Here is a 114,997-nt window from a genome sequence, read left to right on the forward strand (position 1 = left end):
ATCCCGATGCTCACCGATGAGGCGACCGAGAAGGTCCGCATCGGCGCGAAGTACGGCGGCCCGGCTTTGGGCATCGCCACCGCGTTATGGGACGTCGCGGTCGCGGATTCCGGGTTCGAGAAGTGCGTCGCGGCAGCCGAAGGCGCCACCTCGGTGGCAGCGGGCACTCTCGGGGGTATTGTTACCGCCCCAATGACTCCGCTGGTCACCACCGTTGTGGTATTCGGCGCCGCCGGCGGCGGGCAGGCGTTGGGCAACTGGATCGGCAACATGTTCTGTCCGCGATGAAATCCCACGCCCGACTGATCGTGGCCATCATATGCGTAGCCACCACGTCGATCTTCTTTACCGCATGGTCTGGGACCTGGCTTGCCCGCGGCAGTTACCTGACTGCGATCATCATGCTCGGTGCCGGGATCATGTGCTCCACTACGGCTTTCCAGGCAGGGTACGCGCTGTCGGGGGCTGCCCGCCCGCGGACCGAACACGGCGCCACCGGCACGGTGCTGCGGCCGGCGAAGTGGCTCGATCCTGTGAGCATCGGCGGGTTCACATGCGGTGTTCTCGCCGCGGGCTTGTATCTGGTGTTCGCGCCTCAGGGCATGGTCGATTACGTCCCGAGAGGCGTTCTCCGCGTGACCGTTCCGTCCGGCTGTATCTTCATCCTGATGTTCGGGATCCCGGTCCTCTACCGGATGTTCCGGCATGGCGACAGCCACCTGCGCCTGCACCCGGGCGGCTTTGAACTGTGGAACGGCCACTGGGGCATCTTCAAGCGCGGAGAATGGGACGAGATCGAACAAATCTTGGACCGTCAGCCCCGTGGCCGAAGCATCGGCCGCGAGATGATCGTCTTGAAACTGCCCAAGAACCGCAGCGCAATGCTGGTGACCGACACCATCACCGACAACAGTGACGCGCTCCGCGAATGGGTGCGGTTCTACTGGCAGCACCCCGAACACCGCGACGAGCTTGTCGACAACCGCGCACTGCGCCGCCTCGACGAGCGCAGGTTCACCCCTGGATGATCAGCTGATCGATGAAGGCGCGCAGCGTCTCGGCGTCCAGCGGTTCGGCGCAGCCGGTGTCGTCGGCTTCGTACAGGTAATCGCCGTCGTCACGGACCTGCACCCACTGCAGGAGCGGGCGGTCCGGATCGATACCCCAGTGCCGTGCCACGTCATACCGCGACTGCACGGTCCCGGTCGCCACGACGTCACGGCCGTCGACGACGGATACTTCCGATTCCCGAGACGCGGCGGGGGTGATCGTCAACCCCAGATCGTCGTACCGATCCAGCATTTCGGGCGGCGCCGGAAGACGATCCCCGCCGCCGGTGACCGCAATCCGCGGCCGCGACCCAGCACCGACCAGTCCCGCCGCGTCGGTGACCACCCTCCCCAGGCTGTCCGGCGGTACCGCGTAGACGTCGACGATGTCGACACCGTCACGATCTCTGCGTTGCATCGCGACGAACCCGTCCCCGTCGCTACGCAACCCGTGCAGTCGGAGGTCAGGTGCGTCCTCGTCGAAGTGATGAACCCGGCATTCGACGCAGACATCGGCGCGCACAAGGGCTTCCACCCAGATCCGGATTCCGCGGAGATCCCCGTCGCGCAGCCGGTCCTCGATCGGTGCCACATCTCGGCGGGCCAGCCACACCGACCCGACGGGACGGGTGCGTCCCAGCGGAAACGGCAGCATGTCACGGCCGTACAGTTCGCAGGCCGACTCCAGATCGACCACCGCAGCCGTCCCCACGAGTTCCGACCACACCGTCTCCGAATGACTGCCCCGCATGGCTCCATTCTGCCGCCCTCGCGTCACCACGAGTCACACGAATCCGCGCTGTGCAGAGCTGTTCTCGCACTTCCGCTGAGAAAAGCGGATATGTGGGAACACAGGGACACACGAGCCCACCGGAACGTGGCAGAAAGCACCTACCCCGCAGCCACGTCCGACGGGTGCACCGCCAGTGGCGTGACGTGGATCTTCATGTACGGGAACAGCGGTAGTCCCGAAAGGATCTGGTGCAGTTCGTCGTTGGACTCGACCTCGAAGATCGAGTAGTTGGCGTACTCGCCGACGATGCGCCAGATGTGCGGCCACTTGCCGTCGCGCTGCAACTGCTGGGAGTAGTTCTTCTCGCGGTGCACCATCTCGGCCCGTACTTGCGGGTCCAGATCCGGCGGGATCGCGACGTCCATGCGCACGTGGAACTTCATCGGCGCGTCACGCCTTGGCGGGGTCGAGCACGAAGTTGTAGACCACTCGTTCGGACCCGTCTTGCTGGGACTGTGGTTCCAGGATCAGCTCGGACTTCACCGCACCGGCGATGTCGTCCTCGTTGTGCGGGTCGCCGGGGAAGTACAGCTGGGCGGTCAGCTGCTCGTGGCCGGGCGCGGAGACCTTGACGTGCAGGTGGGCCGGGCGCCACGCGTGCCATCCTGCCGCGGCGATCAGCTTGCCGCAGGAGCCGTCGGTCGGAATCTGGTACGGCGCGGGCCGGATCGTCGTGATTTCGAACGTCCCGTCGGCGCCGGTGCTGAAGGTGCCACGCAGGTTCCATTCGGGCAGGTTCGGGGCGAACTGCGAATAGAAGCCGTCGGCGTCGGCGTGCCACAACTCCACCTTGCCCTGCAACGGCGTCCCGTCGGTGGAGGTGATGGCGCCCTCCCACACCAGCGGGGTGCCCTGCTCGCCGTCGCGCATCGGGATGGTGCCGAGCGCACCACATTCGGGCGCGTCCGGCACGTAGTAGGGTCCCTCGATGGTGCCCTTGTTGCCTTCGCGGTGGTCGGTTGCGACGTCCTCGACGACGTGCTCGATCCACACGTCGAGGAACAGCGGCCACTCTCCGTCGGCGCCGACGTTGATCAGCCACGCTTTGAGCGCGTTGTACTCGTCGTAGCTGACGCGGTGCCGGCGGATGGTGTCGTGCACGGCCGAAAGCACTTCGCGCGCCAGCAGATCCACCCTCTCCTTCGGGGTGTCCTTCACGGCGTCGAACGGTGACTTGTCGGTGCGGAAGCGTTCGGTCGCCGACGCACCGGATGCGGCGGCGGAGGCGACGTCGGTCGGGGTTTCCATGGTGGTCATGACGGTCTCTTTCTCCGATTGTGTTGACAAAGCCCGGGGGCTGCCCGGGGGAATCTCAGTTGTCCGTGCGGTAACGGTCGAGCTTGTCGGGATCGATCTCGACACCGAGGCCGGGGCCGGGCGGCACGTGCAGCCGGCCGTCGCGGATCCGCAGCGGGGTGGCGAGCAGGTCGTCGGACATGTCGAGGAAGTTCGACAGCTCCGCGGCCCGCCGCGATGTCAGCTCGAATGCCGCACCGAAGGCCACCGCGCAGGCGGTGCCCAGCTGGCCGTCGATCTGGTTGCCCATCACCACTTCCAGTCCCAGCCCCTCGGCGAGGTGGTGCACGCGTTGGGAGCCGGTGAATCCGGTGCGGGCGGTCTTGATGCTGATCGCGGTCGCCGACCCGGCGAGCACCTCCCGGGTGACGTCTGCCGGGGTGGGCACGGATTCGTCGGCGATGAACGGGATGTCGGTGTGTCCGACCAGCCAGCGCCGCCCCAGCACGTCGTCGGCGGGGCACAGTTCCTCGGCGAAGAGCAGGTCGAGGTCGGCCATCTCCTTGAGCGCCCGCAACGATTCGGCGGCGGTCCAGCCGCGGTTGCCGTCGACGTAGAGGTCGATGGTGCCGCCGAAGCGTTCCCGCAGCGCCCGTACCACCGCGGTGTCCAGCGTGACGGGACGCCGGCCGACCTTCACCTTGAACGTGGTGATGCCGTACTCGGCTTGGATCCGTTCGGCTTCGGCCACCATCTTGTCGGGAGTGTCGAAGCCGAGCATGTGGCTGACCTGCATGTGGTCGGTGTAGCCGCCCAGCATCGCGCTGACCGGTAGGTCCAGACTGCGCCCGAGCGCGTCCCAGATCGCCATGTCCACTGCGGCTTTGGCGGTCGGGTTCCCAACGGTGCGACCCAGCCGGGCGTGCACGACCTCGCGTTCGGTCAGGGTGAGCCCGACGAGTTGCGGTGCGAAGATCTGTCGGATCACCGCGAGGATGCCGTCCTGGGTTTCGCCGTAGGTGAAGGGCCGCGGCGGGGCCTCGGCGACGCCGACCACGCCTTCGTCGGTGCGGACGCGCACCAGCACGTGTTCGGCGGTGCGGACCTCACCAGATGCGAAACGCAGAGGTTTGAGGTACGGGATGGCGAACGGGATCGCCTCGACAGCAACGATTTTCACAGTAACTCCTGGACTTCCGGGTTTGCGGGGTCGGTCAGTTCCGCGGACAGCACGGCGACGACGGCCTCGACGACGGGTTGGTCCGCACCGGACCGCCAGGCGAGTGCGAGCTCGACGGTGCCGCCGTCGACGAGGTCGCGAAAGACCACGCCGCGCAACGGGAGCGCGCGCACCGATGCGGGCACCACGGCGATACCGAGCCCTGCGGCAACCAGGGCCAGCAGGACCGCGGTGCCGGGGGCACCGTGTTCGCGGTGCGGCACGAAGCCGGCGCGGCGGCAGCTGCGCATCACCGCGTCGTTGACCGCCGAATCCTGCGCGGCGTAGCCGATGAACGGCTCGGTGCGCAGGTCGGCCAGCGACACCACGGGCTCGGCGGCCAGCCGGTGATCGGCCGACACCGCCAGGATCAGCGGTTCGACGTCGATGACGCGCGCCTCGATGTCCGTTCCGGTCGCGGGCGGGCGCAGCACGGCGAGGTCCAGCGTGCCGGCGCGCAGTCCGTCGCACTGCGCGGGCGTGAGCATGTCGGCGTGGATGTCGAGTGCGACGGCGGGCAGTTCCTGCCGGACGATGCGCGCGATCTTGGGCAGGTGCGAGAACGCCGCGGTGCCGGTCAGCCCCAGTCGCACCATCCCGCTGCGGCCGGCGGCGATGCGGCGCACCCCTCGTTGCGCCGCATCGACGCCGTCGAGGATCCGTGCCGCCTCGGTGCGCAGGAACTCACCGGCCGGGGTCAGCGACACCTGGCGCGTGGTCCTGGTGAACAGCGTGGCGTCCAGATCGTTCTCCAGTTGCCGGATCGCGTACGACAAGGCGGGCTGAGCGATGTGCAGCTGCTCCGCGGCCTGCCCGAAATGGCACGTCTCCGCGACGGCGAGGAAGTAGCGCAGGTGGCGCAGCTCCATCGGACGCTCCTCTCGGGTGTGGTTGCAGCCCGCGACGGGACTGGTGTGACTGCCGACACTTCCGACGGTAGACCCGAGATCCATATCGAACAAAGACCTGTTATCGGCTCATTGATCGAAGGTGCTTATCAATTACCGCCCAGGGCAGGACTAGCAATTTGCCTAGTGTGACCGTCGACACTGCGTGCCAGTGTGCAGGGAGACATCACGTTCACCAGCTGTGGAGGCCCTCGATGACCACTTCTACCCAACCCCAGAGCCATGTGGCGTCGGTCCTCGCCGACGCTGTGGTCGACGACCCCGAGGGCGGCGCCTACAAGGCGAACCGGCGCATCTTCACCGACGAGGACATCTTCGAGCTGGAGATGAAGCACATCTTCGAGGGCAACTGGATCTACCTCGCGCACGAGAGCCAGCTCCCCAACCCCGGCGACTACTTCACCACCTACATCGGCCGCCAACCGGTGGTGATCACCCGCGCCAAGGACGGCACCCTGAACTGTCTGATCAACGCCTGCGCACACCGTGGCGCGATGATCTGCCGCCGCAAGACCGACAACCGGATGACGCTGACGTGTCCGTTCCACGGCTGGACGTTCCGCAACGACGGTGCGCTGCTCAAGGTCAAGGACCCCGAGGGCGCCGGCTATCCGGACACCTTCAACGTCGACGGCTCACACGACATGACCCGTGTCGCCCGGTTCGACAACTACCGCGGCTTCCTGTTCGGCAGCCTGAACCCGGACGTGCTGCCGCTGACCGATCACCTCGGCGACGCCACCAAGGTGATCGACATGCTCGTCGACCAGTCCCCCGACGGGCTGGAGGTGCTGCGCGGATCCTCGACCTACACCTTCGACGGCAACTGGAAGGTGCAGGCCGAGAACGGCGCTGACGGCTACCACGTGACGGCCACGCACTGGAACTACGCCGCGACCACCAGCCGGCGCAACACCGGCGAGTCCAAGAACGACACCAAGGCCCTCGACGCCGGGGGCTGGGGCAAGTCGGGCGGCGGTTACTGGTCCTTCCCGCACGGCCACCTGTGCCTGTGGACGTGGGCGGCCAACCCGCAGGACCGGCCGTTGTGGGACAAACTCGACGAGCTCAAAGCCGCCCACGGCGACGCCAAGGGCGAGTTCATGGTCAAGGGCTCACGCAATCTGTGCGTCTACCCGAACGTCTATGTGATGGACCAGTTCTCGACACAGATCCGGCACTTCCGCCCGATCGCCCCGGACAAGACCGAGGTCACCATCTACTGCATCGCCCCCAAGGGTGAGAGCGCCACCGCGCGGGCCCACCGCATCCGCCAGTACGAGGACTTCTTCAACGCCTCCGGGATGGCCACCCCCGACGATCTCGAGGAGTTCCGCTCCTGCCAGTTGACCTTCCGCGCCGAGGCGGCACCGTGGAACGACATGAGCCGCGGTGCGCAGCACTGGCTCAGCGGGCCAGACGAGGTGGCCAGGTCGCTGGGCATGGACGGCGTGATCTCCGCCGGGGTGAAGAACGAGGACGAGGGCCTCTACCCGGTGCAGCACGGCTACTGGCTACAGGCGATGCGCGACGCCGTCGCCCGCGACACACAGGAGAGCTGACATGACTTCCACCGAAACCCGCAGCAGCGCAGGGAAGCTGATCACTCAGAACGCCATCGAGCAGTTCCTCTACCGCGAGGCCCGGTACCTCGACGACCGGGAGTTCGAGAAGTGGCTGGACTGCTACGCCGACGACGTCGTCTACTGGATGCCGGCCTGGACCGACGACGACCGCCTCGTCGAAGACCCCCAGCGGGACATCTCACTAATCTACTACTCGAACAAGGGCGGGCTGGAGGACAGGGTCTTCCGGATCCGGACCGAACGGTCCTCGGCAACCTCGCTCCCCGAGCCGCGCACCAGCCACAACATCACCAACGTCGAGGTCATCGAACGCCGCGGCGACCTGGTGGACGTGCGATTCAACTGGCACACCATGTATTTCCGCTACCACACGGTCGACCCGTACTACGGCACCTCCTTCTACACCATCGACTTCAGCGGTGAGCAGCCGTTGATCCGGCGCAAGACCGTGGTGCTCAAGAACGACTACATCCACCATGTGGTGGATGTCTACCACTTCTGAGGGTGAGCAACGTGACCGAGACCTACTCGGTGGCACTGTCTTTCGAAGACGGAGTCACCCGATTCATCACCTGCCGACCCGACCAGACGGTCGCCGACGCGTCGTACCGGCAGCGCATCAACATCCCGCTGGACTGCCGCGACGGTGCCTGCGGCACCTGCAAGGCCCTGTGTGAGGACGGAAGCTACGACGGCGGCGTCTACATCGACGACGCGCTGTCCGCCGACGAGGCCGAGGCCGGTTACGTACTGCCGTGCAGCATGAAGCCCCGCTCGGATCTGGTGCTGCAGATCGCCGGCACCTCGGACTCGGCCAAGACCCAGGCCGCGACCTATCGGGGCACCCTGACCCGGCTGGAACGGTTGTCGAGAACCACCGTCAAGATCGGTGTCGAGATCCCCAACCGAGGCCAACTCGCCTTCCTCCCAGGCCAATACGTCAACATCGCCGTACCGGGCACCAATCAGACCCGGTCGTACTCGTTCTCCAACGCCCCCCACGAAGAGCTGTTGACCTTTCTCGTCAAGCTCAGCCCGGGCGGCGCGATGTCGGACTATCTGGCCGACCGCGCCCAGGTCGGGGACGCGCTGAGCTTCACCGGACCGAACGGATCGTTCTTCCTGCGCGAGGCCGACCGGCCCCTGCTGCTGCTGGCAGGCGGCACCGGCCTGGCGCCGGTCCTGTCGATGCTGCGCACCATGCGTGCGGCCGGCAGCACCCGCACGGCCCACCTGATCTACGGGGTCAGCACCGACGAGGACCTGACCGCGGTCGACGACATCGACGAGATCGCCTCGGCGCTGCCGTCTTTCACCTGGGACTACTGCGTGTCCGACCCGGGGAGTTCGGCGCCGAACCGCGGCCCCGACCGTGCCTACGTCACCAGCCTGATCCGCCCCGAACACCTCAACGGCGGCGACGTGGCCATCTACCTGTGCGGTCCACCGCCGATGGTCGAGTCGGTGCGCACCCATCTGGCCGACGCCGAGGTCGAGCCCACCGGCTTCTACTACGAGAAGTTCGGCCTGGCCAAGACCGCGGCCGCCGCCGCGCCCCGCGCCACCGAGGCCGCACCGGGGGGCGGTCGCGAGGAGATCCTGCCGGTGCCCGACGCCCGGTCGGTGGCCGGCTGGTCCTCACGGCGGCCGACCTGCCGCCGGTCGCCCCGCGCGCCGCCGTCGACCCCGGCGACACGATCCGCCGCATCGCCGGGCAACTGCTCGCCGTGCCGGACCCGTCCGGTCCCGCACCCTCCCCGCTCGACGGTGACGACGGGCGCCTGCTGCCATCGGGAGCACGCACCGTGGCCGGCCAGACCGTGTTCGGCCCGGCAACCACACCCGCCCCCACGCCCGTCCCCGACGTCGTCGTCGGGGACGACGGGTACGAGATCGGCGAGCAGCACCCCGAGGTGCGCAAGTCCGACGCGTTGTTCGAGGCACGGTCGGCGCTGGAGCTCGGCGCGCTGGAGCTGACGATGGGGCGGCTGACCAGCCAACAGCTGGCCGGCTACCGGTTGCTGGCCGAGACGACCCTGCCCTACGTCGAGGGTGATCGGTTCGTCGACGCGGAGCAGTACACCGAGACCAACGCCGCGTTCCACGACTATCTGTTCACGCTGACCGGCAACGAACATCTGCTGCGTGCCTACCAGGAGCTCGGGGTCAAGGGCCGGATGAGCGAGGTGCTGCGCCACGCGACGTGGTGTCACCCGCGATGCGCGCTGGATCACGTCGACATCGTGGCCGCGTTCGAGTCCGGCGACCGCGACGCGGCCCGCGCGCTGATCGTCGCCCACGCCGAGCGGTCCAAGCAGACGATGCGGCGGGCGATGGCCGAGGCCGCCGAGGCCACCGCCCCGGCGTTCGTGACGCCGGGCCGGTTCGCCGGCAAGGTCGTCGTGATCACCGGCGCCGCGCAGGGCATCGGTGAGCGCACCGCGCGCCGTATCCACGCCGAGGGCGGCACCGTGGTGCTGGCCGACCGGTCCGAGCTGGTCAAGGAACTCGCCGACGAACTCGCCGCACGCTCACCGGCGGTCGCGGTGACGGCCGACCTGGAGTACCACGAAGGCGCCGAAGCGGTGATTGCGCAGGCTCTCTCGGCGTTCGGGCGGGTCGACGTGCTGATCAACAACGTGGGCGGCGCGATCAATTTCAAGCCGTTCACCCAGTTCAGCGCCGCGGAGATCCGTGCCGAGATCGACCGGTCGCTGATGACCACGCTGTACTCCTGCCACGCGGCGCTGCCCGCCATGGTCGACCGCGGGCAGGGAGTGATCGTGAACGTGTCCTCGGCCGCGACCCGCGGCATCCACCGCATCCCCTATTCGGCGGCCAAGGGCGGGATCAACGCGATCACGGCGTCGTTGGCGATGGAGTACGCCGACGCCGGCATCAGGGTGGTCGCCACCGCGCCCGGCGGCACGGCGGCACCGCCGCGGCGCATCTCCCGTGGCACCCCGACGCCGGCCGACGAGACCGAGCAGGCGTGGTTCGACGCCCACATCTCCCAGACGCTGGACTCCTCGCTGCTGAAGCGCTACGGCACGCTCGACGAGCAGGCCGCCGCGATCTGCTTCCTGGCCTCCGACGAGGCGTCCTACATCACCGGCACCGTGCTGCCGGTGGCCGGCGGCGATCTCGGCTGATCGCGGCGGCCCCCGACCTACGATGGTGGGCGTGCCCATGGCGCCTGTCACGTTCGTCGGTCGCGTCGCCGACCTCGACGAGCTGACCCGGCGGGTGCTGGCCACCTCGACCGGCGGTCTCGCCGTCGTCACCGTCACCGGGCCGCCCGGCATCGGCAAGACCGCGCTGCTACACAAGGTGGCAGACCGCGTGCCGGCCACCCGCTGGGCCACGGCGACCGACTGGGAGCGCGACCATGACGGCGCCGTGCTGTCGCAGCTGCTGCAGGCGCCGGCGCCGGCCGAACCGGCCGCCGGCGCGGAGGAACTGGCCCGCGTGCTGGCCAGCCCCACACCGACCCTGGTCGTGATCGACGACGCGCAGCACGCCGATCTGCTGTCCTGTCAGGCGGTGTCGATGCTGACCCGGCACCACCGCGGGCTGCCGGTACTGGTGGCCGTGGTCAGCGACGGCGGCCCGCTGCCGGTGCCCGGTCTGGCCGGCGACGAGCTCACCGTGACCGGACTGCCCCGCGCCGCGGTCGCCGAACTGGCCTCGGCGCGCGGACATGTGTTGCCCGCGTTGATGGCCGACCGGCTGACCCGCCACACCGCGGGCAACCCGCGCCATGTGCGTGCGCTGCTCGACGAGGTGCCGCCCCAGACCTGGACCCGGCTCGACGCGAGGCTGCCCGCGCCGCGGCAGGTCGCCTCGGCCGTCGAGCGCCGGCTGGCCGACGCCGGACCGCAGGGACGTGCCCTGGTCGTCGCGCTGGCTGTTCTCGGCGAGACCGCCACCCTCTCGGAGGCCGCCCGCCTGGCCGCGCTCGACGAACCGCTCGCCGCCGTGCAGGCCGCCGCCGGGGCCGGGTTGCTCGCCGCGGGCGATCCGCTGGAGCCCCGGCTGTGCGACCCGCTCACCGCGGCCGCGGTCATCGACGTGTGCGGTCCGCAGGCCACGGCCGAGACGCACCGCCGCGCGGCCGACATCGTCACCGATCCTGTTGCGCGGCTGCGACATCGGGTGGCCGCCTCCCCGGTGCTCGACGACGTCCTGGCCGGCGAGGTGGACGCGCTGGCCCGGCGCTCCGGCACCGAGGGCGAGTGGGGCCGGGCCGCCATCCTCTTCCGGGACGCCGCCCGGCTGACCGCCGACCCGCTGCTGCGCGACGAACGCCTCACGCTCTCGGTGGACGCGCTCGTCGCCGCCGGCGACTGCGTGGGTGCGGCGGCGCTGGTGCCTGCGGTGGAGAACCTGCGCGAAACACCTTTGCGCAACGCAGTTCTGGCCTATCTGGCCATTCTGCGTGGCCGCGCCACCGAGGCCGAGCTGCGGCTGAGACGGGCCTGGGACATCGTCAACGCCGACCGGGACCACGACACCGCCGCACTCATCGCGCAGCGTTACGTGCTGCACACCCTCGTCGAATGCCGGGGTGAACAGCTGGTCGGCTGGGCGGACCGCGCGCTGGGCCTGGCCGGGCCCGACTCCCCCGCCGCCGTCGAGGCCGCCGCGATCCGCGGTCTGGGCCTGCTCGCGGCGGGGCAACCCAAACGCGCGGCCGCCGCATACGACGAACTGCACGCACGGGTGCGCCACGGCGCACAGGCGCAGCGCGTGGTGATGGGTCGCGGCTGGGTGCAACTCGCGCGCGACGACGTCGAGGCGGCCCGCGCCAGCCTGGAGAGCGCGGTGGCGGCCGCCGCGCTGGGCGGCTCGACCCGGATCACGTTGTGGGCGCATGCATGGCTGGCACGCACCCAGTTCGTCCTCGGCGAGTGGGATGCGGCGTTGACGAACGTCGAGCACGGTCGTCGCCTCGCCGAATCCAGCGGAATCGTGCTGGCGACACCTCTTCTGGAGTGGACCGCGGGTCAGATCGCGGCGTTGCGCGGGGACTGGGCCGGTGCCCGAGCGGCCACGGCGGCGGCCGACGGCGGCGCGGGCGAGTACGCGATGATGCGGATCCCCGCGCTGCTGGTACGGGCGAACATCGCCGAGGCCCAAGCCGATTACGCCGCGGTGCGCCGTGCGCTGGAGCCGCTGACCAAGCAGGCGGCGGGCACGTCGCTGCAGGAGCCGGGCTACTGGCCGTGGGTCGACGCGTTGGCCAACGCGCTGGTCCTGACCGGTGATCTGCAGGGGGCCGACGACTTCCTGCGCCCGCACGAACAGCGCGCCAAGGCCCGCGGCCACCGCAGTGCCCGAGCCCGGCTCGGCTATGCCCGCGGTCGCCTGCTGGGGGCTCAGGGCGACCTCGCCGCGGCGCGGCGCGCGTTCGACGAATCGCTGGAGCTGCTCGAGGGCCTACCGCTGCGCTATGACAGGGCACGGGTGAACTTCGCCTACGGTCAGACGCTGCGCCGCGCGGGGAAGCGCCGCGCCGCGGACGCGGTGATCGGCGTCGCGCGTGACCTGTACACCGCGCTGGGGGCCGACACCTATGTCGCGCGCTGTGACCGCGAGCTGAAGGCCGGCGGCCTGAACCAGACCCGGGAACCCCGCGAGGCCGTCGACCTCACCCCGCAGGAGGAGGCGGTGACCGCGCTTGTCTCGCAAGGACTCTCCAACCGCGAGGTGGCGGCCGAGCTCTACGTCTCCCCCAAGACCGTGCAGTACCACCTGACCCGGATCTACGCCAAGCTCGGCGTCCGGTCCCGCTCGGAACTGGCGGCGCTGCGCCGCTGACGGTGGTCGCTCACGGGCGCGCCGGTCTTGGCCACCACCTCGTCGAACGTGACCCCGGGTGCGAGTTCGACGACAGCGAAGTCGGTGCCGGTGACGTCCAGGACACCCAGGTCGGTGATGATCCGCTGCACCACAGCCTTGCCGGTCAGCGGCAGGTCGCAGGACGACACCAGTTTGGCGCCACCGTTTTTCGCGACGTGATCCATCAGCACGATCACCCGCGCGGCGCCGTTGACCAGATCCATCGCCCCGCCCATGCCCTTGACCATCGAGCCGGGCACCATCCAGTTGGCCAGATCGCCGTTCGCCGACACCTGCATGCCGCCGAGCACCGCGACGTCGACGTGACCGCCGCGGATCATCGCGAAACTGGTGGCCGAGTCGAAGAACGACGCACCGGGCACCACGGAGACGGTCTGCTTGCCTGCGTTGACCAGATCGGGATCGACCTCGTCGTCGTACGGGAACGGCCCGACGCCCAGGATGCCGTTCTCGGCGTGCAGCGTGACGTCCGAGCCCTCGGGCAGGTAGTCCGGGATCAGGGTCGGCAATCCGATCCCCAGGTTCACGTAGTCGCCGTCGCGCAGTTCTTTCGCTGCGCGCGCGGCCATCTCGGTCCGGGTCCAGCTCATGCCAGTGCCTCCTGAGGGTTTCGCGGCCGGGTGGTGCGCTTCTCGATTCCCTTGCGGGCGGCCTGTTCCGGGGTGAGTTCGACGACGCGCTGCACGAAGATCCCGGGCAGGTGCACCTCGTCGGGGTGCAGTTCGCCGACCTCGACGACGCGTTCTGCCTCCACCACGGTGACGCGGCCGGCCATCGCGGCGGGCGGGTTGAAGTTGCGGGCGGCGGCGTGGAATACACAGTTGCCGGCCCGGTCGGCGACTGCGGCGCGCACCAGCGCGTAGTCGGTGACGATCGACTCTTCGAGCAGCATCTGCCTGCCCCCGAAGGTGCGCACCTCCTTCGGCGGTGAGGCCAGCGCGATGCTGCCGTCGGGGTGGTAGCGCCAGGGCAGACCGCCGTCGGCGACCAGCGTGCCGACCCCGGTCGGGGTGAAGAACGCGCCGATTCCGCTGCCGCCCGCCCGCAGCCGTTCGGCCAGCGTGCCCTGCGGGGTGAGTTCGACGGTGAGCTCCCCGGACAGGTACTGGCGGGCGAACTCCTTGTTCTCGCCGACGTAGGACGCGATCACGCGGCTGATCCGGCGGGCTTCCAGTAGCAGGCCGAGCCCGCCGCCGTCGACGCCGCAGTTGTTGCTGACGATGGTCAGGTCGTCGGCGCCCTGCGCCAGCAGCGCCTCGATGAGGAACCACGGGATGCCGGCCAGACCGAAACCGCCGACGGCCAGACTGGATCCGGACGGGATGTCGGCGACGGCGTCGCCTGCCGATGCGACCACTTTGTTCAATGTCATGACTGCTCCAGGTGTTCGATGAGCGCGGCGGAGATCTGCTCGGGTTGCTCGGCGTTGGCCAGGTGGGCGGCCTCTTCGACGATCAGGAGTCTCGCGTTCGGGATGCGGGAGGTGATGTCTTCGAGCGCGGCGGGCGGGGTCGCCGGGTCCTCGGCGCCTGCGATCGCCAGCGTCGGTGCCGTGATCTGCGAAAGCTGTTCGCGCAGATCCATTTCGGCGATCGCTTCGCAACATCCGGCGTAGCCCGCGGCCGAGGTGGCGGCGATCATCTGCTCCCACGCATCGCGTTCGGTGGGGTGGGTGTCCAGATAGCCGAGAGTGAACCAGCGCCCGACGACAGCCGGCGCCACCGCGGAGCAACCGCCGGCACGCACGGTCGCGGCGCGGTCGCGCCACGCACTCGCCGGCGGCAGCTGGGCGGCGGTGCACAGCAGCGCCATCCGCTCGACCCGCTCCGGATTCCGGGCGGCCACCCGCATCGCGGTCATGCCGCCCAGCGACAGTCCGACCAGGTGGGCCCGCGCGACACCGAACCGGTCGAGAATGCCGACGAGGTCGTCGGCCAGGTCGTCGATCGAGTACGGCCCGTCGGGCGCCGGCGATTCGCCGTGTCCGCGGGTGTCGTAGCGCAGCACCCGGAACCGGGGTTCCAGCGCGTCCAGTTGGGCGTCCCACATCCGGTGGGTGGCCCCCAGCGAGTTCGAGAGCACCACCACCGGACCGTCGGGCACCCCGCTCTCGACGACATGCACGTCCACCGCGCTCATCGGGTCACCTCGAAGACCGCAGCCAGACCCTGTCCGCCGCCGATGCACATGGTCTCCAGCACGTATCGGGCGCCGCGCCGGCGCGCTTCGTGGGCGGCGGTGGCCAGGATGCGGGCCCCGGTCGCACCGATCGGATGGCCCAGGGAGATCCCGGAGCCGTTCGGGTTGAGCCGGTCGTCGAGCGGGTCGATCTTCCATTCGGCGAGCACCGCCAGCACCTGCGCGGCGAACGCCTCGTTGAGTTCGATCAGGTCGACGTCGTCGAGGGTCAGGTCGGCGCGTTCCAGCGCCGCGGCGGTCGCGGCGACCGGGCCGATGCCCATGGTCTCGGGTGCGCAGCCGGTCACCGCCCACGAGCGCAGCGTCAACAGCGGTGTCAGCGACCGCTTCTCGGCCTCGGACCGGGTGGTCACCACACACATCGCGGCGCCGTCGTTCTGCCCTGACGCGTTGCCCGCGGTGACCGTGGAGTCCGGGTCGGCACCGGCGCGGATCGGGCGTAGTGCACCGAGCGTGTCGGCGGTGAGGTCCGCGCGGGGATGCTCGTCGCGGTCGACGACGACGTCCGGGCGGCCCCGACTGCCGGGGACGGTGACCGGGACGAGTTCGTCGGCGAAGGCTCCGTTGTCGTGTGCGGCCACCGCGCGCTGATGGGAGCGCAGGGCCAGCGCGTCCTGGTCCTCGCGGGTGATGCCGTACTCGCGGCGCAGGTTCTCGGCGGTCTCGATCATGCCGCCCGCGATCGGGTGGCTCGCGCCGCCCGCGGTTTCGCGGGCGCGGTCCAGCCGGTCCTGCAGCGCGATGCCGCCCTGGCGCACCCCGGTGCGCAGCCCGAGCGCGTAATGCTCGACGTTCGACATCGACTCCGCGCCGCCGGCCACCACGGTGCGGGCGGCGCCGGTCGCGATCTGTCCGGCCGCGTACAGCACAGCCTGCAGTCCCGAGCCGCAGCGTCGGTCGATCTGGAGTCCTGGCACGGAGGTGCCGAGGCCGGCGTCGAGTGCAGCGATACGGCCGAGTGCGGGGGCCTCGCCGTTGGCGTAGCCGTTGCCCAGGATGACGTCGTCGACGTCTCCGTCCCCGAGCCCGGTCCGCGCGATCAGCGCCCGCAGCGTCGTCGTCGCCAGGTCGGCGGCGGTCAGCGCGGCCAGGGCCCCGCCCATCCGGCCTACCGGGGTCCGCACCGGACTACAGATCACCACATCCATACCTCGACGCTAGGCCCGGTCGGCGATATTCTGAAATACTTAAATGCGCGCTATTGATATCTGAAACATATGACTGGGGGCTCATGGAGCTGCGCCACCTGCGGTACTTCCAAGCCGTCGCCGAGGAGTTGCATTTCGGCCGCGCCGCCGAACGGCTGCACATCGCCCAGCCTCCGCTGTCCCAGCAGATCCGTCAGCTGGAACGCGAGGTCGGCGTGCGGCTGCTGGACCGGTCCACCCGCAGCGTCGAGCTGACCGCCGCAGGCCGGGCGTTCCTGGACCGCACGATCAGGATCCTCGGCGCGGTCGACGAGGCATGCGATCAGGCCCGCCGGATCGCCGACGGAGTGGAGGGCCACCTGGTCATCGGCTGCGTCGGTTCGGCCACGTACTCGCTGCTGCCGCGCCTGGTGCGCGAGCTGCGGGTGGCGCTGCCCGCGGTCGACCTGCGGGTGCGGGGCGAGATGTTGGCGACCGCACAGCTGGCGGCCCTGCACAGCAAGGACATCGACCTGGCGTTGATGCGCCCGCCGGTCGACGATCCCGCGGTGACCACCGAGACGCTGCGGCACGACCGGTTGCTGATCGCGCTGCCCGCCGGGCACCGGTTCGCCGAACGCGCCGAGATCGCGCTGGCAGACCTGCACGACGAGGACTTCATCAGCCACGCCGGGCACGGCCGGTCCCGGATGAGCACGCTGGTGGCCGGCCTGTGCCTGGACGCCGGGTTCCGCCCGCGCATCCGGCACGAGGTCGCGGAGACCTCGACGTTGGTGACACTGGTGGCCGCGGGCCTGGGCGTGGCGGTGGTCCCCGAGCCGACCGCGGCGCTGGAGATCGGCGGGGTCTGTTATCGGCCGCTGGCCAGCCCCGGCGCGACGGTCGCGCTGCTGGCGGCCTACCCGACCGCGGACGCGTCGCCGCTGATCGCCAACGTCGTCGACGTCCTACGCGCCACCGCCTGAGCTGCCGAGGTCGGCGGGTCACCGATGATCTGTCGGTGCGCTGCGGCACGATATGCGCATGCTTCCCGGCGACAGAGGTGACGACGCCGCGCTGCGCAAGGCGCGCGGCGCGTTCTTCACTCCTGCTCCGGTGGCACGGTTCCTGACCGACTGGGCGGTGCGCGATCCCGGGCACGCGGTGCTCGAACCCTCCTGCGGGGAGGCGGTTTTCCTGCACGAGATCGGGCGCCGCGGCGGCCACACCGGCCCGCTGGTCGGTGTGGAGATCCATCCCGACTCGGCCCTGGAGTCACAACGCGGCCTGCGTGCGCACGGGGTCGATGCGGTCATCCACAACCAGGACTTCTTCTCCCACAACGAGTTCGGCCGCTACGACGCGGTGGTCGGCAACCCGCCGTACGTGCGGTACCAGGATTTCGCCGGCGAGGCCCGGGCCCGCGCGCGGCAGGCGGCGCTGCGCGCAGGCGTGACGCTGTCCAACCTGGCGTCGTCGTGGGCCGCGTTCACCGTGCATTCGGCGCTGCACCTGCGCCCGGGTGGCCGGCTGGGCCTGGTGCTGCCCGCCGAACTGCTCAGCGTCAACTACGCCGCCGGGGTGCGCGAGTACCTGATGGACCACTTCGCCTCGGTCGGCCTGGTGCTGTTCGACGAGCGCGTGTTCCCAGGTGTGCTGGAGGAGGTCGTACTGCTGCTGGCCGACGGCTACCAACCCGACGGCGGCACCGGCGCCCAGCACATGCAGCTGTCCCAGGTCCGCGACGCCGAGGGCCTGGCCCAGCTGACCGGGTCGCGGAGGTGGAGCCCGCCGGGCAACGGCGCGAAGTGGTCGGCCGGTCTGATGTCGGCGGCCGGCCTGTCGGCGTTCGAGGCCGTGGCGGGCGGGGACGGGTTCACGTTCCTGGAGACCTGGGGTGACACCACGCTGGGCATGGTGACGGGCAGCAACCGCTTCTTCACGCTCTCCCCCGCCAAGGTCGACGCGCTCGGACTGGCGCCGTCGGACCTGCTGCCGCTGTCGCCGCCGGGTTCGCGCCATCTGCGCGGGCTGGCCCTGACGCCGAATGCGCTGCGCGCCCTGGGCGAGGCCGGCCAGTCGACCTACCTGTTCCGGCCCGCCGGGGAGCCCACGGCCGCGGCCCGGCACTACATCGCCTCCGGTGAGGATCTCGACGTGCACCTGGCCTACAAATGCCGGGTACGCACCCCGTGGTGGCGGGTGCCTTATCTGCGGCCCGCCGACCTGCTCCTGACCTACATGAACGCCGACACACCGCGGCTGACCAGCAACCGTGCCCGCGTGCACCACCTGAACTCGGTGCACGGGGTCTACCTGCGGGAGGACCTGCGTGGGCTCGGCACCGGCCTGTTGCCGCTGGCGTCGCTGAACTCGGTGACCCTGCTGGGCGCCGAGACGGTGGGCCGCGCCTACGGTGGTGGGATGCTCAAGATCGAACCCCGGGAAGCCGACGTGCTTCCGGTGCCGTCCCCGGACCTGTTGCGGCGCAACACCGATCAGCTTCGCCAGGTACGTCCCGCAGTGGCCGCCCGGCTGCGTGCGGGCCTGCTGCTCGACGCGGTCGCCCTGGTCGACGACGCGCTCCTGCTGGCCACCTCGACGCTGTCCGAACGTGCGCTGCGCGCGGTCCGCCGCGATCACGCCGCACTCACCGCACGTCGCCTCGCCCGTGGAAAAGCCAACGGTGCCAGGTAAACCCAGCTCCAAATCGCTGGCCTGGCCGCTGTTCGACGCGATCGTCGACCGGGCGGAGTTCGCGACGGTCAACCCGTGGCGGGCCGACGGGTCCTTCGCGCCGGACTACACCACGCTGCGCAAGCTGCTGGCGGTGCCGATCCTGCTGGGCGCCGAGAGCCGCTCAGGGGTGCCCGCGCTGGCCCTCGACGTGTGGGTCGCCTACGAGTTGCGGCGCGCGGCCTGGAACCGGACGCGGTCTGGCCGCGCGCGGAACCGCCGCGGGTCGTCGACCGCGACGTGCTGGCGTTCGTGAAGTCGATCCCGAAGGCGGCCGGACGCGACGAACTGCTGAAGCGACTGCGCAGCGGGTCCACCGCCGGGGTCGGCGCCGCGTCGGCGAACATCGCCGGCAAGAACTACTTCAAGCAGGTCGACGTGATCATGTCCTCGTGGCAGACCGGGCCGGAGCTGCTGATCTCGACCAAGCGGATGGACTCGTCGTTCGGCAAGAACGCCGCCAACCGCGTGGAGGAGTCCTACGGGGACGCCAAGAACCTTGCACTACGGCATCCGTTGGCAGCGTTGGGGTTCATGTACTGCCTCCGGTCCACCGCCTACACCGAAGAGCGCAGGCAGTTCGACTGGATCGCCGACCTGCTGATCAAGCTGGGCAGGGAGGCCGACGCGTACGACGCCTGTGCGCTGGTCGTGCCGGAGTGGGAGGGCGACGCACCGCCGGAGGTGGTCGCCCCCGAACCCGAGGACGCGATCCTCGAGCTCTTCGACGTCGACGTCGAGGACGTCGACACGGAATCCACGGTCGACATCTCGGCACAGTTGGCCGCGCTGCCCGAGGTCATTCTGCGCACCGACCTGGTGCCTGACGAGCTCAGCCCCGCCCGGTTCTTCGCCGTGATGCTGACGATCGTGCTCGACAACTCCACCATCACCCAGCACGAGGAGGCCCGGCTGCGGCGCAGCCAAGCGCTGGGCTGACGGGCATGAGAGGATCATGCACCCGTGCAGACCGATCTTGCTGTCCAAGACGAAACGCGTCAGCGGCTCACGCGGGCGCGCCGCCGCTGGATCGTCATCCCGTTGTGCGCATTGGTGTTTCTGGCCGCGGTCTACTGGCTGGCAGTCCGCACCCGGACCGGGCAGGCAGTCGAGAACGCGGCGCTCTACGGCGCCGACCAGGTCGACCCGCGGGCGTTCCTGGCGGCCACGCGATTGCTCGACACCATCACGGTGACCTCGCTGGCTGCGGCGACGCTGCTGGTCGGCCTGATCGGGCTGCTGCGCCGCCAGGTGAGCCTGGCCGTCGCGGCGATGGCCGTCATCCTGGGCAGTCAGGCGGCCACCCAGATCTTGAAGTTCCTTGTGCTGCAACGCCCGAACCTTTTGGACACCGACCAGTACCTGGCCAACACGTTGCCCAGCGGACACACCACCGCCGCGATGTCGGTGCTGTTCGCCACGCTGATCGTGATGCCGTACCGGTTCCGCGGGGTCGCGATGTTCTTCGCGCTCAGCTGGGCGGTCGGCATCGGCGCCTACACCGTGATCGCGCAGTGGCACCGACTGTCGGACACGCTGGCCGCGGATGCCGTCGCCCTCGTGGTGGCCTGCGCGGCTTCGTATTTCCTGGCCCGCACCGGCCGGATCCGTGAGGTCGTCACCCCCGGTGCGGCGCGGTACACCTTGCGGACGGTGTTCGTCGCCACGGTCGCCGTGGTCGGCGCGGCGGCTGCGACGCTGGGCGCAGTGGCGCTGCTGGCCGCACTCGACCAGAACCTCGACTCGGCCGCCGAGTGGCGGCTGTTCCTGTCGGCCCAGTGGTTGGCCGCTGCGGGGTCGATCTTCGCCGCGCTGCTGTTCTGGTGGAGCTGGCACCGGGTGGAGACGAAGCGCCGGGGGGATCCCAGCGCGGTGCGCTGATCAAGCAGAAGCGCGGTGCGCTGATCAAGCAGAAGCGCGGTGCGCTGATCGGGTGCGCTAGGCCGTCGGCTCCTCGGTGTTCTTGTCCACGTCCGGGGTGTCCGTGTCCGGATCCTTTTCGGTGTCGGCGGTGTCGGCGGGCTTTGAGGCCGCCGAACCCTCTTCGTCGTCGTAGATGCCTTTGCCGCGGGTCATGGGATGCCTCTCACTGCGATGCGGAGCGGAGCTTGTCCAGCAGCGGCGTTGCTGCTTCTTTCAGGAATGCGTCCTGGCTGTCACCGCCGACCTGGATCAGCGCGATGTCGGTGAAGCCCGCCTCCCAGTATTCCCGGACCGCCTCGACGATGGCGTCCAGGTCGGGACCGCACGGGATGGATTCGGCGACGTCCTCCTTGCGCACGAACTGAGTGGCACCGTCGAAGCCCGCGGTGGTGGGCAGGTCGGAGTTGACGGCCCAGCCGCCGGCGAACCAGCGGAACTGGTCGTGCGCCCGGTCCACCGCGGCGTCGCGGTCGGTGTCCCAGCAGATCGGGATCTGCCCGATCACCCGCACGTCGCCCGGCAGCCCGGTCGCGCGCCGCGCGTCGTGCCAGGAGTCGACCAGATCCTTGTCCGGCTGGACGGCGATCAGGTGGTCGGCCAGCGGTGCGAACTGCTGCACCGATCTCTCCCCGGAGACCGCGGCCGCGATGGGCACCGGCGCCTCCGGCACATCCCAGAGCCGAGCCGAGTCGACCTCGAAGTAATCGCCTTTCCAGTCGACCATGTCGCCGGTGTGCAACTCGCGGATGATCTGGATGGCCTCTTTGAGCATCTCCTGCCGGCGCGCGATCGTCGGCCATCCCTGCCCGACGACGTGTTCGTTGAGGTTCTCCCCGCTGCCCAGCCCCAGTGTGAACCGGCCGTCGGCAAGCAACTGCAGGGTCGCGGCCTTCTGCGCCACGATCGCCGGGTGGTAGCGCATGGTCGGGCAGGTCACGTAGGTCATCAACTCGACGCGTTCGGTGGCATGGGCGACCGCGCCCAGCACCGTCCAGGCGTGCGGGGCGTGCCCTTGAGCGGACAGCCACGGAAAGTAGTGATCGCTGGACACCTCGAAGTCGAAGCCCGCCTCCTCTGCCGACACCGCATAGCGGACAAGATCTTTCGGGCCGCTCTGCTCGGTCATCAGGGTGTAGCCGAAACGCGTCATGGGCCCGGGGTACCCCGACCAATGAAGAAGAAACTGGCTTCGGTGGAGCCGGCATGGACCTCGCCGGACATTGCCGCCCGGGCGCATCGGCAACGTCCGGGACCAGGACACCGCGTAGTTTCCCAGGGCGGCAAGGTACTACGCCCGTTCCGGCCCATCGGCAGGGCAACCACAACGATCTCAGCAGGCGAGCCGGGGGTGGTCCCGGACGACCTGGGCCCGCAACCCCGGTCCTGCGCGCAGGGGCTGGCCAGGCCCGGGAGTGTCCACGTTGTCAATTCCGGTGGTGATCGACAGGATGGTGCCATGACCTACAACGCCGGCGGATACGGTCCTCCCGGGTCACCGGCCCCCGGCGCAGCAACCCCCGGCTATCCCCCACCGGGATACCAGGGGTACCCGCCCCCGCCGCCGTCCTGGCAGTCGCCCGGATACGCGCCTGGTTACCCCGGGTACGGGGGTCCCGCAAACCGCCCGCCGTACGGCCCGCCGGTCCTCAAACCCGGCGTCGTCCCGTTGCGCCCGCTGACGTTGTCCGACATCTTCAACGGGGCCGTGGCCTACATCCGGGCCAATCCCAAAGCGACGCTGGGTCTGACGACCATCGTCGTGGTCGCGTCCCAGGTCATCGCGCTGCTGCTGTCCCTGTGGCCGTTCGCGTTCACCGGCCAGTTCGCCGAGTCGCTCGACGGTGACACGGCGTCCACCGAGGTGCTGGTCAGTTGGATGGCCTCGAGCCTGGCCACGGTCATCACCACTGCGCTGTCCACCACGCTGCTCAGCGGCCTGCTCACCGTGGTGATCGGCCGCGCGGTGTTCGGCGCGGGCATCACGATCGGGGAGGCGTGGCGGCGGCTGCGTCCGCGGGCGTGGACGCTGATCGGGTTCACGGTCCTCAAGACGCTCGCGCTGATCGTGTGGTTCGGCCTGGTACTGCTGCTGATCGTGGTGACCGTGGCCGTGGTGGACGGGCCGCTCGCGTTTCTGATCGTGGCGCCGCTGGTGCTCGCCGCGGTGCTGGCCGCGATCTGGGCGTCGGTGATGCTGACGTTCGCCCCGGCGGCCATCGTGCTGGAGCGGCGCGACATCCTGACCTCGGTGAAGCGGTCGTTCGCGCTGATCAAGGGTGACTTCTGGCGGGTGTTCGGCATCTGGCTGCTGGCGGCGGTGGTGGCCCAGTTCATCGCGGGTGCGGTGTCGATCCCGTTCAGCATCGGCGGGCAGGTGGTGCTGACCGCGTCGGCGACCACCACCGCGGCGATGATCTCGATGGTGCTGTTCTCGGTTGGCGGCGCGGTCGGCCAGATCATCACCGGTCCGTTCAGCGCGGGGGTGACGGTCCTGCAGTACACCGACCGCCGGATCCGCGCCGAGGCGTTCGACCTGGTGCTGCAGACCGGTGCCGCGGCCGGGCCGCAGGCGCCTGCCGATTCGACGGACGATCTCTGGCTGACCGGCGCGCGCTGACGTGTCGACGTTGGACATCGACCGCGACGCGGCGCGCGAGGCGGCACAGAACGAGCTCGCCAAGAGCATCTACCCCAAACCCTCGCCGATGGACCTGCTGCTGGACTGGATCGAGGAGCTGCTCTACCGGCTGACCGCCTCGGCGTCGAAGTTCCCCGGCGGCTGGTACACGGTCGCGGTGCTCGTGGTGCTGCTCGTCGTCGCGGTCGTGGTTGCGATCCGCATCGCGCGTCGCGCCATGCGCAGTGAGCGCAGCACCGCGGCGCCGCTGTTCGGCGACCACCTGCTCAGCGCCGCCGAGCACCGAGCCACCGCCGAACGCCATGCCGCCGAGGGTGATTGGGCTCCCGCGATCCGGCACCGGGTCCGGGCGGTCGCGCGCAGCCTGGAGGAGGACGGGGTCCTCGATCCCGTGCCGGGCCGGACCGCGACCGAGCTGGCCCGCGACGCAGGCCGCGCACTGCCCGCGCTGGCCGGTGAATTGGCCCGCGCCGCAGAGACGTTCAACGACGTCACGTACGGCCAGCGGCCCGGCACCGAGGCGCAGTACCGGATGATCGCCGCACTGGATGAGGAGCTGGGCAGCCACACCTCGGGCCCGGCGGCCGCACAGACCGAACACACCCGTCAGCCGTGGGCGGAGGTGCGATGAGCACCGCTGTAGGGACCACCTTCACCCAGCGTTGGTCGGTGCTGCGCTGGGTGCTGCTCGGGCTTGCCGCGATCGTCGCGGTCGCCGCGCTGACCACCTGGCTGACCGCACCTCGCCCCGGCGGGCATCTCGATCCGACGTCGACGTCGGCCGACGGTGCGCACGCGCTGATCACTCTGCTGCGCGAACAGGGTGTCACCGTGGTGGAGGCCGCCTCGATCGCCGACGTCGAGCGCGAGGCCCGCGCGGACACCCTGCTGGTCGCCGGGCAGACCTACCACTTGTTCGACGACGAGCTGCTGCGCCGACTGGCCGACGCGCCCGGTGACCGGCTGCTGATCGCCCCGCTCGGCAAGACCCGGGAAGCCTTGGCCCCCGAGCTGCGCCGGACCGACAGCACCGAGTTCGGCGGCCTGGCCCCGGACTGCGACCTGCGCGAGGCCACCCAGGCCGGCGCCGTGCAGTTCGGCGTGGCCGAAACGTTCGACGCGCGAGGCTCGGTCCCGGTGATCCGCTGCTACGACGGCGTGCTCGCGCGCTACACCGACGAGGGGCGCACCGTCACGGTGGTGGGCAGCGACCAGTTCGTCACGAACGCCGGGCTGGCCGAGGAGGGCAACGCCGCGCTGGCGATGAACCTGACCGGATCCCACCCGCGGATGATCTGGTATGCGCCGCAGCGCAATGAGCCCGGCACCGCCGACGGCGCCGCATCGTTCACCGATCTCATTCCGCCGCAGGTGAACTGGATGGTCCTTCAGCTGATCCTCGCGGTGGTGCTGGTGGCCTGGTGGCGGGGCCGCCGCGTCGGGCCGCTGGTCGCCGAGCAGCTGCCGGTCGTGGTGCGGGCCTCCGAGACCGTCGAGGGCCGGGGCCGGCTGTACCGGTCACGGCGGGCCAGGGACGTCGCCGCCGAGTCGCTGCGCACGGCGGCACGTCAGCGCATGCTGCCGCGGCTCGGCCTGACCGCGGCCGGGTCGCCGCAGGATCTCAGCCAGGCCGTGGCCGACCGGTGCGGGCTCGCTGCGCACTCGGTCGCCCATACTCTGTACGGGCCGCCCCCGGCCACCGACGCCGAACTGGTGAACCTCGCACGCGCGCTCGACGACATCGAAAGGCAGGTCGCACAGTCGTGACACAGTCCACCCAGCACGAGGGTGCCCGAAACGCGTTGATGGCCCTGCGCACCGAGATCGGCAAGGTCGTCGTCGGGCAGGACGCCGTCGTCAGCGGTCTGGTGATCGCGCTGCTGTGCCGCGGCCACGTGCTGCTCGAAGGCGTGCCCGGGGTGGCGAAGACGCTGCTGGTGCGCACGCTCGCAGCGGCGCTGCAACTGGACTTCAAGCGGGTGCAGTTCACCCCCGACCTGATGCCGGGCGACGTGACGGGCTCACTGGTCTACGACGCCCGCACCGCCGAGTTCGAGTTCCGCGCCGGACCGGTGTTCACGAACCTGATGCTGGCCGACGAGATCAACCGCACACCACCCAAGACGCAGGCAGCTCTGCTGGAGGCGATGGAGGAACGCCAGGTCAGCGTCGACGGCCAGCCCCGGCCGCTGCCGGATCCGTTCATCGTCGCCGCGACCCAGAACCCGATCGAGTACGAGGGCACCTACCAGCTGCCGGAGGCGCAGCTGGACCGGTTCCTGCTGAAGCTGAATGTGCCGCTGCCGCCGCGCGATCAGGAGATCGCGATCCTGAACCGGCATGCCCACGGATTCGATCCGCGGGACCTGTCGTTCGTGCGGCCGGTCGCCGGGCCCGCCGAACTCGCCGCGGGCCGCGACGCCGTCCGCCAGGTGCTGGTCGGCGACGAGGTGCTCGGCTACATCGTCGACATCGTCGGTGCGACAAGGACTTCCCCGTCGCTGCAGCTCGGGGTGTCCCCGCGCGGCGCGACCGCGCTGCTGTCCACCGCGAGGTCATGGGCGTGGCTGTCGGGCCGCAGCTATGTGACCCCCGACGACGTCAAGGCGATGGCCAGGCCCACGCTGCGCCACCGGGTGGCGCTGCGGCCGGAGGCCGAACTGGAGGGCGCCAGCGCCGACGGCGTGATCGAGGGCATCCTGTCCGCGGTGCCCGTGCCGAGATAGCCGACGGCCGTGGTCCTCACCGGTCGCGTCGGGCTCATCGCGCTGCTGTGCGCGCTGCCGATCGTGCTCTCGCCCTCTCCCGCAGCAACTTTCGCGGCGCTGGCAGCGCTGCTGGCGGTCGCGGTGATGGTGGATGTGGCACTGGCGGGCAGTCCGCGCGCGCTGACGATGACACGCAGCGGGCCGACCTCGGCGCGTCTGGGCCAGCCGGTGACCGTCGAGCTGACGGTGCACAACGGTGGCCGCGCACGGTTTCGCGGTGTGGTCCGCGATGCGTGGGCGCCCAGCGCCCGGGCCGAACCGCGCGTCCAGCCGGTGAACATCGCTGCCGGACAACGGGTGACGCTGCAGTCAGAGTTGCGGCCGGTGCGCCGCGGGGATCAGGTCTCGGCGCTGGTGACCGCCAGGTCGATCGGCCCGCTCAGGCTGGCCGGCCGCCAGGGTTCGCACCGGGTGCCGTGGCAGATCCGCATCCTGCCGCCGTTCCTGTCCCGCAAGCATCTGCCGTCACGGCTGGCCCGGCTCCGCGAGCTCGAAGGCATGACACCGGTGCTGATCCGCGGCCAAGGCACCGAGTTCGACTCACTGCGCGAGTACGTCGTCGGCGACGACGTCCGCTCGATCGACTGGCGGGCCACCGCCCGGCGCTCCGACGTCGTAGTGCGCACCTGGCGCCCGGAACGCGACCGACGGGTGCTGATCGTGCTGGACACCGGCCGCACGTCGGCCGGCCGGGTCGGCGTCGACCCGACCGGATCGGATCCCGCCACCGGGTGGCCCCGCCTGGACTGGTCGATGGATGCCGCGCTGCTGCTGGCCGCGCTGTCCGCCCGCGCAGGCGACCACGTCGACTTTCTGGCCCACGACCGCGAGGCGCGCGCGGCCGTCGTCAACGCCTCCCGCACCGAGCTCCTGGCCCAGCTGGTCGCGGCGATGGCGCCGCTGGAACCCGCGCTGGTGGAGTCCGACGCCCGCGCGCTGGTCGCGGCGGTGCAGCGGCGAGTGCGGCGCCAGGCGCTGGTGGTGCTGTTGACCGACCTGAACGCGTCGGCCATCGACGAGGGCCTGCTCACCGTGCTGCCGCAGCTGACCGCCAAGCACCGGGTGATCGTCGCGGCGGTGGCCGACCCGCGGGTGGACAAGCTGGCCGCGGGCCGCGCCGACGCCGTGGAGGTCTACGACGCCGCGGCCGCGGAGCGGGCCCGCAACGACCGCCGCGCGGTGGCGTCCCGGCTGCGGCGGATGGGGGTCGAGGTGGTCGACGCGCCACCGGAGGAACTCGCGCCCGACCTGGCCGACCACTACCTCGCGATGAAGGCCGCCGGCCGCCTCTGACCGCGAGCGTGCGCTCCGGGTCGCTGCAGGCACGGTTCCGCGACCGTCAGTGCACGTTCGCGGTCCAGCGAAACGCTCAGCTGGTCGGCACCACGTCGGGGGCGTCCTCGATGTCGCCGGTCTCCCCGGCCAGCGCCGCCTTGCGGCCGAAGTAGAAGACGTAGCCGAAGAACGCCACCACCGCCGCCACCCCGATCGCGATCCGCACGAACGTCGGCAGCGCCGACGGCGTCACGAAGCCCTCGATCGCCCCGGCCGCCAGCAGCACCACGGCCAGCCCGATCGCGACCGCGATCACCGCGCGGCCCTGCTCGGCCAGTACCTGCCCGCGCGGCCGGTCGCCCGGCGAGATCACCGACCAGCCCAGCCGCATCCCGACGCCGGCGGCGACGAACACCGCCGTCAGCTCGATCAGGCCGTGCGGGGCGATCAGCCCGAGGAAGATGTCGCCCTTGCCCGCCTCGAACATCAGCCCCGCGTTGACCCCGAGGTTGGCCGAGTTCTGGAACAGCACGTACGGGATCGGGATCCCGAGCAGCACCGACATCCCGATGCACTGGGCGGTCACCCAGGCGTTGTTCACCCAGACCTGCAGCGCGAACGACGCCGCCGGATGCTCGCTGTAGTAGTTGGCGAACTCATGGTCGACCAGCTGTCGGATTTCGCTGGGCGTGCCGATGGTCGCCTGCACCTCCGGCGAGTGCGCCACCCAGACCGCGATCACCGCCGCGACCGCGTAGAACAGCACGCCCGAGGCCACCCACCACCGCCACGACCGGTACACGACGACCGGGAAGGACACCGTCCAGAACCGGGTGAACTCACGCCACAGCGGGGCGTGGGCGCCGGTCACCACCGCCCGCGCCCGCGCGACCAGGCCGGAGAGTTTGCCGACCAGCACCGCATCGGAGGACGACGACCGCGCGATCGACAGATGGGTCGACACCCGCTGGTAGAGGTCGACCAGTTCGTCGACCTCCGCGCCGGTCAGTTTCCGGCGGTTTTTCACCAGATGTTCGAGGCGCTCCCATGTCGGGCGGTTCGCCAGGACAAACGCATCGACATCCACTCCCGGGATTTTAGTAGCGTGGCTGTCTATGGTCGGCCAGCAACAACCCGTCGTGACCGGAGACGCGGTCGTACTCGACGTTCAGATCGCGCAACTGCCGGTCCGCGCCCTGTCGGCGCTGATCGACGTCACGGTCGTGTCCGTCGTCTACGTCCTCGGCGTCATCCTGTGGGCGGTGACGCTGTCGCAGTTCGACCCGGCGTTCTCCGGCGCGGTGCTGATCATCTTCACGGTGCTGGCGCTGGTGGGCTATCCGACGATCTTCGAGACCGCCACCCGCGGCAAGACCCTGGGCAAGATGGCGCTGGGCCTACGGGTGGTCTCCGAGGACGGCAGCCCTGAACGGTTCCGTCAGGCACTGTTCCGCGCACTGGCCGGGGCGATCGAGTTGTGGATGCTCACCGGCGGGCCTGCGGTGCTGTGCAGCATGCTGTCGCCGAAGGGCAAGCGCATCGGCGACATCTTCGCCGGCACGGTCGTGATCAGCGAACGCGCGCCCCGGCAGGCCCCGCCGCCGATGATGCCGCCGCAGCTGGCGTGGTGGGCGTCGACGCTGCAGCTGTCCGGGCTGCATCCGGCACAGGCCGAGATGGCGCGCCAGTTCCTTTCGCGCGCAAAGCAGTTGGATCCGCGGGTGCGCGACGAGATGGCGTACCGGATCGCCACCGACGTGGTCGCGCAGATCTCTCCGCCCCCGCCGCCCGGCACGCCGCCGGAGCCGGTGCTGGCCGCGGTGCTGGCCGAGCGGCACCGTCGCGAACTGGAGCGACTGCAGCAGGGAAGCCAGCCCGCGCCGGTCTGGACCGCCCCGCCGCAGTGGCCTGCGGCCCCGCCGGTGTCCCCGCCGCCGCCACAGCCGGGCGGATTCGCGCCGCCGTCGTAGACGGCAATCGAGCAGAAGCCGTCGTAGACGGCAATCGAGCAGAGGCCGTCGTAGACGGCAATCGAGCAGAAGCCGTCGTGACGGCTATCCGGCGATCCAGTTGCCGTGGAAGCCGTAGGGAACGCGTTGCGGCAGCTTGATCCTCGCGACCGGAGGACCGGCGAAGTCGGAGGCGTCGAGGATGACGAGATCGCTGCCGTCGCGCTCGGGGTCGTACACGTAGCCCACGTACCACCCGCTGCTCTCGTCGGCCGGCCCTGAGGTCGACGGCACGAAGACCGCCTCTCCGGGTCCGCCCGGAGCGCTCTCGGTGCCGAACCGGTGCTCTACCGCGGCGCCGGTGCGCAGGTCGTGGCGGAACAGGCTCGCATCACCGACGGACACCGCGTAACGGGCGGGCAGGGTGGCCAGCCGGTCGTCGATCCGGGGGAACTCCACGGAGCGGTCGTCGAGCCGGCTTTCGCGCACCGCACCGGTCTCCAGGTCGATCGTCCAGGTCCACATCGCGCCGTCGGCGTCGAATCCGCCGTTGTTACGCCATAATTCGGGATAGCGGACACCCTGCACCACGAGCGTGGCGCCGTCGGCCGTCGTCGTGTCGTAGGCGTTGGCGACATGGAAGACGTAGCAGGGGTCGATCTCGAACCAGCGCACCTCGCCGAACGGGTCGTCGCGGCGCAGCAGTCCGAAGCGGGCGCCGTAGTCGTCGTCCCAGCGGTAGGGCATCTGTCCGTCTCCGCGCGCCGCGATGTCCATGTCGAACACGATCGGCAGGTCCATGAACACCACGTAGTTCGCGGTCAGCGCGAAGTCGTGCATCATCGTCAGCGCCGGCACGTCGATGGGACGGTTGATCACCAACTCGCCGTTGGCATCTGCGCGGTGGTAGGTGACGTGCGGGGTGAAGATGTTGCCGTAGCCGAAGAAGTGCAGCTCGCCGGTGACGGGGCAGATCTTCGGATGCGCGGTCATCGCGTCGGTGAGCTTGCCGCCGTAATCGTAGGCGCCGACGGTCTCCAGCTCGCTGGTGATCTCGTAGGGCAGCGACGATTCCACCAGCGCCAGGGTCTTGCCGGCGTGGTTGACGACGTTCGTGTTGGCGACGCTGGCGCGCAGGTTGCGGGTGCCGTCCGGGCCGTACAGCGGGAACGGATCGACGAAGCTGTCCGTGCGTACCCAGCGGTTGCGGTACCAGGCGGCGCGGCCGTTCTCGATCCGGACGCCGTGAATCATGCCGTCGCCGGTGAACCAGTGCCCGCTCGCCTGCCGCGGGTTCGGGCCGTTGCGCAGGTACCAGCCCTCCAGCTCGGGGGGAATCGCTCCCTCCACCGGCAGGTCGAACGCGGTCAGCTCGTCGGGCACCGGCGCGTAGTTGCCGACCTTGAAGACCTGGTCGGCGTCGACCGGGGTGGGCTTTGAGGTGGTCTCGGTCATGGGGCGGAACCTCCTGTCACGGTTGCTCCACACTGACATCCCACTAGTGACATGTCAATAGTGGAATGTGTTCGCGTCGCGAACCCGTCACATGCGGAGGAGGATCACCAGAATGCCTGATCGCCGACATTCCGCGGCGCTGTTCAAGGCGGTGGTCGGCCGCGGCAGGACGCCCGCGCCGAACATCGTCGACGAACTACGTCGGGTGATCCTCGACGGGGCCGTCCCGCCCGGCACCCCGATCCCGGTGAGCGAGGTCGCCGATCTGTTCGGAGTGAGCCACATCCCGGTCCGGGAGAGCCTGAAAACGCTGACCGGGGAAGGACTGGTGCAGCACCGGCCGAATGCCGGCTACGCCGTCGCGCAACTGACCGCCAGCGAACTCGCCGAGATGTATCTGGTGCGGGAGACGCTCGAATCGGCTGCGATGGCCGCCGCCGTACACAAGGCCACCGCCGCCGACCGGGCCCACCTGACCGAGACGCACGACAACATGGCGCAGGCACTGAAATTCGACGACGCGCAGGCCTATCACCGGTACAGCAGGCAGTTCCACATGGCGCTGAGCCGCCCGTCCCGCATGCTGAGGCTGGTGCGCATGCTCGAAAACGCCTGGAACATCACCGAACCCGTGCAGCTGATGGTGCACGTGGGCCGAGATCAGCGCACGGTGCTGCACGAGGACCACCGCGTGATGCTCGACGCGTTCCTGGCCGGCGACGCCGAGGGGTTGTTGGCCGCCGCGGCGACGCACAACAACCGACTCAACGGGGTGGTGGCGTCACTGCCGGCCGACACCGGGCTGGTGATCGACGGCGCCTGACGGCCGGGTTCGCGAAATATATTCTCGGCGCAACGGTGGAGAAACACGCCGTAACTAGCTTCCGTGCATCGACGTTCTTGGCCTTCGAGCAGGAAGCTGATCCATGACAGACATCCGAGATCTGCCCCCGGGCGCCCGCGTCGGCGCCGACGACATGGTCGAAGCCTCCGGACATCCTGTCGGTGGAGGCCTCATCAAGCCCGGCTACGACCCCCGGCTGACCAACGAGGATCTGGCGCCGCTGGTCAAGCAGCGCTGGACGTCGTACAACATCTTCGCGTTCTGGATGTCCGACGTGCACAGCGTCGGCGGTTACGTGACCGCGGGCAGTCTGTTCGCGCTCGGCCTGGCCAGCTGGCAGGTGCTGATCGCGCTGCTGGTCGGCATCGTGATCGTGAACATCTTCTGCAATCTGGTGGCCAAGCCCAGCCAGCAGACCGGCGTGCCCTACCCGGTGGTGTGCCGCAGCTCGTTCGGCGTGCTGGGCGCCAACATCCCGGCGATCATCCGCGGTCTGATCGCGGTGGCGTGGTACGGCATCCAGACCTACCTGGCCTCGGCGGCCCTGGATGTGGTGCTGCTCAAGCTGTTTCCCGGCCTGATGCCCTACGCGGAGGTGGAGAACTACGGGTTCGCCGGCCTGTCCCTGCTCGGCTGGGGCAGTTTCCTGCTGCTGTGGGTGGTGCAGGCGTGCGTGTTCTGGCGTGGCATGGAGTCGATCCGCAAGTTCATCGACTTCTGCGGACCGGCCGTCTACGTCGTGATGTTCATCCTCTGCGGATACCTGCTGTACCGCTCCGGCTGGCACGTCAGCCTGACCCTCGGCGGCGAGAAGAACGGCAACACGCTGGCGATCATGCTCGGCGCGATCGCGCTGGTCGTCTCGTACTTCTCCGGCCCGATGCTGAACTTCGGCGACTTCTCGCGCTACGGCAAGTCTTTCGAGGCGGTCAAGCGGGGTAACTTCCTCGGGCTTCCGGTGAACTTCCTGCTGTTCTCGCTGCTGGTGGTGATGACCGCCGCCGCGACGGTGCCGGTGTTCGGCGAACTGCTCACCGACCCGGTCGAGACGGTGGCCCGCATCGACAACACGATGGCAATCGTGCTGGGCGCGTTGACGTTCAGCATCGCCACCGTCGGCATCAACATCGTCGCGAACTTCATCTCGCCGGCGTTCGACTTCTCCAATGTCAGCCCGCAGAAGATCAGCTGGCGGATGGGCGGCATGATCGCCGCGGTCGGCTCGGTGCTGATCACCCCGTGGAACCTGTACAGCAACCCGGAGGTCATCCACTACACGCTGGAGACCCTGGGCGCGTTCATCGGCCCGCTGTTCGGTGTGCTGATCGCCGACTACTACCTGGTGCGCAAGCAGAAGATCGTGGTGGACGACCTGTTCACGATGAGCCCGAAGGCCAACTACTGGTACGCCAAGGGCTACAACCCGGTCGCGGTCGCGGCGACTCTCGTCGGCGCGACGCTCGCGGTGATTCCGGTACTGCTCGGGGGGTCAGTCACCGGCATGTCCGCGGCGGCGCAGTACAGCTGGTTCATCGGGTGCGGCGTCGGGTTCGCCCTGTACTACCTGCTGGCAACCCGCGGGCCGTGGCGGATGTCGCCGCTGCGGGACGCGGTGGCCGACACCGCTCCCGAACCCGTGGCCTGACCGCCGCCCGCGTACGGCCCCGATAGTCCACTTCTGGAATATCGGGGCCGTACTATGCCGCCATGAGCCTTCGGATAGCCGCCCTCGGCCTGCTGGCCGAGGGCCCGGCCAGCGGTTACGACCTGCTCAAGCAGTTCGAGAACTCGATGGCCAACGTGTGGCCGGCCACCCAGAGCCAGCTGTACTCCGAGCTCAACAAGCTCGCCGCCGCAGGGCTGATCGAGGTGTGTGCCGTCGGTCCGCGCGGCCGCAAGGAGTACCAGATCACCGATGCGGGCCGCGCCGAACTGCAGCGCTGGGTCACCAGCCCGCAGGACGATCCGCCGTTCCGCAGCGCGGCTCTGCTGCGGGTCTTCCTGCTCGGCCTGATTCCGCCGGAGCAGGCGCGTGCGCATCTGCACGTGATGGCCGAGCACGCCGAGGCCGAGATCCGGCGGCTGACCGCACTGCGGGACTCACTGACGGCAGGACAGCCCACCGGGTCGGCCGACGGGGATTTCTTCGGGCTGGCGGCCCTGGAGTACGGACTGCGACTGCACGCGATGCAGGCGCAATGGGCCAGGTCGGTCATCGATCGCATGCCGGACTGATCAATTGATCGTTGCATCGCGATAGTTTCCGATATATCGTCAACGTATCGGAAGCTCACTTGTGCTTCCTTCGACAGAGAAGAGCACCTCATGAACATCCCCTTCACCCCACCCGGCGGCCCGTTCCAGGGCCCTTTCCAGGGCTCTCACGGAGGCCCTCACGGAGGCCAGGGTCTCGGCTTCGGCCGGGTCGATCCCCGCGTCCTGCACGGACGTCGCCGCCAGTCCCGTCGCGAGTTCCGTGACCACGTCCGCGAGCATCGCGGCGACGCAGGGTTCGGCCCCGGCGGTTTCGGCCCCGGCGGTTTCGGCCCCGGCGGTTTCGGCCCCGGCGGTTTCGGACCCGGCTTCGGCCCCGGCGGTTTCGGTCGCGGGTTCGGCCCGGGCGGTTTCGGCCCGGGCGGCCCCGGCGGCCGGCGCGGCGGACCCCGACGCGGTGGCCGCGGCAGGCGCGGCGACGTGCGCGCGGCGATCCTGACGCTGCTCACCGACCGGCCCATGCACGGCTACGAGATGATCCAGGAGATCAACGAGCGCAGCCAGCAGCTGTGGAAGCCCAGCCCCGGCTCGATCTACCCGACCCTGCAGCTGCTGGTCGACGAAGGCCTGCTCACGGCCACCGAGACCGGCGGCAGCAAGAAGCTGTTCGAGCTCACCGACGAGGGTCGCGAGGCCGCGGCGAAGATCGAGACGGCGCCCTGGAAGACCATCACCGAGGACGCAGATCCCGGTGCGATGGATCTGCGCCACGCCGCCGGCCAGCTGATGGGCGCCATCGCACAGTCGGCGCACGCGGCCACGCCGGAACAGCAGCAACGCATCCTCGACATCGTCAACACCGCCCGCCGCGAGATCTACCACGTCCTCGGCGAGGACTGACCCTTCTGGCTTTCCAGTGAATTCGGCGCGGTTTGTGCCCACCAACGGGAACGAATCGCGCCGAATTCGCGTAGGTACAGAGCATGGACACCTTTCCCCTCGGCCCGCACACGGTCGGACGCGTCGGTTTCGGCGCAATGCAACTGCCGGGCCCCGGCGTCTTCGGGCCGCCCCGCGATCATGACCAAGCCGTGGCCGTGCTCAGGCGCGCGCTCGAGCTGGGCATCGACCACATCGACACCGCGCAGATCTACGGCCCCGACGTCGCCAACGAACTGATCCGCGAGGCGCTGCACCCCTACCCCGACGGTCTCGCGCTGGTGAGCAAGGTCGGCGGCAAGCGTGACGAGCAGGGAAACTGGCTGCCCGCGCAGGAACCCGACGACCTGCGTGCCCAGATCGAAGAGAATCTCCGCACGCTGGACACCGACCGGTTGGCGGCGGTGAACCTGCGGCTGTTCGGTGAGGACGGGTCGGCCGCCGACACCGTGGACCGCGAACTGTTCGACCGCCAACTGTCGACGATGATCCAGGCCCGCGACGAGGGTCTGATCGACGGCATCGGGCTGAGCAACATCGGCGCCGAGCATCTGCGAACAGCGTTGGAACGCACCGAGATCGTGTGCGTGCAAAACGCGTACAACCTGCTGGACCGGACATCGCAGCCGGTGCTGGACCTGTGCTCGGAGCACGGCATCGCGTTCGTGCCGTTCTTCCCGCTCGGTTCGGGTTTCGTGGCCGACAACCCGGTGCTCAACCACCCGGCCGTGGTCCGGGAGGCGCAGACGCTCGGCCGCACCCCGGCCCAGGTCGTGCTGGCGTGGACGCTGTCGGTGGCGCCGAACGTGCTGTTGATCCCGGGGACGTCGTCGGTGGCCCATCTGGAGGAGAACACCGCCGTGCGCGACATCACGCTGGACGAGCAGACCAAGCGCGAGCTGGACGGGGCGGCGACCGCCCACACCAGCTGAAGTCCCTGGCGCACCAGCTATCCGAGCTTTCCAGTGAAAGTGCGAGTGGACGTCTGCACAGCGCGGATGGCTGGGGCTGGTGTGTCCGGTGGTGATTCGGAGGCCGTCGACCGGCGCGCGATTACTGTTTCGCGTCCGCGGCCAATAAAATCGGCTGCACAATGACGAATTCCACCGCGACGGGGCCTCGATCCGACCTCGTCTCGACCGAGGCGCGACGCCGCAGAACGTTCGCAGTGATCAGCCACCCCGACGCCGGCAAGTCCACCCTGACCGAGGCCCTGGTTCTGCATGCCAAGGCGATCACCGAGGCCGGCGCCATCCACGGCAAAGCCGGCCGCAGGGCCACGGTGTCGGACTGGATGGAGATGGAGAAGGCCCGCGGCATCTCCATCACCTCGACGGCCATGCAGTTCCCGTACACCACGCAGGCCGGCGACACCTGCGTCATCAACCTGCTCGACACCCCCGGGCACGCGGACTTCTCCGAGGACACCTACCGGGTGCTGACCGCCGTGGACTCGGCGGTGATGCTGATCGACGCCGCCAAGGGTCTCGAGCCGCAGACACTGAAGCTCTTCCAGGTCTGTCGCCACCGCCGGATCCCGATCATCACGGTGGTCAACAAGTGGGATCGCCCCGGCCGGCACGCGCTGGAGTTGATGGACGAGATCCAGTCGCGGATCGGGCTGCGGCCCACGCCGCTGACGTGGCCGGTCGGCATCGCGGGTGACTTCAAGGGGGTGCTGGACCGGCGTACCGGCAAGTTCATCCGCTTCACCCGCACCGCAGGCGGTGCCACCGCGGCTCCTGAGGAGCACATCGACCCGGACAGGGCGCATGACGCGGCGGGTGTCGACTGGGACAACGCGATCGAGGAGTCCGAGCTGCTCAGCGCCGACGGTGCCGACTTCGATGCCGAGACGTTCCTCGACTGCACCTCGACGCCGGTGCTGTTCACCTCTGCGGCACTGAATTTCGGTGTCAACCAGCTCCTCGACGTGCTGGCCCAGCTGGCCCCGTCACCGAGCGGGCAGGTCGACGTCGACGGCAACCGCCGCGAGGCGGCGGCGCCGTTCAGCGCGTTCGTCTTCAAGGTGCAGGCGGGCATGGACTCCGCGCACCGCGACCGGATCGCCTACGCGCGGGTGTGTTCGGGCACCTTCGAGCGCGGTGACGTCCTCACCCACGCCACCACCGGTAAACCGTTCGTCACCAAGTACGCGCAGTCGGTCTTCGGGCAGCAGCGCTCGACGCTGGACACCGCGTGGCCCGGTGACGTGATCGGCCTGGCCAACGCCGCCTCGCTGCGCCCGGGCGACACGCTCTACCAGGACGTCGCGGTGCAGTACCCGCCGATCCCGAGCTTCTCGCCCGAGCACTTCTCCGTCGCGCGCGGCACCGACCCGAGCAAGCACAAGCAGTTCCGCAAGGGCATCGAGCAGCTCGACCAGGAAGGCGTGGTGCAGGTGCTGCGCTCGGACCGGCGCGGCGAGCAGGCCCCGGTCCTGGCCGCCGTCGGGCCGATGCAGTTCGAGGTGGCCAGCCACCGGATGGCCGGCGAGTTCGGCGCCCCGATCGCGCTGGAATCGCTGCCCTACACGGTGGCCCGGATCTGTGATCCCGAGGACGCCGAGGCGCTGCAGAAGATGGCGGCGGTGGAGGTGTTCACCCGCAGCGACGGTGTGCTGCTGGCGGTGTTCTCCACGAAGTGGCGCCTGGAGACCGTGCAGCGGGAGAACCCGGCGATGCAGTTGCGGGAACTGGTCGCCGCCGGTCAGTGATCACTCGGCGTCGACGGACGGGGTGGCGCTCCAGCTGAGCAGCAGGTTCAGCGCATCCCTGGACGGGCTACCCGCCTCGGTGGTGTAGACGAACAGCACCTGGTCCGCGTCGCCGGGCATCGTGAACGTCTCGTAGTCGACAGTCAGCTCACCGACGACGGCATGCCGTAGCCGCTTGGTGCCGTAAGTCCGTTGGAAGACCCGATGTTCGGACCACCAGGTCCGGAATTGCGCGCTGACGACCGACAGTTCGGCGACGAGTTCACCGGCGGCCGGGTCGGTGGGGTCGGCGCCGACGTCCAGGCGCAGGTTCTCGACAGCGGTTCGCGCCTGAACCTCCCAGTCTGCGAACAGGTTTCGCGCCTGCTCCGAGGTGAACATCCAGCGTGCGTAGTTACGTTCGCGCGGCGGCATCGCATCGAAGTCGGCGAACAGCACCCGGGCGGCGCGGTTGGTGGCCAGCACGTCGGTGCGACGGCCCAGGATCATCGCCGGCGCTCCGTCGAGTGAGTCGAGCAGTTGGTACAGCCCGGGCCTGACCCGCTGCACCGGTCGCGACGTCTTGCGCTGTCCGGACGGCGCACCGACCAGGTGGCCCAGGTGTGCGCGCCCGGTGGCGTCCAGGTCCAGCGCGCGGGCGATCCCGTCGAGCACGGCGTCGGACGGGGTGATCCGGCGGCCCTGCTCCAGCCGCGTGTAGTAGTCGGTCGAGACGCCGGCCAGCAGCGCGACCTCCTCGCGCCGCAGTCCCGGCACCCGGCGCACCCGTCCGTCGGCGGGCAGTCCGGCCCGGTCCGGGTCGACGGCGCTGCGTGAGCGTTTGAGGAAATCGGCGAGTTCGCGGTTGGCACCGGCCATCTCGCCATCTTGGCAGAAACGGGCGCCCGCAACGTAGGACAACGAGTCCCAGGTTGCTGCGGCCTGGGTCGGACAGGACCCGTTGGGTGCCTCCACAGCGGCGATCGGACTCGCACACTGGGACCATGCCGTTCCCAAAAGAGTTCGGCCCCATCCCCTCTCAAGGAGTGAGCATGTCCTACCCCACCGCCGCCCCGGCCACCTGGTTCGTCACCGGCACGTCCCGCGGCCTCGGCGCCGAACTCGTCCGGCAGCTGCTGTCGCGCGGCGACAACGTCGCGGCGACCACCCGCTCGGTCGACCGGCTGCACGCCGCGCTGTCCGGCGTGGACACCGAACGGCTGCTGGCACTGGAGGTCGATCTCGCCGATGCCGCGGCGGTCCGCGCGGCGGTCGACGGCACCGTGGACCGGTTCGGCGGCCTGGACGTGGTGGTGAACAACGCCGGTTACGGCTTCATCGGCGCGGTCGAGGAGACCACCGACGCCGAGGCGCGTCAGCTGTTCGACGTGCAGCTGTTCGGCGCCTGGAATGTACTGCGCGCCAGTATCCCCCATCTGCGGGCCGCACGCAGCGGGCACATCGTCAACGTGTCGTCGATCCTCGGGCTGACCGCGATGCCCGGGTGGGCACTGTACTGCGCGGGCAAGTTCGCGCTCAACGGGCTGAGCGAGGCGCTGGCCGCAGAGGTGGCCGACTTCGGCGTCAAGGTGACGATCGTCGAGCCCGGCTACTTCCGGACCGACTTCCTGACCTCCGATTCACTGACCCTGCCCACCGCGGCCGGCGATGCCTACCCGGCGATCCGGCAGATGACCGAGCAGCACCTGCAGCTGCAGGGCAGCCAGCTCGGCGACCCGGCCAGGGGTGCCGAGGCCATCATCGACGTCGTGGTGCGCGGTGACGGCCCACTGCATCAGCTGCTGGGGTCAGATGCAATCGCGCTCGCGCAGGCCGAGATCGACACGCTGACCAACGACGTGAAAGCCGGCCGCGACCTCGCGCTGACCACCGACCACCGGTAGCGGGGTCAGTCGACGTCGACCCAGTCCAGGGTGCGCTGCACGGCTTTGCGCCACCCGGCGTGACCGGCCGAGCGCTGGTCCTCGGACCATTGCGGGGACCAGCGCTTGCCCTCCTGCCAGTTGGCCCGCAGATCGTCCGGGCCGTCCCAGAATCCGACGGCCAGCCCGGCGGCGTAGGCCGCGCCCAGGGCCGTGGTCTCGGCGACGACCGGTTTGACCACGTCGACCCCGAGCACGTCGGCCTGGATCTGCATGCACAGATCGTTGGCGGTGATGCCACCGTCGACTTTCAGGACCTCAAGGTGCACACCGGAATCGGCTTCCATCGCGTCGACGACGTCGCGACTCTGGTAGCAGATCGCCTCCAACGTCGCGCGCGCCACGTGCGCGTTGGTGTTGAACCGGGACAACCCGACGATCGCGCCCCGGGCATCCGACCGCCAGTACGGCGCGAACAGCCCGGAGAACGCGGGCACGAAGTACACCCCGCCGTTGTCCTCGACCTGCCGGGCCAATGACTCACTCTGGGCCGCGCCGCTGATGATGCCGAGCTGGTCGCGCAGCCACTGCACCGCCGATCCGGTCACCGCGATCGAACCCTCCAGCGCGTACACGGGTTTGGCGTCACCGAACTGGTAGCAGACCGTGGTCAGTAGGCCGTTCTGCGACCGCACGATCTCCTCGCCGGTGTTCAGGAGCAGGAAATTGCCTGTGCCGTAGGTGTTCTTGGCTTCACCGGCGTCCAGGCACACCTGCCCGACCATCGCGGCCTGCTGGTCACCGAGGATCCCCGTGATCGGCAGCTCGCCGTCGGCCGGTCCGGTCTCGACGGTCAGGCCGTACGGTTTCGGCGACGACGACGGCTTGATCTCGGGCAGCATCTGACGCGGGATGTCGAAGAACCCCAGCAGTTCGTCGTCCCAGTCCAGCGTCTCCAGGTTCATCAGCATGGTGCGGCTGGCGTTGGTGACGTCGGTGACGTGCACTCCGCCGCGGTGCCCGCCGGTCAAATTCCACAGCACCCAGGTGTCGGTGGTCCCGAAGAGCGCATCGCCCTTCTCGGCGTCGGCACGCAGCCCGTCGACGTTCTCCAGCAGCCACTGCAGCTTTCCGCCGGAGAAGTAGGTGGCCAGCGGCAGGCCGGCCTTCTGCCGGATCACGTCGCCGCGGCCGTCGCGCTCCAGCGCGGACGCGATCCGGTCGGTACGAGTGTCCTGCCAGACGATCGCGTTGTAGTAGGGCCGCCCGGTGCGCCGGTTCCACACCAGCGAGGTCTCGCGCTGATTGGTGATGCCCAACCCCACGAGGTCGGTGGTCGTCAGGTTCGTCCGGTTCAGCGCGGTGGCCAGCACCGAACCGGTGCGTTCCCAGATCTCCACCGGGTTGTGCTCCACCCAGCCCGCCTTGGGCAGGATCTGTTCGTGTTCGAGCTGGTGACGGCCCACCTCGGCGCCGTCGTGGTCGAAGATCATGCACCGGGTGCTGGTGGTGCCCTGGTCGATTGCAGCGACGAAGTCGGCCATTCGTCCATGATGGACCACATGCCCGCAGACACCACCGACATTTCCACGATGCCGCGCGGCGGACCGCGGGCGTCGTGTCTGGACCGGCTGCTGCAGACCGACCGGCGCGAGTACCTGGACCGCCCCGACGTGGACGAATCGGTCAGGCGCAGCGTGATCCGGGCGCTGGACTGGACCGGCGAGGTGTTCGGCAACCACGAGAAGTTCGCCGAGATCGCGCTCGACGAGGTGGCCGACGTCCCCGATCCGCGGATCCTGGAGCTGGGCGCGGGCCACGGCGGGTTGTCCCGAAAGCTGCTCGAATGGCATCCGAGCGCCCGGTTGACCGTCACCGACGTCGACGCCGACGCGCCGGCGGCGATCGCCGCCGGCGACCTGGGGTCGCATCCGCGGGCGACGGTCCGCCGGATGGACGCGACGGCGCTGGACGCCGCGGACGGCGAGTTCGACCTTGCGGTGTTCGTGTTGTCGCTGCACCACTTGGCGCCCGAGGACGCCGCCCGGGTGATCGCCGAGGGCACCCGTGCGGCCGACAAGCTGCTCATCATCGACCTCCCACGCCCGCCGGCCCCGCTGCACGTACTGCGGCTGGCCGCGATGGCGCCGTGGGCGCCGCTCATCCCGTTTGTGCACGACGGGCTGATCAGCTCGCTGCGCGCCTACAGTCCCTCGGCGCTGCGCGCGCTGGCGGCCTACGCCGATCCGCCGGTCGACATCGAGTTGCGCGGCGGGTTGTTCGGTCCGCAGGTCGCGGTGGCCTCGCGCCGATAGGCTTGGGCCCGTGGGCGAGGAACTGAAGCAGACCGAGTTCAGCCGCGCGCACCGGCGCGAGTACCGCCGCAAGGTGCAGCTGTGTCTCGACGTGTTCGAGACGATGCTGGCCCAGTCCAGCTTCGACTTCGAGAAGCCGCTGACCGGCATGGAGATCGAGTGCAACCTCGTCGACTCCGGCTACCAACCGGCGATGAACAACTCCGAGGTGCTGGCGGCGATCGCCGATCCCGCGTATCAGACCGAACTGGGCGCCTACAACATCGAGTTCAACGTGCCGCCGCGCCGGTTACCGGGGCGGGCAGCCCTCGATCTCGAAGACGACGTCCGCGCCAGCCTGAACGCCGCGGAATCCAAGGCCGGCGCCGACGGCTCGCACATCGTGATGGTCGGCATCCTGCCCACACTGATGCCCGAGCACCTGTCGGACGGCTGGATGAGCGAGTCCACGCGCTACCAGGCCCTCAACGACTCGATCTTCACCGCGCGCGGTGAGGACATCATGATCGACATCGCCGGCCCCGAGCCCCTGAGCCTGCAGGCCGCCACGATCGCCCCTGAATCTGCCTGTACCAGCATGCAATTACATCTGCAGGTGTCCCCCGCCGATTTCGCCGACAACTGGAACGCAGCCCAGGTGCTGGCTGGTCCGCAGCTGGCGCTGGGCGCCAACTCGCCGTACTTCTTCGGCCATCACCTGTGGGCCGAGACCCGTATCGAACTGTTCGCCCAGGCGACCGACACTCGCCCCGAGGAACTCAAGACCCAGGGGGTGCGGCCGCGCGTCTGGTTCGGGGAACGCTGGATCACCTCGATCTTCGACTTGTTCGAGGAGAACGTGCGGTACTTCCCGTCCCTGCTACCCGAAGTCTCCGACGAGGACCCGCTCGCCGAACTCGCCGCGGGCCGCACCCCGCAACTTTCGGAACTGCGGCTGCACAACGGAACCATTTACCGGTGGAACCGGCCGGTGTACGACATCGTCGACGGCCGGCCCCACCTTCGCGTCGAGAACCGGGTACTGCCGGCGGGACCGACGGTGCTCGACATGATGGCCAATTCGGCCTTCTACTACGGGATGCTGCGGTCGCTGTCCGAGGAGGACCGACCGCTGTGGACCAAGATGAGTTTCGCTGCGGCCGAGGCGAACTTCACCGCCGCCGCGCACCACGGGATGGAGGCGCGGCTGTACTGGCCGGGCGTGGGTGAGGTCACCCCCGACGAGCTTGTCCTGCGGCAACTGCTGCCGATGGCCGACGAGGGGTTGCGCCGGTGGGGTGTTGCTGCCGAGGTGCGGGACCGCTACCTCGGGGTGATCGAGGGCCGCGCCAAGACCGGCCGCAACGGCGCGGCCTGGCAGGTCGCCGCCGTCACCGCCCTGCAGGGCCGCGGGATGAGCCGCCCCGAGGCCCTGGCCGAGATGCTCCGGTTGTACTGCGAACGCATGCATTCCAACGACCCGGTGCACACCTGGGACCTGCCTGCTCAGGCCTGAATCGCCGCGAGCGCGGCGCGCTGCCGGCGACGGACCTCTCTGCGCTTGCCCGGCACCCGGCGCCTGCCGCGCCAGGTGGGAAGCGAGGCGACCAGTTCCGGCGCGAAGCCCGCTCGAACCGCCTTGTCGCTGTGCGACTCCACCCAGCGTCGCTCCTCCCGCAGCAGCAGGATCGCAACGGTCAGGAAGAGGATGAGGTTGAACGCCATCTTGGCCAGCACGCTTTCCGGCGCCGGTGCGTTCCAGACGAAGTGCATCAGCGGCCCGGCCGCCAGCAGCAGGATCGCCGTGCCGATCCGCCGCATCCGGCTCCATCCGCTCGGGTTGCTGAAAGTCGGGAGCAACAACAGCAATCCGACCGTGGTCAGGCCCGTGAACGCCCAGTGCGACGGGACCGACGTGACGATCCGGCCGAACATCTGCTGGCCGGCGCCGCTCAGGTCGGAATCGAGGCTGGCCAGCGCGCCCGTCGTGGCATAGGTCAGATCCTCCATCACGTCGAAGCCGAAGCCGACGAACATGCCGACGAGCAGAGCGTGGCTGATTCGGGTACAGACCGCCGCGCAGAGCACCAGAATCACTGCCGCACAGCTCAATTTGGCAGCCTCTTCGACAAACGGGGCGGTCAGCGCAGGCGCCCACCGCGACAGGGTCACCGGGTCGAGGACCGAGGCCCACACCTGTTCCAGAGTTGTGTTGGCCGACGCGGCCATGGCCAGCGCGACGGTTCCGCCGAGTGCAGCGCCCGCGAGCAGCATCTGCGGATACCGCACCGCAGCCCGGAACGGATCGAAGCGGGTGATCAGCCACACCAGCAGGGCCATGAACGCGATCCACACCGGAGCGAGCGCGATGTGGGTCTGTCTTGTTTCGGCGTACGCGGCCCCCGAGCCGGACAGCAGCTGCCACGTGCCGAGCACCATGGCGCCGATCCACACCCAGAACACCGCGGAATAGGGCCGGTACACCACCTCCGCACGCATGGGTAGCGCGGTCACCGGTCGGCCCTGCCGATCGCGGCGAGCAGATCCTGCAGCGGCGGTGCGGGAGTGTCGACGTCTCCGAGAGTGTGCACCAGCACCACTACCTCGTCGTCGGCGATCACCGCGCAGGCGCCGGGCATGCCCGCAGCGGTGACGACGCAGGTCTGCCCGGTCAGCCGGCCGTCGCCGGACTGTGCCTGACCTCCGTCGTAAGCGGCTGAGAAGCCCCGCCTCCGGTCGATCTGCATGAGGCGCTCCCCTACCGCTTCCGCGTCGCGGCCATCCAGGTCGTGCGCCTCGATGTGGACGAAGGCGTCCCCGGACCGCCACACCACCCCGCCGGGCAGCGAAGCGACCTCCCAGCCGTCCGGCGGCACCGTGGAGATGACTTCGCCGGACTCGGTTGCCACCTCGACGGTCTGACCGTCTGCGGACGGGGCCGGGTCGTCGGATCCGAGCGCCAGGAACGCCGGAACGACCGGCACGGCGAGCATCCCGGCCACCAGTGCGAGCGCGGCGCGCTTGCCGGTGAGGCGTCGGCGCCCGACCACGATGTCCTCGGCCGCCGTCGACGGTTGCGCCTCCGCCTGTGCGAGTTCGCTGCTCACAAAACGGCAGGTTAGCAGTGACGACACAACGGCCGGTGAAAAATCCGCTGAACTGATGCCGATCTGGTTCGAGTTGGTCAATGCCGCTGGCCAACAGTGTGCAGCATCCCGGGCTGCGCGTCGGCGGCCCAGCCCAGACTTCGTTGCCGAATAGTTGAATCTCTTGGCGTTCGAGTTCGCTAGGTGGGCGCGCGGGTAGCGTAAATGCATGGCCGAGGTGATGGACTGGGACGGTGTGTACCGGGGCGAGGGCGGGTTCGAGGGTGAGCCGCCGTGGAACAGCGGCGAACCTCAGCCGGAACTGGCGGCGCTGTGGCGCGACGGCAAGTTCCGCAGCGAGGTGCTCGACGCGGGCTGCGGCCATGCCGAGTTGTCTCTGGCGCTGGCCGCCGACGGCTACACCGTGACCGGTGTCGATGTCAGCCCCACGGCGATCTCCGCGGCGACCGCGGCGGCCGCCGAGCGCGGGTTGTCGGAGCGTGCGTCGTTCGTCGCCGCCGACATCACCGCGCTCACCGGCTTCGACGGCCGGTTCTCCACCGTCGTGGACAGCACGCTGTTCCATTCGATGCCGGTGGAGTCCCGCGATGCCTACCTGCGGTCCGTGCACCGGGCCGCCGCACCGGGCGCGGGTTTCTTCGTGCTGGTCTTCGCCAGGGGCGCGTTCCCGGCCGAGATGGAAGGCGGCCCCAACGAGGTGACCGAACTCGAACTGCGGGATGCGGTTTCGCAGTACTGGACGATCGACGACATCCGTCCCGCGTTGATCCACACGAACGTGCCGAAGTTGCCCGGTATGCCGCCCCCTCCGCTGGATATGCTCGACGAGCGCGGCCGGATGCGGATACAGGCGTTCCTGCTGTCCGCACACAAAGACAGCTAGCGGCTACCCGGCGGGCGTGGTGCCGGTGCGCGCCGGCTCCCGGTCGGGTGGGGTACCCCCGTCCGTGTCGTCGTCGTCGAGCATCGTCGCCTCGTCGAACGGGCGGTCCCCGTCGAGCACCTCGTTGAGTCGCGTGCTGTCCACCGTGCCGGTCCAGGTCCCGACGAGCAGCGTGGCCACGGAGTTGCCGGAGAAGTTGGTCAGCGCGCGCGCCTCGGACATGAAGCGGTCGATGCCGACGATGATGCCGACCCCGTCGAGAAGTTCGGGCCGGTGGCTCTGCAGGCCTGCGGCCAGGGTGGCCAGCCCGGCGCCGCTGACTCCGGCGGCGCCCTTGGACGCGATGATCATGAAGGCCAGCAGGCCGAGTTGTTCGGGGATCGACAGCGGGTCGCCCAGCGCGTCGGCGATGAACAGCGAGGCCATCGTCAGGTAGATCGCGGTGCCGTCCAGGTTGAACGAGTAGCCGGTCGGCACCACGATGCCGACCGTCGCCGGTGTCACGCCGGCGTGCTCCAACTTCGCGATCAGCCGGGGCAGTGCCGATTCCGACGACGACGTCGCGACGATCAACAGGTACTCCCGGGCGAGGTAGCGGACCAGCTTGAAGATCGAGACCCGGCACACCGTCCACAACAGCGCGCCGAGCACCCCGAAGATGAAGATCAGGCAGGTGATGTAGAAGGCCGCCATCAGCACGCCGAGCTGGATCACCGCGTCGAAGCCGGTATCGCCCACCACTTCCGCGATCGCGCCGAACGCGCCGATCGGCGCCAGCCACAACACCCCGATCAGGATGCGGAACACCAGCCGCTGCAATGCCTCGATGCCTTTCAGCAGCCCCTCGCCGGTCTGACCCATGCCCTGGATGCCGAACCCGACGAGCAGCGCCACGAACAGCGCCTGCAGCACGTTGCCCTCGGTGACCGCGGAGAACAGCGTCGAGGGGATGATGTTGGCAATGAAGTCCGTTGTGTCGCCGGAGGATTCGGCTTCACCGGCGAGTTCGACACCCTTGCTCGGATCGTTGGGCACGTTCAGCCCGGTGCCGGGGCTGATCAGGTTGCCGACGACCAGACCTATCGCGAGCGCGACCGTCGACATGACCAGGAAGTAGGAGATCGCCAGCCCGCCGACCTTGCCGACCGACGCAGCGGCACGGACCTTGCCGATACCGATGACGACCGTGCAGAAGATGACCGGGACGATCATCATCTTGATGAGTTTGACGAACAACTCGCCGAGCACGCCCAGCGAGGACGCCACGTCCGGGGCGACCAGCCCGAGCACGATCCCGGCGATGACCGCGATGATCACCATGATGTAGAGCCAGTGGGTGCGGTCCCGCTTGGCCTTCTTCGGCCCGGCCTCGCCAGAGTCAGCCGTGTCGGCCGCGTCGCCGTGTGCATGTGTCATCGTCGTCGTCCCTCCGCGCGTGGTGAAGCGGGGATAACCCAATGTGACCCGGCCCACACACGTGCGCCGGGCCGACGGCTGGACGCTGGTCGAGCAGCCTCAGCGTGTGACGGTGGCCAGCGCCTCGACGAACCTGGCCAGGTCGGCGTCGGTGACGTCGACGTGCGGGGACACCCGCAACGCCGGGTGGGTCATCTCCCGCGGGGCCCGCTCCACGCCCAGGTAGGTGGTGACGATCTGATGCTCGGCGATCAGCCGCGCGCGCACGGTCAGCGGGTCGGCGCCGTCGGTGGGCTCCAGGGTGGTGATGGCGCTGGGCTCGTCGACGTGTTCCACCACCCGCCAGCCCGGCAGATCGGCCAGCGCGGTGCGCGTCAGCGCCCCGACCTCACGCAACCGCGCCTGCACCGCGGCGGGTCCGGCGGCCAGGTATTCACCCACGGCGACGGAGAACGACACCCTGAGACCGACATTTGTCTCGGCGTGGCCAAGTCGGGTGACGGTGTCCTCAGACAGCAGCCCCGGCCGGGTGGCCAGCACCCCGACCCCGCGCGGCCCGGCCGTCCACTTGCGCGACGTCGAGTACACCGCGTCGGCGCCGATCCCGGTGAGGTCGAGGTGCGCGAAGCCCTGGGCTGCGTCCACGATCAGCGGGATGTCGTGTCCCCGGCACGCCGACGCGATGTCGTGCACGGGTTGCACGATGCCGCGGTGGCTGGCCAGCACCGTGAAGTGCACGAGCGCGGGCCGATGGGAGGACAGTGCTGCCCCGACGGCGTTGACGTCCAGCCTGCCGAACTCGTCGACCGGGAGCGTCTCGACCCGGAAACCGTTGCGCGCCATCACCGCAAGGCTGGGGCCGAACTCGCCCGGCAGACACGCCAGGGTGCGCTCCCCCGGCCAGTCCCTGAGCAGGATGTCCAGCGCATGGTTGGCTCCGGTGCTGAAATGCACTGCTGCGTCGGCCATCCCGGTCAGTGTCCGTACCGCGGCACGGCCTGCGTCGAGTGCGGGCGCAGCCGCCTCGGCGGCCACGTAGCCGCCGACCTCGGCCTCGTGCCGGGCGTGCTGGGCCGTGGCGTCGATCACCGACAGGCTCTGGCGGGAGCAGGCCGCACTGTCGAGGTGCACACCGGCCATCGGCGGGCGCGCCGCGCGCCACTGTTCGGCCAGAGTCATTTGACCGACAGGTCCGATTTGACCGACAGGGACAGTCCGAAGTCCCCGGCGTCGTCGGTCCACCAATGCGTGCAACGCAGTCCGGCGGCAGCGAGTTCGTCGTCCACCTTCGACGGCCGGAATTTGGAGGACACCTCGGTGAGCATCTGCTCGCCGGCATCGAAATCGACGGCCAGATCCAGCGCTGCGATGTGGACCCGCTGCGCGCGGGTGCAGCGCAGCCACATCTCGATGCGCTCCTCGGCGGCGTTCCACCGCGCGACGTGCTGAAAGGCCTCGACGTCGAAGTCCGCCCCGAGTTCGCGGTTCACGACGGTCAACACGTTGCGGTTGAACCGGGCGGTGACCCCCGCACTGTCGTCGTAGGCCCGGACCAGGCGGCCGGTGTCCTTGACCAGATCCGTGCCGAGCAGCAGCGTGTCGCCGGGCTGCATGAACCGGGCGACCGAGGCGAGGAACTCTGCGCGTGGCCCCGGGGTCAGGTTGCCGATCGTCGAACCCAGGAACGCCACCAGACGCCGGCCGGTAGCCGGGATCATGCCCAGGTGCTCCTCGAAATCGCCGCACACTGCGTCGACCTCGATGCCGGGGTATTCGGCCTGGATCGCCGCGCCGGCGTCCCGCAGCACGCTCGCGTCGACGTCGAACGGTACGAAGCGGCGCAGGGAACCCCGGTCACGCAGCGCGTCGAGCAGCGTGCGGGTCTTCTCCGACGTCCCGCTTCCGAGCTCGACGAGGGTGTCGGCCCCGGACACCTCGGCGATCTCGGCGGCGCGGGCGCGCAGGATCTGGGCTTCCGCGCGGGTCGGGTAATACTCCGGCAACCGGGTGATCTGATCGAACAGGTCACTGCCCACCGAGTCGTAGAACCATTTGGGCGGAAGAGTTTTCGGTGTCTGCGTGAGGCCGTGCCGGACGTCGCGACGCAGGGCCGCATCCGCGGCGTCGGCGGCCAGGTGGTTGGTGATCGACACCGAGGGTGAAACCATCACGATCCTTTCAGCGGGGTCAGCCGCACACGTGTGCCGTCGACCTCGACGAGGTGGCGGTCCGGCACTTCCTGCCACGCCGGGTCGTCGTCGTAGGGTTCGCTGGCGACCACCACGCCGTCGGCGCGGCGCAGCACCGACAGCGTGTCCCCCCACGTGGTGGCCAGCAGCCGGGAACCGTCGCCGGCCAGGATGTTCAGCCGCGCGTTCGGGTCGGCGGCGGCGACGCCGGAGACGGTGTCGCCGAGGGCGTCCATGCCGCGGCCGAAGATCAGCGCGGCGAGAAGCGCACTGTCATTGGTGGACTCGGCGTGCGATGACGCCGGCAGCACCGCGCGGTCGACGAGGCCGTTGTGCGACAGCAACCAGGTGCCGTCGGTGAACGGCGCGGACGCCGACGCTTCGATGGGCATGCCGACGCTGGCCGAACGCACCGCGGCCACCACGCAACTGCTGTGCAACGCGGGCGCGACGGAGGCGAAGGACGGATCACCCCACAGCGGCGCGGCGCTGCGCCAGCGCCGGGCGGCTGCGCCGTCGAAGAAGCCGACGCCCCAGCCGTCGGCGTTCATCAACCCGTGCTTCTGTCTGCGCGGCGCATAGGACTGCACCAGCAGTCCCGACGGCGGGTCCAGGACCAGCGATGCGACCGAGACCGGTGCGCCCAGCCAGGCCAGGTGTCTACACATCACGCATCCCAGGCCAGGCGCACGCCCGAGAAGATCTGTCTGCGGATCGGATGGTCCCAGTTGCGGAAACTGGGTCGCAGGATGTCCGGAGCCACCGCCCACGAACCGCCGCGCAACACCCGGTACTCGCCCGATGCGGTGCCGTCGAAGAAGGGCTGCGAGTACTGCCGGTAGATCATCGGCGTGAAGCCCGGCCACGGGCGCAGCGTCGAGGTGGTCCACTCCCACACATCGCCGAGCATCTGCTCGGCGCCGTATGCGGACGCGCTGTGCGGGTACGCCCCGACGGGCGCCGGCCGCAGCGACTCCCCGCCGAGGTTCGCGACGTCGGTGGTCGGTGCGGCCGCACCCCACGGGTAGCGGCGCCTGCTGCCGGTCGCCGGATCCCACGCGCAGGCCTTCTCCCACTCGATCTCGGTCGGCAGCCGCGCCCCGGCCCAGGCCGCGTACGCCTCGGCCTCGTAGAAGGTGACGTGCTGGACGGGCTCGTCGCCGGGGATGTCCTCGACGTACCCGAAGCGGGTCCGGGTGCCGGCGTTCCAGAACATCGGTGCCGCCAGGCCGGCCTTGAGACGGTGCTCCCAGCCCGGCCCGGCCCACCATCGCGGCTCGCGGTAGCCGCCGTCGTCGATGAACTGCTGCCACTCCGCGTTGGTGACCGGGACGCGGCCGATGCGGAAGGACGGCACGTCGACGGTGTGCGCCGGGCGCTCGTTGTCCAGGGAGTACGGTTCGGCCGCGGCGTCCACGCCGAGCGTGAACTCCCCGCCGGGGACCAGCACCGAGGTGCCTGCCACCCCGGGGCGTCCCTGCGGCAGCGGCGCGCCGCGGTCGAGCAGCGGCGTACCCGGGCGCAGGTTCAGCGCTTGCAGCATGGTCTCGCCGTGCTGGTTCTCGTGGCTGACCACCAACCCGAACGTGAACGCGTCGGGATGGTCGTCGGGCAGTGTGTCCAGCGCGTCGAGCACCTTGCCGCGGACGGTGGCGCAGTAGCTGCGCGCGTCGGTCGGCGGGAGCAGCGGCAGGTCGACGCGGCTGGCACGCGAGTGCACGAACGCGTCGTACAACTGGTCCACCTGCGCGGAGAGCAGACCCGGCCGGTTCGGGTCGCCGCCGCGCAGCAGCCAGAACTCCTCCTGCTGCCCGACGTGGGCGAGATCCCAGACCAGCGGGCTCATCAGCGGGTCGTACTGGCGCCGCAGCTCGGCGTCGTCGAAGTCGACCAGCCGCAGCGTGCGGTCCCTGGCCGTGCTCAGCCCGTCGGCCAGTTCCTCGCGTGTCGTCACAACTCCCCTTGCGCCAGTTCGGTGACCGCGGGGGCGATCCCGTGGGTCGCCACCCGGTCGGCGAAGTCGTCGGCCGGGCAGCGGCCCTGCTCCACCGAACGTACGAGCATCGTCATCGATTCCTCGAGCGGGGCCGGTACCCGCTCGGCCGCGGCGTGCACACACCGGATCGCGGCGCGGTGCAGGCTCGGGTCCTGCAGGCCGAGCCGGGCGGCACGGTCCCACGCGGTGGCCACCGGTTCGGTGGCCTCGGCGGCGACGGCGGCGGCGGCCGGGTCGTCGAGCAGCGCGGTCAGCGTGTGCACGACCGCGGGCCATACCGTCTCGGGAACGCTGTCGAGGTAGCGCACCTCGAGGAAGCCGCGCGGCCGCACGGGCGGGAACAGCGTGGTCAGGTGGTAGTCGAGATCGGCGGAGGTCGGTCTGCGGCCGCCGAGGAGTACGCGCCCGCCGCCCAGTCGGCGAACGACGCCCACTGCGTGACCGGCTCCGGATCCGGGTTGTGCACCAGCATGACCGGCGCGCGCAGCGCGTAGCCGGCCCAGTCGCTGGCCGGGTCGTCCCCGCTGGCCCCGAGGATCGGCCCGCAGCGGGCCGAGTCCAGCCGGCTCCACACCAATTGCCGGGTGGACTGCCATCCGGTGACGTCGCTACCCAGGATCGGCGAGTTCGCCGCGATCGCGATCATCGTGGGGCCCAGCGCGTGGGCCAGCCGGACCCGGTCGGCCCAACCCGGCTTCGGCCCCGCCTCGAGGTTGACCTGTACGGAGGCCGTCGCGGTCATCATCGCCGCGCCTGCGGCGCCGGTGTCGCTGGCCCGGAAGAACGTCTCCATCGCCGAGTACCGCGCGCCGGGATTGATGCGCTCGGACGGGCGCAGCGGGTCGGCTCCCAGCAGCACCAGCCCGAGCCCGGCACGCGCGAACTCCTCGCGCAGCACGACACGGTCGGAGGTCATGGCCGCGACCGCGGTTGCCGCGTCCGCACCGGGAGGACCCGACAGTTCCACCGCGCCGCCGGGCTCGACGGTGACCGCGCTGCCGCCGGGAAGCCGGGGCAGTGCGGCGATCGCCGCCTGCAACTCGTCCCAGCCGGGCCGTCGCCTGGGATCGGTCCGGTCGTAGCAGTGCGCCTCGATCTCCAGGCCCACCGGTCCGACCGGCCCGTCTTTCAGGCACGTCCCGACGATGTGGTGCGCGGCCGCTTCCGCGCTGCTCAGTGGATCCACGGCCTTTTCGACGTCATCGGACGCCACGGTGCGTGCCATCAGCCCACCCCCTTCGGCTGTGGAACGATCGGCTTCGGTAACCATCTTCCAGACCGGACCGACAATGTCGCGTGAATTAATCGGTGACATCACGGTGACGAGGCGGCGAAATCATTGCCCCAACGTGTTCTGCATCGCGCCGGCCAGCACGTCGACCGCCGGGCCGCCGTTGCCCGACTGGCAGACCTTGGCCTGCAGCAGAACGTTCTCCCGCAGGCGTGTCGTGACGAAGCAGCGCCGGTCGGTGCCGGCCTCCTGCTTCACCCAGTTCGCGTCGGTCGCGGTGGCCGGGCCGCCGGTGAACGTCCACACCTGGGTGGTGAAGTTGTCCAGATGCATCGCGGTGGTCTGGCCGTTGCAGCCGACAGTCCGGTCGACCACCCGGTGGAACGCGCGGTCGGCGGCGTCGGTGGTGGCGAACACGCCGACCGCCTGTTTGACGAAATGTGCCATGTCGGACGGCGACTCGTGGGCGACGGCGCCGTTGAACGCCGCCAGGTCGGGATCGCCGTACACCTCCGGCAGTCCGATGTCGGCCCAGTTGTTGCACACCGGGTTGTCGACGTAGAACGCCTGGAACGGGTTGGTGTACACCGATTCGAACCCGAACCGGGCGCCGACGATGTTGCCGACCGACCCCTTGCTCATCACCGCGTAGTTCACGACGCCGGGGTCCGACGGGCGCGCGGACGCCGGGGCGGCCAGCGCCAACGGCACCATCGCGGCCGCCGCCACGACTGCTGCACGCATCCGGTCAGACCTTCGCCGACAGCTTGACGTCGATGTTGCCCCGTGTCGCCTTCGAATACGGGCAGACGCCGTGCGCCTTCTCCATCAGCTCGTCGGCGACCTGTTTCTCCAGTCCGGGCAGGTAGCCGATCAGCTCGGCCGTCAGCCCGAACCCGCCCTCGGGGTCTTTGCCGATGCCCACCCTGGCGGTGATCCCGCTGGCGTTGTCGAGGGCGATCTTCTCGTTCTTGGCGACCAGTTGCAGCGCGCCGAGGAAACAGGCGGCGTACCCCGACGAGAACAGCAGCTCGGGATTGACTCCTTCACCACTGCCACCCATCTCCTTGGGTGGACGGGTGTCGAAATCGAGCTTCCCGTCGGTCGATTTCACGTGGCCGTCGCGGCCACCCCCGGTCGCGGTGGACTCCGCGGTGTAGACGACTTCGATGTTCATCCACCCGATCATGCCAGCCGAACCGGGAGTGCCCGAGTGACTTCAGCCGCCGCGCACCCCCTCCTCGACCTTCTTGCCCAGGTCGGCGTCGACGTTGCGCCAGTACTCGAACACCCGGGACAGCACAGGTTCCTTCACCCCGTCGGACACGTGGCCGATGATGTTGTGCGCCAGCCGCTCCCGGGCGGCGTCGTCGAGGACCTCACGGACCATGGTGCCGGCCTGGCCCCAGTCGTCGTCGTCGGGGCGCAGCGCGTAGGCGGTGCGGACCATGTCGCCGTCCGAGGCCCAGTGCACCTCGGAAGCCCGGCGCGGATCGGCCTCCGGCCCGCCCATCGAGTTCGGTGCGTACACCGGGTCGGTGGCGTTGCGGATGCGCATCGCGCCGTCCTTGCTGTAGGCGCGGACCTCGGTCTTGGGCTCGTTGACCGGAATCTGCTTGTAGTTCACGCCGAGTCGGGCGCGATGGGCGTCGGCGTAGGAGAACCCGCGGGCCAGCAGCATCTTGTCCGGGCTCAGCCCGGTGCCGGGCACGATGTTGTTCGGTTCGAACGCCGCCTGCTCGATCTGGGCGTGGTAGTCCACGACGTTGCGGTTCAGTGTCATCCTGCCGACCTCGTGCAGCGGGTAGTCGCTGTGCGGCCACACCTTGGTCAGGTCGAACGGGTTGAACCGGTAGGTCTTCGCGTCCTCGAACGGCATGAGCTGCACGTGCAGCGTCCAGCTCGGGAAGTTGCCGCCCTCGATCGAGTTGTACAGGTCGCGCTGGTGGTAGTCGGCGTCCTCGCCGGCCAGCCGGTCGGCGTCCTCCTGGGTCAGGAAGTCGATGCCCTGGTCGGTCTTGAAGTGGTACTTGACCCAGAACATCTCGTCGGCGTCGTTGAGCCAGCTGTAGGTGTGACTGGAGTAGCCGTTCATGTTTCGCCACGTCTTCGGGATGCCGCGGTCCCCCATCAGCCAGGTGACCTGGTGGGCCGACTCGGGCGACAGCGTCCAGAAGTCCCACTGCATGTGGTGGTCGCGAAGGTTGTTGGCCGCCATCCGTTTCTGACTGCGGATGAAGTTCTGGAACTTCATCGGGTCACGTACGAAGAACACCGGGGTGTTGTTGCCGACCATGTCGAAGTTGCCGTCGGAGGTGTAGAACTTCAGCGAGAAACCGCGCGGATCACGCCAGGTGTCCGGGCTGCCGCGCTCGCCGGCCACCGTCGAGAACCGGGCGACCATCTCGGTCGTCGCCCCCGGCTGCAGGAACCCCGCCTTGGTGTACGCGGAGACGTCCTGGGTGACCTCGAACTGTCCGAAGGCGCCGCCACCTTTGGCGTGCGGTTGCCGCTCCGGGATGCGTTCCCGGTTGAAGTTGGCCATCTGCTCGATCAGGTAGTGGTCCTGCAGCAGGATCGGGCCGTCGGATCCCACGGTCAGCGAGTGCTCGAAGCTCGGGAACGGCGCACCGCCGTCGGTGGTCGCGAACTTGTCGGTCATGTCTTCTCCTCGGGAAGGAACGGCATCGGGCTGAGCCGTCGTCCTTCGATGCCCGGGTACCCGAAGGTCGGGCAAAGCATCCCCAGCACGAAATCCGTCAGGGACGTACGGGAGTGGGAGAAGGTGTGCCGCCTTCACGCGGGATCTTCAGCGCCGGCCCGCCGGAGCCGAACGGGCCGGGGAAGCCGGGGGCGCGGTCGAATCCGCCGCGCGGCCCCATCGGCGACATCGGCGGAGCCGAATGGCCCGCTACGCCGTAGCCGTGGTGGGGGTGGCGCGGGCCGTCGCCGAGGCTCTTGCCGACGACGACGCCGGAGCCGAAGACCACCGCGACGATGAACACCGACCCGGCGGCGATGCCGACCCATGCGGCGGCCTTGGTGAGCCGGCTGGGCGGGCGGTGTTCGTAGGCAGGCCGGGGGATCGGCGCGGTGGTGGCTTCGGGTTCTGCAGGCGTGGTTTCCGTCATGCCGGCGATCCTTCGCGCTGATCCCCTGTGTGCGTTAGGCGCGGGCTGTGAATCAGCTATGTGCTCGGTGTCAGGGTGCAGTCTCCGGCGATGTGGGTGGTGACCGCGGCGATGACGTCGCGCGAGGCCTCCCCCAGCGCGGCGAGGCGTTCCGGGCCGAGGACGTCGACGAACAGTTCCCGGACGCGCGCCGCGTTCGCCGGGGCGGCCGCTTCGACGGCCGTTCGGCCTGCCGGGGTGAGGACGACGTCGGGGTAGCGGCCCTGCGACGCGTCACGCCGGATCAGCCCGCGTTTCTCCATCCGGCTGAGGTGATGGGACAGCCTGCTCTTCTCCCACCGGGTCATCTCCGCCAGCTCGGACGAGCGCAGCCGCCCGGCCGGCGCCTCCGACAGGTTGACCAGGATCTCGAAATCGGAGTCCGACAGCCCGAACTCCCGCTGCAGGTGGCCGACGAGATGGCGTTCCAGCAGGTGGCGCATGTCGACGAAGCTTCGCCACGCCGTCAACTCGTCCTCGGTGAGGCCCGCGGTTTCCGCCATGGTCGAGACCCTACCCCGGTTGGTTGACGCATCAACTCGACGCGCCTACGGTGGAGGGAGTTGACACATCAACCTAACGAGGATCGGAGCAAGCATGACCGACAGGAAGACGATCGCAGTGGTGGGCGCCACCGGAGCCCAGGGCGGCGGACTGGCCGAAGCGATCCTGTCCGACCCCGCCGGAACATTCGCAGTGCGCGCGCTGACACGCAGCGCCGGATCGGACAGGGCACGCGCCCTCGCGGCGGCGGGCGCGGACGTCGTGGAGGCAGACCTCGACGACGTCGCCGGCCTGCGCGACGCATTCGACGGGACGCACGGCGCCTTCGTCGTGACGAACTACTGGGCGCAGCCGCAACCGTCGGACGACCGGACGGCGGCCGAGCGGGAACTCGCCCAGGCCCGCAACGCCGCAGCGGCGGCCAAGCAGGCGGGGGTGGCACACGTCGTCTGGTCCACGCTGGAAGACACCCGGGACCATTTCGGCGACACCGACCACGTGCCGAACGTCGACGGCCGTTACAAGGTCCCGCATTTCGACGCCAAGGCCGAGGCGGACAGCTTCTTCGCCGAGCAGGGCGTGCCGACGACCTACCTGCGCACCACGATGTTCTTCGAGGGCTTCACAGGCGCGATGGGGCCGACGCGGGACCAGGAGGACCGGCTGGTGTTGACGCTGCCGATGGCCGATCAGCGGCTGTCGACCATCGCGGTCGCGGACATCGGGAAGACGGCATTGGGGATCTTCCGCCGGGGCGACGAATTCGTCGGCCGGACAGTCAGTATCGCCGGCGACCACCTGACCGGCGAGCAGTACGCCGCCGCGCTGGCCGATGCGCGAGGCGAGCCGCTGTCCTACCGCCCGGTCTCCTGGGACGACTTCCGCGCCCAGGGTTTCCCCGGTGCGGTCGAGATGGGCAACATGTTCCAGTACTACGCGGAGAACTCCGCGGACTTCGCCGGAGCACGGGACCTGGCCGCGGTACGGGAGCTCAATCCCGAGCTACTGTCCTTCCGCGACTGGCTGGCGTTGCACGCCAACGAAATCCGCGTCTGACCGTCACTCGGGTAGCAGCGCCTCAAGGGCGTTGTCCGCCGAGTCGGAACCGCCGCCGGTGACGGCCCGCCACAGCGTGGCGCACAGCCACGCGATCGCGACCGCACCGGCGTCCGGGTGGCCGATCGCCCGCTCGCCGACATAGGCCGCCCGGCCCCGGCCGGGGACCATGTCCGCGGTTGATGCGGCCGCCTCGACGGCTGCCTGCACCGACGCCTCGTCGAGCGCCTCGGCTCCGCGCCGTTCGGCGTCGTCGACGACCGCGGCCAGCGCGTCGACCAGCGTCCGATCGCCGCGTTGCGCACCGCCGGCCCGCTGGACCGCGGTCAACGCGTCACCCAACCCGGCGAGCACCGCCGCGGCGAGCCCGTCGCCTCGCGCGTCCTCGGCGCGGGACGAGATGCCGCCGAACACCAGTCCGAGCAGCGGGCCGCTGCTTCCCCCGACGTCGTCGAGGAACGCCGACGCGAGGTGCCCCAGATCGGCCACCAGATCGTCGTCGGCCTCTCCGCGCCGCGCGGCGTACGACACGCCAGAGGCGAGGTTGTCACCGAAGTCCCCGTCGCCTGCCGCCTGATCCAGGGCGTTGAACCGGTCGCGCAGGCGCTCGGCCTGGTCCGCGACGTCCTGCAGCCACGGCGACGCATCCTCGGCCACGTCGCCGTCGTCCCCGGTACCGCCGATGTCCCTGATCCCGGGAAAGGGTCTCCGGCGGGGCAGCCCCGGTGTGCTGTGCTCGGCGAACCAGTGCGGCAACCATTCCGGGTCGGCGTCGACGACCGTGAGGCTGACACCCCGCATGTCCAGGGCCGTGCAGTACGCACCGGTGACCAGACTGCGCACCGCGAGGTCGCGCTGGTCCAGCGCCCGCGCCGCCGCGTCGGCGAAGTGCAGCAGTTCCAGCTGCCCGGTCCCGCCGAGACCGTTGACGAGCACCAGGACCCCGTCCGGCGCGGACAGGTCGGCGGTGAGCGCGTCGACCATCCTGTCGACCAGCCCGTCGAGGTCCGACGCCTCGATGCTCTCCCGCGCCGGCTCGCCGTGGATGCCGACCCCGAATTCCAGGGACCCCGGCGACACCTCGAACGCCCGGTCCCCGTCGCCGGGGCTGCGATGGGCCTCGGACGCGACCGCGACCGTGCGCGACCGGGCGACGATGTCACGCCCGAGCGCGGCCAACTCCGACAGCGACCATCCCGCGTCCGCGGCGGCGCCGAGAATCTTCTCTACGATCACCGTGGCAGCGGTGCCCCGGCGGCCCACCTTCCCCGCGTCGCGCGAGCCCCAGTCGTCGTCGACGAGCACCTGCTCCACCGGAATACCGTCGGCACGTAGTCGTTCGGCGGCGATGTTGAAGTTGAGGACGTCGCCGGTGTAGTTCTTCACGATCTGCAGCACGCCGTCGGGCAGCGCGACCTTTCCGCACGCCACATAGATCTGGCGGTTGTGCGGCGAGGTGAAGATCTCGCCCGGGCACGCCGCGTCCAGACCGCCGCGACCGACGAACCCGCCGTGCATCGGTTCATGCCCGGCGCCGCCACCGCTGACCAGAGCCACCCGCCTGCCCTCGGCCGGCAGGCTGTTGTAGAGGAAGGGCGGTTCGCTGCAGTATTCGACGCCCTCGCCTGCCGTCATCGACAGCCCGGACAGTCCCGCGCTCGCCCGCTTGGACCTGTCGGCGATGAACAGCACTGTCATCGGCCACTCCCTACTCCGTCGGCGATTCCCATCGTCATCATGTCCTGCACCCTTCCTCGACAAACCTCGCCGCCGCAACGACTGCTCACCAGGGCTTTATCGGGTTCACCGCGAACTGGATCACCCGGTACGGGGAGCCGCCGCGAGGCGTGGTGTTCCACTGGCTGACGAACACCCGCACCGCGTCCGGGGTGGAGCGCGGGGAGAGGTAGCCGCCGTAGGGCTGGGCCAGCCGATTGTCCTGCGGGGGCGGCAGATCCTCCACCCGTTCCGGCCACGGCGCGGCCACCACCACCGTCGTCACCGGCGCGGTGCCCAGCTGCGTCGGCGCGTTGGCCACCCGGATCTCCATGTTCCCGGTGGTGGCGTTGAAGTACGACAGCACCGTCTGCCCGTCGATCTGGCGCACGCTCATCTCGCCGACCCGGTCGGCCCACAGCGGCGCCGGCTCGCCGCCCCACCCGACCCCGGTCCACCCCTGCCAGGCGGCGCGGTCGGTGAACGACTGCGGCGTGGCCCGGTAGAGCACGACGGGTCCGCTGCGGTCGAAGTTGTTGGCCACGATGTACACCCAGCCGCGGGGCGACTCGGCCGTGGGAATCGGGTCGTAGTAGCCGCTGATCTGCGACTGCCGCCCGCCCGCATGGGCCGCCTCCCGGACCGACCCCGGAACGGTCTGCCAATTGGCCTGCCCGGCAACCGCTTTGACCAGACGAGAGCTCTCGGGACGCAGATCCCTGGTGGTGGTCACCAGCATCCAGTTCTCGCGGTTGATCTCGATGACACCGGCGGGCAGCTGTGAGGTGCCCGGCGGTGTCGGGTCGGCCAGCAGCGGCGCCGACACGCCCATCACCCCGTCGTAGCGCACCCCGCCGGGGTCCTCCAGTGAATCGCCGACCACGTGCAGCGCGATCGGCGAATACCAGCCCCCGAAGCCGACGCCCTGCCCGGCGAAGCTGTCGCCGCACACCTGCAGGATCCCGCTCGGGAACGACATGAACTCACAGAGGTCGGTCGCCCCGATGCCGTAGTCGGCGGTCGGGGTGCCCGTGCCGGCCACCGGGCCGACCCGCAGCACCTGGCCGGGCAGCAGCGGAGGCAACTCCACCGGCGTCGCACTCGCCACCCCCGCCGAACTTGCATTCCACGCGGCGAAAATCGCGAAGATCGCGCGTGGAATGCAGTTTCGGCGGAACACTTACAACTGGGCGGCCAGCAGTTCGGCAATCTGGATCGTGTTGAGCGCCGCGCCTTTTCGGAGGTTGTCGCCCGAGACGAACAGCGCGAGCCCGCGCCCGTCCGGCACACCCGGGTCCTGGCGGATCCGGCCGACCAGCGAGTCGTCGGCGCCCGCGGCGGCCAGCGGCGTCGGCACGTCCACCAGCGACACCCCCGGCGCGTCGCGCAGGATCTCGGTGGCCCGCGCCACCGACAGCGGTTCGGCGAACTCGGCGTTGATCGACAGCGAGTGCCCGGTGAAGACCGGCACGCGCACGCAGGTGCCCGACACCAGCAGGTCGGGGATGCCCAGGATCTTGCGGCTCTCGTTGCGCAGCTTCTGGTCCTCGTCGGTCTCGCCGGACCCGTCGTCGACGAGCGAACCGGCCAGCGGGACGACGTTGAACGCGATCGGTGCGACGTACTTGTTCGGCGCCGGGAACGGCACCGCCGAGCCGTCGTGCACCAGCTGCTCGGCGCCGTCGATGACAGCACGCACCTGGGTGGCGAGCTCTTCCACACCGGCCAGGCCGCTGCCGGAAACCGCCTGGTAGCTCGAGACGATCAGCCGCGTCAGGCCGGCCTCGTCGTGCAACGGCTTGAGCACCGGCATCGCGGCCATGGTCGTGCAGTTGGGGTTGGCGATGATGCCCTTGGGCCTATTGCCCGCGTCGCGCTGGAAGTTCACCTCGGAAACCACCAGCGGGACGTCGGGATCCTTGCGCCAGGCCGACGAGTTGTCGACGACGACCGCGCCTGCCGCGGCGAACCGCGGCGCCTGCACCCGCGACATCGTCGCGCCGGCCGAGAACAGCGCGATGTCCAGCCCGGCCGGATCGGCGGTCGAGGCGTCCTCGACCTCGATCTCGCGCCCCCGGAACTCCAGCTTCTTGCCCGCCGACCGCGCCGAGGCGAAGAACCGCACCTCGTCAGCCGGGAAATCGCGCTCCGCCAACAGGTTCCGCATCACCTGACCGACCTGGCCGGTCGCCCCGACCACACCGATGTTGACCATTTATCTTTCCCGTCGCTTCGCTCGCCCCATCGTTACCGGCCTGTGCCCGCGTACACGACGGCCTCTTCCGCTCCGCCGAGGCCGAACGCCTCGTGCAGCGCCGCGACCGCCCGGTCGAGTTCGGTGTCCTTGATCAGCACCGAGATCCGAATCTCGGAGGTGGAGATCAGGTCGATGTTGATGCCCGCCTTGGCCAGCGCCTCACAGAACGTCGCCGTCACACCGGGGTGCGACCGCATCCCGGCGCCGATCAGCGACACCTTGCCGATGAGGTCGTCGTAGAGCACGCGGGTGAAGCCGATCTCGTCCTGCAGCGCGGTGAGCTTCTCCACCGCGCCGGGCCCGCTCTCGCGGGAGCAGGTGAACGTGATGTCGGTCTTGCCGTCTTCGACCTTCGAGATGTTCTGCAGCACCATGTCGATGTTGACGTCGACATCGGCCAGTGCGCGGAACACCCGGGCGGCGTAGCCCGGCACGTCGGGCAGCCCGACGACCGTCACCTTCGCCTCGCCGCGGTCATGTGCAACTCCGGTGAGGATGGCGTCTTCCATCGGGATGTCCTCCATCGATCCTTTGACGAGCGTGCCCGGCCTGTCGGTGTACGACGACCGGACGTGAATGGGCAGGTTGTACCGGCGCGCGTACTCGACGCAGCGCAGCATCAGCACCTTGGCTCCGGCGGCGGCCATCTCCAGCATCTCCTCGAAGGAGACGGTGTCGAGGCGGCGGGCGTTGGACACGATGCGCGGGTCGGCGGTGAAGATGCCGTCCACATCGGTGTAGATCTCGCACACGTCGGCGTTCAGCGCCGCGGCCACCGCCACCGCGGTGGTGTCCGATCCGCCGCGGCCCAGGGTGGTGACGTCCTTGGTGTCCTGGCTGACGCCCTGGAAGCCGGCGACCAGCACGATCTTGCCTTCGTCGAGCGCGGCCCGGAGCCGGCCCGGGTTGACGTCGATGATCTTCGCGTTGCCGTGGATACCGGTGGTGATGACGCCGGCCTGCGAGCCGGTGAACGAACGTGCCTCGGCGCCGAGGGACTCGATCGCCATCGCGACCAGCGCGTTGGAGATGCGCTCACCCGCGGTGAGCAGCATGTCCAGCTCGCGCGCCGGCGGGGCCGGCGACACCTGCTTGGCCAGGTCGAGCAGCTCGTCGGTGGTGTCGCCCATCGCCGAGACGACCACGACGACGTCGTGACCCGCCTTCTTCGTCTCCACGATGCGCTCGGCCACACGACGGATCCGCTCGGCGTCGGACACCGAGGATCCGCCGTATTTCTGTACGACGAGCGCCACTGCTGCACCTTTCGATACCGTTTCCGAACCGCGGGAGAGATCCCATAAAGGATAGAGGTAATACGCACGTGGTTTTCCCCGCCGGTAGCCTGCCGGGTGTGACCGCCGTGCCCGCCGATCGGTCGGCCGACACCTCGGTCCCGATTCACCCGCCGATCGCCCAGCGCTGGAGCCCCCGCGCGTTCGACCCGGAGGCCGCCCTGTCCCGGGAGGATCTGCTTGCGCTGCTGGAAGCCGCGCGATGGGCTCCGACGTGGGGACGACGGCAGCCGGTCCGGTTCGTGGTCGGGGTGCGCGCGGACGCGACGTTCACCGCGATCGCCGCGCTGCTGCGGCGCGGCAACGCCTATGCGGCGGCCGCCGGCGCGTTGATCCTGCTCTGCGCCGACGACGGCGACGATGAGAAAACCCAGCGCTACGCCGCGGTCAACGCCGGCGCGGCTATGGCCAACATCACCATCGAGGCGGTCTCGCGCGGCCTGATCGCCCACCCGATGGCGGGGTTCGACGGGCCGGCGCGGCCGAGGCCTTCCGGCTGGAGCCCACGCTGCGGCCGCTGATCGTGATCGCCGCCGGTCACCTCGCCGACCCCGCGCTGACCGCACCGGAGATCGCCGAGCGCGACCGGCAGCCCCGGCACCGCCTGCCGCTGAGCGACATCGTGCTGAACTGGGACGACCTGCCCGGAGCGTGAGGCGGCGGCCCTCACAGCCAGCTGCCAGCAGCTGGTTACGCGGCTGCAACGCGGCGCGACCATCCCTTTAACAGAAACGGCAGTAACTGTCAGTGAACGGCTCCACGCAGGAGCCGCACACTTGCAGGAGGACGTCTATGGATACCGGGACGACCGCGTTCATGCTCTGCTGCATCATCGGCCTCACGCTGATGATCCCCGGCCTCGCGTTGTTCTACGGCGGCATGGTGTCGGTGAAAAGCTCCACCAACATGATGATGATGACGTTCGGCGCCGCCGCCCTCGTCGGCGTGCTGTGGGTGCTGTTCGGTTTCTCGATGGCGTTCGGCACGAGCTACGGCGGTTTCGTCGGCAGCTTCACCGAGTTCGCCGGGATGACCAACCTGACCGAACCCATGACCACCGTGGCCGGGCTGCCGGTCAGTCTGTTCTCGCTGTTCCAGGCGCTGTTCGCCGCGATCACCGTCGCGCTGATCTCCGGCGCGGTCGCCGACCGGATGAAGTTCAGCGCATGGATGGGCTTCGCGGCGCTGTGGGCGGTGCTCGTCTACTTCCCCGTCGCGCACTGGGTGTTCGCGTTCGACGGCGTGGTCACCGAGGACTCGGTCGGCGGTTGGATCGCCAACCGGCTCGGCGCCCTGGACTTCGCGGGCGGAACCGCGGTGCACATCAACGCCGGCGCCGCAGCGCTCGCGGTTGCGCTCGTGCTCGGCAAGTCGCGGACCTTCGGCCAGCTGCGCAGGCCGCACAACGTGCCGCTGACCCTGCTCGGCGCCGGCCTGCTGTGGGCCGGCTGGTATGCGTTCAACGGCGGCTCGGCGCTGTCGGCGGGCAACTCCGCGGCGATCGTGATGGTGACGACGTTCGTCGCGACCTGTGCCGCGACGCTGGCCTGGATCACGGTCGAGCGGTTCAAGGACGGGCATGTGACCGGGGTCGGGGCGGCCTCGGGGGCGATCACCGGCCTGGTGGCGATCACCCCGGCCTGCGGCGCGGTCACCCCGGTCGGCGCGATCGTCCTCGGCGCCATCGCCGGCGCGGTCTGCGTGTACGCGGTCGGCCTCAAAGAGCGCTTCGGGTACGACGATTCGCTCGACGTGGTCGGCGTGCACCTGGTCGGCGGGGTGATCGGCACGCTGCTGATCGGGCTGCTGGCCAGCGACACCATGCCCAACGCCACCAACGGCCTGTTCTACGGCGGTGGCATCGACCAGCTGGGCAAGCAGGCGGTCGCGGCCGCCGCGGTGATGGCGTACTCGTTCGCCGTCGCGTTCGCGATCGCCTTCGTGCTGAAAAAGACTGTCGGCATTCGCATTTCGCCTGACGACGAGGAGAAGGGCATCGACGCGGCGTTCCACCGCGAGGCGTCCTACGAAATCCAACCCGCCTGAGCGAGGAGGCCGCCCGGTGCAGGTGTGTGTGCCTGCGCCGGGCGTTCGCCGTGCGGTGGGTTTCCTTGCGTGATACTTTGATTCACAACAAGAGACAAGGACTGGAAATGGCTTCTGACCTGGCAACTCTGGCCGAGCAATCCGGCACGAAGTTCATCCTCGCGTTGTTCGTGGACCTGCGCGGCAAGCCGTGCGCCAAGCTGGTGCCGGTCGAGGCCATCGACCTGCTCGCGACCGACGGCGTCGGCTTCGCCGGCTACGCGGTGGGCGCGATGGGCCAGGAACCCAAGGATCCGGACCTGATGGCCATCCCCGATCCGGCGTCGTTCACCCCGATCCCGTTCGTCAAGGACGGCCTGGCGCTGGTGCACTGCGACCCGCACGTCAGCGGGGAACCGTGGCCGTATGCACCCCGGGTCATCCTCAAGTCCCTGATCCAGCGCTGCGCGGATGCCGGGTTCGAGCCGTGGGTGGGCGCCGAGGTCGAGTATTTCCTGTTGTCCCGCAACGACGACGGCAGCGTCGCGGTCGCCGACACCGCCGACACCGCCGCCCAGCCCTGCTACGACGCCCGCGGGGTCACCCGGATGTATGACCACCTGACCGCCGTATCGACGGCGATGAATCAGCTGGGCTGGTCCAACTATGCCAACGACCACGAGGACGGCAACGGCCAGTTCGAGCAGAACTTCGAGTTCGCCGACGCGTTGACCACCGCCGACCGGGTGATCACCCTGCGCTACCTGCTGTCGATGATCGCCGCCGAGCGCGGCATGATCGCCACCTTCATGCCGAAGCCGTTCGGCGACAAGACCGGCAGCGGCCTGCACTTCCACCTGTCGCTGACCAGCGCGGGCACCCCGGTGTTCCCCGCCGAGGAGGACGGCCGGGGGCTCGGCCTGTCCGACACCGCCTACGGGTTCATCGGCGGCATCCTCGACCACGCCTGCGCGCTGCAGGCGGTGGTCGCCCCGACCGTCAACTCCTACAAGCGCACCGGCGCGGTGTCGACGTCGTCGGGCGCGTCCTGGGCGCCCAGGCTGCCCACCTACGGCGGCAACGACCGCACCCACTACATCCGCGTCCCCGACTCCGACCGGATCGAGATGCGCGGCGGGGACGGTTCGGCCAACCCGTATCTGGCGATCGCGGCGGCGCTCGGCGCGGGGATCGACGGCATCAAACGCAGCACCGATCCCGGCGCCGTCGGGCAGGGTGTCAGCGCCCGGACGCTGCCGCCCACCCTGCTGCACGCGATCGAGGATTTCGAGACCGACCCGGTGGTGACCGGCGTGCTCGACACCGCGGGCCCGGGCGTCGCGGAGTACTTCGCGCGCGTCAAACGCGAGGAGTTCTTCGCCTATCACAGCTCGGTCAGCCCGTGGGAGCTCGACCAGTACCTCACGGCCTTCTGAGCCGTATTCACCTCCACAGGAAAGGGATTGCGCCATGTGCGGGATCGTCGGGTTGCATCTGCGGACGCCCGAGCTGTACCCCCGGCTCGGGGAACTGCTGACCGGGATGCTCTGCGAGATGGGCGATCGCGGCAGCGACTCGGCCGGGGTCGCCGTCTACGGCAACGCCGCGTGGTCGCCGCCGGGAGCCGGTTGCGTGTCGGTGGCCGACCTCGGCACCGGGCGCGCCGAGGAGGCCGACCAGGTCGCCGCCGCTGTGGCCGCCGCGCTGGGAAGTGACGTCTCGGGGGTCGCCGTCGGAGCCAGCCACGTGCTGTCCGCGGACGTGGCCTCCGAGCTCCTGCTGTCCGCGCTGCGTTCGGCCTATCCTGACGCGCTGGTCGCCGGGTTCGGCCCGGACGTCGCGGTGCTCAAGGGCGTCGGGCACCCCCGCGAGCTCACCGACGGGTGGGGCCTGACCGCCGCGCACGGCTGGCAGGGCGTCGGGCACACCCGGATGGCCACCGAGTCGGCGGTGACGCCGGCCGGCTGCCACCCGTACTCGGTCGGCTCGGGCCAGTGCATGGTGCACAACGGCTCCTTCGCCAACCACGCCACCATCCGCCGCGAACTGCGCGCCGCGGGCGTCACGTTCGACAGCGAGAACGACACCGAGGTGGGCGCCCGCTTCATCGCCGGGCTGCTGGCGCAGGGCCGCGATGTCGAGAGCGCACTGAAGGAACTCTGCGCCACCTTCGACGGCTTCTACACGCTGCTGGTCTCCAACCGCGACTCGTTCGCGGTGGTCCGCGACGCGATCGCGTGCAAGCCGGCGGTGATCGCCGAGACCGCCGACTGGGTGGCGATGGGCAGTGAATACCGCGCGCTGGCAGCGCTTCCCGGCGTCGAGCAGGCGCGGATCTGGGAACCCGAACCCGAGGTGGTGTACGCATGGAGCAGGTGAGCGATCCGAGGACATTCGACCTGCGGACGACTCCGCTGCGCGAGGTCAACGGCGCACTGCACGCGCCGGAGCTGACCGGCGACTTCCGCATCGAGCATCCGGCCGGGGCGCACAACGTCGCGGTCGGACTCGACGCGCCGGTCACCGTCACCGTGGAGGGTCACGTCGGCTACTACGCCGCGGGCATGAACCAGCACGCCGACGTGATCATCAACGGCAACGCCGGAACCGGTGTGGCCGAGAACATGATGAGTGGCTCGGTATGGGTGAAAGGCGATGCGTCGCAATCGGCCGGCGCCACCGCGCACGGCGGGCTGCTGGTGATCGAGGGCAACGCCGCCGCGCGGTGCGGCATCTCGATGAAGGGCGTCGACATCGTCGTCGGCGGCGACGTCGGGCACATGAGCGCGTTCATGGCCCAGGCCGGGCGGCTGGTCGTGCGCGGCGACGCGGGCGAGGCGCTCGGCGACTCCATCTACGAGGCCCGGCTGTACGTGCGCGGCGAGGTCGCCTCCCTCGGGGCGGACTGCATCGTCAAGCCGATGCGCGACGAGCACCACCAAGAGCTCGCCATGCTGCTCAAGGCGGCGGGATTCGAGGGTGACGACACCACCGCCTACACCCGGTACGGGTCGGCCCGATCGCTGTACCACTTCCACGTCGACAATGCAGGTGCCTACTGATGAGCAACAGTCCTGACGACCGCGCGCGGCTCGGCCTGCGCGAATCGGCGACCTTCGACCGGGCCACCATCGCGGCGATCCAGCGGGCCGCCGACACCGGTATCTACGACATCCGCGGCTGGGGCGCCAAACGTCCGCTCCCCCATTTCGACGACCTGCTGTTCCTCGGCGCGTCGATGTCGCGCTACCCGCTGGAGGGCTACCGGGAACGCTGCGCCACCGACGTGGTGCTCGGCGACCGCTTCGCCAAACACCCTCTGCACCTGGAGATCCCGGTCACCATCGCGGGCATGAGCTTCGGCGCGCTGTCCGGTCCGGCCAAGGAGGCCCTCGGCCGCGGTGCCAGCGAGGTCGGCACGTCCACCACGACCGGTGACGGCGGCATGACCCCGGAGGAACGCGGGCAGAGCAAGTACCTGGTGTACCAGTACCTGCCGTCGCGGTACGGGATGAACCCGGACGATCTGCGCAAGGCCGACGCGATCGAGGTGGTGCTCGGGCAGGGCGCCAAACCCGGTGGCGGCGGAATGCTGCTGGGGCAGAAGATCTCCGAGCGGGTCGCGGGCATGCGCACCCTGCCCCAGGGCATCGACCAGCGCTCGGCGTGCCGCCATCCCGACTGGACCGGACCCGATGATCTGACCATCAAGATCAACGAGCTGCGCGAGCTCACAGACTGGGAGAAACCGATCTACGTGAAGGTCGGCGCCACCCGCACCTACTACGACGTCAAGCTCGCGGTGCACGCCGGGGCCGACGTCGTGGTGGTCGACGGCATGCAGGGCGGCACCGCCGCCACCCAGGAGGTCTTCATCGAGCACGTCGGGATCCCGACGCTGGCCGCGATCCCGCAGGCGGTGCAGGCGCTGCAGGAACTGGGAGTTCACAGGGCCGGGGCGAGCGGAGCGACGGGGAGAAAAGGAGTGCAGTTGATCGTCTCGGGCGGCATCCGCAACGGCGCGGACGTGGCCAAGGCGCTGGCGCTGGGCGCCGACGCGGTCGCGATCGGCACCGCGGCGCTGATCGCGCTCGGCGACAACCATCCGCGCTACGCCGCCGAGTACGAGAAGCTCGGCAGCGCAGCGGGTTTCTTCGACGACTTCCAGGACGGCAGGGATCCCGCGGGGATCAGCACCCAGGACCCGGAACTGGCCGCGCGCTTCGACCCGATCGCCGGCGGGCACCGGCTGGCCAACTACCTGCGGGTGCTGACGATGGAGGCCCAGACCATCGCGCGTGCCTGCGGCAAGTCCCACGTCTGCCATCTGGAGCCCGACGACCTGGTCGCGGTCAGCATCGAGGCCGCGGCGATGGCCAGGATTCCGCTGGCGGGCACCGACTGGATCCCGGGACGAGGCGGCACCTGGTGATGAGCGCTTGCGCGAAGAGGAGACGGCCGTGATGAACGAGACCGCGGACGTCGTCATCGTCGGCGGCGGGCTGGAGGGAGCCGCGGCAGCGTGGGCGCTGAGCCGGCGCGGCGTCACTGATGTCGTTGTCGTCGAACGCAACACGGTCGGCTCCGGGATGACCGGCAAGTCCAGCGGCATCATCCGGTGCCACTACGGGGTGAGCTCGCTGGCCGCGATGGCCGCCGACGGCCTCGAGGTGTTCGAGAACGCTCCGGACCTTCTGGGCGATCAGGCACTCGACATCGGGTTCCGCCAGACCGGCTACGTGGTCGGCGTCGGCGAACAGAACGTCGACGCGCTGCGCAAAAGCCTTGCCGCGCAACGTGCCGTCGGGGTGGAGACCGAGGAGATCGACAAGTCCGAGGTCGCGAAGCTGTGGCCGTTCGCGGACCTGACGCCGTTCGCGGCGTTCGGCTGGGAGCGCCGCGGCGGATACGGCGACGCGTACCAGACCGCGCAGGCGTTCGCGATGGCGGCGCGCGCGGCCGGAGTGCGGGTGCGCCAAGGCGCCGCGGTGACGCAGCTGCTCGTCGACGGTGAGCGGGTGACCGGGGTGCGCACCGCCGACGGCGCCGAGATCTCGGCCGGACGGTCGTCGTCGCCACCGGGGCCTGGACCCGCCCGTTCCTCGCGCCCTACGGCATGGACGTGCCGATCAAGGTCATCCGCGAGCAGATCGTGATGATCGACCCCGGCGTCCCGACCGGCCCCGTGCCGGTGTTCTCCGATCTGGTGTCGCTGCAGTACGTGCGCCCCGAGGTCGGCGGGGAGATCCTGTTCGGCAACAGCGACCTGCCCGGCTACGACGCGATCGAGCCGGCGGACCCCGACGACTACCTGAACCGGGCCACCGACGACTTCGTCGACGTCACCGTCGACAAGGTCGGCACCCGCTTCCCCGGCTTCCCTGACGCCGCGATCCGCGCCAGCTACGCGGGCTGCTACGACGTCACCCCGGACTGGAACCCGATCATCTCAGCCGCGCCGCTGGACGGGCTGATCGTCGCGGCCGGGTTCAGCGGGCACGGCTTCAAGATCTCCCCTGCCGTGGGCCGGCTGGTCGCCGACCTCGTCGTAGACGGCCACAGCAGCGATTCCCGGATCCCGGCCTCGGACTTCCGGTGGTCCCGGTTCGCCGAGGGCGATCCGCTCAAGACCCCCTACCCGTACCTCGGGGCCGGCCAGATGCGTTAGACAGGACAACTGTGACCCCTGCCGACGACCACGGACCGCTGCTGCGCAACACCTCGGGCACCGCCCGGGACCGCGATCCCGCCGCGCCGGTCGAGGAGCTCGAGATCGAGGCCGCGATCGGGCGCAATGTGCGGCTGCTGCGCCAGCAGCAGGGCCTGACCGTCGCCGAGACCGCCGCCCGGGTTGGCATCTCCAAGGCCATGATGAGCAAGATCGAGAACGCGCAGACCTCGTGCAGCCTGTCCACGCTCGCGCTGCTCGCGAAGGGCTTCGACGTGCCTGTGACCAGCCTGTTCCGCGGCGCCGACGTCGAACGCCCGGCTGCGTTCGTGAAAGCGGGCACCGGGGCGCGCATCGTGCGGGAGGGCACCCGCGAGGGCCACGAGTACCAGCTGCTGGGTTCGCTGCGCGGCGAGCACAAGCGACTGGAGTGCCTCAAGGTGACGCTGTCGGAGAAGAGCCAGACCTATCCGCTGTTCCAGCACCCCGGCACCGAGTTCATCTACATGCTCGAAGGTGTCATGGATTACAGCCACAGCCGGTCGGTATACCGGCTGCACCCGGGCGACTCGCTGCAGATCGACGGTGAGGGCGCTCACGGTCCGGTCGACCTCGTCGAGGTGCCGATCCGGTTCCTGTCGGTGATCGCGTTCCCAGACGCCCAGGTGTGACGCGCGAGAGGGCGTACAGATCGCGCTGAGGGCCCTGGCGGCGATCTCTGCGCACTCCGGCGCGGGTGGGCGCGGGTTTTGGCCGACAGACGACCCGGAGTAGAGTGTCCTGCGTGCAGCGGGTGCTCCTTCTCGGACGCCGCGACGGGGTCTGATCCAGACTGGCCTCCCGTCGCGGGTCTTTCGCGATGCGCCGGTCTGATATCCCCCACAAACCCGGAGCACCGAAATGACTGAGAACTTCAACCCGAGCACCGATGCCTTCAGCTCGGTACGCACCATCAGCACCCCCGCGGGTGCACCCCATCCCGGCCAGCCCTCCTGGAACACCCAGCGCGGCTCCTCCATGCCGGTCAACCGCTACCGCAGTTTCGACGAAGAGGTCGAGCCCATCCGGCTGCCGGACCGCACCTGGCCGGACAAGGAGATCGCCACGGCGCCGATGTGGGCCGCGGTGGATCTGCGCGACGGCAACCAGGCGCTGATCGACCCGATGAGCCCGGCCCGCAAGCGCCGCATGTTCGACCTGCTGGTGCGGATGGGCTACAAGGAGATCGAGGTCGGTTTCCCGTCGGCGTCCCAGACCGACTTCGACTTCGTCCGCGAGATCATCGAGCAGGGCGCCATCCCCGACGACGTCACCATCCAGGTGCTGACCCAGTGCCGCCCCGAGCTGATCGAGCGCACCTTCAAGGCCTGTGAGGGCGCGCCCCGGGCGATCGTGCACTTCTACAACTCGACCTCGATCCTGCAGCGTCGCGTGGTGTTCCGCGCCGACCGCGACGCGGTGAAGAAGATCGCCACCGACGGCGCCCGGATGTGCGTCGAGGAGGCGGCGAAGTACCCGGACACGCTGTGGCGCTTCGAGTACTCCCCCGAGTCCTACACCGGCACCGAGCTGGAGTACGCCGTCGAGGTGTGCAACACCGTGGCCGAGGTGATCGCCCCGACACCCGAGGCGCCGCTGATCATCAACCTCCGGCCACCGTCGAGATGGCCACCCCGAACGTCTACGCCGACTCGATCGAGTGGATGCACCGCCACCTGTCCCCGCGGGACTCGATCATCCTGAGCCTGCACCCGCACAACGACCGCGGAACCGCGGTCGCCGCAGCCGAACTGGGCTATGCGGCGGGTGCGGACCGCATCGAGGGCTGCCTGTTCGGCAATGGCGAGCGCACCGGCAACGTCTGCCTGGTCACGCTGGGCATGAACCTGTTCTCCCGCGGCGTCGATCCGCAGATCGACTTCTCCAACATCGACGAGATCCGCCGCACCGTCGAGTACTGCAACCAGCTGCCGGTGCACGAACGACATCCCTACGGCGGCGATCTGGTCTACACCGCGTTCTCCGGCAGCCACCAGGACGCCATCAACAAGGGCCTGGACGCGATGAAAGTCGCTGCGGACGAAGCCGATTCGGATGTCGACGACATCCTGTGGCAGGTGCCGTACCTGCCGATCGACCCGAAGGACGTCGGCCGCACCTACGAGGCCGTGATCCGGGTGAACTCGCAGTCGGGCAAGGGCGGCGTCGCCTACATCATGAAGGCCGACCACGGTCTGGCGCTGCCGAGGCGGCTGCAGATCGAGTTCAGTCAGGCCATCCAGAAGATCACCGACGGTGAGGGCGGCGAGGTGTCGCCCAAGGAGATGTGGGACGCGTTCCACGAGGAGTACCTGGCGCCGGTGACCCCGCTGGAGCGGATGCGGCAGAAGGTGGACGCGGCCGAGGTCGACGGCGGCACCGACACCATCACCGCGGTGGTCAAGATCAACGGCGAGGAACGCGAGATCGTCGGCGCAGGCAACGGTCCGCTGGCCGCGTTCTGTGATGCATTGGGCGCGCTGGGCATTCGGGTCAACGTGCTCGACTACTCCGAGCACGCGATGTCGGCCGGTGAAGAGGCTCAGGCCGCCGCCTACGTCGAAGCCGAGGTCGGCGGCAAGACGGTGTGGGGCGTCGGGATCGCCACGTCGATCACGACCGCGTCGCTGCGCGCCGTGGTGTCGGCGGTCAACCGGGCGGCCCGTCAGTAGCCCCTGACCGTTACACAGTGTCACCGGTATGGCCGGTCTGTTGACGTAGTGCTCGACCAATGAGGCGTGTGCACCCTCCAGACTCATAGCCACGCTGCCCGAAAACGGGCAACGTGGCCTGAGCAGGAGGAATCGGTGTCGTCCCCAGTTTCGTTCTTCAACGCCGAAGGGCTGAACTCGTTGGCAGGTGTCGCGATCGTCGTGGGTGTGCGCCACGAGAATCCCGATCGCCCCGAGTCACACAGTCCGCTGCGGTTCGTGCTGGCGTCGGCTCAGCCGGTGCCGCTGCGCCGGATGCTGCCCGCGCTGCAGAGCATGGACCTCGAGGTCATCAACGAGCACACCACCACCTGGGCGCGCCCGGACGGATCCCTCTGCCACGTCTATGAACTCTTCCTGGATCCGGACACCGACGGGGCGCGGGGGTTCGCCCGGGACTGGGCCCAGGCCGACGACCGGATCTGCGAGACGTTCCGGGCGATCTGGTCCGGCCGCGCCGAGGCCGACCGGTTCAACGCGCTGATCCCCACCGCCGGACTCGACTGGCGACAGGTCGCGGTCCTGCGCAGCTACAGCCGGTACCTGCGACAGCTGCCGCTGCCGTACGGGCAGAACAGAATTCAACAGGTACTGCTCGAACACCCCGAGGCCACCACGGCGGTGGTGAGGTTGTTCGAGGCCCGCTTCGGTTGCGGCGCGAGCGCCGCCCGCAACGCCGCACGGGCCGCCGGCATCGCCGCCGCCGACGAGCGGCTCACCACCGAGATCGACCGGTTGCTGCACATCGACGCCGACCGCATCCTGCGCGCGTACCGCAACCTGGTGAACTCGACCGTGCGCACCAACGCGTTCGCCCCCGAGACGCTGGGCCCGAACGCCCCCTATCTGGTGCACAAGCTGGACGCACCGCATATCGACGAGCTGCCGCATCCGCGCCCGGTATCCGAGATCTTCGTCTACTCACCGGATTTCGAGGGTCTTCACCTGCGCTACGGCCTGGTGGCCCGCGGTGGGCTGCGCTGGTCCGACCGCCACGACGACTACCGCACCGAGGTCCTGGGACTGGTCAAGGCCCAGGCGGTGAAGAACGTGATGATCGTGCCCGCCGGCGCCAAGGGCGTCTTCGTCGTGAAGTCCCCGTCGCCGTCGCGCACCGACGGGATGCGCTGCTACAAGCAGTTCGTGTCCGCTCTGCTCGACGTCGTCGACAACGCCGCAGGCGACACCGATCCCACTCCCGAGGGGGTGGTGTGCCACGACGGGGCGGACCCGTATCTGGTGGTGGCGGCGGACAAGGGGACGGCGACGTTCTCCGACCTGGCCAACGCGGTCGCACTCGACCGCGGGTACTGGCTGGGCGACGCGTTCGCGTCCGGCGGGTCCGCCGGTTACGACCACAAGGCCATGGGCATCACCGCGCGCGGCGCCTGGGTCAGCGGTGACAGCCACCTCGAAGAACTCGGAATCGACTCCACCCGAGACGAATTCCGAGTGGTGGGAATCGGCGACATGAGCGGCGACGTGTTCGGAAACGGCATGCTGTTGCGGCGCGGCATCAGGCTGGTCGCCGCCTTCGACCACCGCCACATCTTCGTCGACCCGGATCCGCCGGCCGGGCCTGCCCACCGCGAGCGCGAGCGCCTGTTCGCCCTGCCGCGCTCGAGCTGGGACGACTACGACCGCGCCCTGATCAGCGCCGGCGGCGGCGTGTGGCCGCGCACCGCCAAGACGATCCCGGTCTCCGCCCAGATGCGCCGAGCTCTGGGCATCGACGACAGGACGAGCGGGATCACCCCGAACGAGCTCGTCGGCCACATCCTGCGTGCACCGGTCGATCTGCTGTTCAACGGCGGCATCGGCACCTACGTCAAAGCCGGCGACGAGCAGCACGCCGACGTCGGAGACAAGGTCAACGACGGCGTGCGTGTCGACGCCCGCGACGTTCGCGCCCGGGTCATCGTCGAGGGCGGCAATCTCGGCGTGTCTCCGCGCGGCCGCATCGAATTCGCCCGCCACGGTGGACACCTCAACACCGACGCCATCGACAACGCGGCGGGTGTGGACTGCTCGGACCACGAGGTCAACCTGAAGATCCTGCTCGCGGGCCGCCATCCCGACTCCACCCGCAACGCGCTGCTGGCCGAGATGACCGATGAGGTCGCTGCGCACGTGCTGGCCAACAACCTCGCGCACAACCGTCTGCTGCGTGAGGCTCGCTGCAACGCGGCACAGATGGTGTCCGTGCACGCCCGGATGACGGCCGCGCTGGAGCGCGACCGCGGACTCCACCGCGAGCGCGAACATCTGCCCAGCGCAGAGGAGTTCGCCGATCTGGTCAAGTGCGGAGAAGGGCTGACCCGCCCGCAGCTCGCGACGTTGATGGCGCACACCAAGCTCGCGCTCAAAGCCGACCTGCTGGACGGCGAAGGGTTCGACGACCCCTATTTCACCGCCGCGCTGCACCGCTACTTCCCGGCCACGCTGCGCCGGCGGATGGGCGCGCAACTGACCGAACACCCGCTGCGGCGGGAGATCATCGCCACGACCGTGACCAACCACGTGCTGGCCACCTCGGGCCTGACGTTCGCGTTCCGGCTCGCCGAGGAGACCGGCGCCACCACCGCCGAGATCGTGCGCGCGCACGCCATCGCCTCGGAGGTCTTCGAGCTCGACGCACTGTGGCACGACATCCACTCCGCACACCTGTCGCCGGCGCTGACCGACGAACTGGTCATCGAAGCGAGGCGGCTGCTCGACCGTGCCGCACGGTGGTTTCTCTCCAACAGGCCGCAGCCGCTGGCGATCGAGGACGAAGTGGCCCGGTTCCAGGCGGTGGCGACGTTGCGGGGCAAGCTGAGCGAGATGCTCCGCGGCGGTGAACGCGCCACCGCCGCCGCGATCCAGGACGGTTACGTCGCGCACGGTGTGCCGATCGACGTGGCCCGCAGGATCGGCGAGTCGCTGTACGCCTACAGCCTGTTGGACATCAACGACATGGCGTGGGCGCACAACGAGGATGCGACCAGACTGGCGCACATCTACTTTGAGCTGTCCGCGCATCTCGGTGTCGACACCCTGTTGCTGGCGGTGTCGCAGCTGCCCAGGGACGGACGGTGGAAGGCGCTGGCGCGGTTGGCGTTACGCGAAGACCTCTACCGGTCGCTGCGCGAGCTGGCGCTCGACGTCTACCGTCTGGTCGGCCCGCACACCGACAACGTCGACATCATCGAGGAGTTCGAGTCCCACAACCGGCCCCGGATCGCACGTGCGCGCCGCACGCTGCACGACTTCCGGCACACGGAGGACCCTGGCTTGGCCGTGCTGTCGGTGGCGACCGCGCAGCTGCGTCGGCTCACCACGAACGGAGAGTGAGCCGGGCTGCACACCACCCCGACGCTGGAGCACGCGTCAAGGGTCTTTGGACCCTGATGTGGGTGCTGCCTAGGTGCTTGACTGGCGATAGCGCAGATCTTCATGCACGTCGGTCGAGAGGTGCTCGCCATGTGGGATTCGTTCTGGGATTACTTCTGGTCGCTGCTGGTGATTTTCGCCTTCATCGCCTACCTGATGATCCTGTTCAACATCCTCGTGGACCTGTTCTGGCGTGATCACACGACCTCGGGCTGGGTCAAGGCGCTCTGGGTCGTCTTCCTGATCGTGTTCCCGTACCTGACCGCGCTGGTCTACCTGATCGCCCGCGGCAAGGGCATGGCGGAGCGGGCTCGTGAGCAGGCCCTGGAGGCCAAACAGCAGACCGACGCGTACATCCGCCAGGCCGCCGGGCGCAGTCCCGCGCAGGAGATCGCCGACGCCAAGGCGCTACTGGACACCGGGGCCATCGACCAGCGCGAGTTCGAATCGCTGAAGGCCAAGGCGCTCAGCTGAGTTTGGTCGCCCGGTAGAAGGTGACGGGTCCGGCCAGCCGAAGACGCCGAGTGGCGAGCACCTGACAGTCGAAGCCGACCGAGCGCATCTGATCCGGCAGGCCGATTGCGGCGCTGCCGTGGTCGTGCCCGGTCACCCTGCTCAGCAGGCCTCCGCGATGGCCGGTTCCGCCGATGTCGACGGCGTGGAGTCGACCACCGGGCGCAAGCACCCGGAACGCCTCGCCCAGCGCCAAAGCTTTCACCTCGCCGTCGAGGTGGTGCAACATCATCGACGACAGCACCCGGTCGAAGGCGCCGTCAGGGAACGGCAGTTGCTGGGCGTAGGCGTGCTCCCAGCGAATCTGCCCGTCGCCCTTGCGCCGGGCCCGCGCCAGCGCCCGCGGGTCGGGGTCGATGGCGGTGATCCTGGCCGACGGCGCCGACCGCGCCGCCAGGTAGGTGAGGTTGCCGGTGCCGCAGCCGATCTCAAGAACAGAGGTGGCTCCACTCAGTTCGGCCTGGCCGATCAGTTCGTCGTACACCGGCCCCATCCCGAGTACGCGGACCATCGCGTCGTAGCCGGGCAGCAGGAAGTCACGGCCGGCGGCCGGTAGATAGTCGTGCGCGTTGCCCCACGTCCCGGTCACCGGTTTCGGATGATTCTTCGTCATGGTGTCCATCGTTGTTAGTCGGCAACAACGAATGTGGGGTGATCGTCGGCCGTATCGGGACTATCTTTGGGCGATGGGCGAGATGTCCCGATTCGCCGGCCGCCGCGACGGGGTGCCGATCTATGCGTACCCGAGCGAGCCAGGCGCTCCTCCGGTGTCGCTGGTCCGGTTCGAGCGGACCTCGCCGGTGCCGCTCGGCCGGCACATCCACGATTTCCCGGTCCTGGTCCACCACGGCGCGTCCGGTGCGGTCGACGTCGTCGCCGCCGGGGCCACAGTGGATCCCGCCCTGGTCGGCGAGGGAGAAGACGCTGTCGCGCTCTTCTTCGACCCTGCCGCCCTCGGCGGGAGTGCCCGTGCGCCCTGGCCGGCCTGGCGTGCGCACCCGGTGCTGTTCCCGTTCCTGCACAGCGAGCACAACGCCGTGCTGCGTCTGACCGTCCCCGCCCACCGCCGCGCCTTCTGGGATTCCACCGTCGACGCGATCGACAGTGAGCTCACCGAGCGCCGCGACGGGTACCGGCAGGCCGCACTGGCCCACCTGACGGTGCTGCTGATCGAGCTGGCACGGATGGCCGACGACGTGGTCGGCGACCTGAAGCGCGACGGAGAACCGTTGTTGGCCAAGGTGTTCGAGGTCATCGACGAGCACATCGACCAGCAGGTGTCGCTGCGCGACGTGGCCAGGGAATGCGGGATGACCCCCGGTCACCTGACCACCGTGGTGCGCCGCCGGACCGGGCGCACGGTCGGCGACTGGATCACCGAACGGCGGATGGTCGAGGCGAGATCGCTGCTGGCCGGCACCGACCTCGGGGTTCAGGAGATCTCCCGGCGGGTAGGCATCGCCGACCCCGGCTACTTCACCCGGGTGTTCCGCCGGGCGCACGGGGAGGCACCGCGCCGGTGGCGGGCCCGGCACACCGGCGTCAGAACAGGGTGAACTGGTCCCCGGCCGGCGGCTGCTCCACGAACTCCTCGATCGTCGCGCCGCCGACCACTGCGTCCAGCCGCGCCACGAAGTCGGCACTGCCCAGCAGCGGGACGCCGAACTCGCCGGCCTGGTAGCCCTTCCCCTGCTCGGGCGCGGGATCGTCGCAGACCACCAGCGAGGTGTGCCCGTCGACGGCCTCGGTGTAGGCGAGTCCGGCGTGCAGGATCCGCTCGACGAGTTCCTCGTGGGTGTGGCCGACCTCGGCCGACAGCGCCACCCGCATGCCCTGCACCAGCGGACGGTCCGGCGAGAACCGGCCCGGGTTCGCGTAGGCGCACGGCATCCGCGCGGCGAGCGCCTTGAGCGGGCGGAACTCGTCGTGGGTGACGCGGCCGTTGGGCCAGGTGCGCCTGCTGACCGGATGCACCGGCAGCCACTTGCGGCGCTCCTGAGCGCGCACCAGCACCGGCTTGAGGATCTGGGCGAGCACCATCGCGTCGTCGAGCGCGTCGTGCGGCTTCATCTGGGTGACGCCCCAGTGCGCGGCCAGCGTCTCCAACCGCAGATTGTCCAGGCCGAGCTGGAGCCTGCGGGCCAGTTCGACGGTGCACATCACCGTGTCCACCGGCAGCTCGGCGTGCACCATCTCGGCCTCGGTGGTCAGGAACGAGTAGTCGAAGCCGACGTTGTGGGCGACCAGCGTGCGGCCCCGCAGCAGCTCGCACAGATCGCCGACGACATCGCCGAAGGTGGGCTGGCCGGCGAGCATCTCGGCGGTCAGCCCGTGCACGTGGGTCGGGCCGGGATCGACACCGGGATCGAGCAGGCTGTAGAGGCTCTTCTCGACGTTGCCGTCGTCGCTGAGCGCCAGCGCCGCGACGCTGACGATGCGCGCCTGGCCCGGCCGGAAACCCGAGGTCTCGACGTCCACCACCGCCCAGCCCGCGCCGACCTCGTCGGCGGGTCTACCCCAGCGACTTCCGGCGGTTGAGCTCACCCTCCGAGGATGGCATGCAGCCCTGACAAGCCCTGCTCCATCACCCCGCGTGTCGGCGGCTCTTCTAAACTGCCGGGGATGGTCATCACCCCGCGCGGACGTATCGCGCTCACCGCCGGAGCGGGCGCGCGTTGGGCGTCCCGCGTCACCGGTCGCGGCGCAGGCGCGATGATCGGCGGTCTGGTCGCGATGACACTGGACAAGTCGATCCTCGGCCAGCTGGGCCGAGGACGGCGCACAGTGGTCGTGACCGGCACGAACGGCAAGTCGACGACCACGCGGATGACCGCCGCCGCGCTGGCCACGGTCGGGCCGGTGGCCACCAACGCCGAGGGCGCCAACATGGATGCCGGGCTCGTCGCCGCGCTGGCCGCCGCCCCCGAGGCCCCGCTGGCCGCGCTCGAGGTCGACGAGATGCACGTCCCGCACGTCAGCGACGCGGTGGACCCCGCGGTCGTCGTACTGCTCAATCTGTCGCGTGATCAACTCGACCGGGTCGGTGAGATCAACCACATCGAGCGCACGCTGCGCGCCGGTCTGGCCCGGCACCCGTCGGCGGTCGTCGTGGCCAACTGCGACGACGTGCTGATGACCTCGGCGGCCTACGACAGCCCGCGGGTGGTGTGGGTGGCCGCAGGCAGCGGCTGGGCCAGCGACTCGGTCAGCTGCCCGCGCTCCGGCGAGATCATCGTCCGCCAGGGCACGGACTGGCACTCGACCGGCTGTGACTTCAAACGCCCCGACGCCGACTGGTGGTTCGACGACACCCACATCTACGGGCCCGACGGGTTGTCGCTGCCGATGTCGCTGACGCTGCCGGGCACCGTGAACCGCGGCAACGCCACGCAGGCCGTCGCCGCCGCGGTGACCCTCGGCGCGGACCCGGTCGCCGCGGTGGCCGCGGTGTCCGCCGTCGAGGAGGTCGCGGGCCGCTACCGCACGGTGCAGGTCGGCGCGCACACCGCCCGGATCCTGCTGGCGAAGAACCCGGCGGGCTGGCAGGAGGCGCTGGCGATGGTGGACCGGGACGCGGCCGGGGTCGTCATCGCGGTCAACGGTCAGGTGCCCGACGGCGAGGACCTGTCGTGGCTGTGGGACGTGCGCTTCGAGCATTTCGATTCGGTGCCGGTGGTGGCCGCGGGCGAGCGCGGCACCGACCTCGCCGTGCGACTGGGGTACGCCGGGGTGGAACACACGCTGGTGCACAACACGCTGGCCGCGATCGCGTCGTGCCCGCCCGGGCACGTCGAGGTGCTCGCGAACTACACCGCGTTCCTGCAACTGAACAGGCGGTTGCCGAAGTGAGCGAGTCCGCGGTCCGGATCGGGCTGGTGCTGCCCGACGTGATGGGCACCTACGGCGACGGCGGCAACTCGGTAGTGCTGCGCCAACGCCTGCGGCTGCGGGGAATCGCCGCCGAGATCGTCGAGATCACGCTGGACGATCCGGTGCCCGCCGAGCTGGACCTCTACACCCTCGGCGGCGCCGAGGACTACGCGCAGCGGCTGGCCACCAAGCATTTGATCCGCTATCCCGGTCTGCAGCAGGCGGTTTCGCGCGGCGCTCCGGTGCTGGCGATCTGCGCGGCGATCCAGGTGCTGGGCCACTGGTATGAGACCTCGGCGGGGGAACGCGTCGACGGGGTGGGTGTGCTGGACGTGACGACGTCACCGCAGCCGGAGCGGACGATCGGCGAGGTGGCAGCGACACCGCTGGTCGACGGGCTCACCGATTCGCTGACCGGGTTCGAGAACCACCGCGGCGGAACGGTTCTGGGTGCTGAGGCCCGGCCGCTGGGATCGGTGACCAAGGGTGCGGGCAACCGGGCCGGCGACGGCATCGACGGCGCCGTCCAGGGCAGCATCGTCGCGACCTACCTGCACGGCTGCTGCCTGGCCAGGAACCCCGAACTGGCCGATCACCTGCTCGCGAAGGTCGTCGGACCGCTTGCGCCGCTGGATCTTCCAGAGGTCAGCCAGTTGCGCCGGGAGCGTCTGGCCGCGCCGCGGCGGGTGTGAGCCCGGTCAGGCGGCAAGCCTCCTGACGAACCTCTGCATATCGGTCGCGTCGAGCTGACAGCCGCGACTGCGCAGCGCCGCCTCGGTTCTGGCGAGCCACTGCGACGGCCGATCCTCCGCGATCACGCGGATCACGATCCAGTCGAGTTCTTCGAGCATCCGCAGCCGCGCGATGTCCTTGACGTACTGCGCACGCTTCGTGCGATGGTGATCCCCGTCGTACTCGACCGCGACCCCGTACTCCTGCCAGCCCATGTCCAGGAACGCCACCGGCCGCGATCCGTCGAGGACCGGGATCTGCGTCTCCGGACGGGGAAACCCGCAGTCCAGCAACCACAGTCGGAGCATGCTCTCCTGCGGCGAGGCGGCGCCGCCGTCGACCAGCGGCAGCAGGTCACGCAACTGGGCGACCCCACGGGCCCTGGGCCGCCGGTCGGCCAGCTCGGTCACCGCGTCGAGAGAGAACTCCTGGTTCCACATCAGCGCGTCCAGCCGGGCCAGCGCCTCCCTGCGGGCCGACAGCCGGCCCAGGTCGAAGGCCGTCCTGACCCGCGAGGTGACGGGAAGCCCTGAGCGACGGACGATCTCGTCGTCGGCGAGCGCGTCGGTGCGGGTGGTCAGGCCTGGCTGCGGGCGGCTCTTCACGCCGGCCACCTCGATCGGGACCTCGGTGTCGATCCACGGCGCTCCGTGCAGTGCGGCCGCGGCCAGGCCGGCGATCACTCCCTTGCGCCCGGTCGTCAGCCACGCCCCGACGGCCCGGTCGCGCAACGAGACCTCGGCGCCCTTGCGGACGAAGACCCCGCGGTACAGCGGGGTGTACCAGCGTGCGAGCTCGTGCCGGGTCACCACACCGGCTCTGACGGCTTCCCCGCCCAGGATGACTTCGCCCATGCCGGGCATCGTGCCAAGACCCACTGACAATCCCCGCCGCTGAACCTCAGCGGTCCCAGCTATCCGCTTTTCTCAGCGGAAGTGCGAGAAGACCTCTGCAAAACGTGGATCCGTGGGGCCAGTGAGACTCCCGCGGCCCGTGGGACTCACTCCCGCCAGCCCTCAGGCCATCGCGCGGCGGCCGGCCAGCGCCCGGCCCAGCGTCAGCTCGTCGGCGAACTCGAGGTCACCGCCCATCGGCAGCCCCGAGGCGATACGCGTCACGCTCAACCCGGGGATGTCGCGCAGCATCCGCACCAGGTACGTGGCGGTCGCCTCGCCCTCGGTGTTCGGATCGGTCGCGATGATGACCTCGGCCACCTCGACGCCGTCCACCCGCTCACCGATCCTGTTGAGCAGTTCGCGGATGCGCAGCTGATCGGGACCGATTCCGGACAACGGGTCCAGCGCGCCGCCGAGGACGTGGTAGCGGCCCCGGAACTCGCGGGTGCGCTCGACGGCCTGCACGTCCTTGGGTTCCTCGACGACGCAGATCAGCGACGCGTCCCGGCGCGAGTCACCGCAGATCCGGCAGCGCTGCTCGTCGCTGACATTGCCGCACACCGAGCAGAAGGTGACGCCGTCGCGGACCCTGTTCAGCACCGCGGTCAGCCGATCGATGTCGGGCGGCTCCACCGACAGCAGGTGGAACGCGATCCGCTGGGCGCTCTTGGGCCCGATACCGGGCAGCTTGCCCAGCTCGTCGATCAGATCCTGGACCGGTCCTTCGAACAAGAAGTCACATCCCCGGCAGGCCGAGGCCGCCCATGCCGCCCGCCAACGGGCCCAGCCGGTCGTGGGCCAGCATGGTGACCTGCTTGGCGGCGTCGGCGATGGCGCCGACGACGAGGTCCTGCAGCGTCTCCACGTCCGACGGGTCCACGACCTTGGGGTCGATGCGCACCGCCACCACCTCACCGCTGCCGCGCATGGTGACCTGCACCAACCCGCCGCCGGCCTGACCCTGCACCTCGGCGGCAGCCAGCGCCGCCTGCGCCTCCATCAGCTGCTGCTGCACCTGCTGGGCCTGGGCGAGAAGGGCTGACATGTCGGGTTGGCCACCAGGCTGCATGCTTGATCCTCTGTCGTCTTGATTGCGTCTCGGTCTCGACTTGGTTGCGCTCGTCCACAAGCGGCACTTCGGACTTCCAGCGTAGTCGGCACCGGCGCTACCGTGTCGCCGTGCCCGTGCCTGCAATCCTGCGTGTCGGGGCCGCCGCAGTGGCCGCGATGCTCGTCGCCACCCTGCCCGCCGCCCCCGCCCAGGCCGCCCCGACCAACGTCGCGGGCAAGATCGTGTTCCTCGACCCGGGCCACAACGGCTCCAACGACTCCTCGATCAGCAGGCAGGTGCCCACCGGCCGCGGCGGCACGAAGGACTGCCAGGCCAGCGGCACCTCCACCGAGGACGGGTTCGCCGAGCACACGTTCGCCTGGGAGACCACGCTGCGCATCCGGCAGGCGCTGCACGCCCTCGGGGTGCGCACCGCGATGTCCCGCGGCGACGACACCGGGCTCGGCCCGTGCGTCGACCAGCGCGCGGCGATGGCCAACTCGCTGAGCCCGAACGCGGTGGTCTCCATCCACGCCGACGGCGGCCCGCCCACCGGCCGCGGCTTCCACGTGCTCTACTCGTCGCCACCGTTGAACGCCGCGCAGGCCCGTCGGTGCAGTTCGCCAAGGTGATGCGCGACCACCTCGCCGGCTCGGGCATCCCGCCGGCCACCTACATCGGCCAGCAGGGCCTGAACCCGCGCGCCGACATCGCCGGGCTCAACCTCGCGCAGTACCCGTCGATCCTGGTCGAGCTGGGCAACATGAAGAACCCGGTCGACTCGGCGCTGATGAAGTCTCCGGAGGGACGGCAGCGGTACGCCGACGCCGTCGTGCGCGGCATCGTGGCGTTCCTGAGCACCCAGCGCTGACGGGCGGGCTCAGCCCCGGGCGTCCTCGACACCGAGGGTGCCCTCGACCTCGCGCTTGAGGTTGCCGAGCACCTCGGCCTGAATCCTGCGCAGCCCGATCGGGGCGAACATCTTCTCGAAGAACCCCCCGACGCCGCCCGCGCCCTGCCAGGACGTCTTCAGAGTGACCGAGGAGCCGGGCCCCGCGGGGGCGACGGTCCAGTTCGTCACCATCGACGAGTTGGCGTCCTTCTCGATGACGGTGCGGCCCGCGACGTCGACGTTCGCCTTGACCGTGCGCGAGCGCGATTTGGTGGCCTGAAGGTTCCACTCGGCCACGGTGCCCGCGCCCTGCCCGCCTTCGAGCACCCGGTAACCGCTGTAGTGCTCGGAGAGGATCTTGGGCCGCATGGCCTCGTAGTCCGCGACGGCGCCCAGCACCGTGGCCGGATCGGCGTCGATCAGGACCGTGCTGGACGCGCTGACCTGTCCCATCAGTGGTAACTCCTTGTCAATTGGGATCGCAGAAGCTCAGTGCGGTCGCATCGGTGACGACCTCGGACTAGCGTATATCTGTGCCTGTTGCCTCGAACGACGCACGGGCCGCTCACGCCGAGGGCGTGCAGCGGTTGTTGACGAGTTACCGCGCCATCCCGCGCGATGCCACTGTCCGCCTGGCCAAACCCACGTCCAACCTGTTCCGCGCGCGGGCGCAGAACAACGCCAAGGGGCTCGACACCTCGGGGTTGACGCACGTCATCGAGGTCGACCCGGACGCCGGCACCGCGGACGTGGCGGGTATGTGCACCTACGAGGACCTGGTCGCCGCGACGCTGCCGCACGGGTTCTCGCCGCTGGTGGTGCCACAGCTCAAGACGATCACGCTGGGTGGGGCGGTGACCGGGCTGGGCATCGAGTCGACGTCGTTCCGCAACGGTCTGCCGCACGAGTCGGTGCTGGAGATGGACATCCTGACCGGCGCAGGCGACATCGTGCGCGCCTCCCCCGACGAGAACCCGGACCTCTTCCGGGCGTTCCCGAATTCCTATGGCACGCTGGGGTATTCGGTTCGCCTTAAGATCGAGCTGGAGCCTGTCCAACCGTTCGTGCGGTTGCGCCACGTCCGGTTCCACTCGCTGTCGGGTCTGCTGGAGGCGATGGAGCGGATCGTCGAAACCGGCGGCTGGAACGGCGAACCCGTGGACTACCTCGACGGCGTGGTGTTCAGCGCCGACGAGAGTTACCTGTGCCTCGGCCGGCGCTCGGCCGCGCCGGGGCCGGTCAGCGACTACACCGGCCAGGACATCTACTACCGGTCGATCCAGCACGACTCGCCCGACGACGGCGCCGAGAAGCACGACCGGCTCACGACCCACGACTACCTGTGGCGCTGGGACACCGACTGGTTCTGGTGCTCACGGGCTTTCGGTGCGCAGAATCCGCGCATCCGGCGCTGGTGGCCGCGCCGGTACCGGCGCAGCAGCGTGTACTGGAAGCTGATCGGCTACGACCAGCGCTACGGTATCGCCGATCGCATCGAGAAGCGGCACGGGCGCCCACCACGCGAGCGGGTGGTCCAGGATATCGAGGTCCCGATCGAGCGGACGGTCGCGTTTCTGCAGTGGTTCCTCGACAACGTGCCCATCGAGCCGATCTGGTTGTGCCCGTTGCAGTTGCGCGACGAGCGAGACTGGCCGCTGTACCCGATCCGGCCGCACCGCACCTACGTCAACGTGGGCTTCTGGTCCTCGGTGCCGATCGGCCCCGAGGAAGGGCACACCAACAAGTTGATTGAACGCAAAGTCAGCGAGCTCGACGGTCACAAATCGCTGTATTCCGATGCGTTCTACTCGCCGGAGGAGTTCGATTCGCTGTATGGAGGGGAGATGTACAAGACAGTGAAGAAGACCTACGACCCAGACTCCCGTTTCCTTGATCTGTATGCGAAGGCGGTGCGGAGACAATGACGACATTCCGGGAACGTACGAACGAGCCGGCGCTGCTCGGCGATCGCAAGCTCACCCTGGCCGAGGTCCTGGAGATCTTCGCCGGGGGCCGCAGGCCGCTGAAGTTCACCGCCTATGACGGCAGCAGCGCCGGGCCCGAGGATGCCACCCTGGGCCTTGATCTGCTGACCCCGCGCGGAACCACCTATCTGGCCACCGCTCCCGGAGATCTCGGGCTGGCGCGCGCGTACGTCTCCGGCGACCTGCGAATGAACGGTGTGCACCCGGGTGACCCCTACGAGCTGCTCAATGCACTGACCGAGCGACTGGAGTACAAGCGGCCGCCGGCGCGGGTGCTGGCCAACGTGGTGCGCTCCATCGGCATCGAGCACCTGAAGCCGATCGCACCGCCTCCCCAGGAGACGCTGCCGCGGTGGCGGCGCATCGCAGAAGGGCTGCGGCACAGCAAGACCCGAGACGCCGATGCGATCCACCACCACTACGACGTCTCGAACACCTTCTACGAATGGGTGCTCGGCCCGTCGATGACCTACACCTGCGCGTGCTACCCGCACCCTGACGCCACCCTGGAGGAGGCGCAGGAGAACAAGTACCGCCTGGTGTTCGAGAAGCTGCGCCTCAAGCCGGGTGACCGGCTGCTCGACGTCGGCTGCGGCTGGGGCGGGATGGTGCGTTACGCCGCCCGGCACGGCGTCAAGACGGTCGGGGTGACGCTGTCGAAGGAGCAGGCGCAGTGGGCGCGCACCGCCATCGAGCGCGACGGGCTGGGCGAGCTCGCCGAGGTGCGCCACGGCGACTACCGCGACGTGCTGGAGTCGCACTTCGACGCGGTGTCCTCGATCGGTCTCACCGAACACATCGGTGTCGCCAACTACCCGTCGTACTTCCGCTTTCTCAAGTCCAAGCTGCGTCCCGGCGGTCTGCTGCTCAACCACTGCATCACCCGCCACCACAACCGCAGTCACGCCGCCGCAGGAGGTTTCATCGACCGGTACGTGTTCCCCGACGGGGAGCTGACCGGGTCGGGCCGGATCATCACCGAGGTCCAGGACGTCGGGCTCGAGGTGGTGCACGAAGAGAACCTGCGGATGCACTACGCGATGACACTGCGCGACTGGAGTCGCAACCTGGTGGAGCACTGGGACGAAGCGGTCGCCGAGGTGGGCCTGCCTACCGCCAAGGTGTGGGGTGCGTACATTGCCGCGTCACGGGTCGGCTTCGAGCAGAACGCCATTCAGCTGCACCAGGTGCTGGCGGTCAAGCTCGACGAACGCGGCGGTGACGGCGGTCTGCCGCTGCGACCGTGGTGGAGTGCCTGACCGCTAACCGTCGATGCGGCGTGCGCCGAGTTCGTTCTGCAGCAGTTCCAGCGCGGCTTCTTCGGGGTCGCGGCGTGGCGCGGCGGGATCGTGACTGCCGGCCTCGGCCAGCATGCTCTCCTCGTCGTCGACGTCCGGTGGCGGAGGCTCGGCCGGGGCGCGCTGCGGCGGCTGGGCGCCGCGGCGGGCGCAGCACCGGCCTCGCACACGACCTTCCAGTTGACCCCGAGCGCATCCTTGAGCGCTTCGCGGATCACGTCGGCGTTGCGCTGCTCGCTCAATCTGCGGGCCAGCGGGGCCGATTCGTGACTCAGGATCAGGGTGTCGCCCTCGACGGCACGCACGATCGCACCGGCGAGCATCACCTCGGTGGTGCGGCTGCGCTCGCGCACCTTCTCCCGCACCGTGGTCCACATGCTGCGGACCGCTGCCGCACCGGGTTCGCCCGCGGCCACCGCCGCGGCCGGGGTGGCAGGCGGGGCCTGCACGGCGGGCGCGGCGGGAGGCTGCACCGGCGGCGGTGAGACAGGCTCGGGTGCAGCGCGTTCCGGGGCCGGGGCGGGCGGCTCAGGCGCGACGGGGGCCGCCACCGCCACCGGCGCCGGGGCGGGCGGCTCGGGTGCGGGCGTCGACACAGGAGGCGGCGTCGGCACAGGCGGCGGAGTCGGCGTCGGCGCAGGTGGGGTCGGCGCGGGCGGCGGGGCCGGGGCGGCCTCGGGCGGTGTCGACGCGGCCTCGCTCCTGCGGACGAACTGCTTGCGCGGTGCGGCCGGCGCCGCCGGGGCGATCTCGTCGCCGGCCGGGATCGAGATGTCCAGCCGGGTCTCGATGCGCTCGACGCGCTGCAGCAGCGCGGCCTCGGTGTCGCTCGCCGACGGCAGCAGCAGCCGGGCGCACACCACCTCGAGCAGCAGTCGTGGCGCCGTCGCCCCGCGCATCTCCCCCAGGCCGGCGTGCACGACCTCGGCGTAACGGGTCAGCGTCGCGGTGCCGAGCCGGGCCGCCTGTTCCCGCATCCGTTCAAGCACGTCCTCGGGACCGTCGACCACACCCCGGGCCGCCGCGTCGGGCACGGCCTGCAGCACGATCAGATCCCGGAACCGCTCCAGCAGGTCGGTGGCGAAGCGCCGTGGATCGTGGCCGGCGTCGACGACGCCTTCCACCGCGCCGAACAGCGCGGCCGAGTCGTTGGCCGCCAGCGCGTCGATCGCGTCGTCGATCAGTGCGACGTCAGTGGCGCCGAGCAGCGACAGCGCCCGCTGGTAGGCGACGTGGCTGGTGCCCTCGGCGTCGGTGTGTGCGCCTGCCAGCAGCTGGTCGAGCACGCTGAGCGTGTCACGCGGCGAGCCGCCGCCGGCGCGGATGACCAGCGGGTACACCGCGTCGTCGACCTTGACGTTCTCCGAGGCGACGATCTTCTCGATCAGCGAGCGCATGGTGCGCGGCGCCAGCAGCCGGAACGGATAGTGGTGGGTGCGCGACCGGATGGTGGGCAGCACCTTCTCCGGCTCGGTGGTGGCGAACACGAAGATCAGATGCTCGGGCGGCTCTTCGACGATCTTGAGCAGCGCGTTGAAGCCGGCCGTGGTGACCATGTGGGCTTCGTCGACGATGAAGATGCGGTACCGCGACTGCGCCGGTGCGTAGAACGCTCGATCGCGCAGCTCGCGGGTGTCGTCCACACCGCCGTGGCTGGCCGCGTCGAGTTCGGTGACGTCCATGTTGCCCGACCCGTTCGGCGCCAGCGCGACGCAGGAGTCGCACACCCCGCACGGGGTGGCCGTCGGCCCCTCGACACAGTTGAGGGAGCGGGCCAGGATGCGCGCCGAGGAGGTCTTGCCGCAGCCGCGCGGACCCGAGAACAGGTACGCGTGGTTGATGCGACCGGAGTTGAGCGCCGTCGACAGCGGCTCGGTGACGTGTTCCTGGCCGACAACCTCAGCAAAAGTCGCCGGTCGGTACTTGCGGTAGAGAGCCACGGAAGCAGGCTACCGACCCGGTCCGACTACTTCTCGGGGGGCAGCGTCAGCAACTGCTCGGTGGCCGAGTACAGCGCACAGGTGGCGAGCCCGTCGATGGCCTCCCGCAGGTCCGAGAGCGACGGGAAAGTCGGCGCGATCCGGATGTTCTTGTCCTCCGGGTCTTTTCGGTACGGGAACGACGCTCCGGCCCCGGTGACCGCGATACCCGCGTCCTTGGCCAGCGCGACCGTGCGCTTGGCGGTGCCGGGCAGCACGTCGAGGCTGATGAAGTAGCCACCCTTGGGTTCGGTCCAGGACGCGATCTTCGCGTCGCCCAGCCGGTCCTCCAGGATCTCCAGCGCGAGCGCGAACTTCGGCGCCAGGATCTCCCGGTGCCTGCGCATCTGGGACCGGACTCCGTCGGCGTCGCCGAAGAACCGGGCGTGCCGGAGCTGGTTGATCTTGTCCGGGCCGATCGATTTCTTGCCCGAGTGCTTCAGGTACCAGTCGATGGTGTCCTGCGAGCCGCCGAAGAAGCTGACTCCGGCGCCGGCGAAGGTGATCTTGGAGGTGGACGCGAAGATCAACGGCCGGTGGGGATGCCCGGCGGCCTCGGCCAGGCCGAGGATGTCCACCGGCTCGGCGAAGTCGTCGGTGAGGGTGTGCACCGCGTACGCGTTGTCCCACATCAGACGGAAATCGGTTGCCGCTGTGTCCATCTGGACCAGTCGGCGGATCTTCTCGACCGAGTAGGTGGCGCCGGTGGGGTTGGCGTAGACGGGCACACACCACATGCCCTTGATCGCGGGGTCGGCGGCGACGAGTTCTTCGACCCGGTCCATGTCGGGGCCGTCCTCGTGCAGCGGCACCGGGATCATCTCGATGCCGAGGCTCTCGGTGATCGCGAAATGGCGGTCGTAGCCGGGTGCGGGGCACAGGAACTTCACCCCGGGACCGTCGCGGAGCTCGTCCACCCACGGCCGGGCCGAGTCGACGCCGCCGTGCAGCAGCGAGAACACGACGGTGTCGTGCATGAATTCCAGGCTGGCGTTGTTGCCCGCGATCAGGTTGGGCACCGGGATGCCGAGGAGCTCGCCGAAGATCGCGCGCAGCTCGGGCAGCCCGTGCAGGCCGCCGTAGTTGCGGGTGTCGGTGCCGTCCCGGTCCAGGTATGCGTCCTCGCCGGTGCCCGGCAGCGCCAGCAGCGCGTTGGACAGGTCGAGCTGCTGCGGGGACGGCTTGCCGCGGGTCAGATCGAGGTGGAGGTTCTTGGCCTGGAGCTGGGCGTAGTTGCGCTGCTGCAGCTCGTGCTGCGCGCGCAGGTCGTCGAGGCCCAGCGAATGGAACGACACCGCTCGCCTTTCACCGTCGTGCGGATGAATCAAGGGGACCCCGCGCACCCGCCAGAGCCCGTTGACCCTTGCTGCCTTCCGGCCCTGGGGGAGTTCACAGGATGGACGCCGCGCGGGGTCCACGGCGAGTGTAGTACCCCGGGCCGGGGGTCCGTGCACGAGGAGCTCCGCCGGGGAGATTTAGGGGACCACGGGACCGGTCCGCTACCATTGCCGACGGAGGATTCGCCTAGTGGCCTATGGCGCTCGCCTGGAACGCGGGTTGGGTTAATAGCCCTCAGGGGTTCAAATCCCCTATCCTCCGCACTCGCCCGAGGTGCGACCGGCTGTGCGACTCGCTGGTCGCACCTCGGGCAACACGATCGAGGAGGAGTATGGGCCGCACCGTCGCGGTGACATGGCACGCGTCGTTCTCCATCGCCGCCGGGGTCCTCTACTTCTTCTTCGTCCTTCCCCGCACACCCGAGCTGCTGGGCGATATCTCGCCCACGCTGGGCACGGTGCTGCGCATCGTGGTCGGCGCGCTCATCGGGCTGGCCGCGCTTCCCGTGGTGTTCACGCTGCTGCGCACCCGGCGCCCCGAGTTCGGCACGCCGCAGATGGCACTGAATCTGCGCACCGCCTCGATCGCGCTGCACGTGCTGGCGGGAGTGCTGATCATCGGCACCGCGATCACCGAGATCTGGGTGCCGCTGGATACGGCCGGCCAGTGGTTCTTCGGCATCTACGGCGCCGCGGCCGCGCTGGCGCTCCTGGGCGTGCTCGCGTTCTATCTGGCGTTCGCCGCCGAACTGCCGCCTCCGCCGCCCAAACCGCTCAAGGTCAAAGAGCGCAAGGAGCGCCGCAGCCGGCGAACGGATACCGACGCCGAGGCTGACACCGACGCCGTCGACGCCGACACCACTGACACCGAGACCGACGCCGACACCGCCGACGCTGTGACCGTTGAGGAGACCGAAGCCGCCGAGGCGGATCCGACACCCGCGGCCGAGGCCGAATCGGGCACCGAGGCCGAGCCGGGCGCCGACGACGAGTCCGACGGCAAACTCCGCAATCGTCGGCCGGACGGTAAGTCATCGGTACTCGGCAGGCGCAAGCGCACCCGCGGCGGCGTCGCGGTCGAGGACTGAGAAAAGGGCCCACGTCGACAGCAGCCGACGACGCAGCCACTATTGATGGGTATGGGGCTCATTCGCAGACAACGGATACTGCTTTTCGCGCTGGCTGCGGCCCTTGCTCTGGTGACTCCGGTGGCACCGGCGGCCGCCGTGCCCGCCGATCCGGTCTCCGCCGCGGTACAGGCCGAGCCCGCCGTGGTGCGCATCGACACCGAGGTCGACTATCAGGGCGTGATCGGTCTCGGTACCGGGATCGTGCTGGACCCCGGTGGCCAGATTCTCACCAACTTCCACGTGGTCCAGGGCGCCGACCGCATCACCGGGACGGTGAACGGCCGCCCGTACCCAGCCCAGCTGGTCGGATACGACCGCAAGCGCGACATCGCGGTGTTGCAGCTGCTCGGCGCCTCCGGTCTGCCTGCGGCGGTCATCGGTGACGCCTACGCCCTGACCCCCGGTCAGCCCGTCATCGCGCTGGGCAACGCGATGGGCACCAATGCGCCGCTGACCCGTGAGGTCGGCACGTTGACCGGCTTCGGGCGCACCGTCGAGGCCGAGGACACCCTGACCGGGTCCAAGGACGAGCTGAGCGGGCTGTTCGAGTTCGCCGCACCGGTCCGGGCGGGCGATTCCGGCGGCCCCGTGGTCGACGGCGCCGGCCGGGTCGTGGGTATCACGACGGCGGCGTCGGTGAACTTCCGGATGGGTCCCGGCGGCAAAGGTTTCGCGATCCCGATCAACGACGCGATGGCGGTGGCCGACCAGATCCGCGCCGGCACGCCGTCCGACACCGTTCACATCGGTCCGCCGGTGCTGCTCGGCGTCGGTGTGCGCACCACTCCCCGCAACGAGCCGGGCGTATTGATCCAAGAGGTGATGAACGGCGGACCGGCCCAGCAGGCCGGCTTGCTGCCCGGCGACGTCCTGATCGTGCTCGACGGCGTCCAGCTCGATTCGGCGAAAACCCTGACGTCGGTGCTGGACCGCCACTATCCCGGCGACGTGCTGGACCTGACGTGGATCGACCGATCCGGGCAGACCCGCACCGGTAAAGCGGCCCTGACCCCCACCGTCTGATTTCGCCGAATCCGACCGGGCCATCAGCACCGTACCTATGCTGAGCGAGTGCCCAACAATGTGTCATATCGGGTCGTCCAGTGGACGACGGGAAACGTAGGCAAGTCCTCGGTGGCCGCCATCGCCGGCAATCCGAACCTCGAACTCGTGGGCCTGTACGCCTGGTCCGCGGACAAGGTCGGCAGTGACGCAGGCGAGCTCGCCGGCATCGGACCGCTGGGGGTCGCGGCGACCAACGACGTCGACGCGCTGCTCGCGCTGAAGCCGGACGTCGTGGTCTACAACCCGATGTGGATCAACGTCGACGAGCTCGTCCGGATCCTGGAAGCGGGGGTCAACGTCGTCGCGTCCGCATCGTTCATCACCGGGGGCAACCTGGGTGCGGACCGCGAGAAGCTCGCCGACGCGTGCCAGCGCGGCGGGTCGACACTGTTCGGTTCCGGCGTCAGCCCCGGCTTCGCCGAGCTGCTCGCGATCGTGGCGGGCACCGCATGCGACCGCATCGACAAGGTGACGATCGCCGAATCGGCCGACACCACGCTCTACGACTCTCCCGACACCGAGCGGCCCGTCGGCTTCGGCACCGCGATCGACGACCCGAACCTGCAGCCGATGGCCGCCCACGGCACGGCCGTGTTCGCCGAAGCCGTGCAACTGGTCGCCGACGCGCTCGGCATCGAACTCGACGAGATCAAGTGCGTGCCCGAATATGCCCAGACCACCGACGACCTCGTGATGGCCTCGTGGACGATCCCGGCCGGTCACGTCGCCGGCGTGTACGCGAGCTGGCAGGGCGTCCACCAGGGCAGGACGGTCATCGACATCAACGTCCGGTGGAAGAAGGGGCAGACCCTGGAGCCGGACTGGCAACTCGACGGTGACGGCTGGAAGATCACCATCGACGGACGGCCGACGGTCAACATGCAGGTCGGCTTCCTGCCGCCCCAGGACATGATCGAGAACGCCAAGACGCTCGAGGATTTCTTCGTGCTCGGCCACGTGATGACCGCGATGCCGCCGATCCATGCCATCCCGGCCGTGGTCGCGGCGGCGCCGGGCATCGCGACGTACAACGACCTGCCGCTGCCGACACCGCGCGGAGTGGTGCCGACCGCCTGACCGGCGCGGTGCTCACCGCAGCAGGCAGGTACCGGCCGCGGTGCTCTGGGCGAGATCGACATCAGGGTCGTCGCGCGACCCTCAGACGACGGAGCTGACGACCGCGATGTCGATCTCGGCCGGAGGGTGCCGAGAACCTAAGCCAGTTCCCGCAGCGTGCGCGCGACCACCTCGACCACCTTCTGCGGCTGCTTCTCCAGGTAGAAGTGGCCACCGGCGAACGTGTGCACGTCACCGCCGCCGGTCGTGTGCCGGTGCCACGCGCGGGCGTCGTCGACGCTGGTCTTCGGGTCGTCCGTCGCGGTCATCACCACGACGGGCGCGCCGATTCCCACTTCGGTGCCGCGGTGATAGTCCTGCAGCGCCCGGTAGTCGTTGCCGAAGGCCGGCAGGAACGTGGCCAGCAGATCGGGGTTCTCCAGCACCCGCGGATCGGTGCCGCCCAGTTCACGCATCACGCCGACGAGTTCGGTGTCGGTCTTGGCCTGGCGTTCGTCGCCGTATCGGCTGGGCGCCCGCGACCCGGACGCGAAGACGGTCAGCACCTTCCGGTCCCCCGCGGCTTCGCAGCGTCGGGCCACCTCGAAGGCGAGCACTGCGCCCATGCTGTGGCCGAAGAACGCCAGCGGCGCGTCCGGGACCGCGCTCAACGCGGCGTGCGCCTGGTCCGCGAGCTCGTCGATGGTCTCGATGAACGGTTCGCTGTAGCGGTCCTGACGCCCGGGATACTGCACGCCGAAGACGTCGAACTCCGGTGCCAGCGCCGCCGACATCGGGAAGTAGTAGCTGGCCGAACCGCCCGCGTGCGGGAAGCAGACCAGGCGGGTCCGGGCCGTCGGCGAAGGATGGAAGTTGCGCATCCAGCGGCTGCGCGCAGGAGGTGTCGTCATGGCTACCGGCTACCCCACCACTCGTACTACGCGCGCGGACAGCTGCGCACCGGGCGGGCCCTCGACGACGACGTCCTTGAGGATCTGGGCCTGGTCACCTTCCACGGTGAACTGCCCAGGCTGAGGCACATGCCCGCCCACCACTTCGTACTCCACGGTGAACGGTGATTCCGGGAAGGGATGCAGCCCAACGTATTTGGGGTCGATCGTGTAGGTGTAGAAGCAGGCCTCGGCCGGGTCGCAGTTCTGCGCGGTGACAACGACGCCGATGAGGAACTCCTCGTTGGTGGGCACCGACGGCGGCGGGGGCGTCGGCGGCCTGCGCTCCGGGGCGGTGACCTCCTGCTGCTGGCCGCGGGTGCCGAAGATCATCATCGTCGCGACACCGATGCCGCTGACGAGCATCCCGACGATCGCCAGGGTGGCCAGCAACTTCCGGAGGGTGGCGGTCGACATGCTCAGCAGGGTATCCGGCCGCACTAGTCACCGACGCGATTGCCGTCCTCGTCCCAGTGCGCGGCCACTTTCTTGCTGGGCTGTACCCGCGGCGGTTCGCCCGGCATCTTGGGGTAGTTCGGCGGGTACGGCAGGTCCCCGAGACCACGGTCCTCGTCGGCTTTGGCCATGTCCAGCAGCGTGGCGATCGACTGGGCGTTCTCGTCGATGCCCGCCCAGGGATCTGGCCGGGCATCGACGAACTCGGGCACCGTCAGGATCGTGTAGTCGTCGGGGTCGGCGTCGCGCAGTTCATCCCACGTCAACGGCGTCGACACCGTCGCGATCGGGGTCTTGCGCGCCGAGTACGCCGACGCGAAAGTGCGGTCGCGGGCGTTCTGGTTGTAGTCGATGAACAGCCGCTTGCCCCGCTCCTCTTTCCACCAGGACGTCGTCACCGCGTCCGGGGCGCGCCGCTCGACCTCCCGGGCCAGCGCGATCCCGGCCCGCCGCACCGCGGTGAAATCCCAGTCGGTCGCGATGCGCAGGAACACGTGGACGCCACGACCGCCGGAGGTCTTGGGATAGCCGACCAACCCGAGCTCGTCGAGAAGCGGCCGCAGCACATCGACCGCGACGCTGCGGGCCTCCTTGAATCCGGTGCCCGGCTGCGGATCCAGGTCGATCCGCAGCTCGTCGGGGTGATCGGTGTCCGGGCAGCGGACCTGCCACGGGTGCAGCGTCACCGATCCCATCTGCGCGGCCCACGCGATCGCCGACGGGTGGGTGATCTTCAGCGCGTCGGCGGTGCGGCCGGACGGGAAGGTGACGGTACAGGTTTCGAGATAGTCCGGGTGCTTCTGCGGCACCCGCTTCTGGTAGATCTCCTCGCCGTCGATGCCGTCGGGAAACCGTTGAAGATGCACCGGCCGGTCCCGCAGCAGGGCGACCATTCGGTCGGCCACGGCCAGGTAGTACTCGACCAGCTTGCCCTTGGTCCCGTCCTTGCCGAGCTTGGGGAAGTACGGCTTGTCCGGGTTGGTCAACCGCACCATCACGCCGTCGACATCGATTTCTGTTGCAGGACTTGGCATCTAGGCCTCCAGCACGTCGGACAGGTCGTAGGTGAGCGGGACGTCGAGCTGATCGAACGTGCAACTGGCCGGGTCCCGGTCGGGCCGCCACCGCAGGAACTTCACCGCGTGCCGGAACCTGCGCCCGTCGTCGGTGTTGCCTTCCATCTGGTCATAGGCCACCTCGCACACCCGCTCGGGCCGCACCGGGATCCAGCGCTTGTCGGCCGCGGAGTTCCACCGGCTGGGCTCCCCCTCGCGCATGTCGTCGCCGATGCGCAACGGCTCCAGATCCGCCAGCAGCTTCAGCCGTGCCTTCGCGGTGAACGACGCGGCGCCGCCGACCATTTGGAGTTCACCGTCGTCACGGTAGAGGCCGAGCAGGATCGAGCCGATCCCCTCACCACTCTTGTGGATCCGGTACCCCATCGCCACGCAGTCGGCGTCCCGGTGGTGTTTGACCTTCACCATCTCCCGCTTGCCCGGCAGATACGGCCCGTCGAGGCGTTTGGCGATGATGCCGTCGAGGCCGGCGCCCTCGAATTCGTCGAGCCAGCGCGCGCCGAGAGCGGGGTCCTCGGTGGTGCGGGTGACGTGGCACCACTGCGTGTGGTTCACCGCGCCGACGAGTGCCTCCCGGCGGGTCCGGAACGGCTCCTGCATCAGCGAGGTGTCCCCGACGGCCAGTGCGTCGAATCCGATGAAGTGCGCAGGGGTCTGTTCGGAGAGCATCCGGATGCGGGAGGCGGCGGGATGGATGCGCTGGCTCAGCGACCCAGTCCAGCCTGATCCGGCTCTTGCCGGTCTTGCTTCTTGCGTCCGCGGCGATCTCGCGCGGCACGACGATCTCGCCGTCGAGCACGCAGCGCGGCGCGAGCTCGTCGCGCACGGCGTCGAGCACCTCGGGGAAATAGCGGGCCAGGTCCTTGCCGCTGCGCGAGATCAGTGCGACGTCGTCGCCGTCGCGGAAGGCCAGCGCGCGGAAGCCGTCCCACTTGGGTTCATAGGACCAGACGCCGGGCTGGTCGGGGACCGTGGTCTGCGCTTTGGCCAGCATCGGCTCCAGCGGTGGTGTCACGGGCAGCTGCACGGTGTCCATCCTCACGTATGCGCGGGTCGCAGAGGAAGAGACTTCCCGCACGAGCCGAATTCATCACGCGGCTGCGGTGAGATGGGTGCGGGCGGACCGGACGAAGTCGAAGACCAGCGGGTTCACCTCCCCGACGCGGGTGGCGACCACCACCCGGCTGGCGGGGAACCCGTCGAGCGGCACGGTCGCCAGACCGGGATGAAGGGAGCTGCGCCGGTCGCCGACCGGCAGCACGGCGACGGCCTGGCCGCTCGCCACGAGTTCGATTCTGTCTTCGAAACTCTCGATGGCGGGTCGGATCGACATCGGACCGGGGTCACTGGGCCGATAGGACTCCACCAGGTAGAGGGGCCGTATCCCGCCGTGCGAGCAGATGATCGACTCATCGCGTGCGAAGTCGTCCAGCGACACCGACGCGCGGCCGGCCAGGCGGTGGTCGGCCGCCATCACCAGCATGCGCGGCTCCTCGTAGAGGACGGTGACCCGGACGTCTGCCATATCGATCAACAGCGGGTCCCTGCCGACCAGGACGTCCACCTGTCCCTCGGCGAACGCCCGCTGCTCGTGGCATTCGAGGTGGTGGGTGCCGATGTCGGCGTCGGGGTGCCGGCGGCGCAGTTCACGCACGGCCGGTGTGACCACCAGGTCCTCCACGTAGCCGACGATCACCTTGCCGGCCGGTGCGTAGGCCCTGGCGGTGCGCGCCGCCTGCCGGGCAGCGTTGAGCAGGGCCTGCGCCTCGGGCAGGAAGGCTTTGCCCGCCTCGGTCAGCAGCGCGCCCTGCGGCGTGCGATCCAGCAGTCGGACGCCGAGGCGATGTTCCAGACGCTGGATCTGCCTGCTCAGCGACGGCTGCGCCACGTGTAGCTCGGCGGCTGCGCGGCTGAAGTTCAGGTGGTCCGCGACGACCGTGAAGTAGCGGACCAGCCGCAGCTCAAGGTCGATCCCGAGATCGTTCACCGGTTGCGCCTCATGAGCGGTCCCAACGGCGGCCCGAGGTATTCCGTTTCTGCATCGCGGGGTACCGATCAGGTCTTGGACACCTGGTCGCGACAGCCGAAGACTTGTCGGCATGGGCAGATACGACGGCAAGAACGTGGTGATCACCGGAGGCAGCAGCGGCCTCGGGTTTGCAGCAGCGCAATACCTGGTGGACAACGGCGCTCGCGTCCTGGTCACCGGCCGGAGCTGCGAGACGCTGGATGACGCGGGCCTGCGGCTGGGCAGCAACGGGATCACGGTCCGCAGCGACGCGAGCTCACTGCGGGACATCGACGCACTGGCCGGTCGCGCCAGGGACGAATTCGGCACGGTCGACGCGCTTGTGGTGAATGCCGGGATCGGCAGCTTCGATCCGTTCGACGCGGTGACCGAGGAGACCTTCGACCAGGTCTTCGCGATCAACACCAAGGGTCCGTTCTTCACCGTACAGAAGCTGGCGCCGCTGCTGGCCGAGGGCAGCGGCGTGGTGCTGACGACGTCGATCGCGAATCAGACCGGATGGGACGCGCTCAGCGTGTACTCGGCCAGCAAGGCGGCTCTGCGGTCGATGGCGCGAACACTCAGTAAAGAGTTGCTGCCCAGAGGAATTCGAGTCAACGCGATCAGCCCCGGCTCGATCGACACCGGCAAGCTGGAGAAGGAAGTGCCGGAGCGGGCTGCGCAGCTCAAGGCCGAGTTCACCGCGAGCAGTCCGATGCGCCGCTGGGGCCAGGCCTGACGAGTTTGCGCCGGCGGTGGCGTTTCTGGCGTTCGATGCGACATACGTCGCCGGTATCGAACTTGTCGTCGACGGCGGCGAATCACAGCTATGAAAGGGAATCCCACAGTGAATGCGTACGAGGGAAAGCGCGTCGTCATCACCGGAGGAACCAGCGGTATCGGCCTTGCCACGGCCAAGCTCCTCACCGACGGCGGCGCCAGTGTCCTGGTGACCGGACGGACACCGGCCTCGATGGAGAAGGCCAGGGCGGCATTGGGTGCACGCGCGATCGTCGAGGAGAGCGACGCGGTCTCGGGCATCGACAGGCTGGTCGGTGTCGTGACCGACAAGCTCGGCGGCGTCGACCTGCTGGTGCTCAATGCCGGCGCCACGGTGACCTCAACCCTCGAAGCCACCACCGAGGCCGAGTTCGACGAGCTCTTCACGCTCAACACCAAGGCTCCGTACTTCACGTTGCAGAAGTTCCTGCCATTGATGGCCTCGGGTAGCGCCGTGGTTCTGACGACGTCGGTCAGCAATACCAAGGGCATCGCGGCCACGGGCGTCTACTCGGCGACCAAGGCGGCGCTACGGTCCATGACGCGCACGTTCGCCCGCGAGCTCATCGACCGGGGCATCCGTGTCAACGCCGTCTCCCCCGGTCCGATCGACACCGGCATCCTCGAACGAAGCATGCCCGCCGATGAGGCGCGCCAGTTCCTCGATCAGATCAAGGCGGGAAACCCGATGGGGCGATTCGGCGAGCCCGAGGAAGTGGCCAGAGCCATCGCGTACCTCGGGTTCGACGCGACGTACACCACGGGCACGGAGCTGCTGGTGGACGGCGGGGCCTCCGACCTCTGAAGGAACATCGGTGCTATACACCCGTATAGAGCGCGATGGTGACAAAATACGTCCATGGCGACTTCGTCGCGGCGCGTCGGCGCCGAAACGTCCAAGACCCGCGACACCCTCCTCGACTGTGTCGAGACGATGATGCTCGAAGAGGGCTACGCGAGCGTCACCTACCGCGCGCTGGCCGCCAAGGCCGGTGTCACGCCCAGCCTGGTGCAGTACTACTTCCCCACCCTCGATGACGTGTTCATCGCCGCGATCCGGCGGTACTCCGAACGCAACCTGGCGCACCTGAACAAGGTGATGGAGAAGCGCGCCGACGACCCACTGCGCGCGCTGTGGGAGTACAGCTGGGATGAGGCCACCGGCACCTTGATGACGGAGTTCATGGCGCTGGGCAACCACCGCAAGTCGATCCGCACCGAGATCGCGGCGGTGACCGAGAGCGTACGCAAGCTGCAATTGGACGCCTTGATCGCCAAGTTCGGCGAGGACGCCCGCCCGTGGGGCGACCTGTCGTTGCCGGCGCTGCAGCTGCTGATCTCCAGCCTGCCGAAGTTCCTCAACCTGGAGAAGGGCGTCGGGGTCGATACCGCGCACGCCGAACTGGTCGAGGCGTTCGAGCGCTATCTGGATTCGATCGAACCCGCACCCAAGCGGAAACCGGCCGCACGCAAGCGGTCCCGCTGAGTCAGCAGAACATGCCCCGATACCCGTGGGCCGGGTGCCGCTCCGAGATGTCGGCGGTCGCCCCGAACAGCTTCTCCCGCAACGTCCCGGGCTGATACTGCTTCTGCATGATGCCCCTGTCCTGTAACACCGGCACCAGGTGCTCGAAGAACTCGTCGTAGCTGTCGGGTAGCAGCGCGTTCATCACCTGCACCCCGTCGACGCCCGCCCCTTGATATTTGAGCAGCCGCTCGGCGATGGTCTCGGGTGAGCCGACCACCATCTGCGGCAACGACAGCGAAGTCAGGAAGTCCTTGATCGTCGGTACGGAACCCTCGGGCCAGGCGTTGATCACCGCGAGGAATGCGCCCTGAATACCGGGGATCTCGTCGAGGATGTCCACCAGGGGCGTGGCCGGGTCGTACCGGCCGAGGTCCATCCCGCTCAGGCTGGAGAAGTAGGCCGTCTGCGCTTCGGGACTGCGCCACTGCTCCAACTCGGCCCACTTACGGTAGGCCTCTTCGTCGGTCGAACCGATCACGAACATCATGCCCTGCAGGAACAGGATGTCGCCGTCCCGCCGCCCGTTGGCCCGGGCCAGTTCCCGGACCGTGCCGACCTGCTGCGCGATGGTGTCCAGTGAATAGGCCGACAGGAACATCAATTCGGCGTGCTTGCCGGCGAAGTCGAGCCCCGCCGGTGATCCACCGGCTTGCGCCAGCACCGGCGTACGTTGCGGGGACGGCTCCATCAGGTGGAAGCCCTCGACGCTGTAGCGGTGGCCCTTGTGGTTGATGTCGTGCACCTTCGACGGGTCCGTGTAGACGCCCTTCGCCGCATCGTTCACGACGGCATCGACGTCCCATGAGCCCTCCCACAGTTTGTAGGTGACGTCGACGTATTCCGCGGCCCACGCGTAGCGCTCGTCGTGCGAGAGGTTGCCGGGCAGACCGAGGTTGCGGAAGGCCTTCTCGTTGGCCGAGGTGACGATGTTCCAGCCGATGCGACCACCTGACAGGTGGTCGAGAGTCGATGCGGCGCGGGCGAACACAAAGGGATGGTGGGATATCACCGAGCTGGTGTACAGGAACCCGATGTCCTCGGTCTGCTGCGCCAGAGCCGGGATCAGCATCGTGCAGTCCGCGATCGGCACGTTCATCGCCTGCTCGAAGACGATGTCCCGGGATCCGTTGTACTCGCCCTGCACACCCATCACGTCGGTGTAGAAGAACGCGTCTATCTTCGACTGCTCGGCCTTCTTGGCCAGTTCGACCCACATGTCGAAGCCCTTGAACTCCCGGTTGCGGGCGTCGGGATGGCGCCAGCTGCCGTGGAAGTTGTGTCCGATGGAGTCCATCACCAACAGTGTGAAGATCATCCGCTTGGCCATTGTACGACCGTATAGCACAGTCGGCCGGCCAGAGCCGGATTCGCGACACTTTCGCCGGGATCAGCCGTGTGCGTCGGCAACCATCCTGCGCAACAGGGCTTTCTGGATCTTCGAACTCGGCGTTCGGGGGAAGTCGTCCACCTCGTGGATCTCCTCGGGCCACTTCTGCTTGGCGAGCCCGCTCGAAGCGAAATGGGCCCGCAGTTCGTCCATGGTGGGCGCCGTGCAGCCGGGTTTCATCCGCAGCACCGCCGCGGTGCGCTCGCCGTAGCGCGCGTCCGGGGCGGCAACGGCGACCGCCTCGGCGACACCGGACATGCTCTGCAGCACCTCCTCGACCTCCATGGCGCTGATGTTCTCGCCACCCCGAATGATGATGTCGGACTTGCGATCGACGATCGACAGCCATCCGTCGTCGTCCAGCACGCCGATGTCGCCCGTGTGGTACCAGCCCTCGTCGTCGAACGCGCTGCGGGTCAGCTCGTCGTCGAGATAGCCGAGGCACATGTCGGGTCCACGACTGAGGATCTCCCCGTCGTCGGTCAATCGGATCTCCACACCGGGAAGCGGTCGGCCATCGGTGAACAGGCGTTTCTCCGCAGGCGACGTATACGGCGTACTCGTGATCGACGGGTGCTCCGTGCTGCCGTACGACCTCCATACCGTGACACCCTGCTCGTGGAGCCGGCGCGCGGTCGCCGCTGGTACCGCCGACCCACCCATGCCGGCGTAGCGCATGTAGTCGAGGTGCTCGGCGGTGAAATCAGGATGGTCGAGCAGGCTGATGACGAAGTACGGCGCGCCACCGCCGAATGTCAGTTCGTCGCTGAGCATCAGAGACAACGTCTGGGCAGGGTTCCAGCCATCGGTGAGGTAGATCGGGGTGCCGTTCAGGACAGGTATGAGGAACGCGTTCAGCATGCCGATGAAGTGGCCGACCGGCGCCGCGGTGAGTTGACGCTCCAACCCCGGCGGATACGCGGCACTGAGTTGCCTCGTCTCGTAGACCAGGCTCTGGTGGCTGTGTACGACGCCTTTGGCATCCCGGGTGGTCCCTGATGTGAAGGCGATGACCACGGGTGCCCCGGCGTCGACCGGAAGGTTCTCGGTGAGCGGATCCGGGTCCAGGAGGTCGTCGAAATCCCGCCCCACCACACCGACGATCGGTACGTCGGCGTAGAGGTCGGGCGTATGACGCATGCGGCCGAACTCCTCGAAGGTGATGAACACCTTGGGTTTGGCGGTCGCCACGATATGCCGGATCTCCTTGGCGCCGTAAAAGTGCACGACAGGCACGACGACAGCGCCAAGGAAAGCCGACGCCCAGAACGTGGCCGCGGCCTCCACCCAGTTGGGCAACTGGAACGCGACGACGTCGCCCGGACCGACCCCTCGACGGCGAAGACCCGCGGCGAGCCTACGCGCGATCCGTTCGACGTCACCGAAAGTTCCCATCCACGGCCGGGTGGCCGAGTACACCCGGAACTCGGCCTCAGGTGCTCGACGGAGCCCCTGGGTCAACAGGTCCGCGACGGTCTCCTCGGTCCACCATCCGTTCGCGATGTATCTCTGCGCCAATTCATCTGGAGTTGTGCGACTTACCCACGTGACCCGAGTGCTTGACACTCCAGCAGTGTGGCACGCATCATACAAATCAATCAAGCGATTGATTGGAGAGTGTTGGTGGTGCAGATGTCCCTCGAAGAACGCGTCCAGCTCATTGAGGATCGCAACGAGATCGCCGACCTGCAGGCGCGCTACATCAACTACAACGACGGCGGCTGGCAGGGACCCACGCACAACCATCCGGGGTCCGTCGCGGATCTGTTCACCGAAGACGGCGTATGGGAGGGGCCGCTCGGATCGGTGCGGGTGCAAGGGCATGCTGCGATCGCAGAGCTGTTCGGACAGTTCCAGGTCATTCCGTTCATCATCCACAACGTCATGAACCCGTTGATCGAGATCGACGGCGACGACGCCCGCGGCCAGTGGCACGCCATCATCGCCACGACAACAGCAGAGGGACAGGCCTTCTGGACCTTCGGTCGCTATCTCAACGAGTATCGCCGCGCTTCACAGGGCTGGAGGTACACCCGGATGTCGTTCGAGGCCGCATCCGTCACGACCTACGAAAAAGGCTGGGGTGTTGAACAGTTCCCCGGGCAGGACGCGGTACGACCCCAGTTCGACACCGCAATCGGCACATCGACGAAGGGCTGACATGGACATCCAGGAGATCAGCGATCGGCTTGAGATCCAATCGCTGCTGAGCAAGTACGCCAGAGCGGTCGACACCCGCGACTGGGACCTGTGGCGCTCGCTGTTCACCGACGACGCGGTCGTGGACTACTCCTCGGCCGGGGCGGTCGCCGGAAGCCGTGACGAGGTCGCCGCCTGGCTCGAGCAGGCATTGAGCGCCATGCAGATGATGCAGCACTTCATCTCGAACATCGAGGCAGAGATCGACGGTGACACCGCCCAGGTGCGCGCCATGTTCTACAACCCGATGCAGTTGCCGGGAATGGACGAGTTGAGTTACTGCGGGGGCTACTACCACCACACCCTGGTGCGCACACCGGATGGTTGGCGCAGCACGTCGTTGCGCGAGGAGAACGCCTGGTTCGCCAACCCGCTGCTGCCCGTCCAGGGTTAGTCGACTCATGGCCAAGAAGCTGGTGATAGGCGGCAGCGGGTTCGTCGGCTCGAACGTGATCCGCAAGCTCGTCGAACGTGGCGAAGACGTGCGGGTGATGCTGCGAGAGACCAGCTCCACCAAGGCGATCGACGATCTGGAGGTCGAACGCTGCTACGGCGACGTTTTCGATGACGACGCGTTGCGGGCAGCGATGACAGGCTGCGATGTCGTGTTCTACTGCGTCGTGGACGCGAGGGCCTGGCTGCGCGATCCGTCACCGTTGTTGCGGACCAACGTCGAGGGTCTGCGTCATGTTCTCGACGCCGCGCTCGACGCCGACCTCGAGCGCTTCGTCTTCATGTCCACGATCGCGACGCTGGCCGTCAGCACGGACGGCACCCCCGTCACCGAGGACCAGCCCTGCAACTGGTACGACGACGGCGGGGCCTACACGCAGTGCCGGGTGGACGCCGAGAATCTGGTGCTCGCCTACGCGAAGGACCGGGGTCTGCCGGCCGTCGCCCTGTGCATCTCCAACACCTACGGCCCGCGCGACTGGCAACCGACGCCGCACGGCGGACTGATCGCGGCGATCTCCGCGGGCAAGGCGCCGTTCTACTTCCGGGGTATCGGGCAGGAGGTCGTCGGTATCGAGGATGCGGCCGAAGCGATGATCCTCGCCTCGCACAAGGGCAGGATCGGTGAGCGATACATCATCTCCGACAGGTTCATGACCACCCGGGAACTGCATACCCTGGCCGCCGAGGCGGGCGGGGTGCGAGCACCGTGGATCGCGATCCCCCGACGCGTCCTGCTGGCGCTGTCGTCGCTGACCCAGCAGTTCGGCGACCTGACCGGGCGCGAGATCAAGTTCGTGAGAAGGGCATTCGACATGGTCGACAAGATGTCACCGCTCGACCACAGCAAGGCCGAGCGCGAACTGGGCTGGGAGCCGGCACCATTCGAGGACTCGATTCGCGCAGCCGTCGAGTTCTATCGTGCGCAGCATATGTAGGTCACCTCTACTTGAACAGCGTTCCGCTGACCAGGCGTTTGAGCGCCTTGACCGTCGAGTGGTACTCGTCCGGGTCCGCGGTGGCCGCGTAGTCGGTCATGCCCTGCAACACGAGATAGATCGAGTTGGCCACGCTGTCGACATCGACGCTGCGCGGCAGGGCACCCTCCCGCCGGGCCTGCCTGATGATGTCGATCGTGACCGCCCGCAACGACGAGAACAGCGTCTCGCGGCTGTCCGCCAGGTGCCGGGCGCTACCCACCCGAATGGCACGGTCGAACGCCGCGATCATCGGGTACTCCCGCATCAGCTGATCACACTCGTCAAACACCGCGATCAACCGTTCCCGGAAGTCCTCACTGCGCTGCGCGGACGCCGCCACCCGCGGGATCGTCATCTCCGCCCACTCGTCCAGTGTGGCTTTGATCAGCTCGGTCTTGTTGGGGAAGTAGTGATACAGGCTTCCGCTGGTCATGTCCGCTTTTCGGGCGATCTCGCGGATCGTCGCGCGCTCGTAACCCACCTCGGCGACGCAGCGCATCGTGGCATCGATGATGCGCCGCCGCGTCTCCTCGCCGTTGGCGCCGACGGGGCGACCCAGCGACGGGTTGGTGGACACGGATCCCTCCTGGGTAGGCGCACGTACTAACTAGAGCTTCTCACGCCATTCTCCAGGAGTTCTTCGCCCGTGTCGGCCGACGTCGCATGCTCGCCCGCGCGCCTGCCCGAGAACACGCAGTCCGCCAGCGCCAGACCGCTGACGTAGCTGTGGGAGCAGATCCCGACGGCGGTGCGGCCCGCGGCGTACAGGCCGGGAATCTGACGACCTTGCTCATCGATCACCAGCCCGGTCTGGCCGTCGACCGTCAGGCCCCCGAGGGTGAGTCCGGGCACGGGGTAGGTCAGCGAGGGGCGGACGGAGATGTCGATGCCGTAGAACGGTGCCCGCCGGACCGGCGCACACAGCTCCGGCGCCTTGTGCGCAGGATCCTCGCCGCCCGACGTGATTGCTGCGTTGTAGGCGTCGACGGTGGCCGACAGTCCCGAAGCCGAGACGCCCAACTTGCGCGCCAACCCGGACAGGGTCGCCGCTTTGCGGTGGCCGAGGGAGAACACCGCTGCGGTCTGCAGACGCAGGATCGACTCGGTCTGCTCTGCCGTCTGAGCGCGGGCGCGCTTCCAGGTGTCGGCGTCGACGATCAAGAAGCCCTTGCCGCCGAACTGCCGCACCATGATGTCGCAGTGGGTGGCACCGTAGAGGTCCTCGTTGGCAATCCGCGTGCCGTCGACGCCCACCGTGATCCCCTCGATGAGCGCAGACGGCGGGGTCAGCAGACGCCACGCACTGACCCGCCCCAGCTGGCCAGTGGCGCCGCCGGCCTGTACGCCCAGACGGATTCCGGCACCGTCGTCGGCGCGGGTGCCCAGTGGGCGAATCTGTTGGAAGTCCGGTGCATGGCGGCGCAGCATGTCCTCGTTGAACGCGAACCCGCCGGCCGCGAGAATCACACTCCGCGCCGTGAAGGTGCGTTCCTGAGCGCGGCGACGCCACATCCGGTCGGCGAGGCCGGTGATCGGGTGCCCGACCGGCGGCATCCAGTTGGTCAGCTTGGCGCCCACCGCTGTCGTCCGGCCATGGACGAACTGCGCAGGCCGACCCCCGCCCACCCAGGTGCGGCACCGAACTCCGGCCACCCGACCGTCGACGATCACCAGGTCGTCCACGAGGGTCCGGGGCAGGAACACCACGCCGAGCCCGACAGCCGCGTCGCGCATACGGCGCCACAGGTCGCGGCCCGATTTCGTGCCTGTCGCGATCTGTCGATGCCCCCTCGGTGCGGGCCGGGCGTGCAATCGATACGGGTACGCCTTCTCGTTTCCGGAGAAATACAGGTAGTGCTTGGTCGGATAGGAGGTCTTGTACGGGCACAGCGAGGCCTCGAACTCCGCACCGTGCTTCTCCAGCCAGGCCAACTGCTCGACGCTTCCGTCGCAGAACCGGCGCAGCGTCGCATCGTCGACGACACCCTGCACCTCCTGCCGGAGGTACTCGAACATGTTCTCGGGATCGTCGTCGTACCCGGCGGCCTTCTGGTACGGCGTGCCGCCGCCGGCGTACACCACGCCACCCGATACCGCCGACGAACCGCCGCCGAGCGCGCGGTCGACGGCAAGCACCCGCGCTCCGTTCTCGGCCGCTGCGAGGGCAGCGCAGACCCCGGCGAGACCGAAACCCACCACGATCAGATCGAAATCATCGCTGACGTTCGACATTCGCCGCCTCCTGGTCCTCGACTGTGGACTGTTTCTTGACGCCTTGCTTGCGCACGGTGATGTGCCCTGAGGCCGTGGCCTGGCAGGCCAGTCTGATACGGCGCGGGTTGGCGCGCCGCACCCGGCGCTCGAGATCGCCCAGCAACGCCACTTCTGCATCGGTGCGTTCGGACAGCAGGTGCAGCCCGTCGAGGACCTCGCACCGGCACGCGGTGCACGTCCCCTGCGCGTAACACAGTGTCGGCCAGTCGTACCCGGCGCGCCAGGCGGCCTGCAGCAGCGTCTCGCCGGGATGCACTTCGATGTCGATGCCGGCGGGTTCCACCCGCATCGTCACCGCGTCGGCATCAGTCCGTCGCAATGTAGCGGTCGATCTCGCTGTGCAACGAGAAGATCATCGGCTCGTACCGTGGTGACAGCGTCGAATGGGTGATCGCGCCGGACCGATAGCCTGCCTGCTGCCGGTAGATGTTGCCCATGTCCTGCTGCAGCACGAACGGCCAGTCCTCCGGTTCCAATGGGCCCTCGCGGCGCGGCGCGGCGTTGTCCATGTCGCACCGGCGCGGGATCTGCATCGCGAACGCTTCGAAGATCGCCGAGTCGGGGTCGTGGCCGTTGGGCCGGAACCGGTAGAACAGCAGGTTTCCGGTCAGCCCGAGAAACACGAAGTTCGGGAACACGAACCCGTACGTCGAGGCGTTGGGATCCAGTGGCGGTAGCGGTATGTCGGCCTCTTCGGCGTACTTGTAGAGCTCCTCGAAGAACTTGAACAGCACCTGGTCGTCGGGCAGGTCGCGGATCCGGTCGGCGATGTATTCATCACGTGCGGTGGCGAATCCGTCCGTACCTTCGTACAGCACCTGGTTCTGGTCGATGAAGAATCTGCCCGGTTCCATCCCGGCCACCAGCGTCGGTGGGAGGGTGTAGTCCTCCGGGTGTTCCGGATCGAACGGTGTGGCCGTGTCCACGTGGCCCATGCCGTGGTGGTAATACGGAACTCCGTCGGCGTTGTAGTCGTCGTCGGTGGCCCCCATCGCGAGTTCCGGGTGCGCCTGCATGACGTGATACGCCTCAAGGAAGGCCTCAGCGGCCACTTTCCAGTTTCCGGGCACGATCGAGTACTTCCACCAGCGCACCCGCATCCGCTCCATCGCCATGGGCGCGAGATGCTTGTCGTAGTCGCCGAAGAACTCTTCGAGAGTGGGAGCGTCGTCGTCGAAGTTGATCCAGACGAAGCCGTACTTCACGGCCGAGCGCACCTCGTTCAGGCGTGCGCTGTCTGCATCGATCGACCCGGGGACGAAGCCCTGCCTGCAGTAGATGTAGGACTGGCTTCCGTCGGTGTTGAATCGCCACCCGTGGAAAGGGCACACGATCTGGTTTCCACCGAAGGTTCCCGCATCGGCGGGTTCGACCAATTGCGTGGCTCGGTGCGGGCATACGTTGTGGAGCACCTTGATGCTGCGGTCGGGTTGGCGCACCACGATGACCGTCTTGTCGACGATCGAGTACTCGATGTAGTCGCCGGGTTCGGGGATGTCCTCCTCGCGGCACGCCCACTGCCACGTGTGCAGCCACATCTTCTCGTATTCCAGTTCGGCGAAGTGCCGGTCATAGTAGCGCTGCACCGGAAGATGGACCCCGTCGGCGATCCGGAACGGCACCTGCCTGGTGTCGACCTCGTGGCGGGGCACGTACGGGGCTGCCCCCTCTGCGGCCGGCGCTGCGTCGGTCGGGGTGAGTTGTGCTGTCATTACGCGCCTTTCAGTCGATCGTCGCGACGATGGAACCAACCGGATAGTCCTCGTCGACTTCGCCGACGATGGATATCCGGCCGGCGGCAGGACTCTCGATCTCGGTTTCGGTCTTGTCGGTCGCCAGGACGTAGATCGCCTGACCCGCCTCGACGACATCACCGTCAGCACAGAGCCACTCGGTGATCTGCCCCTGTTCGACAGCGACGCCGAGTTTCGGGATTCGCACTTCATGCGCCATGGTCGTGTCTTCCGCCTTCCCTCAACCCAGCAATGCCCGGATGGCCGGTTCGATACGGCTGGTCGGCAGGAAGTTCTGCTCGAGCGACGAGGCGTAGGGAACCGGCGTGTTCGCTCCACCGATTCGGCTGACGGGCGCGGCGAGCTCGCCGAAGAGTTCGGAATGTATCTGTGCGCTGAGCTCGGCGCCGAACCCGCCACGAGTGACTGCTTCGTGGACCACGACGGCACGCCGGGTCTTCGCTACCGAACCGAACACGGTGTCGGTGTCGAGTGGCTGCAGGGAGCGCAGGTCGATCACCTCGATCGAATAGCCCTCGGCGGCCAGCCTGTCGGCTTCCGCGACGCAGTCCAGGACCTGTCGGCCATAGGTGATCAAGGTCAGGTCGGTGCCTTCGCGGGCGATGCGCGCCTTACCGAGCGGAACTCGGTAGTCCCCCTCGGGTACCTCATCGCGGACGCCGAAGTACAGGCTGCTCATCTCGACGATCACCACGGGGTCGTCGTCGAAGATGGCCGAAAGCAACAGCCCCTTGGCGTCGGCGGCGGTCGACGGGATTGCGACCTTGAGGCCGGGGGTGTGGATCAGCGTGGCTTCCAGCATCTCGGAGTGCTGCGCGCCGAATCCCGCGCCGGCGCCCGTGGTGGTGCGCACAGTGAGCGGAATCGGAGTCGCGCCCCCCGACATATAGCGCAGCTTCGCGGCATGGTTGAAGAGCTGGTCGGCCGCCACCGAGATGAAGTTCATCAGCATGATCTCGGCCACCGGGCGCATACCGGCCATCGCGGCGCCGATCGCCGCGCCCATGATCGCCTGTTCGCTGATGGGCGTGCACCGCACGCGCTCGGAGCCGTACTTGGCTTCCAGACCCTTGTGGACGCCGAACCCGCCGCCTTTGGGGTCCTGGATGTCCTCACCCAGCTCGAAGACCTCCGGATCGAGGTCCAGCGCCACGTCCAGGGCATCGCGCACGGCTTCGAGCATCATCATGGTGCGAGTTGCGGTCGCAGTGCTCACTTGACGGTCTCCTCGGCATAGACGTCGGTGGTCAGTTCGGACGGATCGGGCAGCGGCTGGTCGAATGCCCAGGCCGCCGCATCGTCGACCTCTTCCTGTGCGAGACGGTCGATTTCATCCAGATCGTCTGCCGGGATCCCGAATTCACCGACCAGCCGGGCACGGAAGAGCGGGATCGGGTCGGCTTCGTTGGCCGCGGCGAGCTCGTCGGTCGGGATGTACTCACTCTGATCACCGAAATAGTGGCCACAGAATCGGTAGGTGACCGCTTCGAGCAGGGTGGGACCACCACCACCGCGGGCGCGCTCGATCGCGGACCCTGCGGCCGAGTACAACTCGACCGGGTCGTTTCCGTTGACCGTCGCACCCCGCATCGAGTACGCGGCTGCCCGGTCGGCGATATTGGCGACCGTCGTGCCGCCGGCCAGCGAGGTGTACTCGGCCCACTTGTTGTTCTGGCAGAGGAAGATCACCGGGAGGCTCCACAACGAGGCCAGGTTGAGACTCTCGTGGAATGCTCCGATATTGCTCGCTCCGTCACCGAAGTTGACCACGGTGACTTGATCGGTGCCGCGCATCTGAGCGGCCAGGGCCAGACCGTTGGCGATCGGCAGGCCCGAGCCCACCACGCCGGTGGTCACCATCAGCCCGTGTTTGGGTGAGGTGACATGCATGGGACCCCCCTTGCCGCGACAGGTTCCCGCCGCGCGGCCGAGGTACTCTGCCCAGAGATCCCGTAACGGAACACCTTTCGCGATCTGGTCGTGCAATCCCCGGTAGGTGGTCACGACGTAGTCGGTAGGCCGCAGATGAGCAGCTACCGACGCCGCGGCGAACTCCTGTCCACGGGGCGAGTAGTACATGCCTGCGAACTTGCCGCTCATCATCTGCGTCCGGTAGGTCTCGTCGAACGCGTGGATACGTGCCGCGGTGCGATAGAGACCGACCAGCGTCGCTCGGTCCAGTCCTGTTTCGATGGTCGTCATCGGAGAAACACTCCCCTCAGGGGGCCCAGGGAGGCTGATGCCTCAGAATTAATCAATTGATTGATTGCTTATACGGTATGAGTTGGGTCACGTTCAGTCAAGAACGGATTCCCGGACGACAGTCGTCAGTTCAACGGCCGAACCGGCTCGGCGCCGTCCCAACTCTCGGCGGCGTCGCGCACGAACGTGGCGAGGCCCTGGGTGACTTCGTTGAACTCCATGAGCTCGATCACGGTAGCTACGCCGGCAGGCGGCTCGGCGTAGGCGTACCGGACACCGCCCTCCTCCGCGCTGGATCAGATCACCGGCCAGCCGGCGTCTTTCACCGCCTTCAGGGCGGCGTCGAAATCGGCGGGCCAGTAGGCCAGCTGGTGGTAGCCCGCCCCCCGGTCGGCGAGGAACTCCGTGTAGACGCTCGGCGTATCGCCGTGCTGCTGGATCAGCTCGACTTGAAGTTCGCCACTGTTGGCGAGCGCGATCGAGATCGTGACCTCGCGGGGCTCTCCGCGGTGGTCGGCGTTCTGTGCGATACGCCGCAGTACGAACCACGGACCGACCCCGAGTTCCACCCAGTTGGCCAGTGCGACGTCGAGATCGTCAACCACGTAGCCGACCTGGCGAATGGGGCCGAGCAGCGGAGAGGGGGGCATGCGAACTCCGATCTGAGGGGTTGGATCAAGCGATCTGGGTTCCGCCGTCGACGCACAGCACCTGACCCGTGACGAAGGCGGCGGCCTCGGAAGCGAGATAGACCGCGGCAGCAGCGACCTCTGCCGGGTAGGCATACTGGCGCTCGAGCACCGTGCGTCGGCCGATCGTCGTGAGCTCCTCGGCCCGAGTGGACATCAACCTCGCGAAGATCCCGTCGGGATGCCACCGACTACCGGCCGAGATCGCGTCCGGACCGTCAGGGAACGTCGCATAGGGTGCCACCGCGTTCACGGTGACTCCCCGCGGGCCGACTTCTTTGGCCAGCACCTTGGTGAACGAGTGAACGGCACCCTTCATCGCGGAGTAGACCGCGAGCAGCGGGTCGCCCACGATTCCCGATGTCGACCCGATGTTGATGATCCGCCCCCGGCCGCGATCGAGCATTCCGGGCAGCAGCGCGTGGATGCAGTTGAGCATGCTCGTGAAGGTCAGATCGATGTCATCGCGCCAGGTTTCCGGATCCGAATCGACGAACGGGTCCATCCCGACGTTACCCCCGACGCAGTTGACCAGAACGTCCACTGCACCGAAACGGTCCTGCACGGCGGCAGCCATCGCCACGACATCAGTGCGGTCCGTGACATCACAGGCCTGCCAGAACACCTCCCGGGCTCCCCGCTCCAACAGGTGCTCGCACACTTTGGCGCCTTGTGCCCCGTCCCTGCCGACGACGACGACGTTGGCGCCCTCGGCGGCGAACCCCAGGGCGATGCCGCGACCGATGTTCGCGTTGGCGCCGGTCACCACCACCGTGCGGTCGATCAGTCCGGTATCCAATCCCCCACTGCGCCTTCGCATCGTCGCCGACTCCGCGCTAATTGATCACGCGATTGATTCTACGACGATATGACGTGCGCCACGTCTCGTCAAGAATGTGACGCAGATCGCCGATTTTCCTTGACGACGCCGACGCCGCGGTCCTACATTTCAATGAATCAATCAAGTGATTAGTTATTTGTCCCGTGCCGACCTCGAAGAGAGACGCGAATGCCTGACATCATCACCGTCGATGATCTGCGTGATCCACAGCTGACCGACCTGCAGCGCCAGGTGCTGGACGCCACCCGGCACCAAGAGGTGGATCTCGACATCGAGGCGATGGTGGACGAGGCGGTACAGAGCTCCGGCATCACCGGTTTCGGCGGCGAGGGCCTCGACGGTGAGTTCCGTGAGCGACTCGGCGTCCACGTCGCGGCCATTGACGCCGACGACCTGAATCCGTTGTCGCGGATGACGTTGCGGGAACGGACAGTTCGCCTACTGCGTAACAGGGTGCTGTTCACCGATCTGATGCGTCGCTACCCCGAGATCGAGGATATCGAGATCGAGAAGCCCTTCATCGTCATCGGAATGCCGCGTTCTGGCACGACTCACTTCGTCAACCTGATCGCGTCCGACAGCCGGCGCAGGGCGCTCCCCTACTGGGAGAGCCGCGAACCGTTCCCCATCCGCGGTGAGGCCGCCGGTCCGGACGGTATCGACCCCCGGTACCAGCGCACTGCTGACGAGTACGGCTTCGTCAAGGAGTTCATGCCCTTCGCGCTGGCGGTCCACGACAGGTATCCGGAGGCCATCGAGGAAGAGATCGAACTCGACCTGGACTTCTCCAACTACATCGTGGAGTGGTACGCCCACGTGCCCCAGTGGCGGGACTATTACCTGGGATTGGATCAGGTCAAGCACTACGGCTACCTGAAGAACGTGTTGAAGGCACTCACCTTCCTGCGTGGCCCGCGGACCTGGGTCCTCAAGGCGCCTCAGCACTGTGAGCAGATTCCCGCGCTCCTGGAGGTGTTTCCGGACGCGACGTTCGCCTTCACGCACCGCGATCCCGTGGCCGTGATCCAGTCGACGGTCACTCTGATGGCGTACGGCGACCGGATCCGGCGCGAGAAGGTCGACACCGACCGCGTCGCCGACTACTGGGTCGACCGAGTGGAGCGGTTGCTCGGCGCGTGCGTGCGCGACCGGGACCTGGTGCCGGCCGAGCGCAGCATCGACATCTCTTTCCACCATCTCAACGGAAACGAGATCCCCTTCCTGGAGCAGCTCTACCAGCGCGGTGGAGTGGACCTGACACAGGAGACGCGCGCAGCGTTCGACCGGTATCTGTCCGGCAATCCGCGTGGCAAGCACGGCAGGATCGCCTACGATCTCGAGCGCCACTTCGACCGGAATCCCGACGAGATCCGCAGTCGGTTCGACTTC

General features: G+C 68.9%; 101 protein-coding genes, 1 tRNA gene, 1 other RNA gene and 9 pseudogenes (2 of these 112 cut by a window edge). 55 read left to right on the forward strand and 57 right to left on the reverse strand.

Annotation, left to right across the window (positions count from 1 at the left end; genetic code table 11):
- Positions 1–288, forward strand: the final stretch of a protein-coding gene (locus tag C6A87_RS25695; protein ID WP_311114821.1) for a hypothetical protein. It extends 1,083 nt beyond the left edge of the window; only the last 288 of its 1,371 coding nucleotides appear in the window; its start codon lies beyond the left edge, outside the window; it ends in the stop codon at positions 286–288.
- On the forward strand, positions 285–1,028 hold the full coding sequence (locus tag C6A87_RS25700) for a hypothetical protein (protein ID WP_311114822.1): 744 nt from the start codon (positions 285–287) through the stop codon (positions 1,026–1,028). The genes C6A87_RS25695 and C6A87_RS25700 overlap by 4 nt, the downstream gene beginning before the upstream one ends.
- Here the strand turns inward: C6A87_RS25700 and C6A87_RS25705 are convergent.
- The 5 genes from C6A87_RS25705 to C6A87_RS25725 all read right to left on the reverse strand — a co-directional run bounded on the left by C6A87_RS25705 (position 1,015) and on the right by C6A87_RS25725 (position 5,166).
- Positions 1,015–1,800, reverse strand: a complete 786-nt coding sequence (locus C6A87_RS25705; RefSeq protein ID WP_311114823.1) for a hypothetical protein — start codon at positions 1,798–1,800, stop codon at positions 1,015–1,017. The two genes, C6A87_RS25700 and C6A87_RS25705, sit on opposite strands and share 14 nt — an antisense overlap.
- 140 nt (positions 1,801–1,940) lie before the next feature.
- A complete protein-coding gene (gene catC, locus C6A87_RS25710; protein WP_311114824.1) occupies positions 1,941–2,225 on the reverse strand; it encodes a muconolactone Delta-isomerase in 285 nt (94 codons plus the stop codon).
- 7 nt (positions 2,226–2,232) lie between these two features.
- Positions 2,233–3,099, reverse strand: a complete 867-nt coding sequence (gene catA, locus C6A87_RS25715; RefSeq protein WP_311114825.1) for a catechol 1,2-dioxygenase — start codon at positions 3,097–3,099, stop codon at positions 2,233–2,235.
- A gap of 55 nt (positions 3,100–3,154) precedes the next feature.
- Positions 3,155–4,258, reverse strand: coding sequence for an enolase C-terminal domain-like protein (locus C6A87_RS25720; protein ID WP_311114826.1), 1,104 nt, complete (start codon positions 4,256–4,258; stop codon positions 3,155–3,157).
- The gene (locus tag C6A87_RS25725) at positions 4,255–5,166 is read right to left on the reverse strand and encodes a LysR family transcriptional regulator (protein ID WP_311114827.1); all 912 of its coding nucleotides are present in this window, start codon (positions 5,164–5,166) and stop codon (positions 4,255–4,257) included. Before C6A87_RS25725 ends, C6A87_RS25720 begins: the two co-directional genes overlap by 4 nt.
- A 233-nt stretch (positions 5,167–5,399) precedes the next feature.
- Here C6A87_RS25725 and benA point away from each other — a divergent pair, with 233 nt between their 5' ends.
- The 4 genes and pseudogenes from benA to C6A87_RS25745 all read left to right on the forward strand — a co-directional run bounded on the left by benA (position 5,400) and on the right by C6A87_RS25745 (position 12,611).
- A complete protein-coding gene (benA, locus tag C6A87_RS25730) occupies positions 5,400–6,767 on the forward strand; it encodes a benzoate 1,2-dioxygenase large subunit (protein ID WP_311114828.1) in 1,368 nt (455 codons plus the stop codon).
- Between the two features lies 1 nt (position 6,768).
- Entirely contained in the window at positions 6,769–7,293 is a 525-nt protein-coding gene (gene benB / locus C6A87_RS25735) for a benzoate 1,2-dioxygenase small subunit (RefSeq protein ID WP_311114829.1), read from the forward strand.
- 11 nt (positions 7,294–7,304) lie between these two features.
- Positions 7,305–9,943: pseudogene (gene benC, locus C6A87_RS25740) on the forward strand (benzoate 1,2-dioxygenase electron transfer component BenC).
- A gap of 37 nt (positions 9,944–9,980) precedes the next feature.
- Positions 9,981–12,611 carry a LuxR C-terminal-related transcriptional regulator gene (locus C6A87_RS25745; RefSeq protein WP_311118083.1) on the forward strand — a complete coding sequence of 877 codons (2,631 nt, stop codon included), beginning with the start codon at positions 9,981–9,983 and terminating at the stop codon, positions 12,609–12,611.
- Here C6A87_RS25745 and C6A87_RS25750 read toward each other — a convergent pair.
- The 4 genes from C6A87_RS25750 to C6A87_RS25765 are packed head-to-tail and all read right to left on the reverse strand — an operon-like array spanning position 12,557 to position 16,000.
- Positions 12,557–13,243 carry a CoA transferase subunit B gene (locus C6A87_RS25750; protein ID WP_311114830.1) on the reverse strand — a complete coding sequence of 229 codons (687 nt, stop codon included), beginning with the start codon at positions 13,241–13,243 and terminating at the stop codon, positions 12,557–12,559. The genes C6A87_RS25745 and C6A87_RS25750 overlap by 55 nt on opposite strands.
- Positions 13,240–14,025: a CoA transferase subunit A gene (locus C6A87_RS25755; protein WP_311114831.1), complete on the reverse strand. Its 786-nt coding sequence runs from the start codon at positions 14,023–14,025 to the stop codon at positions 13,240–13,242. Before C6A87_RS25755 ends, C6A87_RS25750 begins: the two co-directional genes overlap by 4 nt.
- Positions 14,022–14,792, reverse strand: coding sequence for a 3-oxoadipate enol-lactonase (gene pcaD, locus C6A87_RS25760; protein ID WP_311114832.1), 771 nt, complete (start codon positions 14,790–14,792; stop codon positions 14,022–14,024). The genes C6A87_RS25755 and pcaD overlap by 4 nt, the downstream gene beginning before the upstream one ends.
- On the reverse strand, positions 14,789–16,000 hold the full coding sequence (locus tag C6A87_RS25765; protein WP_311114833.1) for an acetyl-CoA C-acetyltransferase: 1,212 nt from the start codon (positions 15,998–16,000) through the stop codon (positions 14,789–14,791). The genes pcaD and C6A87_RS25765 overlap by 4 nt, the downstream gene beginning before the upstream one ends.
- 83 nt (positions 16,001–16,083) lie before the next feature.
- On the opposite strand from C6A87_RS25765, the gene C6A87_RS25770 reads away from it, so the two are divergent.
- The 4 genes and pseudogenes from C6A87_RS25770 to C6A87_RS25785 all read left to right on the forward strand — a co-directional run bounded on the left by C6A87_RS25770 (position 16,084) and on the right by C6A87_RS25785 (position 20,596).
- Complete coding sequence (locus C6A87_RS25770; protein ID WP_311114834.1) at positions 16,084–16,965, forward strand: LysR substrate-binding domain-containing protein; 882 nt, start codon at positions 16,084–16,086, stop codon at positions 16,963–16,965.
- Between the two features lie 58 nt (positions 16,966–17,023).
- Positions 17,024–18,676: an N-6 DNA methylase gene (locus tag C6A87_RS25775; RefSeq protein ID WP_311114835.1), complete on the forward strand. Its 1,653-nt coding sequence runs from the start codon at positions 17,024–17,026 to the stop codon at positions 18,674–18,676.
- A pseudogene (locus C6A87_RS25780) lies at positions 18,666–19,654 on the forward strand (hypothetical protein). The gene C6A87_RS25775 and the pseudogene C6A87_RS25780 overlap by 11 nt, the downstream one beginning before the upstream one ends.
- Positions 19,655–19,678: 24 nt before the next feature.
- Entirely contained in the window at positions 19,679–20,596 is a 918-nt protein-coding gene (locus C6A87_RS25785) for a phosphatase PAP2 family protein (protein ID WP_311114836.1), read from the forward strand.
- Between the two features lie 57 nt (positions 20,597–20,653).
- Here C6A87_RS25785 and C6A87_RS25790 read toward each other — a convergent pair whose 3' ends face one another.
- Positions 20,654–20,791, reverse strand: a complete 138-nt coding sequence (locus tag C6A87_RS25790; protein WP_311114837.1) for a hypothetical protein — start codon at positions 20,789–20,791, stop codon at positions 20,654–20,656.
- Between the two features lie 10 nt (positions 20,792–20,801).
- A complete protein-coding gene (locus C6A87_RS25795; protein WP_311114838.1) occupies positions 20,802–21,788 on the reverse strand; it encodes an LLM class F420-dependent oxidoreductase in 987 nt (328 codons plus the stop codon).
- A gap of 306 nt (positions 21,789–22,094) precedes the next feature.
- Between C6A87_RS25795 and C6A87_RS25800 the strand changes: the two genes are divergently transcribed.
- Genes C6A87_RS25800 through C6A87_RS25820 form a run of 5 tightly spaced genes read left to right on the forward strand, consistent with a single transcriptional unit; the run spans position 22,095 to position 27,337 of the window.
- Positions 22,095–23,255, forward strand: a complete 1,161-nt coding sequence (locus tag C6A87_RS25800; RefSeq protein ID WP_311114839.1) for a hypothetical protein — start codon at positions 22,095–22,097, stop codon at positions 23,253–23,255.
- A gap of 1 nt (position 23,256) precedes the next feature.
- On the forward strand, positions 23,257–23,907 hold the full coding sequence (locus C6A87_RS25805) for a DUF4129 domain-containing protein (protein WP_311114840.1): 651 nt from the start codon (positions 23,257–23,259) through the stop codon (positions 23,905–23,907).
- Positions 23,904–25,043, forward strand: a complete 1,140-nt coding sequence (locus C6A87_RS25810) for a DUF4350 domain-containing protein (RefSeq protein WP_311114841.1) — start codon at positions 23,904–23,906, stop codon at positions 25,041–25,043. Before C6A87_RS25805 ends, C6A87_RS25810 begins: the two co-directional genes overlap by 4 nt.
- Positions 25,044–25,081: 38 nt before the next feature.
- On the forward strand, positions 25,082–26,002 hold the full coding sequence (locus tag C6A87_RS25815) for a MoxR family ATPase (protein WP_311118084.1): 921 nt from the start codon (positions 25,082–25,084) through the stop codon (positions 26,000–26,002).
- 9 nt (positions 26,003–26,011) lie between these two features.
- Entirely contained in the window at positions 26,012–27,337 is a 1,326-nt protein-coding gene (locus tag C6A87_RS25820; RefSeq protein WP_311114842.1) for a DUF58 domain-containing protein, read from the forward strand.
- 76 nt (positions 27,338–27,413) lie between these two features.
- On the opposite strand, the gene C6A87_RS25825 is transcribed toward C6A87_RS25820, so the two are convergent.
- Complete coding sequence (locus C6A87_RS25825) at positions 27,414–28,406, reverse strand: stage II sporulation protein M (RefSeq protein ID WP_311114843.1); 993 nt, start codon at positions 28,404–28,406, stop codon at positions 27,414–27,416.
- A gap of 28 nt (positions 28,407–28,434) precedes the next feature.
- Between C6A87_RS25825 and C6A87_RS25830 the strand changes: the two genes are divergently transcribed.
- Positions 28,435–29,289, forward strand: coding sequence for an RDD family protein (locus tag C6A87_RS25830; protein WP_311114844.1), 855 nt, complete (start codon positions 28,435–28,437; stop codon positions 29,287–29,289).
- Between the two features lie 84 nt (positions 29,290–29,373).
- Here the strand turns inward: C6A87_RS25830 and C6A87_RS25835 are convergent, their stop codons facing one another.
- Complete coding sequence (locus C6A87_RS25835) at positions 29,374–30,723, reverse strand: carotenoid oxygenase family protein (protein ID WP_311114845.1); 1,350 nt, start codon at positions 30,721–30,723, stop codon at positions 29,374–29,376.
- Between the two features lie 112 nt (positions 30,724–30,835).
- Here C6A87_RS25835 and C6A87_RS25840 point away from each other — a divergent pair, with 112 nt between their 5' ends.
- The 6 genes from C6A87_RS25840 to C6A87_RS25865 all read left to right on the forward strand — a co-directional run bounded on the left by C6A87_RS25840 (position 30,836) and on the right by C6A87_RS25865 (position 37,436).
- The gene (locus C6A87_RS25840) at positions 30,836–31,546 is read left to right on the forward strand and encodes a GntR family transcriptional regulator (protein WP_311114846.1); all 711 of its coding nucleotides are present in this window, start codon (positions 30,836–30,838) and stop codon (positions 31,544–31,546) included.
- A gap of 103 nt (positions 31,547–31,649) precedes the next feature.
- Positions 31,650–33,212: an NCS1 family nucleobase:cation symporter-1 gene (locus C6A87_RS25845; protein WP_311114847.1), complete on the forward strand. Its 1,563-nt coding sequence runs from the start codon at positions 31,650–31,652 to the stop codon at positions 33,210–33,212.
- Positions 33,213–33,274: 62 nt separating this feature from the next.
- Positions 33,275–33,802, forward strand: a complete 528-nt coding sequence (locus C6A87_RS25850) for a PadR family transcriptional regulator (RefSeq protein ID WP_311114848.1) — start codon at positions 33,275–33,277, stop codon at positions 33,800–33,802.
- A gap of 90 nt (positions 33,803–33,892) precedes the next feature.
- Positions 33,893–34,681 carry a PadR family transcriptional regulator gene (locus tag C6A87_RS25855; protein WP_311114849.1) on the forward strand — a complete coding sequence of 263 codons (789 nt, stop codon included), beginning with the start codon at positions 33,893–33,895 and terminating at the stop codon, positions 34,679–34,681.
- Between the two features lie 83 nt (positions 34,682–34,764).
- Entirely contained in the window at positions 34,765–35,652 is an 888-nt protein-coding gene (locus C6A87_RS25860) for an oxidoreductase (protein ID WP_311114850.1), read from the forward strand.
- Between the two features lie 161 nt (positions 35,653–35,813).
- Positions 35,814–37,436 carry a peptide chain release factor 3 gene (locus C6A87_RS25865; RefSeq protein WP_311114851.1) on the forward strand — a complete coding sequence of 541 codons (1,623 nt, stop codon included), beginning with the start codon at positions 35,814–35,816 and terminating at the stop codon, positions 37,434–37,436.
- On the opposite strand, the gene C6A87_RS25870 is transcribed toward C6A87_RS25865, so the two are convergent.
- Positions 37,437–38,294 carry a helix-turn-helix transcriptional regulator gene (locus C6A87_RS25870; protein ID WP_311114852.1) on the reverse strand — a complete coding sequence of 286 codons (858 nt, stop codon included), beginning with the start codon at positions 38,292–38,294 and terminating at the stop codon, positions 37,437–37,439.
- 173 nt (positions 38,295–38,467) lie between these two features.
- Here C6A87_RS25870 and C6A87_RS25875 point away from each other — a divergent pair, with 173 nt between their 5' ends.
- Positions 38,468–39,319 carry an SDR family NAD(P)-dependent oxidoreductase gene (locus C6A87_RS25875; protein WP_311114853.1) on the forward strand — a complete coding sequence of 284 codons (852 nt, stop codon included), beginning with the start codon at positions 38,468–38,470 and terminating at the stop codon, positions 39,317–39,319.
- Positions 39,320–39,324: 5 nt separating this feature from the next.
- Here the strand turns inward: C6A87_RS25875 and glpK are convergent, their stop codons facing one another.
- On the reverse strand, positions 39,325–40,842 hold the full coding sequence (glpK, locus tag C6A87_RS25880; RefSeq protein ID WP_311114854.1) for a glycerol kinase GlpK: 1,518 nt from the start codon (positions 40,840–40,842) through the stop codon (positions 39,325–39,327).
- Between the two features lie 9 nt (positions 40,843–40,851).
- Here glpK and C6A87_RS25885 point away from each other — a divergent pair, with 9 nt between their 5' ends.
- Together C6A87_RS25885 and C6A87_RS25890 are read left to right on the forward strand one after the other, a co-directional pair.
- Positions 40,852–41,613, forward strand: coding sequence for a class I SAM-dependent methyltransferase (locus C6A87_RS25885; RefSeq protein WP_311118085.1), 762 nt, complete (start codon positions 40,852–40,854; stop codon positions 41,611–41,613).
- Positions 41,614–41,623: 10 nt separating this feature from the next.
- The gene (locus C6A87_RS25890; RefSeq protein ID WP_311114855.1) at positions 41,624–43,108 is read left to right on the forward strand and encodes a glutamate--cysteine ligase; all 1,485 of its coding nucleotides are present in this window, start codon (positions 41,624–41,626) and stop codon (positions 43,106–43,108) included.
- Here the strand turns inward: C6A87_RS25890 and C6A87_RS25895 are convergent.
- Both C6A87_RS25895 and C6A87_RS25900 read right to left on the reverse strand, forming a co-directional pair.
- The gene (locus C6A87_RS25895; RefSeq protein WP_311114856.1) at positions 43,099–44,106 is read right to left on the reverse strand and encodes a PrsW family glutamic-type intramembrane protease; all 1,008 of its coding nucleotides are present in this window, start codon (positions 44,104–44,106) and stop codon (positions 43,099–43,101) included. The two genes, C6A87_RS25890 and C6A87_RS25895, sit on opposite strands and share 10 nt — an antisense overlap.
- Positions 44,103–44,699: a hypothetical protein gene (locus C6A87_RS25900; RefSeq protein ID WP_311114857.1), complete on the reverse strand. Its 597-nt coding sequence runs from the start codon at positions 44,697–44,699 to the stop codon at positions 44,103–44,105. Before C6A87_RS25900 ends, C6A87_RS25895 begins: the two co-directional genes overlap by 4 nt.
- A gap of 208 nt (positions 44,700–44,907) precedes the next feature.
- Between C6A87_RS25900 and C6A87_RS25905 the strand changes: the two genes are divergently transcribed.
- On the forward strand, positions 44,908–45,582 hold the full coding sequence (locus tag C6A87_RS25905; RefSeq protein ID WP_311114858.1) for a class I SAM-dependent methyltransferase: 675 nt from the start codon (positions 44,908–44,910) through the stop codon (positions 45,580–45,582).
- Between the two features lie 3 nt (positions 45,583–45,585).
- Here C6A87_RS25905 and C6A87_RS25910 read toward each other — a convergent pair whose 3' ends face one another.
- The 11 genes and pseudogenes from C6A87_RS25910 to C6A87_RS25960 form a co-directional block, all read right to left on the reverse strand.
- Positions 45,586–46,998 (reverse strand): cation:dicarboxylate symporter family transporter, encoded by a 1,413-nt coding sequence (locus C6A87_RS25910; protein WP_311114859.1) that lies wholly within the window; start codon positions 46,996–46,998, stop codon positions 45,586–45,588.
- A gap of 99 nt (positions 46,999–47,097) precedes the next feature.
- Positions 47,098–48,177 carry an ergothioneine biosynthesis PLP-dependent enzyme EgtE gene (gene egtE / locus C6A87_RS25915; protein WP_311114860.1) on the reverse strand — a complete coding sequence of 360 codons (1,080 nt, stop codon included), beginning with the start codon at positions 48,175–48,177 and terminating at the stop codon, positions 47,098–47,100.
- Positions 48,174–49,166: an L-histidine N(alpha)-methyltransferase gene (egtD, locus tag C6A87_RS25920; protein ID WP_311114861.1), complete on the reverse strand. Its 993-nt coding sequence runs from the start codon at positions 49,164–49,166 to the stop codon at positions 48,174–48,176. The genes egtE and egtD overlap by 4 nt, the downstream gene beginning before the upstream one ends.
- The gene (egtC, locus tag C6A87_RS25925) at positions 49,166–49,855 is read right to left on the reverse strand and encodes an ergothioneine biosynthesis protein EgtC (RefSeq protein WP_311114862.1); all 690 of its coding nucleotides are present in this window, start codon (positions 49,853–49,855) and stop codon (positions 49,166–49,168) included. The genes egtD and egtC overlap by 1 nt, the downstream gene beginning before the upstream one ends.
- A complete protein-coding gene (egtB, locus tag C6A87_RS25930) occupies positions 49,855–51,141 on the reverse strand; it encodes an ergothioneine biosynthesis protein EgtB (protein WP_311114863.1) in 1,287 nt (428 codons plus the stop codon). Before egtB ends, egtC begins: the two co-directional genes overlap by 1 nt.
- Positions 51,138–52,408 (reverse strand): annotated as a pseudogene (egtA, locus tag C6A87_RS25935) (ergothioneine biosynthesis glutamate--cysteine ligase EgtA). Before egtA ends, egtB begins: the two are co-directional and overlap by 4 nt.
- Positions 52,409–52,519: 111 nt before the next feature.
- Complete coding sequence (locus C6A87_RS25940) at positions 52,520–53,158, reverse strand: sensor domain-containing protein (RefSeq protein ID WP_311114864.1); 639 nt, start codon at positions 53,156–53,158, stop codon at positions 52,520–52,522.
- A 4-nt stretch (positions 53,159–53,162) separates the two neighbouring features.
- On the reverse strand, positions 53,163–53,591 hold the full coding sequence (locus tag C6A87_RS25945) for an organic hydroperoxide resistance protein (protein ID WP_311114865.1): 429 nt from the start codon (positions 53,589–53,591) through the stop codon (positions 53,163–53,165).
- Between the two features lie 42 nt (positions 53,592–53,633).
- The gene (locus C6A87_RS25950; RefSeq protein WP_311114866.1) at positions 53,634–55,076 is read right to left on the reverse strand and encodes a catalase; all 1,443 of its coding nucleotides are present in this window, start codon (positions 55,074–55,076) and stop codon (positions 53,634–53,636) included.
- Between the two features lie 97 nt (positions 55,077–55,173).
- Positions 55,174–55,545 carry a hypothetical protein gene (locus C6A87_RS25955; protein ID WP_311114867.1) on the reverse strand — a complete coding sequence of 124 codons (372 nt, stop codon included), beginning with the start codon at positions 55,543–55,545 and terminating at the stop codon, positions 55,174–55,176.
- A gap of 56 nt (positions 55,546–55,601) precedes the next feature.
- Positions 55,602–56,087 carry a MarR family winged helix-turn-helix transcriptional regulator gene (locus tag C6A87_RS25960; protein ID WP_311114868.1) on the reverse strand — a complete coding sequence of 162 codons (486 nt, stop codon included), beginning with the start codon at positions 56,085–56,087 and terminating at the stop codon, positions 55,602–55,604.
- A 94-nt stretch (positions 56,088–56,181) separates the two neighbouring features.
- Between C6A87_RS25960 and C6A87_RS25965 the strand changes: the two genes are divergently transcribed.
- Positions 56,182–57,144, forward strand: coding sequence for an NmrA family NAD(P)-binding protein (locus C6A87_RS25965; RefSeq protein WP_311114869.1), 963 nt, complete (start codon positions 56,182–56,184; stop codon positions 57,142–57,144).
- A gap of 3 nt (positions 57,145–57,147) precedes the next feature.
- On the opposite strand, the gene C6A87_RS25970 is transcribed toward C6A87_RS25965, so the two are convergent.
- The 4 genes from C6A87_RS25970 to C6A87_RS25985 form a co-directional block, all read right to left on the reverse strand.
- Entirely contained in the window at positions 57,148–58,842 is a 1,695-nt protein-coding gene (locus tag C6A87_RS25970; protein ID WP_311114870.1) for a dihydroxyacetone kinase subunit DhaK, read from the reverse strand.
- An 85-nt stretch (positions 58,843–58,927) separates the two neighbouring features.
- A complete protein-coding gene (locus tag C6A87_RS25975) occupies positions 58,928–60,001 on the reverse strand; it encodes a DUF4185 domain-containing protein (protein ID WP_396837126.1) in 1,074 nt (357 codons plus the stop codon).
- Positions 60,002–60,040: 39 nt separating this feature from the next.
- Positions 60,041–61,075, reverse strand: a complete 1,035-nt coding sequence (locus tag C6A87_RS25980) for an aspartate-semialdehyde dehydrogenase (protein WP_311114872.1) — start codon at positions 61,073–61,075, stop codon at positions 60,041–60,043.
- Positions 61,076–61,107: 32 nt separating this feature from the next.
- Positions 61,108–62,373: an aspartate kinase gene (locus tag C6A87_RS25985; RefSeq protein WP_003931839.1), complete on the reverse strand. Its 1,266-nt coding sequence runs from the start codon at positions 62,371–62,373 to the stop codon at positions 61,108–61,110.
- 98 nt (positions 62,374–62,471) lie between these two features.
- Between C6A87_RS25985 and C6A87_RS25990 the strand changes: the two are divergent.
- The 11 genes and pseudogenes from C6A87_RS25990 (at position 62,472) to C6A87_RS26040 (ending at position 76,701) form a co-directional block, all read left to right on the forward strand.
- Positions 62,472–63,067: pseudogene (locus tag C6A87_RS25990) on the forward strand (nitroreductase family protein).
- Between the two features lie 137 nt (positions 63,068–63,204).
- Positions 63,205–64,458, forward strand: a complete 1,254-nt coding sequence (locus C6A87_RS25995; protein WP_311114873.1) for an ammonium transporter — start codon at positions 63,205–63,207, stop codon at positions 64,456–64,458.
- A 107-nt stretch (positions 64,459–64,565) separates the two neighbouring features.
- Positions 64,566–65,873 carry a type III glutamate--ammonia ligase gene (gene glnT / locus C6A87_RS26000; RefSeq protein ID WP_311114874.1) on the forward strand — a complete coding sequence of 436 codons (1,308 nt, stop codon included), beginning with the start codon at positions 64,566–64,568 and terminating at the stop codon, positions 65,871–65,873.
- A gap of 34 nt (positions 65,874–65,907) precedes the next feature.
- Complete coding sequence (locus C6A87_RS26005) at positions 65,908–66,816, forward strand: glutamine amidotransferase (RefSeq protein ID WP_311114875.1); 909 nt, start codon at positions 65,908–65,910, stop codon at positions 66,814–66,816.
- Positions 66,804–67,499 (forward strand): protein glxC, encoded by a 696-nt coding sequence (locus C6A87_RS26010; protein WP_311114876.1) that lies wholly within the window; start codon positions 66,804–66,806, stop codon positions 67,497–67,499. Before C6A87_RS26005 ends, C6A87_RS26010 begins: the two co-directional genes overlap by 13 nt.
- Positions 67,499–68,869 carry an FMN-binding glutamate synthase family protein gene (locus tag C6A87_RS26015; protein ID WP_311114877.1) on the forward strand — a complete coding sequence of 457 codons (1,371 nt, stop codon included), beginning with the start codon at positions 67,499–67,501 and terminating at the stop codon, positions 68,867–68,869. The genes C6A87_RS26010 and C6A87_RS26015 overlap by 1 nt, the downstream gene beginning before the upstream one ends.
- Positions 68,870–68,900: 31 nt before the next feature.
- A pseudogene (locus C6A87_RS26020) lies at positions 68,901–70,105 on the forward strand (NAD(P)/FAD-dependent oxidoreductase).
- Between the two features lie 11 nt (positions 70,106–70,116).
- Positions 70,117–70,776 carry an XRE family transcriptional regulator gene (locus C6A87_RS26025; protein ID WP_311114878.1) on the forward strand — a complete coding sequence of 220 codons (660 nt, stop codon included), beginning with the start codon at positions 70,117–70,119 and terminating at the stop codon, positions 70,774–70,776.
- Between the two features lie 229 nt (positions 70,777–71,005).
- Positions 71,006–72,816 (forward strand): annotated as a pseudogene (gene leuA / locus C6A87_RS26030) (2-isopropylmalate synthase).
- A 135-nt stretch (positions 72,817–72,951) separates the two neighbouring features.
- Positions 72,952–76,188: an NAD-glutamate dehydrogenase domain-containing protein gene (locus C6A87_RS26035; RefSeq protein ID WP_311114879.1), complete on the forward strand. Its 3,237-nt coding sequence runs from the start codon at positions 72,952–72,954 to the stop codon at positions 76,186–76,188.
- A gap of 129 nt (positions 76,189–76,317) precedes the next feature.
- Positions 76,318–76,701: an SHOCT domain-containing protein gene (locus C6A87_RS26040; protein ID WP_311118086.1), complete on the forward strand. Its 384-nt coding sequence runs from the start codon at positions 76,318–76,320 to the stop codon at positions 76,699–76,701.
- On the opposite strand, the gene C6A87_RS26045 is transcribed toward C6A87_RS26040, so the two are convergent.
- Positions 76,694–77,353: a methyltransferase domain-containing protein gene (locus C6A87_RS26045; RefSeq protein WP_311114880.1), complete on the reverse strand. Its 660-nt coding sequence runs from the start codon at positions 77,351–77,353 to the stop codon at positions 76,694–76,696. The genes C6A87_RS26040 and C6A87_RS26045 overlap by 8 nt on opposite strands.
- A 73-nt stretch (positions 77,354–77,426) precedes the next feature.
- Here C6A87_RS26045 and C6A87_RS26050 point away from each other — a divergent pair, with 73 nt between their 5' ends.
- Complete coding sequence (locus tag C6A87_RS26050; RefSeq protein WP_311114881.1) at positions 77,427–78,296, forward strand: AraC family transcriptional regulator; 870 nt, start codon at positions 77,427–77,429, stop codon at positions 78,294–78,296.
- On the opposite strand, the gene C6A87_RS26055 is transcribed toward C6A87_RS26050, so the two are convergent.
- Positions 78,283–79,284: a DEDDh family exonuclease gene (locus tag C6A87_RS26055; RefSeq protein ID WP_311114882.1), complete on the reverse strand. Its 1,002-nt coding sequence runs from the start codon at positions 79,282–79,284 to the stop codon at positions 78,283–78,285. The genes C6A87_RS26050 and C6A87_RS26055 overlap by 14 nt on opposite strands.
- Positions 79,285–79,362: 78 nt before the next feature.
- Here C6A87_RS26055 and C6A87_RS26060 point away from each other — a divergent pair, with 78 nt between their 5' ends.
- Positions 79,363–80,589 (forward strand): Mur ligase family protein, encoded by a 1,227-nt coding sequence (locus C6A87_RS26060; RefSeq protein ID WP_311114883.1) that lies wholly within the window; start codon positions 79,363–79,365, stop codon positions 80,587–80,589.
- Complete coding sequence (locus tag C6A87_RS26065) at positions 80,586–81,302, forward strand: glutamine amidotransferase (RefSeq protein WP_311114884.1); 717 nt, start codon at positions 80,586–80,588, stop codon at positions 81,300–81,302. Before C6A87_RS26060 ends, C6A87_RS26065 begins: the two co-directional genes overlap by 4 nt.
- A 6-nt stretch (positions 81,303–81,308) precedes the next feature.
- On the opposite strand, the gene C6A87_RS26070 is transcribed toward C6A87_RS26065, so the two are convergent.
- From C6A87_RS26070 to C6A87_RS26080, 3 genes are all read right to left on the reverse strand, one after another.
- A complete protein-coding gene (locus tag C6A87_RS26070) occupies positions 81,309–82,196 on the reverse strand; it encodes a hypothetical protein (protein WP_311114885.1) in 888 nt (295 codons plus the stop codon).
- Between the two features lie 162 nt (positions 82,197–82,358).
- Complete coding sequence (gene recR / locus C6A87_RS26075; RefSeq protein WP_311114886.1) at positions 82,359–82,970, reverse strand: recombination mediator RecR; 612 nt, start codon at positions 82,968–82,970, stop codon at positions 82,359–82,361.
- 4 nt (positions 82,971–82,974) lie between these two features.
- Positions 82,975–83,307 (reverse strand): YbaB/EbfC family nucleoid-associated protein, encoded by a 333-nt coding sequence (locus tag C6A87_RS26080; protein WP_311114887.1) that lies wholly within the window; start codon positions 83,305–83,307, stop codon positions 82,975–82,977.
- A 116-nt stretch (positions 83,308–83,423) separates the two neighbouring features.
- On the opposite strand from C6A87_RS26080, the pseudogene C6A87_RS26085 reads away from it, so the two are divergent.
- Positions 83,424–84,160, forward strand: a pseudogene (locus C6A87_RS26085) (Rv3717 family N-acetylmuramoyl-L-alanine amidase).
- Positions 84,161–84,169: 9 nt separating this feature from the next.
- Here C6A87_RS26085 and C6A87_RS26090 read toward each other — a convergent pair.
- Positions 84,170–84,634, reverse strand: a complete 465-nt coding sequence (locus C6A87_RS26090) for an SRPBCC family protein (RefSeq protein WP_311114888.1) — start codon at positions 84,632–84,634, stop codon at positions 84,170–84,172.
- Positions 84,635–84,714: 80 nt separating this feature from the next.
- Here C6A87_RS26090 and C6A87_RS26095 point away from each other — a divergent pair, with 80 nt between their 5' ends.
- Both C6A87_RS26095 and C6A87_RS26100 read left to right on the forward strand, forming a co-directional pair.
- On the forward strand, positions 84,715–86,106 hold the full coding sequence (locus C6A87_RS26095; RefSeq protein ID WP_311114889.1) for an FAD-binding oxidoreductase: 1,392 nt from the start codon (positions 84,715–84,717) through the stop codon (positions 86,104–86,106).
- Positions 86,103–87,425 carry a class I SAM-dependent methyltransferase gene (locus C6A87_RS26100; protein WP_311114890.1) on the forward strand — a complete coding sequence of 441 codons (1,323 nt, stop codon included), beginning with the start codon at positions 86,103–86,105 and terminating at the stop codon, positions 87,423–87,425. Before C6A87_RS26095 ends, C6A87_RS26100 begins: the two co-directional genes overlap by 4 nt.
- Here C6A87_RS26100 and C6A87_RS26105 read toward each other — a convergent pair.
- From C6A87_RS26105 to ffs, 3 genes are all read right to left on the reverse strand, one after another.
- Positions 87,341–89,404 (reverse strand): DNA polymerase III subunits gamma/tau, encoded by a 2,064-nt coding sequence (locus C6A87_RS26105; protein WP_311114891.1) that lies wholly within the window; start codon positions 89,402–89,404, stop codon positions 87,341–87,343. The two genes, C6A87_RS26100 and C6A87_RS26105, sit on opposite strands and share 85 nt — an antisense overlap.
- 26 nt (positions 89,405–89,430) lie before the next feature.
- Positions 89,431–90,738, reverse strand: a complete 1,308-nt coding sequence (locus C6A87_RS26110; RefSeq protein WP_311114892.1) for an aminotransferase class I/II-fold pyridoxal phosphate-dependent enzyme — start codon at positions 90,736–90,738, stop codon at positions 89,431–89,433.
- A 29-nt stretch (positions 90,739–90,767) separates the two neighbouring features.
- Positions 90,768–90,862: signal recognition particle sRNA small type (gene ffs, locus C6A87_RS26115), an RNA gene on the reverse strand.
- Between the two features lie 94 nt (positions 90,863–90,956).
- Between ffs and C6A87_RS26120 the strand changes: the two genes are divergently transcribed.
- From C6A87_RS26120 to C6A87_RS26135, 4 genes are all read left to right on the forward strand, one after another.
- Positions 90,957–91,042, forward strand: a tRNA-Ser gene (locus tag C6A87_RS26120).
- A gap of 70 nt (positions 91,043–91,112) precedes the next feature.
- Positions 91,113–91,868: a hypothetical protein gene (locus C6A87_RS26125; RefSeq protein WP_311114893.1), complete on the forward strand. Its 756-nt coding sequence runs from the start codon at positions 91,113–91,115 to the stop codon at positions 91,866–91,868.
- Between the two features lie 45 nt (positions 91,869–91,913).
- Positions 91,914–92,933 carry a S1C family serine protease gene (locus tag C6A87_RS26130; protein ID WP_311114894.1) on the forward strand — a complete coding sequence of 340 codons (1,020 nt, stop codon included), beginning with the start codon at positions 91,914–91,916 and terminating at the stop codon, positions 92,931–92,933.
- Between the two features lie 48 nt (positions 92,934–92,981).
- On the forward strand, positions 92,982–94,052 hold the full coding sequence (locus C6A87_RS26135) for a dihydrodipicolinate reductase (RefSeq protein ID WP_311114895.1): 1,071 nt from the start codon (positions 92,982–92,984) through the stop codon (positions 94,050–94,052).
- A 137-nt stretch (positions 94,053–94,189) separates the two neighbouring features.
- On the opposite strand, the gene C6A87_RS26140 is transcribed toward C6A87_RS26135, so the two are convergent.
- The 5 genes and pseudogenes from C6A87_RS26140 to C6A87_RS26160 form a co-directional block, all read right to left on the reverse strand.
- Positions 94,190–94,942 carry an alpha/beta fold hydrolase gene (locus C6A87_RS26140; RefSeq protein ID WP_311114896.1) on the reverse strand — a complete coding sequence of 251 codons (753 nt, stop codon included), beginning with the start codon at positions 94,940–94,942 and terminating at the stop codon, positions 94,190–94,192.
- 9 nt (positions 94,943–94,951) lie between these two features.
- Positions 94,952–95,398, reverse strand: a complete 447-nt coding sequence (locus C6A87_RS26145; RefSeq protein WP_311114897.1) for a hypothetical protein — start codon at positions 95,396–95,398, stop codon at positions 94,952–94,954.
- Positions 95,399–95,421: 23 nt separating this feature from the next.
- A complete protein-coding gene (gene ligD / locus C6A87_RS26150; protein ID WP_311114898.1) occupies positions 95,422–96,471 on the reverse strand; it encodes a non-homologous end-joining DNA ligase in 1,050 nt (349 codons plus the stop codon).
- A pseudogene (locus C6A87_RS26155) lies at positions 96,472–97,549 on the reverse strand (ATP-dependent DNA ligase).
- A 54-nt stretch (positions 97,550–97,603) separates the two neighbouring features.
- Positions 97,604–98,500 carry a LysR family transcriptional regulator gene (locus C6A87_RS26160; protein ID WP_311114899.1) on the reverse strand — a complete coding sequence of 299 codons (897 nt, stop codon included), beginning with the start codon at positions 98,498–98,500 and terminating at the stop codon, positions 97,604–97,606.
- A 112-nt stretch (positions 98,501–98,612) separates the two neighbouring features.
- Between C6A87_RS26160 and C6A87_RS26165 the strand changes: the two genes are divergently transcribed.
- The 3 genes from C6A87_RS26165 to C6A87_RS26175 all read left to right on the forward strand — a co-directional run bounded on the left by C6A87_RS26165 (position 98,613) and on the right by C6A87_RS26175 (position 100,787).
- Positions 98,613–99,260 carry an SDR family NAD(P)-dependent oxidoreductase gene (locus C6A87_RS26165; protein ID WP_311114900.1) on the forward strand — a complete coding sequence of 216 codons (648 nt, stop codon included), beginning with the start codon at positions 98,613–98,615 and terminating at the stop codon, positions 99,258–99,260.
- 108 nt (positions 99,261–99,368) lie between these two features.
- Positions 99,369–100,106 carry an SDR family oxidoreductase gene (locus tag C6A87_RS26170; RefSeq protein WP_311114901.1) on the forward strand — a complete coding sequence of 246 codons (738 nt, stop codon included), beginning with the start codon at positions 99,369–99,371 and terminating at the stop codon, positions 100,104–100,106.
- A gap of 54 nt (positions 100,107–100,160) precedes the next feature.
- On the forward strand, positions 100,161–100,787 hold the full coding sequence (locus C6A87_RS26175; protein ID WP_311114902.1) for a TetR/AcrR family transcriptional regulator: 627 nt from the start codon (positions 100,161–100,163) through the stop codon (positions 100,785–100,787).
- Between the two features lies 1 nt (position 100,788).
- Here C6A87_RS26175 and C6A87_RS26180 read toward each other — a convergent pair whose 3' ends face one another.
- Complete coding sequence (locus tag C6A87_RS26180; RefSeq protein ID WP_311114903.1) at positions 100,789–102,156, reverse strand: LLM class flavin-dependent oxidoreductase; 1,368 nt, start codon at positions 102,154–102,156, stop codon at positions 100,789–100,791.
- A gap of 60 nt (positions 102,157–102,216) precedes the next feature.
- The gene (locus C6A87_RS26185) at positions 102,217–103,734 is read right to left on the reverse strand and encodes an AMP-binding protein (RefSeq protein ID WP_311114904.1); all 1,518 of its coding nucleotides are present in this window, start codon (positions 103,732–103,734) and stop codon (positions 102,217–102,219) included.
- Positions 103,735–103,791: 57 nt separating this feature from the next.
- On the opposite strand from C6A87_RS26185, the gene C6A87_RS26190 reads away from it, so the two are divergent.
- From C6A87_RS26190 to C6A87_RS26200, 3 genes are read left to right on the forward strand one after another with little or no spacing between them, the layout of a single operon-like run.
- On the forward strand, positions 103,792–104,376 hold the full coding sequence (locus tag C6A87_RS26190) for a nuclear transport factor 2 family protein (protein ID WP_311114905.1): 585 nt from the start codon (positions 103,792–103,794) through the stop codon (positions 104,374–104,376).
- 1 nt (position 104,377) lies between these two features.
- On the forward strand, positions 104,378–104,809 hold the full coding sequence (locus C6A87_RS26195; RefSeq protein ID WP_311114906.1) for a nuclear transport factor 2 family protein: 432 nt from the start codon (positions 104,378–104,380) through the stop codon (positions 104,807–104,809).
- Between the two features lie 7 nt (positions 104,810–104,816).
- A complete protein-coding gene (locus C6A87_RS26200) occupies positions 104,817–105,806 on the forward strand; it encodes an NAD-dependent epimerase/dehydratase family protein (protein ID WP_311114907.1) in 990 nt (329 codons plus the stop codon).
- Between the two features lie 7 nt (positions 105,807–105,813).
- Here the strand turns inward: C6A87_RS26200 and C6A87_RS26205 are convergent, their stop codons facing one another.
- From C6A87_RS26205 to C6A87_RS26245, 9 genes and pseudogenes are all read right to left on the reverse strand, one after another.
- Positions 105,814–106,425, reverse strand: a complete 612-nt coding sequence (locus C6A87_RS26205) for a TetR/AcrR family transcriptional regulator (RefSeq protein WP_311114908.1) — start codon at positions 106,423–106,425, stop codon at positions 105,814–105,816.
- Between the two features lie 26 nt (positions 106,426–106,451).
- Entirely contained in the window at positions 106,452–108,080 is a 1,629-nt protein-coding gene (locus C6A87_RS26210; protein WP_311114909.1) for an FAD-binding protein, read from the reverse strand.
- On the reverse strand, positions 108,061–108,441 hold the full coding sequence (locus C6A87_RS26215) for a 2Fe-2S iron-sulfur cluster-binding protein (protein ID WP_311114910.1): 381 nt from the start codon (positions 108,439–108,441) through the stop codon (positions 108,061–108,063). The genes C6A87_RS26210 and C6A87_RS26215 overlap by 20 nt, the downstream gene beginning before the upstream one ends.
- Positions 108,428–109,834 carry an aromatic ring-hydroxylating dioxygenase subunit alpha gene (locus C6A87_RS26220; protein WP_311114911.1) on the reverse strand — a complete coding sequence of 469 codons (1,407 nt, stop codon included), beginning with the start codon at positions 109,832–109,834 and terminating at the stop codon, positions 108,428–108,430. Before C6A87_RS26220 ends, C6A87_RS26215 begins: the two co-directional genes overlap by 14 nt.
- A gap of 10 nt (positions 109,835–109,844) precedes the next feature.
- Positions 109,845–110,075 carry a biotin/lipoyl-containing protein gene (locus C6A87_RS26225; RefSeq protein ID WP_311114912.1) on the reverse strand — a complete coding sequence of 77 codons (231 nt, stop codon included), beginning with the start codon at positions 110,073–110,075 and terminating at the stop codon, positions 109,845–109,847.
- A 21-nt stretch (positions 110,076–110,096) separates the two neighbouring features.
- Positions 110,097–111,065, reverse strand: coding sequence for an alpha-ketoacid dehydrogenase subunit beta (locus C6A87_RS26230; RefSeq protein WP_396837127.1), 969 nt, complete (start codon positions 111,063–111,065; stop codon positions 110,097–110,099).
- Between the two features lie 23 nt (positions 111,066–111,088).
- The gene (locus C6A87_RS26235; RefSeq protein WP_311114914.1) at positions 111,089–112,078 is read right to left on the reverse strand and encodes a thiamine pyrophosphate-dependent dehydrogenase E1 component subunit alpha; all 990 of its coding nucleotides are present in this window, start codon (positions 112,076–112,078) and stop codon (positions 111,089–111,091) included.
- Positions 112,079–112,203: 125 nt separating this feature from the next.
- A pseudogene (locus tag C6A87_RS26240) lies at positions 112,204–112,728 on the reverse strand (VOC family protein).
- A 25-nt stretch (positions 112,729–112,753) separates the two neighbouring features.
- A complete protein-coding gene (locus C6A87_RS26245) occupies positions 112,754–113,566 on the reverse strand; it encodes an SDR family oxidoreductase (RefSeq protein ID WP_311114915.1) in 813 nt (270 codons plus the stop codon).
- A gap of 210 nt (positions 113,567–113,776) precedes the next feature.
- On the opposite strand from C6A87_RS26245, the gene C6A87_RS26250 reads away from it, so the two are divergent.
- Positions 113,777–114,997, forward strand: partial view of a sulfotransferase gene (locus tag C6A87_RS26250; RefSeq protein ID WP_311114916.1) — the 5' portion only. Its footprint extends 54 nt past the window's final position; the window shows 1,221 of its 1,275 coding nt (coding positions 1–1,221); the start codon lies at positions 113,777–113,779; its stop codon lies beyond the right edge, outside the window.

The sequence above is a fragment of the Mycobacterium sp. ITM-2016-00317 genome, assembly GCF_002968295.1.
Lineage (GTDB): Bacteria > Actinomycetota > Actinomycetes > Mycobacteriales > Mycobacteriaceae > Mycobacterium.

Coding starts and splice junctions, on each gene's coding strand:
- C6A87_RS25700 (WP_311114822.1), top strand. CDS start 285: ATGAAATCCCACGCCCGACTGATCGTGGCCATCATATGCGTAGCCACC.
- C6A87_RS25705 (WP_311114823.1), bottom strand. CDS start 1,800: ATGCGGGGCAGTCATTCGGAGACGGTGTGGTCGGAACTCGTGGGGACG.
- catC (WP_311114824.1), bottom strand. CDS start 2,225: ATGAAGTTCCACGTGCGCATGGACGTCGCGATCCCGCCGGATCTGGAC.
- catA (WP_311114825.1), bottom strand. CDS start 3,099: ATGACCACCATGGAAACCCCGACCGACGTCGCCTCCGCCGCCGCATCC.
- C6A87_RS25725 (WP_311114827.1), bottom strand. CDS start 5,166: ATGGAGCTGCGCCACCTGCGCTACTTCCTCGCCGTCGCGGAGACGTGC.
- benA (WP_311114828.1), top strand. CDS start 5,400: ATGACCACTTCTACCCAACCCCAGAGCCATGTGGCGTCGGTCCTCGCC.
- benB (WP_311114829.1), top strand. CDS start 6,769: ATGACTTCCACCGAAACCCGCAGCAGCGCAGGGAAGCTGATCACTCAG.
- C6A87_RS25745 (WP_311118083.1), top strand. CDS start 9,981: ATGGCGCCTGTCACGTTCGTCGGTCGCGTCGCCGACCTCGACGAGCTG.
- C6A87_RS25750 (WP_311114830.1), bottom strand. CDS start 13,243: ATGAGCTGGACCCGGACCGAGATGGCCGCGCGCGCAGCGAAAGAACTG.
- C6A87_RS25755 (WP_311114831.1), bottom strand. CDS start 14,025: ATGACATTGAACAAAGTGGTCGCATCGGCAGGCGACGCCGTCGCCGAC.
- pcaD (WP_311114832.1), bottom strand. CDS start 14,792: ATGAGCGCGGTGGACGTGCATGTCGTCGAGAGCGGGGTGCCCGACGGT.
- C6A87_RS25765 (WP_311114833.1), bottom strand. CDS start 16,000: ATGGATGTGGTGATCTGTAGTCCGGTGCGGACCCCGGTAGGCCGGATG.
- C6A87_RS25770 (WP_311114834.1), top strand. CDS start 16,084: ATGGAGCTGCGCCACCTGCGGTACTTCCAAGCCGTCGCCGAGGAGTTG.
- C6A87_RS25775 (WP_311114835.1), top strand. CDS start 17,024: ATGCTTCCCGGCGACAGAGGTGACGACGCCGCGCTGCGCAAGGCGCGC.
- C6A87_RS25790 (WP_311114837.1), bottom strand. CDS start 20,791: ATGACCCGCGGCAAAGGCATCTACGACGACGAAGAGGGTTCGGCGGCC.
- C6A87_RS25795 (WP_311114838.1), bottom strand. CDS start 21,788: ATGACGCGTTTCGGCTACACCCTGATGACCGAGCAGAGCGGCCCGAAA.
- C6A87_RS25800 (WP_311114839.1), top strand. CDS start 22,095: ATGACCTACAACGCCGGCGGATACGGTCCTCCCGGGTCACCGGCCCCC.
- C6A87_RS25810 (WP_311114841.1), top strand. CDS start 23,904: ATGAGCACCGCTGTAGGGACCACCTTCACCCAGCGTTGGTCGGTGCTG.
- C6A87_RS25815 (WP_311118084.1), top strand. CDS start 25,082: ATGGCCCTGCGCACCGAGATCGGCAAGGTCGTCGTCGGGCAGGACGCC.
- C6A87_RS25830 (WP_311114844.1), top strand. CDS start 28,435: ATGGTCGGCCAGCAACAACCCGTCGTGACCGGAGACGCGGTCGTACTC.
- C6A87_RS25835 (WP_311114845.1), bottom strand. CDS start 30,723: ATGACCGAGACCACCTCAAAGCCCACCCCGGTCGACGCCGACCAGGTC.
- C6A87_RS25840 (WP_311114846.1), top strand. CDS start 30,836: ATGCCTGATCGCCGACATTCCGCGGCGCTGTTCAAGGCGGTGGTCGGC.
- C6A87_RS25845 (WP_311114847.1), top strand. CDS start 31,650: ATGACAGACATCCGAGATCTGCCCCCGGGCGCCCGCGTCGGCGCCGAC.
- C6A87_RS25850 (WP_311114848.1), top strand. CDS start 33,275: ATGAGCCTTCGGATAGCCGCCCTCGGCCTGCTGGCCGAGGGCCCGGCC.
- C6A87_RS25855 (WP_311114849.1), top strand. CDS start 33,893: ATGAACATCCCCTTCACCCCACCCGGCGGCCCGTTCCAGGGCCCTTTC.
- C6A87_RS25860 (WP_311114850.1), top strand. CDS start 34,765: ATGGACACCTTTCCCCTCGGCCCGCACACGGTCGGACGCGTCGGTTTC.
- C6A87_RS25865 (WP_311114851.1), top strand. CDS start 35,814: ATGACGAATTCCACCGCGACGGGGCCTCGATCCGACCTCGTCTCGACC.
- C6A87_RS25870 (WP_311114852.1), bottom strand. CDS start 38,294: ATGGCCGGTGCCAACCGCGAACTCGCCGATTTCCTCAAACGCTCACGC.
- C6A87_RS25875 (WP_311114853.1), top strand. CDS start 38,468: ATGTCCTACCCCACCGCCGCCCCGGCCACCTGGTTCGTCACCGGCACG.
- glpK (WP_311114854.1), bottom strand. CDS start 40,842: ATGGCCGACTTCGTCGCTGCAATCGACCAGGGCACCACCAGCACCCGG.
- C6A87_RS25885 (WP_311118085.1), top strand. CDS start 40,852: ATGGACCACATGCCCGCAGACACCACCGACATTTCCACGATGCCGCGC.
- C6A87_RS25905 (WP_311114858.1), top strand. CDS start 44,908: ATGGCCGAGGTGATGGACTGGGACGGTGTGTACCGGGGCGAGGGCGGG.
- C6A87_RS25910 (WP_311114859.1), bottom strand. CDS start 46,998: ATGACACATGCACACGGCGACGCGGCCGACACGGCTGACTCTGGCGAG.
- egtE (WP_311114860.1), bottom strand. CDS start 48,177: ATGACTCTGGCCGAACAGTGGCGCGCGGCGCGCCCGCCGATGGCCGGT.
- egtD (WP_311114861.1), bottom strand. CDS start 49,166: ATGGTTTCACCCTCGGTGTCGATCACCAACCACCTGGCCGCCGACGCC.
- egtC (WP_311114862.1), bottom strand. CDS start 49,855: ATGTGTAGACACCTGGCCTGGCTGGGCGCACCGGTCTCGGTCGCATCG.
- C6A87_RS25940 (WP_311114864.1), bottom strand. CDS start 53,158: ATGCGTGCAGCAGTCGTGGCGGCGGCCGCGATGGTGCCGTTGGCGCTG.
- C6A87_RS25945 (WP_311114865.1), bottom strand. CDS start 53,591: ATGAACATCGAAGTCGTCTACACCGCGGAGTCCACCGCGACCGGGGGT.
- C6A87_RS25950 (WP_311114866.1), bottom strand. CDS start 55,076: ATGACCGACAAGTTCGCGACCACCGACGGCGGTGCGCCGTTCCCGAGC.
- C6A87_RS25955 (WP_311114867.1), bottom strand. CDS start 55,545: ATGACGGAAACCACGCCTGCAGAACCCGAAGCCACCACCGCGCCGATC.
- C6A87_RS25960 (WP_311114868.1), bottom strand. CDS start 56,087: ATGGCGGAAACCGCGGGCCTCACCGAGGACGAGTTGACGGCGTGGCGA.
- C6A87_RS25965 (WP_311114869.1), top strand. CDS start 56,182: ATGACCGACAGGAAGACGATCGCAGTGGTGGGCGCCACCGGAGCCCAG.
- C6A87_RS25970 (WP_311114870.1), bottom strand. CDS start 58,842: ATGACAGTGCTGTTCATCGCCGACAGGTCCAAGCGGGCGAGCGCGGGA.
- C6A87_RS25980 (WP_311114872.1), bottom strand. CDS start 61,075: ATGGTCAACATCGGTGTGGTCGGGGCGACCGGCCAGGTCGGTCAGGTG.
- C6A87_RS25995 (WP_311114873.1), top strand. CDS start 63,205: ATGGATACCGGGACGACCGCGTTCATGCTCTGCTGCATCATCGGCCTC.
- glnT (WP_311114874.1), top strand. CDS start 64,566: ATGGCTTCTGACCTGGCAACTCTGGCCGAGCAATCCGGCACGAAGTTC.
- C6A87_RS26005 (WP_311114875.1), top strand. CDS start 65,908: ATGTGCGGGATCGTCGGGTTGCATCTGCGGACGCCCGAGCTGTACCCC.
- C6A87_RS26010 (WP_311114876.1), top strand. CDS start 66,804: ATGGAGCAGGTGAGCGATCCGAGGACATTCGACCTGCGGACGACTCCG.
- C6A87_RS26015 (WP_311114877.1), top strand. CDS start 67,499: ATGAGCAACAGTCCTGACGACCGCGCGCGGCTCGGCCTGCGCGAATCG.
- C6A87_RS26040 (WP_311118086.1), top strand. CDS start 76,318: ATGTGGGATTCGTTCTGGGATTACTTCTGGTCGCTGCTGGTGATTTTC.
- C6A87_RS26045 (WP_311114880.1), bottom strand. CDS start 77,353: ATGACGAAGAATCATCCGAAACCGGTGACCGGGACGTGGGGCAACGCG.
- C6A87_RS26050 (WP_311114881.1), top strand. CDS start 77,427: ATGGGCGAGATGTCCCGATTCGCCGGCCGCCGCGACGGGGTGCCGATC.
- C6A87_RS26060 (WP_311114883.1), top strand. CDS start 79,363: ATGGTCATCACCCCGCGCGGACGTATCGCGCTCACCGCCGGAGCGGGC.
- C6A87_RS26070 (WP_311114885.1), bottom strand. CDS start 82,196: ATGGGCGAAGTCATCCTGGGCGGGGAAGCCGTCAGAGCCGGTGTGGTG.
- C6A87_RS26080 (WP_311114887.1), bottom strand. CDS start 83,307: ATGCAGCCTGGTGGCCAACCCGACATGTCAGCCCTTCTCGCCCAGGCC.
- C6A87_RS26090 (WP_311114888.1), bottom strand. CDS start 84,634: ATGGGACAGGTCAGCGCGTCCAGCACGGTCCTGATCGACGCCGATCCG.
- C6A87_RS26100 (WP_311114890.1), top strand. CDS start 86,103: ATGACGACATTCCGGGAACGTACGAACGAGCCGGCGCTGCTCGGCGAT.
- C6A87_RS26125 (WP_311114893.1), top strand. CDS start 91,113: ATGGGCCGCACCGTCGCGGTGACATGGCACGCGTCGTTCTCCATCGCC.
- C6A87_RS26130 (WP_311114894.1), top strand. CDS start 91,914: ATGGGTATGGGGCTCATTCGCAGACAACGGATACTGCTTTTCGCGCTG.
- C6A87_RS26140 (WP_311114896.1), bottom strand. CDS start 94,942: ATGACGACACCTCCTGCGCGCAGCCGCTGGATGCGCAACTTCCATCCT.
- C6A87_RS26145 (WP_311114897.1), bottom strand. CDS start 95,398: ATGTCGACCGCCACCCTCCGGAAGTTGCTGGCCACCCTGGCGATCGTC.
- ligD (WP_311114898.1), bottom strand. CDS start 96,471: ATGCCAAGTCCTGCAACAGAAATCGATGTCGACGGCGTGATGGTGCGG.
- C6A87_RS26165 (WP_311114900.1), top strand. CDS start 98,613: ATGGGCAGATACGACGGCAAGAACGTGGTGATCACCGGAGGCAGCAGC.
- C6A87_RS26175 (WP_311114902.1), top strand. CDS start 100,161: ATGGCGACTTCGTCGCGGCGCGTCGGCGCCGAAACGTCCAAGACCCGC.
- C6A87_RS26180 (WP_311114903.1), bottom strand. CDS start 102,156: ATGGCCAAGCGGATGATCTTCACACTGTTGGTGATGGACTCCATCGGA.
- C6A87_RS26195 (WP_311114906.1), top strand. CDS start 104,378: ATGGACATCCAGGAGATCAGCGATCGGCTTGAGATCCAATCGCTGCTG.
- C6A87_RS26200 (WP_311114907.1), top strand. CDS start 104,817: ATGGCCAAGAAGCTGGTGATAGGCGGCAGCGGGTTCGTCGGCTCGAAC.
- C6A87_RS26210 (WP_311114909.1), bottom strand. CDS start 108,080: ATGTCGAACGTCAGCGATGATTTCGATCTGATCGTGGTGGGTTTCGGT.
- C6A87_RS26220 (WP_311114911.1), bottom strand. CDS start 109,834: ATGACAGCACAACTCACCCCGACCGACGCAGCGCCGGCCGCAGAGGGG.
- C6A87_RS26225 (WP_311114912.1), bottom strand. CDS start 110,075: ATGGCGCATGAAGTGCGAATCCCGAAACTCGGCGTCGCTGTCGAACAG.
- C6A87_RS26230 (WP_396837127.1), bottom strand. CDS start 111,065: ATGATGATGCTCGAAGCCGTGCGCGATGCCCTGGACGTGGCGCTGGAC.
- C6A87_RS26235 (WP_311114914.1), bottom strand. CDS start 112,078: ATGACGACCATCGAAACAGGACTGGACCGAGCGACGCTGGTCGGTCTC.